This window comes from Amycolatopsis sp. CA-211722, assembly GCF_056828465.1.
In genome coordinates this window covers 5,704,849-5,820,191 of record NZ_CP184752.1, presented here as the reverse complement: position 1 = coordinate 5,820,191, position 115,343 = coordinate 5,704,849, and the positions used below count along the sequence as shown (strand labels likewise).

At 65.4% G+C, this 115,343-nt stretch carries 87 protein-coding genes and 1 pseudogene (2 of these 88 only partly in view); 42 read left to right on the top strand and 46 right to left on the bottom strand.

All coding sequences use genetic code 11. The features are described from left to right. The 3 genes in view from ACOCEP_RS27560 to ACOCEP_RS27550 are tightly spaced (at most 5 nt apart) and all read right to left on the bottom strand, a layout consistent with a single transcriptional unit that may run on beyond the window. Positions 1-128, bottom strand: the beginning of a protein-coding gene (locus ACOCEP_RS27560) for a hypothetical protein (RefSeq protein WP_482331928.1). Its footprint begins 1,222 nt before the window's first position; 128 of the gene's 1,350 nt are visible here — the first part of the coding sequence; the start codon lies at positions 126-128; its stop codon lies beyond the left edge, outside the window. After that, entirely contained in the window at positions 125-976 is an 852-nt protein-coding gene (locus ACOCEP_RS27555) for a hypothetical protein (protein WP_482331927.1), read from the bottom strand. Before ACOCEP_RS27555 ends, ACOCEP_RS27560 begins: the two co-directional genes overlap by 4 nt. A gap of 5 nt (positions 977-981) precedes the next feature. After that, the gene (locus ACOCEP_RS27550; protein WP_482331926.1) at positions 982-1,302 is read right to left on the bottom strand and encodes a hypothetical protein; all 321 of its coding nucleotides are present in this window, start codon (positions 1,300-1,302) and stop codon (positions 982-984) included. Between the two features lie 1,395 nt (positions 1,303-2,697). Here ACOCEP_RS27550 and ACOCEP_RS27545 point away from each other — a divergent pair. After that, a complete protein-coding gene (locus ACOCEP_RS27545; RefSeq protein WP_482331924.1) occupies positions 2,698-3,348 on the top strand; it encodes a hypothetical protein in 651 nt (216 codons plus the stop codon). Here ACOCEP_RS27545 and ACOCEP_RS27540 read toward each other — a convergent pair. Both ACOCEP_RS27540 and ACOCEP_RS27535 read right to left on the bottom strand, forming a co-directional pair. Next, complete coding sequence (locus tag ACOCEP_RS27540; protein WP_482331923.1) at positions 3,316-4,548, bottom strand: DUF6545 domain-containing protein; 1,233 nt, start codon at positions 4,546-4,548, stop codon at positions 3,316-3,318. The genes ACOCEP_RS27545 and ACOCEP_RS27540 overlap by 33 nt on opposite strands. Before the next feature lie 10 nt (positions 4,549-4,558). After that, positions 4,559-5,035, bottom strand: coding sequence for an ImmA/IrrE family metallo-endopeptidase (locus ACOCEP_RS27535; RefSeq protein ID WP_482331922.1), 477 nt, complete (start codon positions 5,033-5,035; stop codon positions 4,559-4,561). A 298-nt stretch (positions 5,036-5,333) separates the two neighbouring features. Here ACOCEP_RS27535 and ACOCEP_RS27530 point away from each other — a divergent pair, with 298 nt between their 5' ends. From ACOCEP_RS27530 to ACOCEP_RS27505, 6 genes are read left to right on the top strand one after another with little or no spacing between them, the layout of a single operon-like run. Beyond that, entirely contained in the window at positions 5,334-6,362 is a 1,029-nt protein-coding gene (locus tag ACOCEP_RS27530; protein WP_482331921.1) for a BMP family ABC transporter substrate-binding protein, read from the top strand. Then, complete coding sequence (locus tag ACOCEP_RS27525; RefSeq protein WP_482331920.1) at positions 6,359-7,864, top strand: ATP-binding cassette domain-containing protein; 1,506 nt, start codon at positions 6,359-6,361, stop codon at positions 7,862-7,864. Before ACOCEP_RS27530 ends, ACOCEP_RS27525 begins: the two co-directional genes overlap by 4 nt. Next, positions 7,861-8,937: an ABC transporter permease gene (locus tag ACOCEP_RS27520; RefSeq protein WP_482331919.1), complete on the top strand. Its 1,077-nt coding sequence runs from the start codon at positions 7,861-7,863 to the stop codon at positions 8,935-8,937. The genes ACOCEP_RS27525 and ACOCEP_RS27520 overlap by 4 nt, the downstream gene beginning before the upstream one ends. After that, positions 8,930-9,850, top strand: coding sequence for an ABC transporter permease (locus tag ACOCEP_RS27515; RefSeq protein ID WP_482331918.1), 921 nt, complete (start codon positions 8,930-8,932; stop codon positions 9,848-9,850). The genes ACOCEP_RS27520 and ACOCEP_RS27515 overlap by 8 nt, the downstream gene beginning before the upstream one ends. After that, positions 9,847-10,968 carry an acyl-CoA dehydrogenase family protein gene (locus ACOCEP_RS27510; protein WP_482331916.1) on the top strand — a complete coding sequence of 374 codons (1,122 nt, stop codon included), beginning with the start codon at positions 9,847-9,849 and terminating at the stop codon, positions 10,966-10,968. The genes ACOCEP_RS27515 and ACOCEP_RS27510 overlap by 4 nt, the downstream gene beginning before the upstream one ends. A 10-nt stretch (positions 10,969-10,978) precedes the next feature. Further along, the gene (locus tag ACOCEP_RS27505; protein ID WP_482331915.1) at positions 10,979-12,349 is read left to right on the top strand and encodes an NtaA/DmoA family FMN-dependent monooxygenase; all 1,371 of its coding nucleotides are present in this window, start codon (positions 10,979-10,981) and stop codon (positions 12,347-12,349) included. Here ACOCEP_RS27505 and ACOCEP_RS27500 read toward each other — a convergent pair. Both ACOCEP_RS27500 and ACOCEP_RS27495 read right to left on the bottom strand, forming a co-directional pair. After that, positions 12,346-14,736, bottom strand: coding sequence for an AAA family ATPase (locus tag ACOCEP_RS27500; protein WP_482331914.1), 2,391 nt, complete (start codon positions 14,734-14,736; stop codon positions 12,346-12,348). The two genes, ACOCEP_RS27505 and ACOCEP_RS27500, sit on opposite strands and share 4 nt — an antisense overlap. Then, positions 14,733-17,042, bottom strand: a complete 2,310-nt coding sequence (locus ACOCEP_RS27495) for a hypothetical protein (RefSeq protein ID WP_482331913.1) — start codon at positions 17,040-17,042, stop codon at positions 14,733-14,735. The genes ACOCEP_RS27500 and ACOCEP_RS27495 overlap by 4 nt, the downstream gene beginning before the upstream one ends. Positions 17,043-17,603: 561 nt before the next feature. Here ACOCEP_RS27495 and ACOCEP_RS27490 point away from each other — a divergent pair. The 7 genes from ACOCEP_RS27490 to ACOCEP_RS27460 all read left to right on the top strand — a co-directional run bounded on the left by ACOCEP_RS27490 (position 17,604) and on the right by ACOCEP_RS27460 (position 24,397). After that, complete coding sequence (locus tag ACOCEP_RS27490) at positions 17,604-19,526, top strand: S53 family peptidase (RefSeq protein ID WP_482331912.1); 1,923 nt, start codon at positions 17,604-17,606, stop codon at positions 19,524-19,526. Between the two features lie 73 nt (positions 19,527-19,599). Beyond that, positions 19,600-20,505, top strand: coding sequence for a L,D-transpeptidase family protein (locus ACOCEP_RS27485; protein ID WP_482331911.1), 906 nt, complete (start codon positions 19,600-19,602; stop codon positions 20,503-20,505). Between the two features lie 70 nt (positions 20,506-20,575). Then, positions 20,576-21,265, top strand: coding sequence for a hypothetical protein (locus ACOCEP_RS27480; protein ID WP_482331910.1), 690 nt, complete (start codon positions 20,576-20,578; stop codon positions 21,263-21,265). Positions 21,266-21,428: 163 nt separating this feature from the next. Then, positions 21,429-22,526, top strand: a complete 1,098-nt coding sequence (locus tag ACOCEP_RS27475; RefSeq protein WP_482331909.1) for a hypothetical protein — start codon at positions 21,429-21,431, stop codon at positions 22,524-22,526. Between the two features lie 22 nt (positions 22,527-22,548). Next, positions 22,549-23,037, top strand: a complete 489-nt coding sequence (locus ACOCEP_RS27470; protein WP_482331908.1) for a hypothetical protein — start codon at positions 22,549-22,551, stop codon at positions 23,035-23,037. A 30-nt stretch (positions 23,038-23,067) separates the two neighbouring features. Further along, complete coding sequence (locus ACOCEP_RS27465) at positions 23,068-23,277, top strand: hypothetical protein (protein ID WP_482331906.1); 210 nt, start codon at positions 23,068-23,070, stop codon at positions 23,275-23,277. Beyond that, a complete protein-coding gene (locus tag ACOCEP_RS27460) occupies positions 23,264-24,397 on the top strand; it encodes a 3-oxoacyl-[acyl-carrier-protein] synthase III C-terminal domain-containing protein (RefSeq protein ID WP_482331905.1) in 1,134 nt (377 codons plus the stop codon). The genes ACOCEP_RS27465 and ACOCEP_RS27460 overlap by 14 nt, the downstream gene beginning before the upstream one ends. Before the next feature lie 1,918 nt (positions 24,398-26,315). Here the strand turns inward: ACOCEP_RS27460 and ACOCEP_RS27455 are convergent. Further along, positions 26,316-27,092 carry a hypothetical protein gene (locus ACOCEP_RS27455; RefSeq protein WP_482331903.1) on the bottom strand — a complete coding sequence of 259 codons (777 nt, stop codon included), beginning with the start codon at positions 27,090-27,092 and terminating at the stop codon, positions 26,316-26,318. Positions 27,093-27,120: 28 nt separating this feature from the next. Between ACOCEP_RS27455 and ACOCEP_RS27450 the strand changes: the two genes are divergently transcribed. Beyond that, the gene (locus ACOCEP_RS27450) at positions 27,121-27,345 is read left to right on the top strand and encodes a hypothetical protein (RefSeq protein WP_482331902.1); all 225 of its coding nucleotides are present in this window, start codon (positions 27,121-27,123) and stop codon (positions 27,343-27,345) included. A gap of 556 nt (positions 27,346-27,901) precedes the next feature. Here ACOCEP_RS27450 and ACOCEP_RS27445 read toward each other — a convergent pair. The 6 genes and pseudogenes from ACOCEP_RS27445 to ACOCEP_RS27420 all read right to left on the bottom strand — a co-directional run bounded on the left by ACOCEP_RS27445 (position 27,902) and on the right by ACOCEP_RS27420 (position 33,627). Continuing rightward, entirely contained in the window at positions 27,902-29,704 is a 1,803-nt protein-coding gene (locus ACOCEP_RS27445; protein ID WP_482331900.1) for a recombinase family protein, read from the bottom strand. A 147-nt stretch (positions 29,705-29,851) separates the two neighbouring features. Then, positions 29,852-31,979, bottom strand: a pseudogene (locus tag ACOCEP_RS27440) (cell division protein FtsK). Positions 31,980-32,019: 40 nt separating this feature from the next. Next, the gene (locus ACOCEP_RS27435) at positions 32,020-32,796 is read right to left on the bottom strand and encodes a hypothetical protein (RefSeq protein ID WP_482331898.1); all 777 of its coding nucleotides are present in this window, start codon (positions 32,794-32,796) and stop codon (positions 32,020-32,022) included. Then, positions 32,793-33,119 carry a hypothetical protein gene (locus tag ACOCEP_RS27430; RefSeq protein ID WP_482331897.1) on the bottom strand — a complete coding sequence of 109 codons (327 nt, stop codon included), beginning with the start codon at positions 33,117-33,119 and terminating at the stop codon, positions 32,793-32,795. The genes ACOCEP_RS27435 and ACOCEP_RS27430 overlap by 4 nt, the downstream gene beginning before the upstream one ends. Beyond that, entirely contained in the window at positions 33,116-33,448 is a 333-nt protein-coding gene (locus ACOCEP_RS27425; RefSeq protein ID WP_482331896.1) for a WhiB family transcriptional regulator, read from the bottom strand. The genes ACOCEP_RS27430 and ACOCEP_RS27425 overlap by 4 nt, the downstream gene beginning before the upstream one ends. Next, on the bottom strand, positions 33,445-33,627 hold the full coding sequence (locus tag ACOCEP_RS27420) for a helix-turn-helix domain-containing protein (protein WP_465369585.1): 183 nt from the start codon (positions 33,625-33,627) through the stop codon (positions 33,445-33,447). Before ACOCEP_RS27420 ends, ACOCEP_RS27425 begins: the two co-directional genes overlap by 4 nt. 184 nt (positions 33,628-33,811) lie before the next feature. Here ACOCEP_RS27420 and ACOCEP_RS27415 point away from each other — a divergent pair, with 184 nt between their 5' ends. After that, positions 33,812-34,186, top strand: coding sequence for a helix-turn-helix domain-containing protein (locus ACOCEP_RS27415; RefSeq protein ID WP_016333690.1), 375 nt, complete (start codon positions 33,812-33,814; stop codon positions 34,184-34,186). A 174-nt stretch (positions 34,187-34,360) separates the two neighbouring features. Continuing rightward, positions 34,361-35,497, top strand: coding sequence for an NsdA family TPR-like regulatory protein (locus ACOCEP_RS27410; protein ID WP_482331895.1), 1,137 nt, complete (start codon positions 34,361-34,363; stop codon positions 35,495-35,497). Here ACOCEP_RS27410 and ACOCEP_RS27405 read toward each other — a convergent pair. Further along, complete coding sequence (locus ACOCEP_RS27405; protein WP_073842358.1) at positions 35,483-36,031, bottom strand: NUDIX hydrolase; 549 nt, start codon at positions 36,029-36,031, stop codon at positions 35,483-35,485. The genes ACOCEP_RS27410 and ACOCEP_RS27405 overlap by 15 nt on opposite strands. A gap of 46 nt (positions 36,032-36,077) precedes the next feature. Further along, complete coding sequence (locus tag ACOCEP_RS27400) at positions 36,078-37,253, bottom strand: NsdA family TPR-like regulatory protein (RefSeq protein WP_482331894.1); 1,176 nt, start codon at positions 37,251-37,253, stop codon at positions 36,078-36,080. 1,155 nt (positions 37,254-38,408) lie between these two features. Here ACOCEP_RS27400 and ACOCEP_RS27395 point away from each other — a divergent pair. Next, positions 38,409-39,383, top strand: a complete 975-nt coding sequence (locus ACOCEP_RS27395) for a helix-turn-helix domain-containing protein (RefSeq protein WP_482331893.1) — start codon at positions 38,409-38,411, stop codon at positions 39,381-39,383. 88 nt (positions 39,384-39,471) lie between these two features. Then, positions 39,472-39,876, top strand: coding sequence for a signal peptidase I (locus ACOCEP_RS27390; RefSeq protein WP_482331892.1), 405 nt, complete (start codon positions 39,472-39,474; stop codon positions 39,874-39,876). A 339-nt stretch (positions 39,877-40,215) separates the two neighbouring features. Here the strand turns inward: ACOCEP_RS27390 and ACOCEP_RS27385 are convergent, their stop codons facing one another. Both ACOCEP_RS27385 and ACOCEP_RS27380 read right to left on the bottom strand, forming a co-directional pair. Continuing rightward, on the bottom strand, positions 40,216-41,451 hold the full coding sequence (locus tag ACOCEP_RS27385) for a hypothetical protein (protein ID WP_482331891.1): 1,236 nt from the start codon (positions 41,449-41,451) through the stop codon (positions 40,216-40,218). Between the two features lie 68 nt (positions 41,452-41,519). Then, entirely contained in the window at positions 41,520-43,427 is a 1,908-nt protein-coding gene (locus tag ACOCEP_RS27380; RefSeq protein ID WP_482331890.1) for a DNA/RNA helicase domain-containing protein, read from the bottom strand. Between the two features lie 85 nt (positions 43,428-43,512). Between ACOCEP_RS27380 and ACOCEP_RS27375 the strand changes: the two genes are divergently transcribed. The 3 genes from ACOCEP_RS27375 to ACOCEP_RS27365 all read left to right on the top strand — a co-directional run bounded on the left by ACOCEP_RS27375 (position 43,513) and on the right by ACOCEP_RS27365 (position 48,609). Then, on the top strand, positions 43,513-44,937 hold the full coding sequence (locus ACOCEP_RS27375) for an EVE domain-containing protein (RefSeq protein ID WP_482331889.1): 1,425 nt from the start codon (positions 43,513-43,515) through the stop codon (positions 44,935-44,937). A gap of 69 nt (positions 44,938-45,006) precedes the next feature. Beyond that, positions 45,007-46,869: a DNA/RNA helicase domain-containing protein gene (locus tag ACOCEP_RS27370; RefSeq protein WP_482331888.1), complete on the top strand. Its 1,863-nt coding sequence runs from the start codon at positions 45,007-45,009 to the stop codon at positions 46,867-46,869. 405 nt (positions 46,870-47,274) lie between these two features. Beyond that, the gene (locus ACOCEP_RS27365) at positions 47,275-48,609 is read left to right on the top strand and encodes a hypothetical protein (RefSeq protein ID WP_482331887.1); all 1,335 of its coding nucleotides are present in this window, start codon (positions 47,275-47,277) and stop codon (positions 48,607-48,609) included. Positions 48,610-48,674: 65 nt separating this feature from the next. Here the strand turns inward: ACOCEP_RS27365 and ACOCEP_RS27360 are convergent, their stop codons facing one another. Next, positions 48,675-49,844, bottom strand: coding sequence for a NaeI family type II restriction endonuclease (locus ACOCEP_RS27360; RefSeq protein ID WP_482331886.1), 1,170 nt, complete (start codon positions 49,842-49,844; stop codon positions 48,675-48,677). Between the two features lie 330 nt (positions 49,845-50,174). Between ACOCEP_RS27360 and ACOCEP_RS27355 the strand changes: the two genes are divergently transcribed. Then, positions 50,175-51,383: a restriction endonuclease gene (locus tag ACOCEP_RS27355; protein WP_482331884.1), complete on the top strand. Its 1,209-nt coding sequence runs from the start codon at positions 50,175-50,177 to the stop codon at positions 51,381-51,383. 176 nt (positions 51,384-51,559) lie between these two features. Here ACOCEP_RS27355 and ACOCEP_RS27350 read toward each other — a convergent pair whose 3' ends face one another. The 4 genes from ACOCEP_RS27350 to ACOCEP_RS27335 are packed head-to-tail and all read right to left on the bottom strand — an operon-like array spanning position 51,560 to position 61,152. Beyond that, entirely contained in the window at positions 51,560-56,734 is a 5,175-nt protein-coding gene (locus tag ACOCEP_RS27350; RefSeq protein WP_482331883.1) for an FtsK/SpoIIIE domain-containing protein, read from the bottom strand. After that, the gene (gene dptG / locus ACOCEP_RS27345; protein WP_482331882.1) at positions 56,718-58,415 is read right to left on the bottom strand and encodes a DNA phosphorothioation-dependent restriction protein DptG; all 1,698 of its coding nucleotides are present in this window, start codon (positions 58,413-58,415) and stop codon (positions 56,718-56,720) included. Before dptG ends, ACOCEP_RS27350 begins: the two co-directional genes overlap by 17 nt. Beyond that, positions 58,412-60,280 carry a hypothetical protein gene (locus tag ACOCEP_RS27340; RefSeq protein ID WP_482331881.1) on the bottom strand — a complete coding sequence of 623 codons (1,869 nt, stop codon included), beginning with the start codon at positions 60,278-60,280 and terminating at the stop codon, positions 58,412-58,414. Before ACOCEP_RS27340 ends, dptG begins: the two co-directional genes overlap by 4 nt. Continuing rightward, positions 60,277-61,152, bottom strand: a complete 876-nt coding sequence (locus ACOCEP_RS27335; protein ID WP_482331880.1) for a helix-turn-helix domain-containing protein — start codon at positions 61,150-61,152, stop codon at positions 60,277-60,279. The genes ACOCEP_RS27340 and ACOCEP_RS27335 overlap by 4 nt, the downstream gene beginning before the upstream one ends. Positions 61,153-61,628: 476 nt before the next feature. On the opposite strand from ACOCEP_RS27335, the gene ACOCEP_RS27330 reads away from it, so the two are divergent. Then, positions 61,629-62,705, top strand: a complete 1,077-nt coding sequence (locus ACOCEP_RS27330; RefSeq protein ID WP_482331879.1) for a hypothetical protein — start codon at positions 61,629-61,631, stop codon at positions 62,703-62,705. A gap of 149 nt (positions 62,706-62,854) precedes the next feature. Here the strand turns inward: ACOCEP_RS27330 and ACOCEP_RS27325 are convergent, their stop codons facing one another. Further along, on the bottom strand, positions 62,855-64,333 hold the full coding sequence (locus ACOCEP_RS27325; protein WP_482331878.1) for a UvrD-helicase domain-containing protein: 1,479 nt from the start codon (positions 64,331-64,333) through the stop codon (positions 62,855-62,857). A gap of 99 nt (positions 64,334-64,432) precedes the next feature. Next, entirely contained in the window at positions 64,433-64,588 is a 156-nt protein-coding gene (locus tag ACOCEP_RS27320; protein WP_482331877.1) for a hypothetical protein, read from the bottom strand. 430 nt (positions 64,589-65,018) lie between these two features. Here ACOCEP_RS27320 and ACOCEP_RS27315 point away from each other — a divergent pair, with 430 nt between their 5' ends. From ACOCEP_RS27315 to ACOCEP_RS27290, 6 genes are all read left to right on the top strand, one after another. Beyond that, positions 65,019-65,384 (top strand): nucleotide pyrophosphohydrolase, encoded by a 366-nt coding sequence (locus tag ACOCEP_RS27315; protein ID WP_482331876.1) that lies wholly within the window; start codon positions 65,019-65,021, stop codon positions 65,382-65,384. Then, positions 65,381-66,385: a hypothetical protein gene (locus tag ACOCEP_RS27310; RefSeq protein ID WP_482331875.1), complete on the top strand. Its 1,005-nt coding sequence runs from the start codon at positions 65,381-65,383 to the stop codon at positions 66,383-66,385. The genes ACOCEP_RS27315 and ACOCEP_RS27310 overlap by 4 nt, the downstream gene beginning before the upstream one ends. Positions 66,386-66,940: 555 nt before the next feature. Next, complete coding sequence (locus ACOCEP_RS27305) at positions 66,941-67,792, top strand: hypothetical protein (RefSeq protein WP_482331874.1); 852 nt, start codon at positions 66,941-66,943, stop codon at positions 67,790-67,792. A gap of 239 nt (positions 67,793-68,031) precedes the next feature. Further along, positions 68,032-68,994 carry a hypothetical protein gene (locus ACOCEP_RS27300; RefSeq protein ID WP_482331873.1) on the top strand — a complete coding sequence of 321 codons (963 nt, stop codon included), beginning with the start codon at positions 68,032-68,034 and terminating at the stop codon, positions 68,992-68,994. 352 nt (positions 68,995-69,346) lie between these two features. Further along, the gene (locus ACOCEP_RS27295; protein ID WP_482331871.1) at positions 69,347-71,431 is read left to right on the top strand and encodes an ATP-binding protein; all 2,085 of its coding nucleotides are present in this window, start codon (positions 69,347-69,349) and stop codon (positions 71,429-71,431) included. Positions 71,432-71,701: 270 nt separating this feature from the next. Further along, a complete protein-coding gene (locus ACOCEP_RS27290; RefSeq protein WP_482331870.1) occupies positions 71,702-74,167 on the top strand; it encodes a tetratricopeptide repeat protein in 2,466 nt (821 codons plus the stop codon). Positions 74,168-74,691: 524 nt separating this feature from the next. Here the strand turns inward: ACOCEP_RS27290 and ACOCEP_RS27285 are convergent. Together ACOCEP_RS27285 and ACOCEP_RS27280 are read right to left on the bottom strand one after the other, a co-directional pair. Continuing rightward, positions 74,692-75,024, bottom strand: a complete 333-nt coding sequence (locus tag ACOCEP_RS27285; RefSeq protein WP_482331869.1) for a hypothetical protein — start codon at positions 75,022-75,024, stop codon at positions 74,692-74,694. A gap of 415 nt (positions 75,025-75,439) precedes the next feature. Further along, positions 75,440-80,680, bottom strand: a complete 5,241-nt coding sequence (locus ACOCEP_RS27280; protein WP_482331868.1) for an NACHT domain-containing protein — start codon at positions 80,678-80,680, stop codon at positions 75,440-75,442. A 231-nt stretch (positions 80,681-80,911) separates the two neighbouring features. Here ACOCEP_RS27280 and ACOCEP_RS27275 point away from each other — a divergent pair, with 231 nt between their 5' ends. Genes ACOCEP_RS27275 through ACOCEP_RS27265 form a run of 3 tightly spaced genes read left to right on the top strand, consistent with a single transcriptional unit; the run spans position 80,912 to position 86,333 of the window. Next, positions 80,912-84,088 carry an ATP-binding protein gene (locus ACOCEP_RS27275; RefSeq protein WP_482331867.1) on the top strand — a complete coding sequence of 1,059 codons (3,177 nt, stop codon included), beginning with the start codon at positions 80,912-80,914 and terminating at the stop codon, positions 84,086-84,088. Next, the gene (locus ACOCEP_RS27270; protein WP_482331866.1) at positions 84,085-85,359 is read left to right on the top strand and encodes a CHAT domain-containing protein; all 1,275 of its coding nucleotides are present in this window, start codon (positions 84,085-84,087) and stop codon (positions 85,357-85,359) included. Before ACOCEP_RS27275 ends, ACOCEP_RS27270 begins: the two co-directional genes overlap by 4 nt. Positions 85,360-85,370: 11 nt before the next feature. After that, a complete protein-coding gene (locus ACOCEP_RS27265; protein WP_482331865.1) occupies positions 85,371-86,333 on the top strand; it encodes a hypothetical protein in 963 nt (320 codons plus the stop codon). Positions 86,334-86,569: 236 nt separating this feature from the next. Here the strand turns inward: ACOCEP_RS27265 and ACOCEP_RS27260 are convergent, their stop codons facing one another. Then, positions 86,570-86,938: a GIY-YIG nuclease family protein gene (locus ACOCEP_RS27260; RefSeq protein ID WP_482331864.1), complete on the bottom strand. Its 369-nt coding sequence runs from the start codon at positions 86,936-86,938 to the stop codon at positions 86,570-86,572. Positions 86,939-87,389: 451 nt separating this feature from the next. Next, on the bottom strand, positions 87,390-88,448 hold the full coding sequence (locus tag ACOCEP_RS27255) for an integrase core domain-containing protein (RefSeq protein ID WP_482331863.1): 1,059 nt from the start codon (positions 88,446-88,448) through the stop codon (positions 87,390-87,392). Positions 88,449-88,465: 17 nt separating this feature from the next. Between ACOCEP_RS27255 and ACOCEP_RS27250 the strand changes: the two genes are divergently transcribed. Together ACOCEP_RS27250 and ACOCEP_RS27245 are read left to right on the top strand one after the other, a co-directional pair. Beyond that, complete coding sequence (locus ACOCEP_RS27250; protein ID WP_482331862.1) at positions 88,466-88,738, top strand: hypothetical protein; 273 nt, start codon at positions 88,466-88,468, stop codon at positions 88,736-88,738. A 501-nt stretch (positions 88,739-89,239) separates the two neighbouring features. After that, on the top strand, positions 89,240-90,880 hold the full coding sequence (locus tag ACOCEP_RS27245; protein ID WP_482331861.1) for a hypothetical protein: 1,641 nt from the start codon (positions 89,240-89,242) through the stop codon (positions 90,878-90,880). A 460-nt stretch (positions 90,881-91,340) separates the two neighbouring features. Here the strand turns inward: ACOCEP_RS27245 and ACOCEP_RS27240 are convergent, their stop codons facing one another. Together ACOCEP_RS27240 and ACOCEP_RS27235 are read right to left on the bottom strand one after the other, a co-directional pair. After that, positions 91,341-93,083: an ATP-dependent helicase gene (locus tag ACOCEP_RS27240; RefSeq protein ID WP_482331860.1), complete on the bottom strand. Its 1,743-nt coding sequence runs from the start codon at positions 93,081-93,083 to the stop codon at positions 91,341-91,343. Next, on the bottom strand, positions 93,080-94,804 hold the full coding sequence (locus ACOCEP_RS27235) for an ATP-dependent nuclease (protein ID WP_482331858.1): 1,725 nt from the start codon (positions 94,802-94,804) through the stop codon (positions 93,080-93,082). The genes ACOCEP_RS27240 and ACOCEP_RS27235 overlap by 4 nt, the downstream gene beginning before the upstream one ends. An 840-nt stretch (positions 94,805-95,644) precedes the next feature. Between ACOCEP_RS27235 and ACOCEP_RS27230 the strand changes: the two genes are divergently transcribed. Continuing rightward, complete coding sequence (locus tag ACOCEP_RS27230; RefSeq protein ID WP_482331857.1) at positions 95,645-96,499, top strand: hypothetical protein; 855 nt, start codon at positions 95,645-95,647, stop codon at positions 96,497-96,499. Here the strand turns inward: ACOCEP_RS27230 and ACOCEP_RS27225 are convergent. The 3 genes from ACOCEP_RS27225 to ACOCEP_RS27215 all read right to left on the bottom strand — a co-directional run bounded on the left by ACOCEP_RS27225 (position 96,485) and on the right by ACOCEP_RS27215 (position 99,272). Further along, positions 96,485-96,937, bottom strand: coding sequence for a DUF488 domain-containing protein (locus ACOCEP_RS27225; RefSeq protein WP_482331856.1), 453 nt, complete (start codon positions 96,935-96,937; stop codon positions 96,485-96,487). The two genes, ACOCEP_RS27230 and ACOCEP_RS27225, sit on opposite strands and share 15 nt — an antisense overlap. A gap of 128 nt (positions 96,938-97,065) precedes the next feature. Then, positions 97,066-97,809: a hypothetical protein gene (locus tag ACOCEP_RS27220; RefSeq protein ID WP_482339833.1), complete on the bottom strand. Its 744-nt coding sequence runs from the start codon at positions 97,807-97,809 to the stop codon at positions 97,066-97,068. 908 nt (positions 97,810-98,717) lie between these two features. After that, positions 98,718-99,272: a MarR family winged helix-turn-helix transcriptional regulator gene (locus ACOCEP_RS27215; RefSeq protein ID WP_482331855.1), complete on the bottom strand. Its 555-nt coding sequence runs from the start codon at positions 99,270-99,272 to the stop codon at positions 98,718-98,720. A 94-nt stretch (positions 99,273-99,366) separates the two neighbouring features. Here ACOCEP_RS27215 and ACOCEP_RS27210 point away from each other — a divergent pair, with 94 nt between their 5' ends. After that, entirely contained in the window at positions 99,367-100,092 is a 726-nt protein-coding gene (locus tag ACOCEP_RS27210; protein ID WP_482331854.1) for an SDR family NAD(P)-dependent oxidoreductase, read from the top strand. A gap of 22 nt (positions 100,093-100,114) precedes the next feature. Here the strand turns inward: ACOCEP_RS27210 and ACOCEP_RS27205 are convergent, their stop codons facing one another. Together ACOCEP_RS27205 and ACOCEP_RS27200 are read right to left on the bottom strand one after the other, a co-directional pair. Next, positions 100,115-100,771 carry a response regulator gene (locus ACOCEP_RS27205; protein ID WP_482331853.1) on the bottom strand — a complete coding sequence of 219 codons (657 nt, stop codon included), beginning with the start codon at positions 100,769-100,771 and terminating at the stop codon, positions 100,115-100,117. Continuing rightward, a complete protein-coding gene (locus tag ACOCEP_RS27200) occupies positions 100,768-101,904 on the bottom strand; it encodes a sensor histidine kinase (protein ID WP_482331852.1) in 1,137 nt (378 codons plus the stop codon). The genes ACOCEP_RS27205 and ACOCEP_RS27200 overlap by 4 nt, the downstream gene beginning before the upstream one ends. Positions 101,905-102,065: 161 nt before the next feature. On the opposite strand from ACOCEP_RS27200, the gene ACOCEP_RS27195 reads away from it, so the two are divergent. Next, on the top strand, positions 102,066-102,536 hold the full coding sequence (locus ACOCEP_RS27195; RefSeq protein WP_482331851.1) for a DUF6326 family protein: 471 nt from the start codon (positions 102,066-102,068) through the stop codon (positions 102,534-102,536). Positions 102,537-102,547: 11 nt separating this feature from the next. On the opposite strand, the gene ACOCEP_RS27190 is transcribed toward ACOCEP_RS27195, so the two are convergent. Continuing rightward, positions 102,548-102,976 (bottom strand): RICIN domain-containing protein, encoded by a 429-nt coding sequence (locus ACOCEP_RS27190; protein WP_482331850.1) that lies wholly within the window; start codon positions 102,974-102,976, stop codon positions 102,548-102,550. Between the two features lie 189 nt (positions 102,977-103,165). Next, positions 103,166-103,744 carry a TetR/AcrR family transcriptional regulator gene (locus ACOCEP_RS27185; RefSeq protein ID WP_482331849.1) on the bottom strand — a complete coding sequence of 193 codons (579 nt, stop codon included), beginning with the start codon at positions 103,742-103,744 and terminating at the stop codon, positions 103,166-103,168. A 79-nt stretch (positions 103,745-103,823) separates the two neighbouring features. Here ACOCEP_RS27185 and ACOCEP_RS27180 point away from each other — a divergent pair, with 79 nt between their 5' ends. Next, positions 103,824-104,822 (top strand): saccharopine dehydrogenase, encoded by a 999-nt coding sequence (locus ACOCEP_RS27180; protein ID WP_482331848.1) that lies wholly within the window; start codon positions 103,824-103,826, stop codon positions 104,820-104,822. A gap of 24 nt (positions 104,823-104,846) precedes the next feature. On the opposite strand, the gene ACOCEP_RS27175 is transcribed toward ACOCEP_RS27180, so the two are convergent. From ACOCEP_RS27175 to ACOCEP_RS27165, 3 genes are all read right to left on the bottom strand, one after another. Then, positions 104,847-105,377, bottom strand: a complete 531-nt coding sequence (locus ACOCEP_RS27175) for an SRPBCC family protein (RefSeq protein WP_482331847.1) — start codon at positions 105,375-105,377, stop codon at positions 104,847-104,849. 226 nt (positions 105,378-105,603) lie between these two features. Next, positions 105,604-108,396, bottom strand: coding sequence for an AfsR/SARP family transcriptional regulator (locus ACOCEP_RS27170; RefSeq protein ID WP_482331846.1), 2,793 nt, complete (start codon positions 108,394-108,396; stop codon positions 105,604-105,606). A 72-nt stretch (positions 108,397-108,468) separates the two neighbouring features. Further along, positions 108,469-108,837: a YciI family protein gene (locus tag ACOCEP_RS27165; protein ID WP_482331845.1), complete on the bottom strand. Its 369-nt coding sequence runs from the start codon at positions 108,835-108,837 to the stop codon at positions 108,469-108,471. A gap of 140 nt (positions 108,838-108,977) precedes the next feature. Here ACOCEP_RS27165 and ACOCEP_RS27160 point away from each other — a divergent pair, with 140 nt between their 5' ends. After that, positions 108,978-109,217: a hypothetical protein gene (locus ACOCEP_RS27160; RefSeq protein WP_482331844.1), complete on the top strand. Its 240-nt coding sequence runs from the start codon at positions 108,978-108,980 to the stop codon at positions 109,215-109,217. Between the two features lie 204 nt (positions 109,218-109,421). On the opposite strand, the gene ACOCEP_RS27155 is transcribed toward ACOCEP_RS27160, so the two are convergent. The 4 genes from ACOCEP_RS27155 to ACOCEP_RS27140 are packed head-to-tail and all read right to left on the bottom strand — an operon-like array spanning position 109,422 to position 113,140. After that, the gene (locus ACOCEP_RS27155) at positions 109,422-110,339 is read right to left on the bottom strand and encodes a ribokinase (protein WP_482331842.1); all 918 of its coding nucleotides are present in this window, start codon (positions 110,337-110,339) and stop codon (positions 109,422-109,424) included. Next, positions 110,336-111,370 carry a phosphotriesterase family protein gene (locus ACOCEP_RS27150; RefSeq protein WP_482331841.1) on the bottom strand — a complete coding sequence of 345 codons (1,035 nt, stop codon included), beginning with the start codon at positions 111,368-111,370 and terminating at the stop codon, positions 110,336-110,338. Before ACOCEP_RS27150 ends, ACOCEP_RS27155 begins: the two co-directional genes overlap by 4 nt. Then, on the bottom strand, positions 111,363-112,358 hold the full coding sequence (locus ACOCEP_RS27145) for a DMT family transporter (protein WP_482331840.1): 996 nt from the start codon (positions 112,356-112,358) through the stop codon (positions 111,363-111,365). Before ACOCEP_RS27145 ends, ACOCEP_RS27150 begins: the two co-directional genes overlap by 8 nt. 29 nt (positions 112,359-112,387) lie before the next feature. After that, positions 112,388-113,140 (bottom strand): glutamine amidotransferase, encoded by a 753-nt coding sequence (locus tag ACOCEP_RS27140; RefSeq protein ID WP_482331839.1) that lies wholly within the window; start codon positions 113,138-113,140, stop codon positions 112,388-112,390. Positions 113,141-113,250: 110 nt separating this feature from the next. On the opposite strand from ACOCEP_RS27140, the gene ACOCEP_RS27135 reads away from it, so the two are divergent. After that, positions 113,251-114,240: a LacI family DNA-binding transcriptional regulator gene (locus ACOCEP_RS27135; protein WP_482331837.1), complete on the top strand. Its 990-nt coding sequence runs from the start codon at positions 113,251-113,253 to the stop codon at positions 114,238-114,240. Continuing rightward, positions 114,237-115,295, top strand: a complete 1,059-nt coding sequence (locus tag ACOCEP_RS27130) for a M20 family metallopeptidase (RefSeq protein ID WP_482331836.1) — start codon at positions 114,237-114,239, stop codon at positions 115,293-115,295. Before ACOCEP_RS27135 ends, ACOCEP_RS27130 begins: the two co-directional genes overlap by 4 nt. A gap of 34 nt (positions 115,296-115,329) precedes the next feature. Here the strand turns inward: ACOCEP_RS27130 and ACOCEP_RS27125 are convergent, their stop codons facing one another. After that, positions 115,330-115,343, bottom strand: the 3' portion of a protein-coding gene (locus ACOCEP_RS27125; protein WP_482331835.1) for a TetR/AcrR family transcriptional regulator. 358 nt of this gene lie beyond the right edge of the window; 14 of the gene's 372 nt are visible here — the last part of the coding sequence; its start codon lies off the right edge, out of view; its stop codon occupies positions 115,330-115,332.

Here is a 115,343-nt window from a genome sequence, read left to right as displayed (position 1 = left end):
TCGCGCAGCAACCACAGGGACGAGATCCAGATTCCCTGCATCGCCACTTCAAAGACACTGGATGCCAAGCCACCGACCAAATCGCCAGCCGTCCGTCCCAGCCAGACGAAGATGTCCTCCGGAGTCATCGCGGAATCCCGCCCAGGCTGCGATACCCGGCCTGCACGGATTCCGCGCTACCTGGCCACGCGTTCGCTGCCATCGCGGCCTGGTTGCCGGTGCTGATCCGCCACGCGTCTCCGGTCCAGCGCATCGCCTGGCAGTCACCGACCCCCATGGACGTCGACTGTCCTTTGTAGTCAAAGGTGAGGATGCCGAGCACGCAGACCACTACGTATCGGCCTTGGTCGGTGGTTCCCTTGATTTGCCCATGGGTCACGTCGTAGGTGACCGTCAAGCCGGGCTTCCACTCTCCGGCCGCGATTCCGGCACGCATGCGGAAGGTGGAGAGCAGGGTGTGCAGTCCCGTGCGGTCGACCGCGGGCGCGCCGGGTAACGCGATATCGGCGTAGGCCCGGTCGTAGACGGTCGGGTCTCCGCCTCGCAGGCCCGCTTCATCGGCTGCCTTCAGTTGGGCAAGCGCTCCTTCGGGTGTTCCCGGGAATCCGCCGGGGATCCACACGCCAGCGGCATGACTCGGTTCCGGAATTTTCAGCACGGGCCCCGCCTGTGGGCTCAGCTCGTGAGGCTGCGCGGCCTCGGCCGGCAGGCGAAGCATCGGGCGCAGTGCGAGTTTCTTCTGTGCTACAACGTCCCAGCCGGGTTCCGGGGTTGGCTCAGGCTCGAGTGTGGTGACCTTCCCGGGCACAGCCGTGTGGCTAAGCCCTGTTCCTCCTGGAGGCGCTGTGGTCGTTGATCGGGAATTCGCGATGGCCAGCGCTGCGGCAAGGCCCACTGCTGCCAATGTGACGAGCACCAGAGCGAGAATCGTCATCCGGGCACGGCGGGGGCGACGATCGGCGTCGGGAGTGAACATGCCGCTCACCCCTTGGAGAATCCGTCGATCAGCGAGTAGCCGATCCCGTACAGGATGGCTCCGCCGATGGCGCAGAGCATCATGACCAAGCCCACTTTCCCCGCGCGGTGGTGGTCGACCCAACGACCGCCGGCCCAGACCGTGAGGCCGATGAAAAACGCCGCCATCAAAGCGACTCCCGCGGCCCACTTGACGTTGTTAAGAAGGCCGAGAATCGCCTCGGCGCCTGGCGGCTTCACCGGAACGGGGTTCGGAAGGGGTGCCGGGCTAGGCGGTGGAGGGGCCGGTTGCTGGGTCAGCCAGTCCACGATGGTGTGGGCGATCATGACTGCGCCCTCCCTTTTCACGGGCCCGGTCCCTCGGACCGGGCGTACGGAGCCGGGAGGGCTTGTCGGTGGATAGCAATTCGAGTCGCCGTAGCATCGGGAGCACGGCCGAGCGAACGTGGGACGGTGTGACGCCAGCGGTCACACCATGAGCGGCCAGCTCGGGATCAGGCCGCAGGAAGATGGCGCTGTCGAGCAGCTTTTGTACGCGGATTCCGGCGGTGGCCGTGACGGTGGCGGGCCATCGTCGTGCCCCGACCACCACGAGTTGCACCGGTAGTGTGATGGCATCAAGGCGGTTCCAGGTTTCGAACCTCGCGAGAATCTGTTCGGCGTGGGCCAGTGAGGGCGTGCTCGGCCGCACGGCGAGAATCGGCATCGGGGCCGGGTTACCGCCGCGCAGCCACGCTCCCGCCCCGAGGAGCGGGTGTGCGCCGACGCGCCACGGGTCGTGTCCGATGTCGACTACCGTGACATCGATCTTGCGTGGGCCAGGGCGCCAGAACGCTGGTGGGGGCAACATTCCCGGCGCGAGGACCGGGAGCGTCGTATCCGCGCGAGCCAGTAGGGCCTGAGCGCGCCAGGAGAACCGGATCCGGATCGCCGGATGAGGCCCTGGCACCTGGGGGCCGTCAACCGCGGAGGCGCGGCTCAGGCCGGACCGGCTCGGGTCGGCGGTGTCGACTATCAGCACGGACCGGCCGGCAATCTGCAGCGCGTCGGCGACGGTTGCGGCGGTGACGCTTGCCCCTGCGCCCGGGGATGCGGCGAGCACCGGGACCACGTGCCCGAAGCCCGCCCAGTCGGCGGGGCGACAACTTGGTTGCCCGGCCTGCCAGACGCACGCGGCGACCGCACGGGCGGTTGCCGCGGCAACCGAGGCGCTCCGGTCTACGTCGTGAGCTGACGGGGACGTATCCGCGTTGCTGCGTCCTGCCTCGATGCCACGGGCCAGGATCTCGGCGTCCACAGCGGCGTGGAGATCGGCACGACTCAACGCCATTTCGCCAGGTCGAACTGCGGGTGGCCTGGACGGCGGTTCTCGTCGATTCACGTTCCGCCTCCTCTCCAGGGGGATCTACCGACAACCCGGTCAGTTGTCGGCAACAAGATCCGGCGGAGAGTGGCCGGACCCGCGTGAGCGATCGCCCATGCGGGGTAATTTCACGATCTGACGCATGCCGCTGGTACGGGAGCCAGCCACACGAAACCCTGGTCGACGGCGGAATGACGCACACCAAACCGGGGTCAGATCGTCTCACTTTGTTGACTATCTACCGTCAACACTAGGCGATCAAGCGATAATGTCAACTAAAGTGAGCATTCAGGCGACTAGGTGCTCAGTCAGGTAGCCGCCTGAGTACGGTGTGCGGTGAAGTTGAAAGGGGGATGCCCATGGTCGACGACGCGGACACGACAACGGCCGAGGACAGCAGCGACAAGGGACCTGCCGAATCGCCGGTGCCGCTGCGTGCACCGGCAGCGCAGATCCAGCTGACGACCACGCTGCTGTCGCTGCCGACCCTGGCGGAACGCTTGTCCTACCTGATCGACCACGAATCCTTCTGTTACACGTGGCGCGGCGAACCGGTGCTAGACCCCGAGGTGATCGCCGAGAAGCCACGCGGCTTGAAGCAAAAGAGGGTCTACCCGCCGAAGATCGCGTCATGGGTCGAACGCAGGGCAGGCGCGAAGAGCCTCAGCCGCGCGATGATCTACTCCTATGCCGCCGGTAAGACACGCAACCTCCGGGCACCGGTCGCGCTCGCCCTGGCGGACTTCTGGCGCATCGACGCCCGCCTGCTGGACCCTTCTGTTCCGTCCAGTCAGCTCGAGGACCTCCTGGATGATCCCGAAGGGCTCAACGATCTGGACCGGCGGACCTACGAGTTGATGACCCGGATCGGGTTCACAGGGGTTCGGCCCCGGGAAGTGCAGTCGCTGGGCCAGGACGACGTCGTTCAGCGGATGGCATTTCTGGAGGTTCTGCAAGCGATCGACCGCAGCCGGTCGTCACCGGACACCGAACAACCGCCATCGTCGTGACGGGTGCCACCACAGGGAAGCAGTAGCCGGCCGACGAGGTGGCCGGTGACACCGGCCGGAATCCATGCTGGCACCGACGCGCTGGATGATGTCGATCACCGCCTCGTCGGTCCATGCGTGCGCCACCTCGGCGATCCAGTCCAGTTCTCGCTGTTCGTCGGCCGTCAGCTTGGTGGGCTGCGGCGCGGGGTCGGCGTGCTGCCCTGACGTCGCGACGTGTGAGCCCTTCTCGAAGGCGGCGAGCGCGATTCTCAGTTCGGCGGCCGCGGTCACGCGCGCCCCGCGCCTGGCGCCCAGCCGCCGCTGTGTGATCACCATGTCGATCGTGGGTTCCAGCGTGGGATCGACATAGCGTCGCAGCGTCAGGCAGGCGTCGAAGACCTGGACGACTTGCCTGCGGAAATCCGGTTCGTCCTCCCCTTCGTACAACCCAGACCGGGACCAGACCGGCCGAAGGCGCCCCCAAAGAAGGTTGATCGCTTCGGCACGTGCTTGATCCCTGAATTCGTCGACCCGGCGTGCTGCAGCCGCGAAACCCGATCCCGCAGCGAAGAGGACAGCGCCGAGGGCTTCGGCGAGGAGCGTGAAGGCGGAATTCCTGATCGGCACGTCAGAAAAGGCGAGGGTTTGTAGCAGTATCAGCGCCTTCCACACCAAGCCGGCCAGCCCGACACCCATTCCCAGAGCAGCGAGGACGATCCCGACGCGCACCTCCGAGTCAGCACCGCGAGAAATCCGCCAAGCTCCACGGATGAACGCCACGATCCACACGATCATGAACCCGAGATAGATCAGCGCGAACACCAGCGACGCCGGATGTCGACCGGTGGCACCAAAACTCGGATCCGCCGTGCCGAACAGCACGTACAAGACAGCGAGCACTCCAGCGCATCCAGCGAATAACGCAACAGTTGCCCGCATCCGGACTGTCGTCACCGTCACCGTACGCAGGAAGCCTGCCATACAGACCATCGCGAGCATGGTCAAGATGCAGTGGATCAGGTAGGCGACGTGCAGGGCTCCCGCGTGCTGGTCACTCCAGCGCATCGTGGCCGGCGCCCCCGCCACCAGGGAAGCACTGGCGAGCAACAGCCCGAGGGTGAGGTAGTCGCGGCTCAGCGCGGAAGGCAGATGCCGATCCACGGCCAGCCTGCGGGCGCATTCGCTGAAGGCGGCCAGCGCGGCAACGTAGGCCGCCATGCTGGGAAGGTCAGACACCGTACTGGTACCGGTGGCTTCGTGATCCGAATGCCGCGAGCACCTCGCGGTAGGACCCGCGCATCCGGTGCCGCCGTTCCACCAGCCTGACCCGTGCGGCGAAGCGGTAGGCGAACTCTTCTGCCTCCAGCTCTTCCCCAGGCTGACAGCGACCGTCATGGGATTCAGGGCTGCGCGAGCACTGGTGCCCCAAGAGCAGGTGGCCGATCTCGTGCGCCAGGATGTGCACGACGTGCGCCAATGGGGTCCCCCGCACCACGAACACGTAGTCCATCGCCTCGGTAGTCACGAGCATGCCGCTGGGCGTCGCCGCCGTGGCGTTCATCCGCCACAGCGTCAACGGTGTCTTCCGCTGCGCGCTCAATTCCTCGAGAAACGTCGTCACTTCGAACCCGGGCCGGATAGGCAGCGTCTCGATCAGATCGTCGCAACGCCGCCTGAGTTCTCTCCGGCTGCCCCCGAAAGCCATGGCGTCCCCTCTCCCTCGCTACGCCTGGTAGACCGCGCGTGTTCGGTACCGGGCAGATCTGAGCCACATGCCTGCGCCGGCTCTGGCGCCACTATGGCGGCATGGACAGTCTGCTTAGTTGATTGTCAGTCTGTTGAAAACCAACGGAGCTCGATAGGGCAAGTCGTTGCCGATCATGCCGGGACAACGCTGACCTGCGAAAATGATCCATTTCGCTCGACGGGCAGTGTTGCCTCTTTCTGTGGGACGGCGTCGAGTCTGGCAGGGTCAGCCCGAGGATCTTGGGAGGAAAACACGGGTGAAAGGCACGAAACTGCGTGGGGTCGTCGCCGTGGTGGCGGCGGTGGTGGCGGTGCAGCTAGCGGCCTGTAGTGCAGGTAGCGACAAACCGGCTTCGGTCGGCGCGGTTCCGAAGGTCGCGGTCGTCTTAGGCGGCAACGCCCAGGACCGCGGCTTCAATCAGTCCGCGGCCGATGCCGCATACGAACTTCAGCGGCGCGGTGAGATCAGCGTTCAGATCTCGGAGAACGTCGCTGCCGCCGAGGCCGAGACCACGCTGCGGCAGTACGCGGCCTCGGGCTTTGACCTCGTCATTGGCTGGGGCCTGGGATTCTCTGACACTGTTTTCAGGGTGGCTAAACAAGTGCCCAACGCGCGCATGGTCGCCACCGGCGGGGTCGACATCCTGGAGCGGGCAACCGAGTCTGTCGAGACGTGGACCTACGACGCGCTGCAACTCGGCTACCTGATGGGCTACATCGCTGGATCGACGCAATTGTCGCCGGTTGCCGTCGTTGACGGCGAGCAGGTGCCGTTCCTTCAGGCTCAGTGGTTCGGCTTCGGCCAAGGGCTCGCGGCCGCCAATCCGGGCGCGCGGCAGCTTCCGCCGGTCTACACCGGTTCTTTCGAAGACGCCGCACGGGCGTCGGCGGCCACCAGCGCGCAGATCGCGGGCGGCGCGAAGCTCATCGCGACCAACGCGGAGGGGTACAGCGTGGGCGTCGCGTCCGCGGCACAGACCGCCGGTGTCGCGACCATCGGCTTGTCGGCGTCGACCAGCGCCGCCGCGGCATCGGTGAACATCGGCCAGGTAAAGACCGACATGCTGCCAATCCTGTCCCAGTGGATCGCGAGGCTCAAGGACGGCACATTCGGCGGCAAGGGCACAATCTCGACCATCGCGAACAAGTCGCTCGTGGCAGCGGACGTCAGGAAGGTCCCGTCCGCGCCCGGGATGCCTGCAGATCTGGACAAACGGATCGCCGATTTGGCGGAGCGTCTGCGAGCGGGCGCGGTGACCATCACACCCTGGCAGCCGGGCCGATGAGCGCGGCGCCGCTGATGGCGCTGCGCTCGGTGTCCAAAAGGTTTTCCGCAGTCCAGGCGCTCGACACCGTCGACCTGGCCGTGCACCGTGGGCAGATTCACGCCTTGCTCGGCCAGAACGGCGCGGGAAAGAGCACAGCGGGAAAGATCCTGGCCGGGCTGGACGCGCCCGACGAAGGCCATGTCGAAATCGCCGGTTCACCGGTCTGGTTCGGCGGGCGCGGTGACGCGATCCAGCACGGTATCGGAATCATCCCGCAGGCCGACAGTCTCATCGACGACCTCACTCTCGTGGAGACCCTGGCCCTGAGCCAACCCCACCGCGTCGTGCGCCGTCGCACGCTCACGGCGAAGCTGCGATCCGCCGCCTCGCAGGCCGGCGTTCCGATCGCTCTGGACACCCCTGCGCGGCATCTCAGCCGGGGTGAACGCCAACTCGGAGAACTGGTCATTTCGCTGGCACAAGACGCTCGTGTCCTGCTGCTCGACGAACCTACATCCGCCCTCGGCCCGCGCGAGGTCGACACCTTGTTCGACCGCCTACGCGCGGTCGCTGATACGGGCGTGGCGGTCCTGCTCATCAGCCACCACATCGCGGATGTACGCCGCGTCGCGGACACCGCGACCGTGCTCGCGCACGGCCGGGTCATCCACACAGGACCGGTCGCCGCCGTCGACGACGAGACCTTGGCCCGCGCCATCATCGGCGATAGCCAAGCACCACCCCCGCCTCCTCCATTCCGGGCTCGTGAACCCGGTGAGGACGTCCTGGTGCTGTCTGGCGTCACCGCGACATGCGGCGACCCTGTCCCCGTCCGGGACATCAGCCTCCGGGTCCGCGCGGGCGAAGTCGTCTGTGCGGTGGGCGTCGCCGGCAACGGCCAGCGCGCACTGGCCGAGGTCGCCGCAGGACGGATCAGCCCTGCGTCCGGCACGGTGTCCGGCGGGCGCCGAGTGGCCTATGTACCCGAGGTCCGGCTCGACGCGCTGCTGCCGGGGCGTGCCACGTGGTGGTCGGCGATGGTGACGCGTCTGCGCGAGCCCGCGTTTACCCGCCGCGGCACGCTCGACACTGCCGCACTCGTGCACGCCGCTGGTGCGTTACTTGATCGACACGACGTGCGCCCGCGGGACTCGCGAGTCGCCGTAACGGCGCTGTCGGGAGGGAACCAGCATAAGCTAATTGTCGGTCGCGAACTCGATAGCGATCCGGATGTCGCGGTCCTGCACGGGCCGACACAAGGCCTGGACCTGGTGGCGACCCGGGCGATCCATTCCGAGATCCGCCGAGCGGCCGATGCTGGAGTGGCCGTCCTGGTGATCTCCGCGGACCTGGACGAGGCCCGCCAGCTCGCGGATCGGGTCGTCGTGCTGTCCAAAGGCCGGGTCCTCGCCGATGTCCCCGCCAGCAAGCTCGACGACACGGTGGTGTGGCGCCTGACCTCCGGGCTGCCCGCCGCTGATGCCGCTCCGGGCAGCGTCGCCGAGGACGATGCCGAGTGAAAGCCCTGCTGCGACGCGAGTATCTGATCGGGGCCGCGGTCGCCGTCCTAGGCTTTGCCCTGGTGGTCGTTCTCGTCCTAGCCTCTGGCGGTGATCCCGTGGACGCCCTTGTCGGCTGGTTCGACGGCGCGTTCGGGCTGCCCTACAACCTGTCGCAAACCATCACCTCCGCCATTCCGCTCATCGTGATCGCACTCGGCGCTGCGGTTCCGCTCCGGACTGGTGTCATCGTGGTCGGCGCTGAGGGGCAAATGATCGTCGGGGCGATCACCGCGGCGGCGGTACTGTTGCCCCTGGGCGGATCAGTGCCGTCATGGATGGCGTTGTCGCTCGGCGCGGTGGCTGGCGCGGGCGGAGGCGCGGTCTGGTCGCTATTGCCCGGCGTCGCACTGCTGCGCTGGCGGGTACCGGAGATCCTGACAGCGCTGCTAGCCACGACCATCGCCGTGCAGGTGCTGGCGTATCTGCTGCGGACTCACCTGCGCGATCCCGCCGGTTCCGCGACCGCGCGTAGCGCCAATCTTCCCGAGGCCGCGCTCATTCCGTGGCTGCCGGTGCCCGGCAGGGTCAGCACCGCGCTGTTCGGCGTCCTCGTGCTGCTCGTCGTGGCGATTTGGTGGCATCGCGGACGCGGCGCCGTCCTGCTCGAGATCTTCGGCGAGCGTCGTTGGCTCGCCGAACGCGCAGGCGTCACGTCGGCGCGGGCGCTGCTGGCGACGACCGCCGTGTCCGGCGCGGCGGCCGGGCTGGCGGGCTGGATCCAGCTCGCCTCCGTCGACGAACGACTCACACCCGCGGTGGCGGGCGGCGTCGGGTTCGGAGGCCTGATCGTGGCGGTCCTAGGCGGGTGCCGCCCGATCCCGATTGTCGTGGCCGGCATCGTCTACGCGGCCATCGCCACCGGAGGGGGCGGCGTCCAGGTACGTACTGGGATCCCGTCGGCGATCGGCACCGTCGCACAAGCGGTCCTGCTCGGCGCGACGGTGCTCGCGATCGCCCTAATCCGGCGCGCGGCAACCCGCCGGAACGCGTCCGACCATGCTGTCGCCGTGCGCGGTGGTCACGATGGCTGAATTCGTGGTCCTGGTGATGATCGGTGCGATCAGCTCAGCGACACCGTTGATCCTGGCGGGGCTCGGCGAGGCGGTGCTGGAGCGCGCCGGAGCAGGAATCGGCCTCGGTCTGGAAGGGATGATCGTGTGCGGAGCGCTCGCTGGCGTACTCGGTTCCGCCGTGGCCGGTCCCTGGGCAGGACTCGGCGCGGGTGTCCTCAGTGGTCTCGCGTTCGGAGGCTTGTACGCGGCGGGGCTGGCGTGCGGCGCGGACGGGGTCCTGGTCGGGATCGCGCTAACCCTGTTCGGTACCGGCCTCAGCACCTTCGTGTCCCAGGTCGCCGACCCCGCCGGACAGACCGCGCTGAGCGTGCCGACACTGCCGACCGTCACTCTGCCGGGCCTGGCCAAGCTCCCGGTGCTCGGGCCTCTGTTCACCGCCACGAGCGTTTCGGCCTATCTCGCGATTGTAGCGACCGTGGTCGTGTGGTGGATGTTGCGCTCCAGCAGGCTCGGATTGCGGCTGCGCGCAGTCGGTGATGATCCCGGCTCCGCAGCCGTCCTCGGGATCTCGGCGCGTAGGCATCGCACCACGGCGGCGCTGATCGCCGGCGGGTTCGGCGGCCTGGCGGGCGCCGTGCTGTCACTCTCGTCCATCGGCAGTTTCGCCCCGATGATGTCTGCGGGACGCGGCTTCATTGTGCTCGCCGTCGTCATCCTCGCGCGCCGCCATCCGCTCGGGGTCGCCGCGACGGCGTTGCTGATCGGTGTCTTCGACAGCCTCGCGCTGCTCGCGCAAACCCGCTCCCTGGGACTGCCAGTCGAGGCCTATCAGCTACTGCCGTGGATCGCGGCGATCGCGCTGCTCATCGTCGACGGACGCCGCAGAGCCCGACGCGCCCACCACCTCCCACAACAGAAGGAGCCGACGTGACCGCCTCCCATCCGTTCGCTCCCCCGGCGCACGAACAGCACTGGGTTACCGCCGCCACGGAACTCGCGGCGGACTTCGCGAAGACGGCCGCCGACCGCGACCGGACCTGTGACCTGCCAATCGAGAACCTGCGCGCCCTGCACGAGGCCGGCATCGACGCCGCTCTCATCCCCACCGCCCTCGGCGGGGAAGGACTCAGCTACCGCAGCTACGGTGCGATCGTCCGTGCAGTAAGCGCCGCGTGCCCATCAACCGCGTGTATCTGGGTCATGCACATCGGTGCAGCGGTCGGCCTCGTCGAAATGTCCACCCCAGACACCGCGAAATTCTGGGCTGACGAACTTCTCGGTGGCGCACGGTTCGCCAACGCGCTGTCCGAACCGAGCAGCGGGAACTTGTTCTTGCAGCCTCTCCAGCACGCCGAACCCGCCAGCGGCGGCTATCGGCTGTCTGGCGCGAAACGCTTCTCCTCAGGCTGTGAGGTCGCCGACCACTTCCTGATCAACGCGCTCGTCGACGACAGGCCCGCGTTTTTCGGCCTCGACGCCGATCCCACGATGACCTTCGTTCCGATCTGGGACACCATGGGCCTGCGCGCAAGCCGTTTCCAGCTCATCACCTTCGCCGACACGTTTCTCCCCGAAGATCGGCGCTGCCCGCCTTCGACCGGGCCGCGGCCGAACCACATCGGCGCCGGTCTCGCGTTTCTGTCGCTCGGCATAGCGGACGCAGCGGTCGCCGCGCTCACCGTTCACGCCCGAACCCGAACGATCCCGACCACCGGCGATCTGCTGGCGGGCATGCAATGGGTGCGTCTCGCCGTGGGGGACGTCGCCTCCCGGCTGGAAGCCGCCGCGATGTATGCCCAGCACATGACCTGGCTCGCCGACCAGAACGATCCCGGCTTCTTGCCCGCGACGATGCACGCCAAGCTGCTGGCCAACTCCATCGCCCGGGACGCCGCGGACCTTGGTCCCCGCATCGGCGGCGGCTCCGGCTACATCCGCGGAGACACCGAGCGGATCTTCCGGGATGCCCAGGCCGGATGGCTCATGGCCTACTCGGGTGAAATCTGCCAGGACACCATCGGCACCAGCCTCCTCTCTCCCACTCCGTAGGACGGTCACCATGGCTAAACGCCCGCGCATGTCGTTCAACGCATTCACCATGGTCACGCCATCCCACCATGCGCCTGGGCTGGCGTTCGAGTCTGACAGCCGCCAGCTGGACTATCACCAACCTCAGCCGTGGATCGACCTCGCCGTACTGCTCGAACAGGGATTCTTCGACACAGTCTTCTTCGCTGATGTTTTGGCGCCATATGAGGTTTTCCGCGGCAGCCGGGACGCGACCGTCGCCGAGGGGATGCAGTTTCCAACCGGGGACCCCTCCGTCCTGATCCCGCTGCTGGCCTACCACACCCAGCACCTCGGGTTCGTCTTCACGTCCAACGTCCTCCAAGCCCACCCTTACGAGTTCGCTCGACGAGTGTCCACACTGGACCACCTCACCGGCGGCCGCGTCGGCTGGAACATCGTCACGTCGTTTCTCCCTGGCGCGGGGAGAAATCTCGGGTTCGGCGGCTTGCCCGAGCATGCCGATCGCTACCGTCGCGCCGAGGAATACGCCGCGGCCGTATACAAACTTTGGGAGCACAGCTGGGAAGACGGCGCTGCCGTCCGCGACAGAGCTACTCGCACCTTCGCCGACCCGGCGAAAGTTCACGCCGTCAGACACCACGGCGAGTTCTACGACCTCGACGGTCCTCACCTGTGCGAACCGTCCCCGCAACGGACCCCGCTGCTATTCCAGGCCGGGATGTCGCCCACTGGAAGGGCCTTCGCGGGACGACACGCTGAGGCGCTATTCATCAGCGCTCTCGACCCCGGTGCCGCCGCGCCCGTCGTGGCCGATGTACGGCAAGCAGCCATCAACGCGGGACGCGAAGCGAGCAATGTCAAGATCTTCGTTCCACAGTCCTATTTGCTCGCCAGCAGCGAGCAGGAGGCCCGCCGTCGCGACACAGAACTTCTCGAACGGCAGACCATCGAGGGGAACGCCGCGAGGATGAGTGTGTTTCTCTATCACGATTGGGGATCCGAGGACCTCGCTGCCAAGGTCGCAGACCTCCGGCAACGCGAGGTGTCCGCTCCTGTCCAGAAGCTGCTCAACTGGTCCAGTCGCGATGACTGGACACTCGGCGAGCTCCTTCTCCGCTGGGGGAACCGGAGGGTCATCGGCACACCCGAGCAGATCGCCGACAACATCGAGCGTTGGCACAACGCCGGCGTCGACGGCATCAACCTCGAATACGTCACCTCACCTGGATCTTTCGAGGAGTTCATCGAGCACGTCGTCCCGATCTTGCAGCGTCGTGGGCTCATGCAACGCGAATACGCTCCCGGCACTCTGCGCGACAAGTTCTTCGGCAACGGCCCGCGTCTGCCCAAGGAGCACCCAGCGCGCCGGCTCGGCGCAGGACATAAGCGACCCGGCTAGCGCTTCTCGAGGCCAGCCAGGTGGTCGGCGAAGCGACCCGCCATCTCGTCGTCGTGCCCTCGCAGCAACGGCAAGGCCTCATGTAAACACCTCGCCGCCGCCTGGTGATCGCCGAGACGGTCGAGTACCTCGGCGTTGACGCCGAGTGCGTCCGCCCGCCCCCAACGGTCCGCTGTGGCTGCGTACGCTTCCTCAGCCCAAGCGCACGCACGGAGAGCCTGGCCGAATAGCCCGAACGCCAGATACGTCCGGGCGAGCGGCAGGAGCGCGACAGCAACACCGTGCTGGTCATCGACGGATGCGAACATCGTGACAGCTTTCTCGCCGTGTTCGATCGCCAAGTCGCGCGTCGCGAGGTCGCGGTACACGCTGCCGAGCGCGATGTGTCCCATAGCCTCGCCGATTCGCGTTCCGGCCGCAACGGCCACGTCGAGAGCGCGTCGCGTGAGCACGAAAGCTTCCGTCAGGTCGCCTGCAGTATGGGCTGCCTTTCCTAAACCAAGCAGGGCGAAACCGAGTGTGCGGCTCGGTCCGTGCACTCCGGCGGTGCGGGCCGCGCGCTCATCGAATTCGCGGGCGTCGTCGATTCGTCCGCCTCGCCGGTATCCCTCCGCCAGTTTCTCTTGGGCCTCGGCAAGCCGGGACGTGTGACCGTCCTTTTCCGCCGCTTCGACAGCGAGTTCCATCAGCGTGATCCACAGCTCGGTCGTGCGGCTGTGGACCAGGTACTCGAACAGATCGATCGCCATCCGCCACGTCTCGAAGTAGAGGCCGTGATCGATACCGAGACGTGCGACGGCCGGCAGACTGGACAGTTCCGTCGAGCACCACGTAAATGCGCTGGTGAAGTCCCCGAAGGCCAAAGGGGTCACCTGGTGCGGAGTCGGAGAAAGGTGGACGTGGTGGTCACGCATTGGCGTCAATGCCCAGGCAGCCGCGTTCACGGTGTGGTGGAACCAGGTGACCAGTCGGACGATGGCGTCGTGTCGCTCGTCCTCCGGTTGTTGGTCGGCTTGTTCGGCAGCGTAGACGCGCAAAAGGTCGTGGAAGTGGAAACTGTCGATAGTGACCTGGTGCAGCAGGTGTGCCTGGGCCAGGTCATCGAGCAGCCGAAGGCCTTTGTCGATGGCCACGCCAGCGAGCGCACACGCCGCTTGAGTCGTGACACGAGGTCGCGGATACAGGCTGAGTAGCCGGAACATACGTGCCGTGTCGGGTCGCAGTGTTCGGTAGGACCATTCGAACGCGGCTCGTACGCCGCCGGATTCGTCGATGTCGAGCAGTTGCAGGCGCCGCTCGACGTCTGCCAGTGCCGCGACGTGTTCCCCGATACTCGTGTCAGGGTCCGCGGCGATGCGCTCTGCGGCGACCAGGATTGCCAGAGGAAGTGACGCACACAGGTCCACGAGCTGTGCCACCGCGTCGGGCTCGGCCTCGACGCGGTCGTCGGCGATGATGTCAGCCGCGAGCACACAGGCTTCGCGATCGGTCAGGGTGTCGAGCCGGACAGTGCGGGCGTTGTGATCGATGACCAACCCAGAGAGCTCCTGTCGACTGGTGACCACGACGGTCGTGCCCGCCAGGCTGGTCAACAGCGGCTTGACCTGCTGAGAATCGCGCGCATTGTCCAACAGCACCAGAACCTGTTGTTTCCGGCGACGGAGATGGTCGCGCAGGAGGGTTTCCCTCTGCTGCTCAGTTGCTGGTACGTGATCCCGCTCGACACTGAGGCCGCGGAGCAGGTCCGCGAGGATTTCCGCATGGGTCGACGGGCTTCCCGAGGTGTATCCGCCTAGGGCCGCGTAGAGCACCAGGTCGAAACGGGCATACATGCCATGTGCCCATTGCAGGGCGAGGGCGCTCTTGCCGACGCCTGGCAATCCGCCGATGACTATCACGGTCGGCGTTTCGTGCTCGGGCGGCTGTGAGGTTAGTCTGGTCAGCTGCTCCAATTCTGATTGCCTGCCGACGAAATAGGGCGGAGTGACGGGCAGATGACCGGAGGGTTCTGCCCGTGCCGGGCCCGCGAGGATCTCCAGTGTGCCCTGCGCGTTGAGGGCTTCGTCGAGAAGTTTACCCGCGTCGACGCTGGGGGGCTTCCCCTTCTCGATGCGGGAAATCGCGCTCTTGCTGACCGGCTTCCCAGCGAGATCTTCTAGCTCTGGGGCTGTCAGGTTGGCGTTCTCGGGGTGCTTGCGCAGTTCGGCGACGCGGGCGGCGACGATTTCACGTGTCCGGTCTTCGAGGTCCCGGACTTTGAGGCCGTGGCGGGTACGGAGCTGGAAGAGCCGCTGACCGTACTGCTGCGCAGCAGACGGGTAGGACGTCGGCATGACGGGATCTGCCTCGTCCGGATTGGCGAGCGGATCCTGGTTGCGGTCAGTCATGTCGGGCCGATAGCAACCTTGTGCGTCCGGATTTCTCGGCGCAGCTGCTCGGCCTTGACCTCATCCAGCCCCTCCACCAGTCGCAGCGCTGATGCCAGCGCCTCGACCGCGTCAGGACGGCGACCAAGATCCGCGAGCACAAGGCCCTTGATCTCGAGCGCGTCGGCCTCGCCCCAAGCGTCGCCGACCGAGTGGAAGCATTCGGCGGCTTCCTCGCTACACGCCAGTGCTTCGTCGAGTTCTCCGAAGGTTCGGCACGTGCGCGCGAGCGGAGCCAGCGCGGACGCGCGCCCGTGGGAATCACCGTCTGCCCGGAACGCTGCCAACGCCATGCGGCCTTGTTTCAGCGCACGATCGCGATCACCGACGTCACGAAGTGCGGTACCCCACTCGATACGTGCGGCAAGCTCACCGATGCGCGAGCCACCAGCGACGAACGCGTCCACACCTTGGCCGATCAGGTCAACAGCCGTTGCGATGTCACCACGAACGTGCGCGCTGATACCGAGGCACATGTAGGACCAGCCCAGCCGCGGATAGACGGGAACGAGGTCTTTGGTCAGTGCGATCGCCCGGAGGCTCAGGTCGTCCGCACGGTCGTAGTCCCGCATGCGCGAGTAGGCTGCCGCGAGTTTGTCGGCGACTTCAGCCAGCCAGAGGTCGTTGCCGGCGTTCTCGGCCGCGGTCAGCGCGATCTGCATGCTGCTCGTCCAGACGTTGAACGGTCGAGCGAAGATGTGGTAGTCGATGAGCACGGTCGGTATTCGCCAGGCTTCCCACCACATCCGATGCTCAAGCGCCAGCTGCGCGACTGGTGTGATGTTGGGAAGTTCTGTTGTGCACCAGGCGAATGCGGCGCTCGCCGCGTCGAACGTCGCGGGATAGATGCCCCGTGGCGGCGCATCGAGTGGTTCATGGTGATCGCGCAGCGGTGTCAGAGCTAGGTCAGCGGCATGGCAGCTGTGGACGTACCACCGGATTAGGCGTTCCGTCGCGTCGCGGCGTTCGCTTTCCCAGCGCGGGTCTCGGATTTCTTCGGTGGCGTAGTCGCGGAGGAGGTCATGAAACCGGTAGCTGCCTTGGCGTTGTTGGTGTTGCTGGATCAGGTGTGCGTCAACGAGCCGATCCAACAGTGGAAGCGTCTCGGGTTCGGTCAATCCAGCCAGGGCAGCGGCGGCGCCTGCGGTGAACCTCGGTCCTGGGTGTATGCCGAGGAGGCGGAATAAGCGAGCTTCTTCTGGTTGGGCGGACGCGACGCTCCAGCTGATCGCCGCGCGCACACCGATACCAGCGTGGTCGCCGTCGAGCATGCGTAGACGGCCGCGATCTGCAAGTGCCTCAGCGTGTTGGAACACACTGGTCCTTGTATCGGCGGCGATCAGATTTCCGGCGATGGAAAGCGCCAGCGGCAGGGACGCGCACAGGTCGGCGACACGTGCGACTGCCTCGGGCTCCCGCGCGGCACGGTCGGCCCCGATCAGCGAGGTGAGGAGGTCGACGCTGTCGCTTTCGGTCATCGGTGGCACCGGGACGTGGACCGTGCGCGCGACCTGGGCTAGTCCTCGAATTCGCCTGCGGCTGGTGATGAGCACCAGCGTTCCCGGTGTCCCAGGAAGTATCGGCTTCACTTGGGCTAGATCGGCCGCGTTGTCGAGCACGATGAGCACACGTGCGGCGCGACCGTTGAGGATGCCGCGAAGTAGTTGCAGCCGTTCGGTCTCGGTGACCGGGATGCGACCGGCTGACACATTCAGGCCCTTCAGCAGCTCGCCGAGGATGTCGCCCGGTTCTGCCCGTTGGCTTTGGTCGCCGGTGAATCCGTAGAGATCAGCCCACAAGATCAGGTCGAACGCCGATTTCTGTGAGTTGGCCCAGTGAACGGCGAGGGAGGTCTTTCCTGCCCCCGCAGGGCCCGCGAGGACCGCCGCTGAGGCGGGGGAGTTTGTCGTCATCTGGGCCACGAGGCCGTCGAGCCGTGCGTGTTGGATCTCCCTGCCGACGAACTCCCTGCCCACTGGGAGCTGCGGGTGAAGGTCGGATCGAATCCGGATGACCAGGTTCTGCAGCCAGGCCTCGGTACCGAAGGCAGTATCCAGAGCTCTCGCGACGTCGACCGTGGCAGGCACCAGACCTCGGATCAGCTTGCTGAGGAAACCGACGTCAAGGAAGGCCCGCCGGGAGAGTTCGCGCAATGTCCAGCCACGCTCGTCGCAGAGCGACATCACCTCAGCGCGAAACCTCTCGGCCAGCGTCAGATATGGTCGAGCGCCGGTTAGCGGGCTCGCCACCTCTCGCATTTCGGTCACTCGATCGATCTCCCCTCACTCCCCGACATTGGATCGTGCCACACGGTGACGTGGCGTCCCACCGCGTTCCCGACATGAGGACTAGTCCATTCAGGCGTATCCGCACCGGTCGACTGTTCGGTTGAGTGGATCTACTCACCCTCACTCAGGTAAGCCCACCTGGCCATCCGCGGCGGAACCCACGGGTGCGGCCACCCAGCCCATCGACATCCACCGACACGCTTCAATCGTCTTGGAAAGTTGACGCTTCAGCCACTTTGACCTACCTTGATCTCAGATCGTCCAGTATTTCGAACTTCAAGCGCGATAGATTGAGGCTTCAATGGACAGTCCGGGAGCCACTGCCGAGGACGGAAACCGCGCCCGGGGACCGCCGCAGGCGCGGCGTGCCGTGCGGCCTCCACTGCACAGCGCCACCTCACCGATAACGCCGGCCATCCGGCAGATCATCACGCCCGAACAGCCTCCAAGGACGGGCGGATTCTGAGGGATTTGTTTCGGGCACATTCGCGCCCACATCACTTTGCTTTTCATTTCGTGATTACGCATGAGGGGACTTCCATGCCGAAAACCGCCTGGCTGGGCGCTGCCGTCGCGGGCTTGGCCGCCGCGACGTTAGCCACTGTCGCACCGGCCTCTGCCCAGCCGTCCGATATCGAAGCCCGTGCCACCGTCGCGGGGACAGTGCCGTCGTGGGCAACACCGCCATCACGCGCGGGTGAGGCGGACGATCAGGCCGTCCGTCACATCCAGGTCGCCCTATCCCTGCGCGACCCGGCTTCCGCACACGCGTTTGCCACACGCCTGGCATCGCCGAACAACTCCAAGCGAGGCGACTTTCTCACCTCGCGGCAGTTCCTCGACCGCTTCGCTCCCACCGAAACCACGGTGAACGCCGTGCGCGACTGGTTAACCGGACAGGGAGTCTCGGTCGAAGGAGCCAGCGACAACCGCTTCATGATCAAAGCCCACGCCCCGACCTCGGTCCTGGAGAAGGCGTTCGGCACACAACTGGCCATCTACCGAGACAAAGTCGCCGGACGGATCGCCACGCTCGTCGCCCCAGAGGCACCGCTCAGCGTGCCGACGGCGCTCCGAGCCTCCATCACCGCCGTCCTCGGTCTTGACGACAGCGAGAAGACCATCCGGCCCCAGCACACCGTTCCACATGCGACCGCCCAGGCCCAGACCTGTGCACGCTGGTGGGGCGAACAGAACAACCGCGACGTGCCACAGAAGTACCCGGCCAGAGCCCAGTCGAACTTCCTGTGCGGCTACACCGGCCCGTCGGTGCGCGCGATGTACGGCCTGGGCCCTGGCCAGTCCGGTGCGGGAACAACGATCGGTATCGTCGGCGCCTACGACTCGACAACTCTGGGCGCCGATATCAACCGGGCAGCGGCAGACACCAGGACCCCGGGGCTCGCGGCCGGCCAGTACAGCAAGGTTCTTCCCGACGGCGGCTTCACCGACGAGACGGAATGTGACTCCGGCAGCTGGAACGTCGAGCAGACACTCGATGTGCAGGCCGCGCACACGATCGCACCGGCGGCGAAACTGCGTTACTACGCCGCCAGGTCCTGCATCGGCGGGCTGTACGAGGCATTCAACAAGGCGGTCGGAGACAACATCGTCGATGTGATCAGCGCATCCTGGGGGAACGCCGACGGCGAGCGGCGCATGCCGCCCGCCACCAGGGATCTGTTCAACCAGATGGCGTTGCAGGCCTCCATCCAAGGACAGTCGATCATGGTGTCTAGCGGCGACGCTGGCAACAACAGCGGTGCGGTCGGGACACCCACTGCGAGTTTCCCCGCCACCAGCCCGTACGTCACCGCCGTCGGCGGCACTACAGTGGGGCTCGGACAAGACAATAAGCCCAAAGTCCTCACCGGATGGGAGAACAGCGGTAACACGCTGAGCGGGCAGAGCTGGGTTCCGCAGTCCGATGCGGACGGTCCCTTCGCAGGTGGAGCCGGTGGTGGGCCATCCGCGCTCTACGACGCACCCGAGTGGCAGCAGGGAATCGTCCCCGCCGGCGTCTCCAACGGTCGGCGAGCAATCCCGGACGTTTCCGCACTCGCAGATTCCTACACCGGACTGCTGATCGGCTACACCGACACCTCGGGCCGATATGGCCTCAGCGTCTCCGGCGGTACATCGCTGGCCGCGCCGCTCATGGCAGGCCTCGCTGCTAACTCGCAGCAGGCCCGCGGTGGGGCGCAGCGCGGGGGGCTGCTGAATCCGGCTCTCTATGCCGTGCGGAACAACCCTTCCGTGCTCGTCGACGTCGTGCCGCAGAAGGCAGGCGTATGGACCCCGCGGATGCACGCTCTGCCCGGCGCCAAAGTTCCCGGCGCGGCAGGTAGCTACCTTGTCGACTTCGACGCCCGGCCGCAAAACCTTGCCAGCGGCCGCGGTTGGGACCCCGTCACAGGTGTAGGAACGCTGGGCCCCGGGTTCGTTTCGTTCCTTGCTCGCTAGCTCGCTTCGCCGTGCCCGTTCGTCGGGGGCGGGCACGGCGAAGGCCGCCACCCGAACGAATCCGGAGACCGTCGTGCCCGAAGAACCCCTCCGCGAGGACGTACACCGAACGAAAGTGTGCCGCCAGAAGCCGCACTACGTGTCGGACACAATCAGCTTCGAGCGAATCTTCTCATACACCGGGTTTGCGCTACTGACATGCGTGCTCCTGCTCTTGTTCGCAGCCAAGCTCTTCGACGGTCCGGGCACGCCGCTCAGGTCCAGCCCTGCGACGACAGCAGAACACCCGCCGGTAACGCCGCCAGCAGTATTGGATCTTGCGGGCTTGCCTAGGGCCACGACGTTTGACGTCATCAACGAAGCGCCTCGTGATCTCCAACGCGGCAACACTCCTACCGGGCATGTCGTTCATCCCAAAAGGACGGTTCCTGTGTTTTCCGCGCCCGGTAATGACGCCATCGCCGCCTTGCCATCCCAACAGATCACCTCCGACACATGGGTGCCCGTAATCGTCGAGGAAGCAGGCTGGGTGCAAGTACTCCTGCCGGTTCGCCCCAATGGCGCGACCGGGTGGTTGTCCACTCAGGACGATTCACTGGAACACGCGACTAGCCCTTATCTCATCACAGTCGAGCGGAGATCCTTTCAGCTGTCCCTTCACCATGAGGACCGTCTGGTTGGGCGATGGACAGTCGGCATTGGGAAAGCAAGCGCGGAGACCCCGCCCGGACGAACGTTCGTGCTGGCCTCCCTGATCGACCCGACACAGCGGTTCAGTCCCGTGATCCTTCCGCTCGGCACGCACTCCACCAGCCTGGAGACCTTCGGCGGCGGCCCAGGCACCACCGGCATCCACGGCTGGCCCAACCCCAACGTCTTCGGCAAGCCGTCCAGCGACGGATGCATCCGCGTGCCCGCGGACGCGCTCCGGGTGCTGAGCACCGAAGTGCCCCTAGGCACTCCTGTCCTCATCAACTGATGTCAAACCACAGCGACAGAAAGCGACCATCATGACCACATCCGCATTCCATTGCACCCACACGCGTGTGATGCTCACTGGCCTGAGCATCGGCGCACTCCTCGCCGCCGGAGCGGCGTCCTGCGTCACCCCGGCTCACGCCGAAGCCCTCTCTTCCGCGAGCGGCATTTCCGTCAGCGGTGCCGAATCCCTCGCGCCACAGCCCAGTGTGTCGAGCGGCGGCACGGTCAAGACCGGCGGCGGATCGGTCTCCACCAAGTCCGGCGCCGTCGTCGCCACCGGAGTCAGCGTCAAGGCCGGCGCCGGACTTGCCGAGGCGAAAGTCGCCAGCATCCGCGTGGGCGGAACCACGGTCGGCCCGTTCTCGGCCACCTGCCGCAACGGCAAGACCACCGTCAGCGGATCTGGCGGCAGTAAGGGAAATCTCACCGTTCGTCCCGGCACATCTGGACAGGGCAAGGCGACCGCCGCCGTCATCACCGTCTCCGCAGCCGGTTCCGGCAACACCACGACCACGCCCACGGGCGAACCACGCAAGAACACAGCGCTCACCATCACCGTCGCGACGGTCTCCTGCGGCACCGGCACGCCACCCGACACTAATCCGCCAGGCACCCCGGCACCCACCAAGCCTGCCGAGCCGCCCAAGACCACGCAGCCGAACCGCCCCGGGGACCGCGGCACGTCTCACGACGCCCCTAACGTCCGGCCGGCCCCCAAACCGCAACCGAAGCCCGGATCCCTTCCGGTCACCGGTTAGCCCTAGCCACCTGGCGACGCCGTGACCCGTCCTCGCCTCCACACGAGGACGGGTCACGTGCACCGGCAGACCGCCCGCCGAGTACCAAACCGCGGCGAAACTCCCCGCGCCGCCCACACGCCCCATGCCCATCGACATTTCCTACCCACGACGGGGAGAAAGCATGTCAACGACCATCCATACCAAGAGCACCCCTCGCATCGACGCCTACTCGGGCGAGTTGTCCGAACGATCCGTCCACTTCGTCGGATCACTACCACCCGCGGTGTCCAAGACCGACCTACAAGCCATGCAGTGGTTCCTCGACCATGCCGGCGACACGAACCTCCTCACGCTGCCCAGCGACCGCGACCCCCGCTGGATCATCGACTGGCTCAACAACCTCGCGGACGTCCCAGCACTGCAACCACGCCGAGCTGGCGACTCAACCGGATACGACGACATGCCGACCTACCGCCTCGCGCCGGGCCGGTTCCTCGCCCCCGAAGACGTCTCGTTGCGCCGAGTACGTGATGTCACCGTCGCGATGGCCACCCGCCCACGCCTGCGCACGCCGAGAGACTTGCCACCGCACCAGGTATCGCTCCCCAACGGGTTGGACCTCAGCTACTTCTGCTTCGGCGCTCCCCGACCCGCCCTCGCAGCACTTCCAATCTTCCGAGAAGCGTTGATCCAGGACGTCCTCGAAATCCACAACCGCTGGGACACCGAAGCTACCTTTCAACTCGAGACTCCCGCCGTGCTCACCCTGCTCGAACGCACCCCGCGGCCTTTGTGGAAAATGCTCGCACTTGGACTCGCGAAGCAGACAGCCGAACTGATCACCGCCGCACCGCCGGAGATCAACTGGATCATCCATCTCTGCTACGGCGACCTCGCCCATCGGCCGATGTTCGAACCCACCGACCTGGTCGCCGCAGTCCTCTACCTCAACGCCCTCGAACGCCGCTTGACCAAGGCCGGCTACCCCATACCGACCGCGCACATTCCGCTGTGCACTGGAACTAGCGCGCCTCCCACTGACCGCGCCTTCTACCGTGCGCTAGGGCATCTCCGCGGCAACATCGACATGATCGCGGGACTCGTCGACGAAAACCACCCCGCTGCCTCCCGCATCGCACTTCAGCTCGCCGAGGACGAACTCGACCGTCCGATCAGGACGATTGCCGCGGCCTGCGGACTCGGCCGGCGTACCCCCGAGGCCGCCGTCGCCAACACACGCCTCGCCCGAAAGCTCGCCCGCACACCCATCCTCCACTAACTCACATCACCAGGAACAGGTCATGACCAGTACCAGCAGGGCGGTTCACCGGCCGCCGACCGGAGCCGATACCCACGTCCATGACGACGGCAGCGCCGACACCGCGGTCATCTACGCGCCAGCCGTGCCCGTCCGCGCCGTCTCCGCCGGACGCATGCACATCCCCGGCGGTAAAACCACCACACCCCAGCGTCACCGAACCACCGAGGCAATAATCACCATCATCAGCGGATACTCCGCGATCCTGTCCGGACACCACCTAGAGACAGCTCTCCCGCGCCCCGGCGACATGATCTACATCCCGCCGGATACTCCGTACTGCGTAGTGAATCTGAGCCTCAACGCCTCCGTACTCATCACCAGTTTTCGAGGCGATCCAGGATTCAACGCGGACATCGAGCACCTTCCCGATCTGAGGCCTCGGGTACTCCGGCAAGTGGACAAGCTCCGCAGCGACCACATGCACCGGCTCATGAGCCGCCGCACCGGTCATGTCCGGCGCATCCGCTGACCCGCTCCACGACGTCTTCCGGAGGCCCAGATGCGAGCGCTCATCCTGGCCACAGCACAGGACCTGCTGACCCAGCATCTCGATGCTAGAGACGAGTCGCCTCTGTCCCTAGACGAGGTCGCGGCCTGTTCGGGTCTGTCCCGACATCACTTACGCGCCTACTACACCTCGCCCGACGCGATCGTCCGCGACCTGCACCACCACTCGACCGGCACCAGGAGCACACATGCGCTGGACTGACATACACATCCGTGGTGTCGGAGCCGAACTCGGCGACCTCGTGCCGGTTCACGAACTCACCACCGCCTCGGCACACCGTACCGACTCGCCGACCGGACAGCGGTCCATCTCCCTCGCCCGCGGCCGGACCGGCATGGACCTCGCTGTCCAAGCAGGCCACAACGCGCTCGCGAGCCTCGCCATGACCGCAGACGGCCCCCTGGCCGTGCCCGACCTCCACTTCCACGCCGCCATCTGGCGAGGCTCCCGCGGACTCGACTTCTGGTCCCGCGCCGCCTACGTCCGCTCCCGGCTCGGCCTTCCCGCCGGCCCCGGCATCGCCACCGAAATCAACGCCATGAGCAACTCCTTGATCGGCGGCCTGGACCTCTCCGCACGCATCCTCGCGGGCAGTAAGGATGCCGGAACCGTCATGCTCACCGGCGGCGAAACCTTTGGACCGCCTGCCCTCGACCACCTCACCGCCGACCGCGACATCGCCTACGGCGACGGCGGCTCCGCACTCATCATCGGCCGCGAGCCCGGCCTGGCCGAAGTCCTCGCGACCAGTTCCTGGAACGACCCCACCTTGGAACAGCTCCACCGCGGCGCGACACGGTTCCAGCCGCCCGGAACCACCGAAGTCGGGATAGAGGCCATCCGCGAACGCAAAGCGCACTACACCGACGCGGTCGGCGCCGCATCCATTCATCAGCGCAACACGACAGGACTGACTTACGTCGTAGCGGAAGCACTCAGCCACGCCCAGCTCGACGCCGCCGACCTGAGATGGGTCCTCCTTCCGCATTACGGACACCGTCTCCTGCACAGCCAGTGCCTGCAACCACTCAGGCTGTCCCCTGAGCGCAGCCTGATCCACGCCGGCGACCAATGGGGCCACGTCGGACCCAACGACCAGCTCATCGGCCTAACCCACCTCCTCACCCGGCACGCAGTAGAACCAGGCGACCACGTTGCGCTCATCGGCATCGGAATCGGCATGACCTGGACCGCCAGCGTCCTGCGCATCACCGCCGTCCCCAAAGAGATGCGGGACTACCAGCTACCGACACTGCACCCCTGGACAACCCGGACCCCGCCACTCCACACGAGCCACGACGTCCAGGGTTCTCGCCACTAGCGCCGAACCTGCTGGTGCGCGTGATCCCCGCACGGTGCTCGAACTCGCCGGCGTCCAGACCTCCCAACCGCAGCACTGGTGATCCGAATGAACGACCTCCGCAACGAGCAGCCCGACCACAGCTCCGTCGACCAGCCGTCTAGGGGCCTCGCCAACGCCGACCTCGACACCGCGCTGTTCTGCCCGCCGTACATCTACCTCGCCGCCGACAACACCGCCGTCGCTGGGGTTCACCAACACCCCGCCCTGATCAGCGATTGGCCCCCTGACGCTGTCACCACAGTCGGCACCCTCCACCCCGCAGCCTGCGGAATCGACGTCGACCCCGGCGACACCGGGGCCCCCGCAGAAGCCGGACACGCCTTTGGCGACGCCCTGGTCTCCTGGTTCGAACGCCTCGGCCTCCCCTGGCTACGCCGCTCCTCCGGCCGACCCGGCCACCTTCATCTCATCGCCCTCGTCCCGGCGCAGCTAAGACACGACCTGCGCACACTTTGCGCCCAGCTCGCCCGGCACCATGCAATCTCAGCGACGGCCCGCACCACACTGCGTCTCATCACAGCACCGCACCGCCTCGGTCTCCCCTGTCCGATCATCGACGGCACCCTGGAAGCACGCGACCTACCCGCGCCAGCCCAAAACCGACATCGGCCTGCCCATCGGTCTCGCCCTCGTCGTTTCCGTGCAGGATCACCGCACACCGCAAGCCGCTCCGAAAGCGAATACGGCGACGCTCTCGCACGGGCACGGGCTGGCTGGTCCACCGATCAGGCTTGGCTCGCCGCGAACCGCACCGGAACCAAGGCAGCTGACATCGGCAAGCAAGCCTGGCAACGCTGGATCTGGGCCCCGGCACGCACAATCGTCGATGCCGAGCAGCATCTCCCCGAAGACACCGCATGGCAGCAGTTCATACAAGCCTCACCCGTACAAGCACGGCACTTGGGGCGCTCGCGGTGGCTCACGGAACGCTGGCTGCCCGCGATCGACGAGGCACGTACCCACCGGCCTCGCCGCCGCCGCACTACTCGAACTCAACAGCATTCCCAGACGGCGCCCGCTGGGAACGACCATGGGAGTCAGATCGCCCTAACACGTCGACTCCTCCGCATCACAGCGTCACTGCATCTGCAGCGTTCGCCCATCACGCGAGTCTCCATAAAGAGTTCCACACTATATGCCGCGCTCGATGCCCTCGCGGTCGCCATCGTCACCCGGTCGGGCTCGCTCTCGATTCGCTCTTGGGCCGAAAGGTCCCTTCTTGACCCGAAATCAGTGCGCCGAGCGCGCGACACGGCTGAACAGTTCGGCCTCATCCAACGCGTCCATCGTTACCGTGGCGGGCCCAACGACTGCGACAGCTGGCAACTCACAAAGTCCCTTAACGAACTATTATCAGGCCTCCGAGGCCAATCCCCCACTATTCTGTACACCCCCCACACGCCCAGCTTTGGGGCAGCAAACTACGAACGCCTGAGACGCACCCATCTGCTCGAACAGAACCAGTGGCGTTTACTGTGGGCAACGCGAACAGATCACAACGCACCCACTAGTGGACAAATATCATCGACCACCACACGTCCACCGTTCGAACACCGACACATGCCCCTCAAATCTAATACGCCACGAAAAGCAGCTGGAACCAAAATAGCGGGAACGCAAGTCTCATCGATAATCAACAGCAAACGAGAGCGAAACTACTCCAGGCAAATACGCGGCCCCTAATACTGCTTCCAGGAATCCAATGATTTCTAGGCCTTACCAGGACAATTGCAAGCCCACTTGTTCGAAGCAGCAATGAGAAATTTAGACGATCAACCCGAGAAGTCGCGCTTTTACAGCGTGCCGAACTTCAGCTACAACCGGGCTATTCCCGGCCGCCTGAGACCAGAAAATGATGACGTGATCACAGGGTCGGTCAAGCGTGCCATGCGATCGCGCGGATGACCGAGTGTGCGGCTCGGCTCACCGCCGCGTGCACGGAGGGGTCAGTGTTGGTGAAGGCGGCTAGTTGGTCACTGACGCTGGTGCTGATCTCCGACCAGGTGGTCCACGCCCAAACCTCAGGGACGCGGCGCCAGATCTCGCTGTCCGGCCACGGGTGAGCTTCGGTGTCGGCAAACACTGCCGGAAGGTAGCGTTCGATGGCGACGCCGACGTCCAGCCGCTCGCCAGGCAGCGCCACCGGTGGCGGCGCGCCGAGGATCAACAGCAGCAGCGGCACTCGATCGCCGGCTCCACGGGTCAACGCGACATACTCGCGAGCGAGTTGCTCAGGTTGAAAGCGACTGGAGCGGATCCGCTTGGCCTCGACCAATGTCACCGTTCCTGGGGTGGAGATCCAGGCGTCAGGCTGGACGATCCGACGATCGCCGCGGCTGCGACCGCGGGGATTGAGCACGAGTTCCTCGGGCAGCAAGGTGATGGAGGCCGCTTCCAGCTCACGCGCGACGTGTTCGCGTGCGTGGTCGGCTCCGTGCGCACCGCGCACGATAGCGCCCAGGAACCGCGTTCGCGGTAGGAAGTCCAGTGCAATGAGCACCTCGGCGGTCAAGACATTTTCGAAGCCCCGGCCGCCAGCCCGGTACTGCCTGACCTTGCTGCCCTCCCACGACAACTCTTCCAGCAACCGGCCAAGCACCGACGAGTTCTCCAGCTCTGCCACGCTGTCACGGCCTTCCAGATCGTCCATCACTTCGCTGATTATGCTGTGGTGCTACGCCGTGAGCAGGTTGCGGCAGGCGGTGTCCTGGGGGGAGGTGCAGGTATCCGGTGATGACGTCGCGGGCTACGTCGATGATCGCTCGCTGGTGCCTGAAGGCATAGGCCCTCAGGCACGCGAGCGCGTCGTCAACCGGAATGGCCAGGCGTACAAGGGGCTGGCGACGCTGACCGGGCAGTATTGGAGCGTCATCGACCGCAGGACAGAAGGTTCGGGGCGTGGGTGAGGGCCGGCAGATTGTCGTCGTCAACGCGGTCGTGGTTGGAGTGACCGGCTCCGAAGGGCGGCTGGGCGAACTTGTCCTGGTCCGCCCCGAGGGCACCGGCCAGCTCCGCAAGATTGGGCTGTCTCTGCCGATTGCCCGGCAGTCGCCGCCTAGGCCGGCGAATACGTGACACTGACCGGGAAGCGTGCTCAAGCTATGTCGACCGGTCTGTTCGGCCGCGGCCGGACGCAATTAGGCCGGTGACGCCCAAGGAGGTGGTGGAGGCCTCCGTGGAGACGTTCACCAATCGGCTGCGGCCGAGGGTGCACCGGGTGTGGCCCGACCTCGCCGGACGAACTCAAACCCTAAGCTCTGCTGCAACCTCGGTACGGTTACGCGAGCCCTTCTCAGCGCAGCAGTGTGATTCGGGGGCGAAGCCGGGCAGGCCGCGAGAGACGTCCCCGCCTTAAGCCATCGCCGCTCTTGTCCTCGGACGGAGGAACCTGGCATCTCGGCAAGTGCGCCTACGTGCCACGTACTACGAGCACGTAGAATTGAGCTCGCGGTTTAGCCTCTGCTAGTGTTTGCCGATGATCTCCCGCATTCCGGGAGATTTCCCGCTCGTGGGGGTTCGAGTCCCCCCTCGGACACCCGCATTATTCACACGCAAAGAGGTCGTCGCGTAGACGGCCTCTTTTTCGTTGTCGTAACGCAGGTCAAGCCTCAGATCCCGGTAGAGCCGTGCCAGCTTCCCCGGTTCGCTGTCGGCGAGCGCGGCCCCAATGTCGCCAAGCGAGTCGATCATCGCGTACACCTCGGCGTCAGTGATCCCCGCAGGCTCGCCCGCGGCCGCTAACGCTCCCTGCGCGGCCGCTCGATCTGCTTGGGCCTCGTTGATGCTCTCGACCAGCGCCGTCGGGTCGACACCCGCAGCGATGGCGTCCTGAAACCGCCTGAGCTTGGCCTCTGCCTCTTCCAACTGCTTACTCACGACCCCATCGCCCTCGGCTCGGACCGCTGGCTGAGCGCCCACGAGCTGCCTGACAGTCTGCTCAAGGTTCTGCCGGTCGAACAACCCGCCGATCCAGCCGTTCACCGCGTCCCGCAGCGGCTCCTCCCGGAGATAGATCGTGGGCGGATGCGTGAGCAAGGCCGGTGCACCCGGTGCCAGAGTCCGAGCTGGGCATCGGTAGTACATGCCGTACTTGCGCGGACTGCCTTCCATCTTCCGTTCGCACGCGGCACACCGGATGAGACCGCGGAACAAGTACACGTGCTTCACCGGGCGACCCGCGCGTTCAGCCTTACGAGCTGTCCGGAGGCCGCCAGCCGCTTTGGCTCGCCGGATCAACTGCGCCTGTGTGAAGTCCTCGACCGAGACGATCTTCGGATGAGCAGGCTTACGTGATCGAACCACCCGGTCCGGCTTGGCTCGCCGGAACCGCACGACGTTGCCGGCAGCGACGTCATCGGGATCGAACAGCATCTCCTGCCGAGCCGACCGCCCGAAGACCGCATAGCCCGTATAGCGCGGGTTCTCCAGGATCGATCGCGTTGTGCTGCCCTGCCAGCCGTCAGCGAGCCGATGCCGGTTCTGCTCCGGCCGCCGAGCCGAAGGACAAGGGATCCCATCGCGGTTGAGCCCGTTCGCTATCGCTCGATCACCCATCCCGTCGAGGTACTCGGCGAAGATGCGGCGCACGACTTCGGCCGCCGGCTCGTCGATCGCGAGCACCCGCAGACGGAACCCCTCTGCAGCCTTCCTCGGGTTCGGATGTGGTCCGCCATCCACGACCACGTACCCGTACGGTGCACGGCCACCCTGGTGACGTCCCTCGTTAACGACCTGCGCGTCCATCGCCGCCCGGACGCGCGCCTGAACGTGCTGCCGCTCCGACTCACTCATGCCGCCGAGCACGCTCATCAGCATCTTGTGCGACGGATTCCGGGGATCGAACTTCCCGCCCAGCTCTGGTACCCACAAGTCCACGCCATACGCGGCGAACCGCGGAGCGATGAGCGAGAACTGGTTGCCGAACCAGCATCGGGTACCTTCGCCGACGACCAGGGCGTTCCACGTCCGGCGCGGATTCTTCAACTCGGCGAGCAGACGCGATGCTTCCGTCCTCCGCTCCCACGGCACTGACCGCGACTGGCCCACGTCGAAATACTCAGCCACGATCCGGCCGCCCAGCGGCTCGACGAACTTGCGCGCGTTGCCGATCTGCCAGCCTCGCGAGGTCTCCGGGTCCTGGTTGTCTTCAGTCGAGCAGCGACCGTAGACCGCCAGGGCTCCGATCCCGTCGTCCACGGGCTCGACTACCTCAAGACCGAGGATCTCGTCCAATTTCGACCATGGGTCGCTGATTTCAGCGGTCATCGGTCGTCTCCCTTCGCGGTCCTTCGAGGACCGGCACCTCAGTCAGATCGATGAGAACCGCCAGCAAGGCGCGTGCTGCCGCAGGCGTCAGCTCAGGCAATCCTCCAGGTAGGATAACTCGAAGAGGCTGGTTGTTCTGGTTCGCGCTCATCGCTGTGCCCCTGCGGCGGCGTATCCCTCGCCATGACCGGCTTGCTCCACAGCGCGGCGGATATCAGCGGTCAGGTAGCCCCGGACCTGCCGAGTCTCACCGTCTTCGCTGGTCACACGGTCTCGCGTCGGCCGACATCCTGCTTCGGTCATCTGCTGCGAGAACGTCCTGCGTTCGAGGCCGAGCGCCTCCACCAACTCGGCCGTGGGGACGAACTGCCGCCCCTTAGGTCCGAGGTCGACTCCCAGATACTCGACGAGCGCAGAGAGCGGTTCTGGTAGCTCAGGCATTGATGGGCTGGTTGCAACCCCCGCGCCCAGAGCGTGTGCAACGGCAGCGTGATCGAGCGTTGGCATGCTGTCCTGACCGGCCGCATGCCCTGTCAGCGTTCCAGCCGCCTCCCGCAGAGCACGCCCCTGCTGACAGATGGTCTGCCAGTCCTCGTTCGGCATGTAGTACGTGCGGACCGTCATCGCCAACACATCCGCCCCAGCCGCCGTGTCGCCGTCCGGCCTGAGGATGCCCACACCCTTGTGCGACGGCAGAAGGCGAGACGAGTCGAACCCGCGGGTGTTCATCTGCTCGCCGAGCACGATGTTGGAGTCACGCCAGTCCATCACCCGAAGGGCGAACCGTGATCCGAGCACCGCCCGGAGCCCGGATGGGATGGTCTTGGAGTCGGGGCGTTGAGTGGCGAGTACGAGCACGATCCCGGCCGCTGGCCCCTTCTTGGCCAGCCACGTCAACAATTCGCCGATGTACTCGCCTGCCGCAAGCCTCTTTCCTTGTACCTCAACTGGAGTGCGATCTTCGAGCGGCACCTGAACCTCGTCGATGAAGATCGCCGTTATCGGCATGTTCAGCGCCTTGTCCCGTGACATCTCCGGCGTCACCTTCGATTCTTGGGCACACCAAGTCGTCCAGATCCCGCATACGCCGGAACCTGCCCTGGACTTCGGCGACCAGTTCGGCCAGCCAATCAATGAGGGCCAAGACGTGTTCAGGCTCATCGCCAGCCATGAAGCGGTGCGCAACTTGTCCGGCGGCGACCCAGTCTTTCCCAGCCTTGAAGTCCGCCACGTAGAGCCGCACCCAAGCGTCCAGGACAAGTCCACTAGCAGCGAGTCGGGCGGCAAACGTCTTACCTTGCCTGGGAATAGCGCCGATCAGAAGCGACGTCCACACGAGCGGCAGATCGATCCGCCGATCTCGCGCGTCACGTCCGAACGGGACAGGTCGCCAAGCATCCCACCGCGTAACGCCGAGCAGTGGCGTCTGAAGAGGCGCGCGAACGTACGGGTCCTCATCGGCGACCCACATCGAGATCCGGCCGGCATGCCCACCGTTTCCGCGCACGCGCTCGACGATGAGCTGAACTTCGTCGACTGCCAGGGCTGAGGCCAACGCATCCCGGTTCTTCACGACATCCGCGGCCTTCCGCGTCGCCGGCAGGTCCACGGTGACCGCCCAACCGTCGCCCACGCGCGTTGCTCGTTCTACCAAGCGAAGTGTCTCGTCCTTTCCGATCAGCTTCGCGTCGCGGAACGCATCCACAAGAACTTGCGGATCCATCGTCCACGTCAGTGTGCGCGGACCGGCAAGCGCGGGCTTCCGTCCCGGACTGCCATCCTTGCGGCGTCCCAGAATCGCCAGCGCCAGTGATGCGGCAGCCCCGCCGATCCACAGTGGATCGTGCCCGTACAGGAGATCCACAACGGCGACCGCCAACGCCGCTATGGCAACGACGGCACCAGTGACCTTCCAGCGGAACAGCGTCAGTTCACGAATCTCCGTGAACTTGTCAGCAAGCTTCTCCGAGTCCTCGGCAGCCGTCCGGTAGTCGCTTACCTTGACCCAGCCTCGCCAGGCTCGCGTTCCGGCTACGGCCCCACGGACCACCGCACCCGCGTACCGAAGTGGCGACTTGACTATCCAGACCACGGCGTCCTTCGCAGCCTGGACGGCTTGCGGCCTGCTCTTCATCCACAGTGGCACTCGCGGTGAGTGCTTCCACCAGCGCGCGAGCCGCCGACGGACGGTCCGAACACGCGGTTGGGGTAGCGAGTCGTCGATCAACTCGCCGTCCAGGATCGGCCCGATGTGCTCGACGTCGCCTGAGGCCATTCGGGCCAGAGACACACCGCTGTCAGCCTCTGAACTCGCTTCAGCTGCCATGGCGCACCCCCTCGGCCACCTCGGCCGAAAGCTCGGCAGCGAGCCGGGAGGACAACCCGCGCGAGCAACCGGTGACCTCTCGCACCCAGGCGGGCGTCACTTTGACCTCGGGTTTCCAGGCCAGCCGCGCGCCGGCGAGGTAGTCGGCGAACAGCCGACGAGCGGGGCGTTCACGATCAGCCGTCGCCAGTTCATGAACGTCCGCGGGTTTCGCGGTGTTCACGAGAGCAACCTGCACGGCGTCCGTGAGCTTGTCGCGTAGATCGGTGACGGCTTCGGCCGCAACGAATACGACCATCGGCGGCACGGAATGCAAGACCACTCCAGCCGGTGATCCGGCTGCCCACGAGGACCAGGTGTTCATGACGTACGTGGCCGCTAGCGTGAGCCATTTCGCCGCACGGACCCACCGCCCGGTGCGAACCTGGTACCGGGAGGTGACCTGCTCAGCTCGAAGGATGGCGAGCAGCACCAGGCACACAGTGGGGTCCAGCAGCCAGGCCGTCAGCCAGGGTAACGAGCCGAATTCTGATCCGGCGGCAGCGAACCACTGGACGTTGGCCGCAGTGAAAGCCAGTCCGAGGATGATTCCGGCCCAGCACAGCCGGTCGACCTGAGCACGAACTCGCTCGATCCGAAGGGCAACGACGTCCGGATGGGTCCGCCAGCGGCGAACATCAGCAGCCTCTGCGGCATCCGCGGCGAGTCGCTGAGCACGGCTCACCGATGGTGCGCAGGACGCGGCCTTCTGCTTCGTGTCGATCATCGGCCACCGCCTCGACGTGAGGTATCGAATGACGTGACGGTCAGAGCACGCGTCAGGACGTATGCCGCAATTAGGTCCGGCACTCCGAGTACCACGAGCAACAGAGTCGGGTTGCCAGGATGGGTGATCACGAGCCACTGCACGCCCACGAACGCCGCGCCCGTGAACAGCACTTTTCCAGCGAGCGAGACGACTCGTGCGCCCGCTCGTGCCGTTTCGGCGGCGCGGCGCGCTTTGCGCGCGCCGACACGCCACACCATGAACAGGGCGAACAGAACACCAAGTCCGGCGAGAACCTGTGTCGATGAGAGGGTGAGCGTCATCGCGCCTCGCCTCCTCGGCGACGCTGCCAAACCGTGTGGAGGATGCGCCGGTCGGTATCCGCCATCGCGCCCCACACGCCGAGAGCATCCGGTCCGGTAGTGCGCAGATCGAGTTCAAGGCACTCGTCGATCACCGGACAGCCAGCACACAGTCGCTTGGCCAGCTCCCTGTCAGGTGGATCGTCCCCGGTCAGTTCCGGTATGTCCGCGCGCTCGAATGCCCAGAAGCACAGGCCGTCCCTTTCGACGACATCCTTCAAGACCGAGTCAGGCACAGAGGCGAACCGGTCTAGCTGGGCGGCGATCGCCGTGTAGTCGAGTTCGCTCATCGCGCACCCCCACCGAGGGCTCGCCGTAGCTCTGCAGCCGGGATGACGAGGCGCGAACGGCGCCGCTCGGCCCGCAGTTCACCGATCCGGATGGCGCGATGGATCGAGTTGAGGTCGACGCCGAGAATCCAGGCGGCGTCAGCCGGTGAGTAGAACGCTGGCCCGCCAGCGTCAGGCATTTTCTTCTGCATTGGGGTAGTCCTTAAAGTCGGAAAGCTGATTTGAGCTTTTAAAGTGCGCTGATTTAGTCGCACAAAGGCACGAGAATGGTCCGAACGCGCGACGCGGTGCGGATCTCAGCGTCGTTGATTCCGTCAAGCGCTAATGTCGGCGCTGAGGCGGACCACGAGGGAAGAGGAATAGGTGTCGGAAGACTGGGCGGCGGTCGCGAAGACCATCAACGAGCGCGTACACGAGCTCGGATGGAAGCAACGCGAACTGGCTGAGCGCTCGCAGGTCTCCCAGGCGATCGTCCGCGAAATCCAGAACCACACCGTGGAGCGCAAGCGAAGCGACCGGACGCTCGAAGCGCTTGCGGTCGCGCTCGGTTTGCACCCGCAGCATCTGCTCGCTGTCCTGCATGGCCGCATCCCGCCGACCCTCGGCCAGCCTCGCGAAGACATGGAAGACGCCGTGTCGGCGCGGCTCGCTGTCATCGAACAGCGGCTGTCGCAGATCACCGAGCACCTCGCCGATCTCACTGAGCTGCTCCGCCGCGATGGGACTTCTCGCGGCTAGCGCGAAGTCCTGTTTGCGATCGGCCGACTCGGTCGACCGCCGATGTTCCTTGTCGTTTCTCATGTCACCAAGAAACGGCATTTCTCCGGGCGGCGGGAGCTGGCAGCGGTTTACATGCCCCGTGTTATTTCCTGTTATCTCCGCAGTTCAAGGCCGGTGCCGGAGGTGCGCGTCATGAACTCGACAAGCCCTTTGAAGGCCGCCCGGAATGCGCTTGACTGGAGCCAGGAGAAACTCGCGCGAGCAATCAACGCGCGTGCAGCAGCACACGGATTGCCCGAACGCTCGGTCCCCAGCCGGAAGACGGATATCTCCCGGTGGGAGAACGGCCATGTAGTGCCCGAACCGCCGATGCGCGCCGTCCTACGCGAGATCTATGGCCGAACCGACGACGATCTCGGGTTCCCGACAGGCGATTTCGCCGGCCCCTCCGGCAATGAACTGGCCGAACGGCTGGTCATCGCCCGCCGCGTGGACGAGCAGACCATCGAACTGTTCCGCGACGAGGTCATCAGCGTTCGCCATGCCGACCGTCGGTTCGGATCAGCCGCCAGGCTCGAACGGCTCCGCGGACAGATCACCGAGATCGAGGGCCTGCTCAGGCACACCATCCTGCGTCGCGACAGGGCTCCGCTAGCCGGCGTGCTCGTCGAGGCATCCACGTTGGCGGGGTGGAACTCCCTCGACATCGGCTCACTTGCCCAGGCATGGACGCATTACGAACGGGCGAAATACGCGGCGATGGAGTCTGGCTCGACCGGTTTGCTCGCTCACGCCACCGCTGAACAGGCCTTCGTCCTCATCGACACTGGCAACGTCGATGACGCGCTCGCCCTGTTCGAGGAGGCGCGTTCGATTGGCGAGCGTGCGCCGGAACTGCTGCGTGCCTGGCTTGCGGCCGCAGAAGGCGAAGGCCACGCGATCGCTGGTCACCGAGACGAAGCGCTAAGAGCGTTCGACGAGGCCGACACCCTCCTACCGAACGAAGTCGTCCACCCGGAGCTTCCGTTCGTATTCCTCGGCGGCAGCCATCTCGACCGATGGCGTGGCAACGCGTTGGTGCACCTCGGCGCGCCCGAAGCGATCGAGCATCTTGAACGCGTGGTCGATGTTGCCCAGTCGACGTCCTTCGTTCGGGCCGGCGCCGCCGTGTATGTGGATCTCGCCCTCGCCTACAGCGCATCAGGCGACCGAGAGGCCGCCCGGACCTATGCGCAGCAGGCTAGGCGGATCATCTCCCAGGTCGGCTCCGTGCGGCTACGACGTCGGCTGGAACGACTAGTGTTGCCAGGCGACTCATCCCCGGCGTGAGTTGAGGTAGTAGAGCAGGGACACCAGCGTGCCCGAACCGAGTAGCTCCTGACGCTGGGCAAGCTCGTTGACCCTCGACAGCGGCACCCACTCCACCCTGCCGACTTCTTCCGTGTCGGTGGGCTCGCCGATGTGTTCGGCCTCGCGCCACAGGTACACATCGACTGGCGCCGTGACCTGGCCTGGCAGCGGCTCGAAGCTCACCAGATGTTCCGGCTCACCGACCGGCTGCCAGCCGGACTCTTCGGCCGCCTCCCGCGCGGCAGTCCCAGCGGAGTCGTCGCCGTCATCGACCATGCCGCCCAGCAGCTCATAGCCCCATTGCTCGGTAGCGAACCGGTAGCGCCACAGCATCAGCGCTTCGTCCTGGTCGTTCACGATCAACGCGATAGCTATCCGCGCGAGGTGCACGACGTGGTAGTCCCAGCGCTCGCCATTCGGCGCCTCGACGTCCGTCAGCCCGACCTTGACCCACCGGTTGTCGTAGACCAGGCGCTCACCGAACGTCTTCCACGACCCATGCTCGTCAGCCACGCCGCGAGCCTACGGGCTAGCAGTTGCCCGCAGTACCACCTCCCGCTCAGTCTTCGCGCCTTGAACCGATGAGCTGGGCAATTCGACGTTGCTGCCGCACAGACCCGATTTCGACAGCAAGGGCACGAGCACGAGCTGCGTGCGCTCGACCTTCTTCGTGTTCGCCCATCGCGACGAATGCCGTCGCGAGGTCCACTCGCAACGCTGCCTCCGCGCGCGTAAACGTCGGATCGAGACGGCTGAGCGCTGTCGAAAGCACGCTTACCGCCTCCGGCTCGCCGATCCGGGCGAGCGCGTGCCCACGCCACCTCGCGAGATGAACAGGATCAAGCACCACGTAGGGACCGTCCACCGCGGACACGTCGGTCGGCAGAAGGGTTGCGGCACGATCGAAGGCCAGCAGACTCGCTGAACGCTGCCCGTCTGCCGCAAGAGCTTCACCGTGCGCGGCAGCGAGCCACGCTCGAAGGAGGCGACCAGCGAGACGTCGGGCCTGACGCTCTGCAGCGCACAACAGGTCGACCGCTGATCCAGTCTCTCCGACGTCGATCAGCACGAAGGCCTGTTCAGCAAGACAGTGCACTTCAAATGCCTCGTCACCGGACTCGCGAGCAGCCGCCTTGGCCTGCTCGTAGAACTGCCAGGAGTCATGAACGGAACCCATATCGAGCCTCTGCCAACCGGCGAGCGTGCCAAGCTCCGCAAGGAGCGCGGCAAGTCGGCCACGAGCCTCCGAAGTGAGGCTGTGGGAACGCAAGCGCGCGATTTGCCGGATTTTGGTAGCCACCTCTTCGTGAGCCGTTGAAGCACCCAGCTCCCGATCGAGGCGCCGGACCGAGGACAACTGGCTGTGAAGCAGGGTCAACACGCCCGTGTTCACACGGCGAGCAGCGCTAAGCCGCTGCCGGAGCTCCACATCCGGGTCTTCGGTGGAACTGCGGACGGCGTCAGGTGCCGACAGCAACTCGCCGATCCCAAGACCGAGCATCCGTTCGAGCAGGCGCGCGGTAGCCGGGCGCGGGCGTCCGACCGGTGATCCGTCCGGCTTGCGTCCCGAGATCAAGCGCTGCAGGTGCCGCACGCTGAGCGTGCCAGGCTCACCGAACCTGCGCGCGAACTGCTCGGCATCCTCGACGAACTCGGCGAGTGTCTGATTTCGCTCCCGGAGCTTCATTTCCAGCGCCGTCCGAGGCAGGTCGTCACCGTTGCCGCCAGCCGTCATCGCGCCCTCCCCAGCGTTTATGCTGCCCACCAGATGTCCTCGCTATGTCGTCCGCATGTCCTGTCGCCTAAATAAGCGCATAATGCAGGCTGATTTCAGATACTACAGCCCGTTGTGGCTGCTCAGCCTGTAGGTAGCGGAGGACTCATGCGCGACGTGCTGCAGCCAGATATGGCAGCCGGGACTTACATCACCTGGCACAGGAGCGAGGTTGACGGCCTCGATCACGCCGTAACCGACGAAGCGTTCGCGCGGGGCCGAGATGACGACCTCGGAAGATACGAGGGACTCTGCGGTCACGTCGTGCTGCCCTTCTCGATGCTCGTTCCACCTGGGCGACCTTGTGGCCACTGCAAGGCCTACCTGTCAGCTCGGTCGACGCTACCCAGCGTCGAACGGCGTCTCCGCCCGCCTCAGCACCGCAAGCCGTCGCGCTTGCGTCGGCTCTTCCGACCTTCTCCTGGAGCCGATGCTCGGAGGCCGTGTGCACGACACTTGCTGAGCACCGCTCGAACCCGCGGACTTCCGAATTCGAGCGTCGCTTTCTCGGCTGGCCTAGGCACTACCGAGCTACCCCGCAGCGAGTCATGACCTCGCTAGTCGGCGCCTCGATCCCCGTCTTCCAGCGTGAGCTTGACCCGCTACTGCTCCTGCCGATCCGGCTGTTCGTGCTGTGTCTTCTCGCTGACGTGAGGTGGCACGAAGAGGACGCTCTGGCGACGAGCCTTCGCGTCAGCTCACGAGTCCTCGCTCCTCATAGCGACCGACTGCTCGCGGCCGGGTACCTAGCTCGACACGAAGAGCATCGAAGCCTGTTACGTCTCACCGAACTCGGCTTCGAGCGGCTTACCGGTCACGTGACCGCGTTCCAGCGAGTCGCTTGCCGAGCCGTAGACCTTGTCGCTGCGCAGCGCGCCGGCTCAATCCGCCGATGTGACACCTGAGCGCCGTCTCCCAAAGGCTTGACTCCAACGGCGATTCGTGACGGGCGTGACGGGTTCAAAGCCAGCCGACCCAACCGTCACGCGAAGCGTTCCCCCAGTTCAGGGCGCCTTCATGTGTCACAACACCTGCGACGGCACGTGTCTCACGAGACGGCCGTTCTAACCCCGTTTCCAGCACGGCGTTTGCCACTACACCCCTGAGCAGGAACTGGTGAAATCGAAGAAGACGCCCCAGCTGTCTACCGCAAAACAGAGGGAGCTCGGCGCCGAGCTGCGACGAATTCGCATGCGCGCCGGCTACCTCGCAACTGACATGAGCCGCATGCTCGGCTGGCCCGCCTCCACCATCTCTCGCCTAGAGAGCGGTCTACGTAACTACCAAGCCGGCGACATCGCCATCTACCTCGCCCGAGCGAAGGCAACCCCTCGCGAACTCGATGACCTCGTAGCCCTGGACCGCCACCCCGACGACGGCTACCAGGTCAGAAGTCACCCCGCGGGCTTCTCCGACGACCTCCCGCTCATCTCCGTGCTCGACACTGGCAGCGAGTCCGTTACGATCTACGACCCTGTAGACATTCCGCGACAGCTCCAGATCGAGCCCTACATCCGCCAGTCCCTCACCAGGAACGGCTACGAGGACGGTCCTGCTCTGGATGCAGCAGTGCATGCGCGACTCGCCAGCCAGCTCACATCCCTCCGGATGCAGGCTCGTCTCACCTTCTACCTTCGCGAAACCACGCTGCTCGCAAGTCCTGAAGGTCTCGCCGTCAAGCACGAACAGGTGCTACATCTGCTGATCACATCGTCGCTGCCTCGTCGTCACATCCATCTCGTCCCCGCAGACTCAGTCGTGACCGATGTCCACGCAGGGTTCACCCTCTACCGACACGATCAACACCGTCCGGTCGTCCACCACCAACAGCCCACCACAAGCCTCTTCCTAGAGAACGACCACGACATCGCCTACTACGAAGGCCAGCTCGAACGCACCGCTGGCCAGGCACTCACCAACCAGCAAACCCGCGACTGGCTCACCGGTTACCTGGCCGAGCTCGAGTCAAGGCTCGACCACCAGTCAGCCGGCCCCGAAAACACTGAGCCATTTGGAGACCTAGCCCCGCCTAGGATCGCCTCCTCGAAGCCAGCTGCTGCTACCTCCACCTCTGGCACTGTCGCCTACTAATTCAGCTCGACGTACCCGATGCGATCGAGCACCTCCCATTGGGGGCACATCACCCATGATTTTGTACCGACTCGAGGAGGTAATCGAAGTGGGCGACGTACTCGTCCCTGGCAGCTGGGTCGCCGGCAACGCCGATGAAGACTCGGCTGACACTCGTGGGTGGCTGGTGGGGCACTTCCTCGACCCATCACAAGGAGTCCGTTCCACCGATTACGTCGAGGTGAAGTGGGCCCACCATTCATTGGGAGATAAGCGTTCGGAATGGACGGTGGGCGACCAGCGCACCACGCTCGTGATCCTGGTCGGTGGCAAGTTCCGCGTGGACGTCACTGATGGGAGTCGGACGATGAGCAGCCCAGGCGACTACGTAATGTGGGGCCCGGGAATCGACCACTCTTGGGAGGCGGTGGCTGACTCGGTTGTTCTGACAGTTCGTTGGCCTTCGGCTGACGGACTCTCCAGTCCTGCTCGTGTCGCCAACACCTGTGAATGATCGACCGCAACGCCCGCGCGAAGATCTCGATCTTCAGGCCCAGATCTCCGCGAGCAAGTACCGACAGAGCACTTCGAGCCGAATTCACGTAGTCGCCTTGAAGCGAAAGAATCCCTTGGAACATTCCGCCTGCTTCGAACTGGTTTCGTCAGCCACGCGGCAGCCTCGCAGCAGTGGGTAGAAGCCAGTGGGATCGTGAGAAAGTTTAACACCGCCGCTGGTTCCGAGACCATCGAAGCCAGCTGAGTGCAGCTACCGTCTGAAGCTGACTTTAAGTAGACCAGCAGCACTGGGCTGTCATTCATGCGCGAAGTGCGTGGCTGGCCTGGTCTGCGGGGCCTACCGGCGCTCGTTCTGGCCGAACATGTTCGCTCGGTGCCAGGCGAAGTAGGGTTCCGAGTTGATGCTGTGAGCTTTGCAGTGTCGGCTGTGCAGGTGCAAGAGGCGAGTTCGAAGGTGGCCTTTGGGCAGGTCGCTCGCTGACCGTGCTTGCACGAGGCCTTGCTGATCGACGGTTACCCACCCCGATTCGTACAGCACGTCGCAGCCGAAGGTGCAAGCCAGCATCGCTATGTGGGTCAGGTCGCGACGTTCTTGGTCCGTACAGACCGCACGTTTCTTGATGTGCGCGGCAACGAGGAAGTTAATCGGGTAGCGGTCACCGCAGAGCGCGCACTCGGCGACTGTCGCCTCTCCCGCTAGGAGCTTGCGTAGTTTCCTCTGTTCTGTACGGACTTTGACGCTAGTGACGGCGTCAAGCTCACCGAAGTGGAGATCGCCTGCCACGTCATCACCGGTCGGCTCGCGAAGGACAACTTCCGCGGGTGAGCCAACGAACTGCGCCTCGGGAAGCGTCGCCAGCACTGCGCCCACAAACGCGCTCCGGTGTCCCAGCTCGTCAACCGTCACCTGCACGGACCCGCGCTCGGCGAGCTTGTCCAAGCCGTTCTGAACCTCGCTGATATCGACCGGACGACCATCGGGAGAGCGTTCAGTCCGGACACGAACGACGTTCCCGTGTACCTCAAGTACGGTATTCGGACGGCCGGTCGCGGTCTGAATCTCGATCCCGGTTAGAGCATCGAGCAGCTCAGTCGCCGTAGGCAGTTCCCTCGACGCAGCAAGCTGATCAACCGGCTCATTGTACGGAGTGGAGAGGTCTGCGGCGAGCTTTGTCGCGTCTTCGAGGCGATACCCTGGCACGTCGAGCCGAAGCCGGATGCGCTTACGGTTGTTGCCTTCCTTCCGCGCCCCCGCTGGCAGGCCTACGCGTCCCTGCGCACTGGTGATCTCAAGCCTCAACTGCTCAACGTCGGTCACATCAGCGAGCCTTAACGGCCCTTTGACCAAGGTCCGCTCATCCTCAGACAACCTCGAAACCCTCGCAGAGGCAACCAGCGCTGACAGCAGGACTGCTTCCCGGTCACGCAGGCGCTGCAGCAGCAACCTCAGCACAGGAACGTACTGGTCGTTGCGTGGACGAGCCGCTCCAGCCGTCCTCCCGCCAGCACTCTCCAACACGAGGCTCAAGCGGCCTTCGTCGACCTCAACATTGAAGTCCGCGTTCAGTTCCACACCATGAGCATCACGAAGTCGCACGAGACTAGCCTTGCACGAGCCACCGACACTTTCCCGGCCATCGGCTAGGCACGTGCACGTGTCTTGCTCTGAACCAGCGAATGGAGGAATTTCTGTGTGTCCTCGTCGTCCGAGTAGACCCGGCAACCGCGGCTGGCGCGAGTCAGCAGAACCCAATAGATGTTCAAGGCCAGCGGCAGGTACTCTTCAGGCGTCAAACGGGCCTTTTTCATTTTCGGGTCTTTACTCTCGTTCGGATCGGCCACCCAGCGACCGCCGCGTCGCACGAGATCCTTGCCCATGATGACGCCGCCGAACTCGTATTCCAGTGCCTGCGCGGTGTAGACGCAGCCGACCTGTCCCTCACCTCCGGAGTCGGTCGCCCAGAAGACGCTCTCCGGGGCCACGGCCCGCTCCTTGTCGTCCAGCACCGTCACGTCCGCGTTCCACGGTCGGCGCCAGGTCCTTTCGACCTTGTCAGAGCCGGTCCAGTGGACGACTACGTCTTTCTTCAACGTCTCCTTGGGCCCCGTCCGGGTCCAAGGCCAGCAGAACCCGGCGCTCATCCGCGCCCGATGTCCACTTGCTGACTGCTTGTCGAGCCAGGACTGCAGGACCTCTGGGTCCTCGGCGACAGCGAAGTCATAGTCGCCGTCGGTCCGCCATGTGCTGGGCGTACCCGTGGTGCTCAGTACCGACCCCAGCCAGTTCTGGTATCGCTGCGATCCTCCGCATCGGAACTGGGCTTCAAGGTCCACCAGAACGGGCCGGCGCGTGGCACCGGCGGTATACGCGAACTTGTCCAGGTCCTGCAGCGAGAATCCTTCCCCAGGCCGGATCACCTGTCGCTCATCGAAGAACACGACGGTGACCGCGGCCTTTTCCATGATGTCGACCAGGTTGGCACGCGGTTTGGTGACTCGCTGGGCTTCGTCGATGAGAACGACGTTGACCTTGTCCTCGCTCGGTTTCCAGAGGTCGACGAAACCGAACAGTCCCTTGCCTGCGTCATCCGTGGCCGCACGGGCGAGTTGCCTTCGCAATGTCTTCGTAGGCGTCAGATATTGCGTCGCGCACTCGATGTCCGCTGAACGCAGATAGCGAGGCAGACCCGCCACCAGGCGTGCCGCGATCACCGATTTCCCGGTACCCGGGCCGCCCCTCACGGCCAGGACACGTCGTTCGCCGAGCCGTGCGGCCGCGCCCACCGCCTCCAGCAGCGCCACGTAGGCGTCCTGTTGGCGCCCGATCAGCCGAAACCGTGAGTCGCTGTCCAGCACACGTCCCAGCTCGTCGAACAGGGCCGCCGAAGGACGGTGCGGAAGGCCCAGGAACCATTCCACGTCGGCATCGGTTGGCTCGGTGAGGTCCGCGCATCCGAGACGGGACGCGATCTCCTCGGCTGTTCCACGCAGATCAGCGATGCCGAGGAGCGGCACCGCGGCGCTCTCCGACGCGTCGGCGGCCGAACTCCTCAGCTTGTCGATCAGGGGAGCCTCCGCGTCGTGCAGCACGGCGATCCCGCGCACTTCGAACTCATCGTCGCCGGGGTCCACCCAGTTCCGGAGGTAGTGCTCGTAGCCCGCCACTTGCCGGCCAGGATGGGTGACGACGCGCTGACCGACGTGCACCCAGAGCCCGCTGCCGACCGCTACATCGGCCTTCGTCCACTGCTTGAGCTCGACCACGACCGTGACGAGCTTGCCGTCCGGACGCCGGCCGATCAGCAGTGCGTCGACGCGCTCGCCGGTGCGGGGCAGGCCGAATTCCAGCGCCATCCACAATTCGCCGAGCCCGGCCCCGACCAAAGCCTTCAGCAACGCCGGCCAGCTCCGCTGCCAGCTTCGCCGTTCTTGTGGCTTCGGCGGTGCTCCAGACGCCGCTTCGAACTCCGCCGCCAGTTTGGCCACGAAACCATCCGACGACTCCGTCAACGCCGCGCGGATCGCCTCGACCCGTCCCCCGTAAAGCATGATCCATCTCTACCAGAAGCCACCGACAATCGAGCCGTGGTCGGTACAGCCCGGTTTGTCGGTGACGATCGCTATCGTGCCGATCATGAACGACGAGCAGTTGGTTCTGCAGCCGCGCGGCGGCAACCGGTACAACGGCCCGGCCAACTTCGATCTGTCCGTTCGCCGCGGTGTGCGTCTCGCGGACCACGTCGCCGCGACCGGCGCCGATCTCCCAGTTCTCGAGACGCTTTACCGGGACGAGCCGGCCAGGCTCTGGGGCTCGACACCGACGCGTTCGTCGGGCAACGCGAAGGCCGTCGCGCTCCGCGGCCGCAAGATCGGAGACCAGGTGCTGTTCTACGCGGACATGGCGTTCTTCGCGGAGGCCACCATCCTGCATCTGCTCCACAATCCGGACCTCGCAAAGTCGGTGTGGGGCACCGACGAGGTCGGTGACACGTGGGAGCACATCATGGCGCTCGGCGACGTGCGTGAGTTCGAGGTCCCGATTCCCGCCGCCCGGATCCTCGGGCCACTGGGCCTCTCGACACCACTGCGCAGTCTCACGCTCGTGTCAGCCGAGAAGCATACTTCGGTCAGAGACCTGATCACGGCCGGAGGGAGCCACCCGCACTCGCACTGGGTCCTGGGCTGTGACCCCGATCAGTGGGACGTGTGGTCCTGGTGGGAGAGCCGATCGACGTCCACCGTGACCTTGACCATCACGGGCCATGTCGACGAGTTGCGGATCGGCGATCGCTTCGCCTTGTGGGTTTCCGGTGGCACCGCGGGCATTTACGCCATCGGCACGCTCGCTTCGACGCCGTATCAGGCCGAAAGCCCCGAAGACGGAGCCACACGTCATGGCGTCGACGTGCACTTCGATCGCTTCTTCTTCGACCGACCACTGACCAGGCAGGCGCTGGAATCGGATCCTGTGTTCACCGACCTCCCGACAATGATGTTCGACGGCGCCGGCCCGGTCCCGCTGGCACCAGGACAGTGGACGCCGATCGAGCGGACGGCGGACGACCGAGGCAGGACGAGACCTGCAGAGCCAGCAGAAACCGTCGTGACCTCGCGCCCGCCGGGCAGTGTCCCGGAGACGACGACCGCGAGTGGCGGGTCGGGCAGCCGTGTGGTGGACTTTCCCGAAGCGAGGCTGGTCGAGCGTTACGCCGACTTCGTCGGCCGAGAACTATTGTGCCTCAGCGCCCTTCTTCCCACCGGTGAGCGGCTCGTCTGCGATCTCTTCGATCCCGGGACGAACACCCTCATCGAGGCCAAGGCATCCAACCGGCGCCAGGACGTCCGTATGGCGCTCGGCCAGCTCCTGGATTACCGGCACCACCTCAAACCCGGCGCCGAACTCGCGGTGCTGCTCCCCGCCAAACCCGCATCCAGCATCATCGAGGTACTCGGAGCACAGAGCGTGGGCGTGATCTACCCGGATGGAGACGAGTTTCGCGACGGCCGCGCGCGAAGCGGCGGGTCATCTCCGGGCTGGCCGCGAACTCCTGTAGCTTGATCGCCATACAGCCGCCTGGCTTCCACGGGTTCGCCCGCGGACACGCCACACATGTATGGGAGTTCCGTCGTGTCATCGTTCCTGCTTTCCAGGTCCGCGCAGAGCCTTCTGCAGCTCGCCGCGGGTGACACCCTCGCCGATCAGCTCACCACCCAGTTCGCCGTCAAGTACGGCTTCCGCCCCTCCGACTCCGAGCAGCGCTCCTGGCGGATGAGCCTGCCTACGCTCGCCCAGGAGCTCGTGGAGTGCGGACTCGGCGACGTCGAGATGCTCATCGAGTACCAACTGCCGCTGTCCAGCCTTCGCGCCGATGTCGTGCTCGCCGGCGTCCACCCCGAGACCGGCAGGTCGTCCTACGTCGTCGTGGAGCTCAAACAGTGGAGCAGCGCGACCCTCGAAGAGGGCGAACCCCGGCTGTGCACCGTGCCGGGAGCCAAGCGCGTGCTGCTGCACCCGATCGCACAGGTCGAGCAGTACTGCGAGTACCTCGTCGACTTCACCCGTGCGCTGCACGACAGCACTGACGACGTCGTCGGTGTCGCCTACCTGCACAACGCCGACGACGCGGGGGTCGCGTCGCTGCTCGAGCTGCCGCCCCGGCAGTACGGACAGCTGTTCACCGCGTCGAACCGCTCCGCGCTGCGGACGTTCCTGCACAGCCGCCTGGCCCCCAAGCCCGGCATCCAGGCCGCGGAAGACCTCACGAACAGCAGGATCGCGCCGAGCAAGCAGCTGATGGCGGTCGCCGCCGACGAAATCAAGCACCAGCGCAGCTTCGTACTGCTCGACGAGCAACAGGTCGCCTATCTGATGGTCCTGCGAGCGGTCCGGCGCGCCCAAGACGCCGACAGCAAAGAAGTCATCATCATCAACGGCGGACCGGGTTCCGGCAAGAGCGTCATCGCACTCGAACTCCTCGGCGAGCTCTTCCGGAACGGCTACGGCGCGATCCACGCGACCGGGTCGAAGTCGTTCACCACCACCCTGCGCAAGATCGCGGGCAAAGGCACCACCCGGGTACAGAAGCTGTTCCAGTACTTCAACAGCTTCTCCCAGGCGCGACACAACCACCTGACGGTCCTCATCAACGACGAAGCCCACCGCATTCGCGAGACCTCCAACAACCGCTACACCCCGGCCGCGAAGCGCAGCACCAAGCCCCAGGTCGAAGAACTCATCGACGCCGCCCGCGTGCCCGTCTTCCTGCTCGACGAGCATCAGGTCGTCCGTCCCGGCGAACTCGGCTCCTACGACGAAATCCACGCCAAGGCAACGGAGAAGGGCTTCACGGTCCGGCGGATCGATCTCGACGGCCAGTTCCGCTGCGGCGGCAGCCGCACCTACGAACAGTGGGTCCTGGACCTGCTGGGCCTCTCCGGCAACCCTCCCGCTTCGTGGCAAGGCGACGACCGATTCGAACTGGCCGTCGCCGACAGCCCCGCCGACCTCGAAACCCACCTCGCCACCAAACTCGACCAGGGCTTCGGCGCGCGGATGACCGCAGGTTTCTGCTGGCCCTGGAGCGACGCCCACCCCAGCGACGGGCTGGTCGACGACGTCGTCATCGGATCCTGGAAGCGTCCTTGGAACGTCAAGGGCGACCGCGGGGTCAACGGCGCACCCCCCTCCCAGCTGTGGGCGACCGATCCCGCCGGCTTCGGCCAGGTCGGCTGCATCTACACCGCACAAGGCTTCGAATACGACTGGAACGGCGTGCTCTTCGGCCCCGACCTGGTCTGGCGAACCGACCACTGGGTGGCCGACCCCTCCGCGAGCAAGGACACCGTCGTCGCCCGCGCCAAACCGGACGAATTCGAACGGCTCATCAAGCACACCTACAAGGTGCTGCTGACCCGCGGCATGCAGGGAACAGTCCTGTACTCGACCGACCCCGAAACGCAGGCACTGTTCCACACACTCGCCGACGCCTGAAGCCCCGATGACACTCGCGAACCTCAGCGCGGGCAGTCACGAACGCCACCGGCCCGGTACGCGCCACAGACCGCGCGCCGGTGAGCGACACCACGACCTCCGTGCCGCGGTTCGCCACCCACGAAAGGAAGCCCATGTGGGCTTGGTTCGTCGGCGGCTATGCGGCGCTCATCGCGGTCCTTATCGCGTATTCAGCACACGTCGCCATTTCCTGTCACAACAAACAGCGTCGCGCCGACGCATTCAGGATCCCTCGAACCACGGTCTGGACACCGCCAGTGGTAGCAGAGGGGCGACGGTGGCTTGCCCAGGACATACGATGACGACTGCACCAGTCTTGGCGGGTTGCGTGGGCCGTCTGCTACCGCTGCTGAGCTGGTCCGACCCGAACGCGGGAGCCTGCCCATGCCGTTGCTGCTCGATATGCCTTCCGAACGGGCTGACCGGGTCTTCTTGCATCCTTTGCATCAGGAAGCTGCCGCTGCTGCCGTGGAGCTGATCACTGCTCTCCGGCAGTGCCGCAGCAGCGGTGACTACTTCAATTTTCAGCAATCGCTGCTGTCGCGGGTGCTCGCAGTGCAGGAGCACCGGTTGAGATGCAGGAGAGTCGGAAAACTGCTTCGGCAAGGTAAGAAGGTACCTCGAGATGCTCCTGAGCTGAGGTTAGGCGATCCCGCTGACGGTGAGAGCTGGCAGCTAGAAGCTGACGTCTGCGAGCGCGTTGACCGGCAGCTGCGCTCGATCGCGGACGCGCTCGCCTGGCGGGTGTTCGGCTACGACCGGCGGGTCATCATCGCGCTCTCTCGCAATCAGCGCCCTGGCCCGATGGCAGGCAAGATCGGCCTTGCCGCTGAGCTCGGGTTCGTCACCGATTGCTGGCGGGACGAACGCCGATTTGTCCTGTTACACGATCTGACCTCGTGCCTGAGCATCGGCGACGCCACCTCGTTCACCGAGGTCGGCGACGAATACGAAGCGTATCTGCATGAGATCAAGTCTGATCCTGACCGGAAGGTTTCGCGGCAGCGCAGGCGCCAGCAGATGGCAGAAGAAGCGATTCGTTCTGGCGGCCTGCTGCCCGGCGAGCTTCCCGGGAAACTTGTGCCACTCGATATCTCGTATAAGACTCACCTCGACCTGCTCAGCAGGTCGTTCAGCCTGGCACATGAACGCGGACTCCAGGGGATGAAACTCCCCGGAGGCCGGGCTCTCGTTACAGCCGATATCGCCCGTGGCTACGAGCTCTGGCCGGAACAGGAATTCGTTGACCGGACAGCGGCCGAGCACCGACGAGTAGTTAAGCGGGCAAACATTCTGAACGGCGCGCACCTCGTCTACGCCCGGAGTGATGACCGGGTTGCCCGGTCTCCGACATTGCCGCCTTGGGCGATCTATCCGCTCTCACCTGCGCTGTGCGCGAGGCTGATCACGGACTACGCGCTGTTCATCGTGACACTGTCTTCGGAAGCAGTGCTGGCGGCACTCGAGGACACCGGAGTGACTGCTACCTGGGCACTTCCCCGGGGCCTCGAGAACGTCCGGCCAGACCAGGTGGTCCTTCGCGCGTACGCTGCTGGCCGCACGATCGAGCTGCACTGGGCAGAGCTGGAGAGGAGCCTGCTGTTCGAGCTGATGGATCTACCCACCTGGGCAGAAGGCGTAAAACAGCTGATGAACCGCAAGGACATCGGACAGAGGCCCTGGCCCTCGTTCACTGACGAGTGGAAGGTGTGGGCATAAATGCTGCGACGCCTGGTTGCCAAGCACGTGAGTTGGCCTGCCAACCAGCCTGCAGAGGCACGTCTCTAGTTGGGCTGCTCAGGCAGTTTGAACCGCGGAATCGCCGGCGCAGGGATGATCGGCTCATCGGAGTGTGCGACGGCCCACCACTTGTGGTCCAGCCAGAACTTCGGCCGGTCAGCATCGCGGCCCACCTCAGCGAGCCGGACGGACACCCACTCCCCCTTCGCAGGAACAGGCAGCTTAAGACGGCGCGCTATCGCAGGATGAGCTTCCTGAGCCCCCAGAACGACACGCCCCTCGGGCCGTAAGGCGATCCGCGCGTCGCGGACTCGCTTCGGAGAATCGTCCTGCTGTGCCACCGTAAGCACGGTGTGCCGGCTCACCACACGGCCTGCCAGCTCCCGGAAAAGCTGATTGACACGCTCTTGCCCCGAGACGTCTCGCAGGATCCTGCTGCGCTGCTCCGGCGCGAGGTGAAGCAGGTGGTTGGTAGGCAGATCGTCCTGGATGCCTCCCCAGAGCCAGAAAATGTCCCGCGACCCGTCATCTGCGAGTTTACGTTTGTAGTCGCGGTTGTAGGCGCGCAACGAGTTACCTGATGCATCTGGCTTCTTCCACCGCAGCCGCTGATCGGTGACCCGGATCAGGCCAGCAGCCCACTCACTGCGGTCATCGCTGAACCACGTGAGCAGGGCAGGATGGTCAGCTCGACCGGACTGGTCCCCATGATCAGCACACCGGTACATCTCCATAGGGATCTCCCAGCCGCCAAGCTCGCGGGAGAACTTGCAGTCAAGATCAGCCCCAGCGACCGTCCAATCGAGGTCCACGCCAGCATCGATACCAAACTCTTTTGTCAGATTTACCTCGACAGCGGTACCCAGGTAGGTCTTCTCGGTTTTAGACAGATGCTGATAGCACCATCTACCAGTGCGCTGCCCATCCAGCAGTTCGTCGAGCGAGTCACGCAAGGCCCACCGGAACCGCTCGCGTGCTTCATGCTGGCTGTAAAACCAGTCAACGCACGGCTGCAGGTCCTGGGGCGGACTGGCCGCGCTATCCCGCGGGATAGGGAAGGCGCCCACGGGCCTGGTGGACATGCCCCTTTCCGGCACCGGGTGCACCAGGAACTTGTTGCGCTTCCAGCTCGTGGCACGTGCCCGGGAGTCAACTGCAGCAGCACGTCTGACGTTCAGCGGCAACGCCAGAGCCCCCTGATTACCAATAGTCACTCTGCCGACTATCCCAGATAGCCCAGACTTCCAGCGAGCAGAGCGACCACGCACTCGGACGATCTTCCAGCCGCACCACATGCCACCGCCACTGCCTCGGCCATGACGACCGCAGAGAAACCCAGGCCGGAAGCACCGCGCCGAGCCTCGGCTCGTCACCGACCTGCTGAGCGGCAAGCGCCGGGCATAGTCATCCACTCCGCATCACCAGACGACACCGCGACCGGGTCAGCCTCACCAGGCGCAAGAGGGGTACCAGCGAGAACGCTACGATGATCCAGAAAGCTCATGGTGGGCACGTGACGCGCCACCCGGGAGCAGGTCCAGCACATGGAGGCACTGAACTCGGCCATGACGCAGCCACAGGCAATAGCGTTCTCCGACCTCAGCCAGGCAGACCTCGTCGTCGACCGCATCTACGAAGGCGGCACCGCAGGTACCTTCGCCGACGACCCCCTCGCCGCCCTGCTCCCCGTCGGCAACCAGGGCGGCTTCAGATACAAAGGCTCGCCCCGGCAAGGCAGCGTCAAAATTGCGGCACTCTACTCGACCGCCGCGGAACCCGACTGGCCCGACGCACTGGACCCCCAAACCGGGATCTTCACCTACTACGGGGACAACCGCAGCGCTGGACGCGACCTCCACGACACCCAGCGAGACGGCAACCTCCTCCTCAGAGACGTCTTCAGCCTCACCCACGGAAGCGACCGTGACCGTGCCACAGTGCCGCCATTCCTGCTCTTCGAGAAAGCAAGCCCCGGCCGCAGAATCGTCTTCCGCGGACTGCTCGCGCCCGGCGCGGCCACGCTGACTCAGGACGACGAACTAGCCGCGATCTGGCGAAGCAGCAGCGGCAGCAGATTCCAGAACTACAGGGCACGCTTCACCGTGCTCGACGTCGCCACAGTATCCCGGGCATGGCTCAACGACATCCTTGCCGGCAACACCAACAACAGCCCACACTGCCCGCCTGCCTGGACCGCCTGGGTACAGGGCCGGTCTTATCGCCCACTACTGGCACCATCGACAACAATCGTCCGGAAAAAAGCTGAGCAGCTTCCCGCCGATGCTGACGGCCGAGCGATCCTGCAGCACATCCGCGATTTCTACCGCAAGAACGCACACGGCTTTGAAGCGTGCGCCGTCCAGCTCTGGCGGCTACTCGCACCCCGGACCACCCGCTGCGATGTCACCCGGCCAAGCCGCGACGGCGGACGGGACGCGATCGGCGAATACACCCTGGGACCCCGGTCAGACCCCATCACAATCGACTTCGCCCTCGAAGCAAAGTGCTACAGCGACACGACATCCGTCGGCGTCCGCGACGTATCACGCTTGATCGCCCGCCTGCGGCACCGGCAGTTCGGCGTCTTCATAACGACGTCATATTTTGACCGGCAGGCCTACACCGAGATCCGCGAAGACGGACATCCGATCGTCCTCATCAGCGGTCGCGACATCGTCGATATCCTCAGGGACCACGGCTACAGCGACCTGCAGGCGGTGCGTGCGTGGCTTACCGGTATCCCCACTACCTGACGTCACGACACAGGTCATCGCGGCGATGACAGGTCACTCGCAGGGCGTCTTATTGACGAAACAGCAGCTCACGGCGGCGCTGTCGAGAATATCTGCATAGTCGCGCTCCGCGCCCGGCAAGGGTGGGCAGGGAATACGACGCCCAGTTACCCCGCCCTGCCCTGACCTTACTGTGATCAGGTGCCGACCGCGCTCCTTACGTCGGTGATAGTAGTGAGAGGCGCCTGCAGTCTGATGGTCCGCCCGTTTCGATAGAACAGCAGGTCACCGTCTCCGAGCAGGTCCTCAGCACCGCCGCGGTCGAGCACAGTCCGGGAGTCCGTCGCGCTCGGGAGCGAGAAGGCGATGCGAGCGCTCAGATTTGCCTTAATGCTACCGGTAATCACGTCAACGCTTGGCCGCTGCGTAGCCAGGACCAGAAAGACCCCATATGCGCGGGTCAGCTGGGCGTAGCGCTGGACCATCTCACTGAAGGCTCGTCGATCCGACCCGGCAAGGACCAGATCTGAGAACTCGTCGACCAAGATCACAAGCTGAGGAAGATCCTCGAGCCGCCCACCGGACTCGTAATACTCCGATGCCGAGCTGACACCTGCCTCCTCCAGGATCGGCCCTCGCCGTGCTATTTCAGTATCTAACGTGAACTGCAACCTCTCAAGAGCCTCATCGGGATCACTGATGATGGCGTTGCCGCGCACATGTGGCGCACGCGCGAACGCCGCAAAGTCGAGCCGTTTCGGGTCGATGATTAGTATGCTGAGCTGCTCTGGTGTTCGTTGACGAAGTAGCTCAAGCAGAAGGCCCCGCAGGAAGACGCTTTTTCCGGAACCGGTCGCGCCGGCGACGAGTAAATGCGGGAGCCGCGAGAGGTCCGCAATTTCCACTGCTCCGCTGGGAGCAACTCCGGCCACAAAGCTCAGGGCCCCTGGCCGAGCCGTTGATTCATCGAGCCTGCCGAGAATTGACTTCAGTGGCACAGTCTGGCGATCGCTGCGAGGCACGTCTACGGTGACGTAGCCGGGCTCATCACCTATCACGATCTCGCCAGGCGCCGCAGTTTCCCGACCAAGGTCTCTTGAGCGGCGCTCGATGTCGCTGATCGATAGTTTCCCAAGGGTCCTGGTACGAAATCGAATTAGGCTCGGACCAGCGAGTGCGAGCTCGACGCGAAAGGGTTCGACGGATAGCCCGTATTTGGTGAATGCCTCGTCGAGCCGGGTGGCGTAAATGCTGGCCTCTGGCGGCAATGATCCGTCATAGGCTTCCGGTGCCAGAACGTCTTGTGTGCTAGCGTTATCCGGTTTACTGCCGTCGTGGCCGGGCTTGGGTTCCGGCGTGGGACCGACATCGGGCCCTGAGGGCGAGGGATCGCTGTCTGGGCCCGATGCAGTTCCGTCGTCTTCACCGCCTGGCTCACTGAAAGTCAAATGGACGAGGTCTAGTGGGCGTGGGATTGCGTCTCCCGCCGCGAGTGCCCGCAACGCTGGTCGGCCTAGCCTGACGTGGCCGAATTTCCCCTCGCTGTCGAGCGCCTGCCGGTGAGCAGGCACTGCACTGCTGGCCTCAATGCTGACGAAGTCTCCGTACAAGGTCTTGGTTCCTACCTGGAAATCGAGCCGCAGGCTGAACTCTCCTCGCGACACTGCTTCGAGGGCACTTTCAAGTCCTGCTCGCTGGGTCTGCGACATCAGGCCGAATGCGGAGGCGCGGGTGGCGGCCGCGCGAATCAATTCGGCGAGGTCGCGTGCTCGGAACATGCGGCCTGGCGAAGCAGTGTCCCCAAAAGTGGACTGGAGCCAGTCCCGAGCACGCTTGAGCTGCTGATGCGCAGTTGTCGCAGCACCAGGGTCGGTTGAGCCCCGGTACTTCACCTCGAGCAGCCGGCCGCGGAGCGCAACCGTGCCTGATTCGTGTTCAGGGATCCTCACGTACAGCAGGTCATCGCAAAGAAATCCTTTGCTCGGCTGCACACCTTGCGGAAGCGACTTCAGCATCTCATCGATTGACAGGACGAGTCCCGTAGCTGACTCGCCGTGCAGCCCACCGTCAAGATCCTGAATACTCGCCACGGCCACCGCGAGCCCGATTCGTTCGTGCAAATCGTTCGGATTGGCCCCGACAAGATCCAATGCCCACTGTCCGCTTACCCCATTAAACAGCCGCAGCATGAGGTCCAGACCCGCTTCAGTCGGTTGTCCCAACTCTTGAATAGCCTGCCGCAACGCACGCCTGTAGGGCTCGACACGGTCAGTTGCGGTGATTGCGTCGAGCCCAGGCTGCGCGAGGTCGTGCCGGTCCTCGTAGTCAATGAGATACCGGGCACCTCGGCCTCTGGCGTCAGGTGCGAACGCTTCCAGCCCGAGAAGCCGGTCCAGGTGAACAACCCAGGCGCTCCCTCGATAGAGCGTATGTAGGTAGTCACGGTCAATCCGGGTCGAGGGCATCCGGGTGCGCCCGCGGGCGAGGGGGTCTCGTGGCATCCCGCCCACGACTTCCAGGCATCGCTGGACGAGACAGGACAGCATGCCAGACACATGTGAGCCCGTGAATGTGCCCCACATGAACGTTTTCTCATTCCGGCCCGGTTCAGTGTAGCGTCCGGGAACAGCGGCGAGCCCTCCCGCGAACAGGGTGCCCGCTCGAGCGTTCAGCTCGACGGAAGCCGGCTCGCGTTGGAGCGACGAGTCGAAGACGAACGATAGATGGGCAAATATAGGCTTGCCTTCATCTGGCGCCGCCCGAACGACTTCGAGCCGGTCCTGCAGCAGGCGATCTGTGAGGACGTTCCGCTCGGTGCTGTCGATCTGGCCCGCTACCAGATCCTCCAGCACTGTCCGGGTCTCGGTGGCGCTGACGATAGTGACAGCGAGCTTAGGTAGGGGTGTGGGCGCAGACCCTAGTGCGTGGGGCCTCGCGAGCAGGCGGAGGGCCTCCAGCACTACGGCCGCATCGCCCGGTTCGTGAAAGGCGAGGCCAAGTTCCTGCCGCTCATCAAGGTACTCGGGGTGGACCCGCATGAAGTGTTCCACGCGCTGCTTGATGTACGCCGGCCTGTTCTCACCGGCAACGCCGATGGCTGCTGGCTTGTATCTCCTCCAGAGGAGCGGGGCGGGACCGCCCGTCTCGTACCAGGTCCCGTGCATGGCGAAGTACGGGACGAGGTGCCGCATCGTGCAGGCGCGAATATCTTGAAGCTGGACATCGCTTGCCCGCCCATGCCACGACTCGAACTCCTCCGACAAGGTCAGGAGGTACGCAACACTGAGGGGGCTTGTGGGCGCGATGAGAGTCTCCGCAGTTGCCCCGTCCACGACGGCGTCCATCAGGAACAGCCGTTCATACTCGGCGGCGAACCGGGCACTGTCCAGAAGCGCCTCGAGGAGTTTCTCATAGGCAGCGACGTAAGCTCGCGCCTCGTCAATGGCATGACCTGCACCGATCGCGTGCACTGAACCGTGCGGGCGCACAGCTGTGAAGAACGCCGTTCGCGCGCCCATGAACGTCTCGAATTCGTCGATACCTGACACGTCCAGGGAGTCCAGGCTCGAGTACCGGTCTATGGTCAGCACGCCGGCGGTCGTTACGACACTGAAGGCGGTCACGTGCGGCAGATTAAGTATTTGCTGCTCGATGTCGAGACCGTCCCGGCCGTCTCCGAGGCCTTGGGAGGCAAGATCAAATCTGGCCGGAGTCGCGATCACCCCGGCGCGAGCACGATCCCCTCCAACCGTGACGAGAAAGCGGGTGTCGCCGAGTTCGTTGCCGTTGCGGCGTGCAAGGAGACGCGCGTGCGGGACGCTCTCGGCCAGCTGAGGCACGGCAGGTGACCGGCTCCCACCGTCGTCTCCTGGTTCGTCACCCTCCTCCCCTGGTTCTTCGCCGCTCTCACCAGGTTCCTCACCCTGCTCGCCCGGTTCCTCAGCTGGGTCTTCCGGTTCGGGATCCGATGGGCCTGGCAAAGGTTCGTCATCGATCAGCAGAGTTATGAGATGTTCCTCCCCATTCCACCGGGTCAAGCAGACCTCGGGCTCTCCGCTCTCCGGTTCCGGATCGGGACGTTCAACAGCGGGCTGTCCCGCGAGCTCACCAGCCGGGCCGAGCGCCAGCACTTGCGGGGTGGCCGCGCTGCGAAATGCCGAGGCCGTTAGGTCAAGGTCGAGTGCGGGCTCAAATGGTGCCCAGCTCCCGGTGTCGAGGTATATAGCCAGCTCGGCCGCTTGCCCTGAGGGCATTTGGATGCGCGCGAACCGCCACCCTGTCCCATCAACCGAAATCTCCACATGGCGGTCACCGGCCGCAACCGCTATCTCGAGAGACTCGCCCGAGTCAGACCAGGTCAGGCTCGCCAGCGTATCCGAACCAGCAGCCGACGAAAGCGCAACGTTGATTTGCCCGCCTCCTGGCTTCCATACCATCGCACGGTTGCCAAGGGTGACGACCGCGGATTCGCTCAGCGAGAGAGGGGAGGCTAGCCGGACGGGGCGGGTTGCTGCCTTAGAGCCGGGCATGTCGTCGAAAGTGAATTGCTCGTAGTTGAGGCCGAACGGGGTAAGAGCGGCTAGCACACGATTGAGCCTGGCGGTGTCTGCTTCTGTGTACCGCGCGGTGAGCTTCTTCTCGAAGTCTTGTCCAGGGGCGAGCCAGTTCTCCAACGTTGTCCGCCACTTGGCGGACTCTCGCAGCCTCGTCGCGGCATAGTCGGCTTGTGTATCACTTAGGTAGCATCCCAGCGAGTACAGCTGCGCGCCCGCATCTGATGCGTCGTTGAGCAATGCAATATGCCTGAGGCGTGCAAGGGTCGCAGCGGTGCGTGGGAGCCTTTGGAACCGCTCGTCATCGCGCAGTACTGCGCGAAGAAGCGGCTGAATCCCGGCGCTGGCTCCAGCGGCGGCACCTGCGGAAAGCTGCAGCCAGCTCAAGCCATCGAGAGTTGCCGCATCCTCGGCGGCGGTGCGCACTGTCTCGACAGGTTGCGGGTCAAGAATGAGCAGCACGTGCGTACCAGGCCCCGAGGTGACGTGATCCCGGAGCAGCGCCGCGAAGCCGGCGCTGCCAGCGTTCGGCCCCACGTCGCCGACGAGGTAGGGCACGAGAAGCCTGCGATTGCCGGGCTGGTCGCCAGGCAGCGGAACTGCCTGAAGAGTAACCGGCGCCCGGCCTTCAGTAATTGTCACGAGCGCGTCCGGGGCGAACTTCTCAGCGAGCGCACCGAGTACTTGCTCTGGCTTGACGCCGAGGTGGCACCCGAGGACAAGCCTTCGGTGCGCGGTAGAGGCTGATGCCTCGCGCACGAGGGCTGATGCCACCAACTCCGCGGCGAGGTCTGGATTGTGCTCAGGCGTAGTGAACAAAGCTTGCCTCCCCGGCATCGGAGTACCTGTCCAGAAGCCCCAGTCGTTCGAGAGTGTCCGAGAGTGCCGCTTGCTCAGCGTCGTCCTGTGGCGCGAGCCCGTACCTGCGTAGCCCACGCAGGAAGCGCTCGAGCGGGAGCTCCCGGTCTTTGCACGTCAGGCGCACAAGCATGAGCAGCAGCTGCTCGTCAAGTTCAAAGTAGGTGAAGCTGGGACCGTTGCGGGAGATGAGCGACCCGGCACCTACACTTGTTGAGAGCATCAGCTGGTTGACGACTTCGGTGCTCTGTCGGCTTGGGCGCGTACGCATGTGGCGGACGTCGTCTCGTAACGCGTGCAAACCAGGCCGGCTCTCGCCTGTCCTGCCGACGTGCACAAGCTCTTCGAACGTGGAACGGCCCTTTCGCCAGCCATCGTGATGGAGGACTGCGATAGCCGCACAAGCGGCGCCGTGGGTGCGCCTCAGGCTCGTGTCGGTGTCAAGCGCACGCGTCAGGGCGGCGATGTCGTGCCGGTCCGCTGCTTCTCCCCCGCCCAGGGCGGACCATGCACGGCAGGCTAGCGTTCGGGTGACGAGGGAAGCAGACATGTCGAGGAGGCGCTGCCGGTCGACGTCCTGGTAGGACTGCCTGCAACCGTCACGTCCGCTGACTGGCCTGAAGCGCCCGCTTCCGATTCTGAACCGGATCGCTCCGGCCAGGCTGCAGCTGTCCAGCTGAGAGAGTTCCCGACCAGTGCACTTGCATGTCTTGATGTCGGGCGGGGGTGCGATTTGCGCTGCCGCGGCGACAGCCAGATCGAGTTCCGAGCCGACCGCCACTGCGATTCGGTATAGGCGAAGCGCCAGATGAAAACTCAACAAGACCGTGAGCCATTGGGTCCGTTCGGGCCGCGGAAGCTCGGTGTTAAGCACCGTTTTGAGATCCTGCTCGAAAAGCGCAAGACTCGGCTCACAAAACGGCCCACCAGCCGAGGAAAAACTACTTTCGAATTCATCCCGATATTGCTCGAGCAGCTCAGTAGCGCTAGGCGCGCTATCTTTCCGCGGCGCACCGTCAAGCATTACTCTCAGGAAGAGACGGTCGAGCGAGGTGAGCTCATCGTAGCTCGCAGTCTCCTCCAGCAGCGACTGCATGAGATCAACGTTCGGGCCGCCACTCTCTGAATTCCACAACAGGTACGGGAGGATCCCACCACCGAACATCGTATATGAAACACGTTTCGACGCGTTCTTCTTGTCATCCCATACAGAATGGTGGTAGTTAAGCGGGAGCGACGCGTGCACTGGAAGCAGACGTTGTGCACCGCGGGCGCTAAAGAATCTTGCTTCCAGGGCCTTCGCTGCCGCCCGGGACGCTTCCGGCCCCAGCCCAAGGCGGCCAGCGAGGTTGGCGAGGACGCCATGATCATGCAGCAAATCATCGGAATCCGGCGCAGCTTCCTGGATCACACGCCACAGGAGCTTGTCGCGGTCGTCGCCGTGCGGAACGGTTGGCATCAGCCCTTGGATACCCAGTAACTCACCCCGCTCGCCCGTCAGGCGCGGCCGGTCATCCGTCCGCTTTTCCACCGGAAGCTTGATCGGCTTCCCAGCGACGAGTAGCCGGTTTCCCTGCATCAGCACATCGATGCCGGTCTCACCGGAGATTGCCTCAAGAGCGCGACGCACGGTCGGATTCACAGGATCTCCCTAGCCCGCAGCAAGTCGGTTGCCGTGTTTCGCTTGACAATGCGGAAGCGCCGTTCCTCTGGCGATCGCTCGCGCACCAGCAATGGCTGGTCGCCGCTAGCGGCAACGCGGACACCAACCGCCCGGATCGCCCGCCGCAGCGCCAGGAAGCGCTCGAGATCGATCGTCGTCGGGATCACGCCACCGGTTGCTGCCTCACTCAGCAGCTGCCACAGGGGGTAGTCCACGGCAACAGGCTTTTTATCAATCTCGAGGGAGAGTGCAAGAGGTTGGTAGTCAACGATCTCGGCGCCAGCACGGTTCGCCGCCAGCACCGGGTCCCGCCGGCTATGCAGGGCGTGTGTTTCGACGAGCCGAACGAGTACCATGAGGTCAGCCGTCGCTGAAGCCTGCAGCGTTGACGTGGGGTAGTAGTGCTCCGGGCCTGCGACGAGGCCGAACACTCGCGCCAGTCCCTCTTCTATGACCCCGAGTGCGTTTTCCAGCGCATCCCCGCCGGCCGTGGTCTCATCTTCTCCCTCGTGCTGCGCGGCGAGTGCGGCCATGAACTCACTGGATATGCCTGTTCCGCCTGCCAAATCACCACCCAGCCACGCCGCCCGTGCCATCATCCGACCCCAGACCCGAGCACCATCCGCCGAGGCGCCTTTGCCGCCTTCAAGCGCGGAGGCCGCCCGCTCCACAGCCGGATGAGGCATGTCTAGCGAACCGCGAAGGAACCTGCGGAGCTGATCAGCGTCGCTATCCGGATCGAGTCCTGCATCAGCAATCAGTTTGTGCACCGGAAAGGTAACGCTGTAACTCGGTTCCCTCGTCGCGAGCTCAGCAATAAGAGACCCCTCGGCGGCTGGCCGGAGCCAGGATGTCTCGAGATGAACAGGGCCAAGAGCCCCATTACACGCCATCGCATGGAGCAGCACTGCCTCATCCGCCTCCTCCGCGATGTCCACGATTGCGTAACAGGGATCGCGGCCATCACGATCGGCTGCCGGCAGACCGCCGAGGGCAAGCTCAGCCGCCGCGTCCCACAGCGAGCGCGGCGCCAGCTGCCGCCCGCGCGCCAGCGCAAGGTCACCAGCCGCACGGTTGATCGCGCGCCGGCCCGGCTCAGCCGAGATGACGTGCGCGTTGGCCATGGGCCAGCACCAGTCGCGAACCTTGCAGGTATTGCACCGGGGAGTGCCTTCGAGCACGCCAGACGGGTCGGCCGGATCGAAGCGGGCGAGTATCTCTTCCAAGAGGGCGCCATCGGAACCGACGGTGGTGCGGTGGTCAAGATTGACAACGAGGATGCCGCTGCGCATCCACCCGGCCGGATCCGATGCCCCCGGCAGGGTGGGGAGCCCTAGCCGTGAGCGCAGAAGCGACTCAAGCTGGGACAGTGCAGGGGCTTCCGGCACGTCAGGCAGATCGTTAAAGAACCGCAGGGCCATTCCCGTATTCATCGCGACTATGCGGCACCCTCCTGCCGGCTCAGCGGCGCCATCGCTGAAGGGGGCGAAGAACCTGGCAAGCCTCTCGGCCTGTCCCTGATCCGGGGCATCCGAATGGGTCGCATCCGCGAGGCACTCGCCAATACGACCGCCGCCTTCTTCCTGCTGACGTGCTAGAAGGTGATTCAGCGTCGCTGACTTGCCGCTACCCGCGCTTCCGGTCAGGACCAGCAGCCTCAAAGGTGGATCCTCGCCTAGCGCATTCCACAGGCGCGCCTCCAGCACACCGGGGCGAGCCATCAGTGCCTGGACACCGCTGAGGTGGCCCTCGCGGACGACGGCTTCGCTGGCGCCTGCACGAAGCTGTAGCAGGCGGCCGATCGGGCTCGGGTGCGATGTATCGAAGGGATCAGAACCTGTCATGAGGGACTCTCCCAGCTGTAAAGGAGTACGGCGTCATCGTCGAGCAGGGCTTCATCGGCCAGGCGGCGTACAGCAATCCATCCCGGAACGCCGAGTCGCTCGGCCACTGCAGTCGCGCGGTCAGCTGTCCGCGGCGCCCACGGATCGCGGGCGTCCTCGTCGACTACTGGTGTCACTGTGCGCAATGCCCTCTCGAGCAGGTTGCGAGGGGACAGAAGGTGAGCGGCCAGATCGATCGCCGCGCTCTCCTCGTGGGTGCCGACCCGGGGAAACGTGCACGAGCGCTCGTTGCGGGCCGCGTGCGAGGCAGCGTGTGCAAGGAGGAACCGCACCCTGGGCGCACCGCCTGCATCGCCTGGCAGGCTGGGGTCCCGGACAACCACCACATCGTTGTCCTCGAACGTCGTCGCCGGCTCTTGGCTCCCCGTCACAACGCGCGGGCGCATTCCCGCCGCGCGGCAAAGCGCCTCGGGATCGACGCGATCACCGGCGATTGCGCGGCGGAACGCACCAGTCAGCAACCTCTCAGCGTGCACTCCAGCGTCGAGGCGCCGCAAGGCGGGAAGCGTGCGGTCGGACAATTCCGGTTCGGAGATCGCACGGGAAAATCTGCTGACGGCCCGCTCTGCCTCGGCTGGGAGCCGCTCTGCCGCAAGAGAGATAGCCGCCGACGAAACTGGGTCATCTAGTGCAGCCACTAGACGATCGAGCAAATCACGGCTTGGAACACGGTCAGAGGACCCGCTCTCCAAGCGCGAGAGGTGCGTGTAGTTGGTTCCGCAGCGCTTGGCAAGCTCGCGGAGCGTCAGGCCCTGACGATTCCGCTCCGTACGCAGGACGTCGCCGAACGGCGTAGCCGCACTCGGTTCCATGCAATCACTCTTGCACTTCTCACGGCGTGGTGTCTATCCGAGATGAGTGTTGCGGCAACACGCAACTCTTGTCGGTGAATCACGATCACTAGAGTCGTCCTTAACAGCGCTAATTGACGATTACCGGGGCTGCTCACGCATGTCGCCACGCTCAGCACGAGCTTCCCCTAGAGGACCAATGCGGTTTCTTCAGTCACAGGGACTACAACGATCCAGAGAGCCTGGTCAAACCGGGACACCCACACGCCGGGGTATGTGACAAACCGTCATCTCAGCACCAAGCCCGAATCGCGGATTTCACAGAAAACCACTGTCCGCTCCAGCGGAAATCTCATCAGGGCAATACACAATCGTCGGTTGTCGCTGGTTGCCCCCTTGACAGACTGCCCGTCACCCGCAACCAAGGGCCAATCCTGGCGCAACTGGAACTGTCGGTGACCGGTCGTATATTGGGAAAAGTCGCTAGGAGGCGCCAGATGTCGACATTAGTGCGCTACAGCAAGGACGGTGACGATCGGCTGATCGACCTGGCCGAGCTCAACCCGACCGACTACGAGTTGATCAAAGGCCTGCGCGGGGAGATCGACCGCGGTGACCGGACCTTGCTGTGCCAGCAAGCACCTGAGGACGATGAGGGCGCGGAGATGTTCGTCAGGCTCCGAGGGGGCCGGTACTGGGCGGCGCACTTCCCAGGCAGTGGCTGCGCCGGGCAGCACGAGATCGCCCGGGAGTCGGACGAGCACCGATGGCAGAAGGAATACTGGCAGCGTGCTGCCGAGGATGCTGGCTACAGGGTGACCCAGGAGTACCGGACTGGGCGCGGCACGGTGCTGGACGTGGCGATCGACGGGCCGTATCGCACCGGCATCGAGGTCCAGCGCTCGTCGATCGAGCCGAGCTTGGTCAAGGCACGCACGACGAAATCGTTCGGGGCGGGCTGGCTGCCAGTGTGGTTCCTTGACTCAGATCGGACACCCCCCTGGTTCTACGCCGTACCTTCTCTAGGTTGCAATGATGTGCGGTGGAGCACGCTGCCGGAGCGACGCGCGGCCACAGCGATCGGTCCCCGGACGATGACGCCGACGCGCTGCACGATCAGCAGCTTCGGCGGACGGTGCCCGGTCGGCGGCCGTGCGAAACGCGCGCGCCCGAAACGTCCGTGCGGCCAGTGGCACCCAGAACCGCAGCCGCGGGGCGGGCTGACTGTTGACGATGTCGCCGGGATGCTCCCTTCTGCCGAGCTGGTGGCAATGCGGGATCTGCTTGGCGACGTCCGCCTCGTCGCCCCGAAGGACCTGAAGCTGTTCCAGGAAATGACGGGGCTGACCGGCGAGTACTGGCCTGGCAGCAGCCGCCGAGCCCGGGGCAGGCCCGCGCCGCGAACCATCGAGTGCGCCAATACCGACCATCGCCGCGGGCCGGCGCCCGCACGCTGCTCGAAATGCGGTCTGCGGCCGTGCGGGGATGGCGGTGTCCTGTGCGGGTCGTGTCGGCTCATGATCGAAGGCCGCACCGCCAGCGACTACTACGAGATGCTGCCTCCGCGGCCATGACAAACCATCACCCGTGACCAGCTGCAGGCTACCTGGCATTGCGCCTGCCGCCGCAGAGAAAGTCACCGACCCGATAAGGCCTGGTCGCAGTAGTGCGACCATAGCTGGTCATCGGCGAAGCTGCGGAGGAGGACATTCGTCTTGGCGGGTTATGGCTGGGTGGGGTTGCCGTCGGGGTGTTGGTTGATCCAGGAGAGGCCGCCGAGGTCGAGTTGGTGCTGGGCGCGGGTGACGGCGACGTAGGCGAGCCGGGCTTCGGCGGGTTCTATCTTCCCGGGCATGGGGTCGCCGCCGAGTTCGGTGTCTTCGGGGTCGTCGGGTTCGGGGAAGTCGTCGGAGATCCGGACGGTGGGCCATTCGCGGCCTTTGGCGGCGTGTGCGGTGGAGACCGTGACTTCGGCGTGGGTTTCGGCACTGAGCTGGGCCAGGGTTTGGAGGACGACGTCGACGCCGTGTTCGTCGATGACGTCGACGAACGGGAGCAGGTCGCGGCCGTCGGAGTCCCATTCGACGTACTCTTGCACTTCTCCCCAGGTGGAGAACAGCAGCAGGTCGCGGTGGGTGGTGCGTTTTCCGGCTTGCAGGTCGCGGGCGGCTTCGGCGAGTTTGCGGAGTTCGGCTGCGCGGCCGGCGAGCGCGACCTGGCGGCCGTCGCCGAGCTGGGTGAGGAGTTCGGCGATCGCGCCACCATTGGTCCGGCACAGGATCGCTTTCGGTGCTGCGACCGGCGCGAGTTCACTGTTGACGCGCGGGGAGCCGGTGAGGCGGATCGGTGCACCGGCGATCGCGAGCCATCGGTTCGCCTCGGCCGCAATCGCGGGGCCGAAGCGGAACGAGTGCGACAGCACGAGCTGCTGAGCGCGGAAGCCGGTCATGACGTCGCGGGCGCCGCGCCAGCCGTAGATGGCCTGTGCGGAGTCGCCGACCATGACCAACTGGGCGTGCGCGCCTTGGTCAAGGAACACCTGCTCGACGACGGGGTTGGTGTCCTGGGCTTCGTCCAAGAGCAGGAATTCGCCGTGGATGCGAGGGCGGGTCAGTGCCCACATCTTCAGGTAGTGGTCGTGTTTGAACGGGACCTTGCCGCGGTCGGGGGTCTGCAGGTCGGCCCACATCCGGGTGGCCAGCGGCAGCACGATCTCCACTAGCTGGTCGTGCTCGTTCTCGTCGGTGATGCCCTTGGGCCAGGGGACGTGCAGCCGGTTGAGGACGTCGTCGGCGGAGTAGCAGTACTGCATCACGGTATCCCGGGCGATCGAACACAATGTCGAGGGCTGCAGCTTCCGAGCGCCGATGGCGACGTTCATCCTAATGCCCAGCAGCTGCGCCAGCTTCACCGTGGCCATCCGCGGCCGCTCCATCCGCTCGATGAACTGGTGCCCGATCGCCTTGAACGCCAGGCTGTGCGCGGTCGAGCAGCGGGCATTACCGCGGAACTTCCGCCGCGCTTCCTGCGCGATCGCCTTGTTGAACGCCAGATACTGGCCTTGCCAGCGCGTCGCCGCGCCGAGCATGGTCAGCGTGGTGGTCTTACCCGTTCCCGCACCCGCCTGCAGCACCAGATCCGTGCCACTGCGAAACGCCTCCACAGCCGCGTCCTGCTCAGGCGTCGGACGACGTGACGACATCAAGTTCCCTCCCCGGAACCGTGGACGATCACATACCAGCACGGCGATTAGGCGAAATACACTTTCGCTTTGATCCAGGGTGCTCGGGTCCTGTACTACTCACGACTGCTTCTCGGGATTGACCGGCGGCCAGCTGCAGCCGGGGAGCAAGCCGGTTTCCGTCAGCAGGAAGAGCGCAGCCGGACCGTACTGAGAGTCGACGAGGGCGACAATCTGGCCCGTGGAGCGAAGCCCCATGTCCGCGAGCTGGCTCATAGTGCGCAGGAAGGGGGGCGCGCTACCGGCCTGGTAACAGGGCAGGCCGGCCTCAGTCCAGCGATACGGAGTTGGCATCTGCGGACTCCTCTCCAGATAGCGCCGGATACGCAGGGCACTCCAGTCTCACCGTGATCGCGCGGCCGGGCTAAACGGCGCGCCGCCGGAATCCCGCGTAGCCGCAGAAAGTGCACCCACTTGCAGCAAACGACAGCTAACGGCGCTGCAGCCCCCTGATGCAGAGGCGCTGGCTGGGGCACCGGACAGAGCACCGTGCTCAGGCGAGGTGCAAACTCAGCCCAGCGCGGACTCGGCCTGACCGACAGCCTGGCGAAGCTCCTAATACCGGTGCAACCTGAGCGACTCCGTTCCCGCTTCCCACATGAGGCTCGTTCATCGAGGTGACGAGCTGTCGGTCATAGTTGCTGGCATGACAGTCGAGGAGTTGCAGCAGCGGTTACGCCAGTTCGCGCGGGAGAGGGCGTGGGAGCAGTTTCACACACCGAAGAACCTGGTGATGGCGCTGGTCGGCGAAGCCGGAGAACTGCTCGAGCTGTTCCAGTGGCTCACCCCAGACGAGTCAGCCGAGATCATGGCCGATCCGCAAACTGCTGTGCAGGTACGTCATGAGATGGCGGATGTGCTGGCCTACCTGCTTCGCCTGGCCGACGTCCTTCAGGTCGATCTTTTGTCGGCCCTTACTGACAAGATCGCCGTCAACGGCGCAAAGTACCCGGCCGAGTTGGCCAGGGGCACGGCGCGGAAGTACGACCAGCTCGGCAAAGGGGACAAGTGAGGATCGCTCTTCAGCCCGCAGGGCTCAGCAAGGCCTCGGTAAACCAGCACTTCCAGGACACCATCGAGACCCAGGTCCCGTTCGCGGCACACCGCGACCTGCTCTCTCCCGACGTGCACAAGGAGCTGCGTAAACGCTTCCCGCGAGGCAAGGCCCAGTTCTGGGGAGCAACCCCGGGCACGTCAGGAACGACCGTCGGAAAGTGGGCAAAGCTGCGGCCAGGCGATGGTGTCCTCTTCTACGGTGATCATCACCTCTACCTCGCAGGCCACGTAGCGTTGACATTCCGCAACGAATCGCTCGCGGAGCGTCTCTGGCAGCGGACTGACAACGGCCTGACCTGGGAGTTGATGTTCGCCCTCACCGACCTGCGCAACATCAAGGTGCCTATCACCGAGGTCCGCGCGGTACTCGGCTGGCAAGACCGCGCCGTAGTTCAAGGGTTCACCGTCATCGACGGCGACCGGGCCGAGCGCCTTGCCGACCTGGTCGACCTCGACGACATGCTCAACCTCCCAGCCACCTCACCTGGCCCTGCGGACACCACGCCTTCTGGAACAACCACTCCCCCGGCCGGCCCGACCGACGAGACCCGGTCGACAACTGGGCGCCGCGAGCACCGGGCCCTCAAGCGGCACCTCGTCCGGATCGGTGGCGGCGTGTGCGGGCTCTGCGGCAGCACACTGCCGCCAGACTTCCTGATCGCAGCTCACATCAAAAAACGCTCATTCTGCAGCGAAGACGAACGCAAAGACTTCGACAACGTCGGCATGCTCGCCTGCTTCCTCGGATGCGACAGCCTGTTCGAGCACGGCTACGTCGCCGTCGACACCGGCGGCGACATCCTCATCAGCAACGCCGTCGACAACGCCCCCGACGTCGCCAAATTCATCGCAGAACACCTCCAAGGCCGCACCACCACCTGGTGGAACACCGACCGAGAACCCTACTACGCCTGGCACCGCAACCACGTCTTCAAGAAACTTCAACGCGGCAAATAGACCGTCTGCCACCTCATGATGATCGGCCGCGCTCCTCGCGCCGAGCTGCGGAGGCGATCATGGTTGCGGCCACCTGGGACGGCACGACCAGCTCGGCCAGCTGCTCAGCGCCCTCCCATGGCAGCCACCGTCGGCCCGAGGACGACCACCGGCTGAACCTCCTCGGGCCTATCGCGGTCGTCCTAGATTAGGCGATCTTGCTTGGCCCGCATCCTGAGACGAAGCCACGCTAGCGAGGGGGCACTACCACCAACGCCCTCCACCGAGTCGAGCGGCAAAACGTGATGGGGGGCGTCCCCATCTGATCGGGATCGAAGAAGCTCTTGACTTCGTCACCAGTGAAGATCCTGCTGCAGCCGTGATGCTCCGCCTGCCAGGCGTTCTCAGTCAGTTGCGCGCATCGACCTCATGCCCTGACGTCAGGCGGTGGCACGCGCCCGCCTTGTCCGCCCTTCAAAGCACAGATCAGAATCTCGACTGTAACCGTTCGATATAGTTTACTCCGTCCCACTGCCGAGCTGTTGCGCCGATCCGAGCAATGCCGACATAGCCATCGTGCCCGATGAGTCTCCCTCAACCGAGAAGCCCGAACCACGCGTCACCAACTCAGTGGATGGGAGCCCGAAAAATGTCATCCAGTCCGGTGCGATCGACTCAATTTACATCCACGACAGAAGCGAGACTCACAACCATGATCGCCGTGGGCTGTACATAGTCGCCGCGATTCTGCTTGTCGCGGTCCTCACCATCGCAGTGCCGAGCGTATGGCACAAAGATCATCCTACCGTCGAGTCACCGAACACAGCAGCAAGGACGTCTTCCTCTCACGCTGTGCCGATTGCCGCGACGCTTGACCTCTACCCGAAGAAGGACTGCGAATCCGGTTGGGTCGTTCCCACCAGTGACGAAGCGCCGATCGCGCACACGGACAAGCCTGTCGATGCTGTTCTCGGCAGTGGCGGCTCGGTCGTCCTGACGCTACAAGGCCTTACAGCCGAATCGGTGATCCTGCACTCGATAAACATCGAGATCGTCAGCCGCAGGCCTGCCATGCCCGGCACTTTCCTGCCATCCAATTGCGGTAGCGATGTCATCCCTCGCTTCTTCCGCGCCAACCTGGACAGGGTCGCGCCGAGCGCGGTTCCTGAGCCAGGGACTGCGAGTTTTCCCTACAAAGTAAGCGGAACAGATCCGGAGCAGATCATCATCACACCAACATCGACTGACGAAGACATCGAGTGGCGTGTTCGAATTCCCTGGAGCTCCGGAATAGGACGTGGCGAGCTTCTCATCGACGACGGAGGCAAGCCGATACGCACGACAGCCACGACCGCGGCCCGACCGTTCTGTGTCGAGCAACCTGACAGCCGACGCTGGATACCGCGAACAAGTGGAGCATCGTGCTGACTACGCGAAAGAACGCAGTCGTCACATTGGCCTTCGCACTTACACTGGTGACAGCCTGCAGCAGTACGCCCTCGACACTAGCCACAGAGCCGGCCCAGCCACCTCCGCAAGCGCCCCTCAGTCAGCGTCCTGCCCCGAGCTTCGAGCCTCCGAAGTGGAGCGCACCTGAAGCCGTCACACTGCCGTCGAACGTCACCTCACTTCATCCGGCGATCGGCAGATGGGATCGAGGCGCGCTGGTGGTGAGCAAAGGACCAAATCCGAACGTGCTGGTCACGTCTGACATGAAGACATGGCGAGCTGCCGGACTCGACGGCGTCACCGGCTTGAGCTACGGCCCGCTGGCCGGCTTCGGCGACAGCGCGTACGTGCTGGGTCACAGCGCTGCAGCCACCTCCGTATGGCAGACCAGCGACGGTAGTGATTGGCGGAAGACAGAGCTTCCAGGTGCGATGGCTAAGGACCCGTACCTAGCGATCGCGGCCGGCCCTCAAGGCGTCGTGGTCATCGGATATGACCGAGCGACCAGCGGCAGCTCGTCTGCAGCCGAAGGATTACGCGTCTGGTACTCACCGGATGGAAAGGAATTCAGCCGAACTACCCGGATTCGAGAGAAGGTCGTCCAAGGTGGCCAAATACGCCTCACTGCGGTGCATGACGGGTTCCTGCTCCACGGTATCCCCAGGCCAGTAAGTAACTCTCCGCTCATTCTGTGGAGCACCAATGGCTCGGACTGGCAGGACATCGGTTCCGGCCTGCCCAAGATGATGCCGGATGCAATCGGCCGAACAGGACAGACGACCGTAGCGCTGTCCACGTGGTTCGACAAGGACGAGGAAAGCCCTGGTCTCACGGCCTGGTTCAGGCGGGACGGGGACACGCAGTGGACGACCGGCGCGATCGACCTGGGCAAACTCCCGGACAAAGGTGTGACGCCGCGCGGTAGGCAGCGTGTATCGGCTGTGCACAGTTGGAATGGTGGCTTCATCGGCCTGGGCGGCACCGAGGGCAAGGACCGGTTCGGAGCCGTATGGACATCGTCCGACGGGGCCTCCTGGACGAGGACTCCCCTCGGCCCCAATGGCTTCGACCGCGTGAGTGTCATCTTTGCCGCCGTTTCCCAAGGGCAGAACGTCACTTTGCTGGGCATGGACCAGAGCATCGACGGCCCCAAGCTCACGTCGTGGCACAGCAGCGGGTGACGAACAGCGTTGTCCCCACGATATCCGAGGGCACGTGATCAGAAGAGCGACTTCCTTGTCGGATGAAGGGTTGTTCGTCTCGGGGAGGATGCCACTGATGTAAAGCACACCTCCCATACACAGATCATCGTCTCGAAGGGAAGAAGGCCGTTAGCTGCGAACAGGTCCCGGACGCTGCCACGTGGCCGACGACGGCCGCGCTGCCTCGCCCACCCCACGGCCGCAAACCAGCCGGCACGCCCGCCCGCCGTACCGATAGCTCTCTTCCTTTCAGATCTCTGAGCTGTGGAGGATCAGTGACCTGCGATCAGGCACACTGAGGGGCATGGTGGGGACCTCAGAGGGGCAGAACGTGATCCGCGGTGACGTCCTGGGCAACGCTGTTCAGGCGAGGGATGTCGGCACGATCGTCCTTGAGCAGGCGAGGCGCCCGTCGGTGGTGCCGCAGCAGCTGCCAGCGGCATCGTCGCTGTTCACCGGCCGCGAAACCGAGCTGGCACGCCTAACTGCGGTGCTTGAGCACGAGCTGGGGAAGGGCTCCACAGTGGTGATCTCAACCCTTGCTGGCGCTGGCGGGATCGGGAAGACCTGGTTAGCGCTGCACTGGGCACACCTTCACCAGGACCGCTTCCCAGACGGGCAGCTGTTCGTTGACCTACGCGGCTTCGACCCCAGCGACGACCCGATGCCACCGCACGAGGCGATCCGCGGGTTTCTCGACGCCCTCGGAGTCCCCTCGGTCACCATTCCCGCGGAGCCGTCGGCACAGGTCGGGTTGTACCGCAGCCTGGTCGCAATGCGACAGATGCTCATCGTGCTCGACAACGCCCGCGACAGCGACCACATCACCCCGCTACTGCCCGGTGGTTCCCGCTGCACGGTGCTGGTGACCAGCCGGGATCAGATGGCCGGCCTCATCGCCCGGCACAGCGCACAACCGGTCACCGTCGAGGCACTAGACGAGCAACACTCGCACATGCTGCTCGCCCGCCGGCTGGGCGATGCCCGGCTGGCGGCCGAGCCCGCCGCGGTGGCTGAGCTGGTGCGCAGCTGTGCAGGGCTACCGCTGGCGTTGAGCATCGTCGCTGGCCGCGCGATCCTGGACCCGCACGTTCCACTGACGGATCTGGCCGCGGAACTGCGCGACACCGCCACTCGTCTGCAGGCGCTCGACGAGGGAACACCGACCAGCAGCCTGGAAACGGTGCTGTCCTGGTCCTACCGCGCCCTCACTCCAGAACAGACCACAGTGTTCGCACTGCTCGGCGCGGCGCCCGGGCCCGACATCAGCGTGCCCGCCGCCGCCAGCCTCACCGGCACACCGGAACCCCAGACACGCACGATCCTGCGGTCGCTCGAGCGCGTGTCACTCATCCAGCAGCACGCGCCTCAGCGCTACCGGATGCACGACCTTGTCCGGCTCTACGCCGCACGCCACACTGAGCCCACTGCCGAAGCCCAGGGCCTGCGCCGCCTGGTGACCTTCGCGTGCCACACCGCACACGCCGCCGACCTGCTCATCGCACCCAACCACACCCCCATCGAGCTCGACGAACTGACTCCTGGCTGCGTACCCCGCCAACTCGCTGACCGTGACGACGCCTGGGCCTACCTCACCACCGAGCGGGCCAATCTGATGGCCACCCTGCAACTGGCGGCGAAGAGGGGTTGGGACTCGGCGGCATGGCAGCTCGCCTGGGCTCTGACCACCGTCCAGCTCCGCCAGGGGCACCTCCAGGATTACCAGACAGCATGGAAAGCAGGACTGGCCGCGTCCCAACACCTGCCCGATGTTCGTCTCCGCACCCGCGCCTACCGCCATTGCGGTCGCGCCGCCGCGCTGCTCGGCCAACATGATGACGCGCTCCACCACCTGCAAGACGGCATCTCCTGGACACAAGAGCACGGCGACCAGCTGGGTGAGGCCCACACCCATCGCGCACTCGCAGTCGCCTGGGACCAACGCAACGAATACCAGAAAGCCCTAGAGCACTCCGAACACGCCTTCCGCCTCTATGAGGACGTCGGTGTCCCGGTCAGCAGCGCTCACGCCCTCAACGAGATCGGCTGGTATACCGCCAAAATCGGCAACCTCGACCACGCGCATCAGCACTGCGCCCACGCCCTGGAACAATGCCGAAGCCGACAGGACCGCAGCGGCGAAGCAACCACACTGCTCAGCCTCGGATACATCGCCCACCACACCGGTGACACCGACCTCGCGGTCAACACCTACCAGCACTCCCTGTCCCTCTACCGGGAACTCGGCGATGCCGCATCAGAAGCCAACGCGCTCGATCTCCTCGGAGATGCGGTTGAGGAGCGGGACATGGCGGCGGCGCGCGAGGCATGGGAACAAGCTCTCGAGCTGTTTCAGTCGCAATACCGCACCAAAGACGCCGACCGCGTCCGTCAGAAGCTCAGCACAGTCAGCTAACCGATATTTCCAGGAGTGTGCTGCGTTGCCCATGTCTTAGAGTCCGGCGTCTGCTTTTGTCTGCAACGGAGATCCCCGCAACTGTGAGATATTGCTTCGGTGAGCTGAGTGCTAGGTTCACCGCCGCATTCGACGACGGCCCAAAGTGTCAGCGCTTGCAGAGCAGCCGCCGTCACGGCGGCGGACGGCACAAGTCCGCCTCGGCACAGCTGACCGCTACGGTAGGCCGACACCGTATGGATCTGAACGAAACCATGATATGAGGTGCCGATGACGGCTAACGCCGACACGCCGCCAACCGAAGAGCAGCAACCGGCGATCCGCAATGTCCATACCGGTCCGGTCACCGGCAACCTGATACAGACCGGGGCCATCACAGGCGACGTGCATGTCCACTCCCTGGCACCAACGCCGGTCCCCCGGCAGTTACCACCGGTATCCGCGTACTTCGCAGGCCGCGCCGAAGAGATGGCGGCCATCACCGAAGCCGTCGATCGCGCCGGTGAACAACGGGCGGTGGTGACTGCGCTCGCCGGAATCGGCGGCGTGGGTAAGACCATGCTCGCGTTGCAGTGGGCCCATCATCATCTCGATCGCTTTCCGGACGGCCAGGTGTTCGTCGACCTGCACGGCTTCGCACCCGCGGGCGAACCCGCGCCTGCTGCGATGGTCATGCGCGGCTTCCTCGACGCGCTGGGTGTCGAAGCGACACGCATGCCCCTCGGCACGGATGCTCAGTTCGGGCTTTACCGGAGCCTCGTCGCGGGGCGCCGGATGCTGATCATCCTGGACAATGCCGCGGACGCCGACCAGGTCACGCCGTTACTGCCGGGTAGCGCCACCTGCGTAGTCCTAGTCACCAGCCGGCATCGTCTACCAGGGTTGGTCACGGCACACGGTGCTCGCGTGCTGTCCGTAGAGTGCTTGTCGGCGGCACAGTCACGCCAACTGCTGTCGGCTCGCCTGGGTAGCCAGCGCGTCGACGACGAACCCGGCGCCGTGCACACTCTCGTGAAGTGCTGCGGTGGCATTCCGCTGGCTCTGAGCATCGTCGCCGCCAGGGCCGCGGACCACCCTCGCTTCCCGCTGAGCGATCTCGCCACCGAGGTGCGCAACGAGGCGACCCGCCTGAGCGCCCTAGACGACGGCGATCGTGCCGTGAACCTCCCTGCCGTGCTGTCCTGGTCGTATCGAAGGCTGCCCGCGGAACAATTGCGCGCTTTTGTCTTTATCTGCTGCGCTCCCGGCGTCGACATCAGCTTTCGCGCCGCGGCCGAAGTCACCGACCTGCCCGACGGTCAGCTGAGGACCATTCTCCGGGCCCTAGAGCGTCTGTCGTTGTTAGAGCAGCCCGTTCCCGGCCGATGGCAGATTCACGATCTGCTCCGGCTCCACGCCGCCGAGAACGCAGTCCAGGCAGTCGGTCCCGAGGTCGGCAATGACTTGGCCGCGGCGACCTGGCGTCTCCTGGTCTACTACCTGTCCTCCAGCACTGGTGCCGGCGAAAGCCTGGATTCCGCCAAGTCTGCGCCCAGCGGTACTCGATCGGCTGCCCGGGCGTCGGCTGTCGCCCGGTTCGATGCCGAATATCCCAACTTGGTTGCATCTGTCAGGATGACCAGCCTTTTCGGCGCCGACGCCTACGCCATCAACCTGACGAACCACCTCTACCACTATTTCGACCTTCGAAAAATGGTGCACGAATGGCTCGCCACTCATCGCCTTGCCCTGGCCTGCGCTCGACGGATCCCAGACCGGAATAGCGAGGGAATGCTACTCAACAGCATTGGCAGAATATATCAGTACTTGCACCAGTGGGAGACTGCCGCCGACTACGCGGAAAAGTCGATCTTCATCTGCCGGGAATTGGGTGAGCAGCAGGGCTTGGCAGCATCATTGAGCAATCTCGGCTTGGCCCATCAGAATATGGATCGCCATCACGACGCCGCCCGGTGTCATCGTGAGGCGCTCGCCGTGTTCCGGGCGACAGGCGACCGTCACGGCGAAGCGTCCACACTCAACAACCTCGCCTTGTCCCACCAGGATTTGAACGAATGGGGCGACGCTGCCATCCTGCACCGGCAGGCAGCAGACCTGGCCCGCAAGCTGAACCTGCCGCACCACGAGGGAACAGCACTCGACAACCTGGGCCTGACCGATCACCACTTCCAACGCCCTTTGAAAGCCATCCGACGGCACAGACGGGCCCTCGACATCTTCGAAAGACTAGGCGATCTCCACCTACAGGCCAACGTATTGAACAATATCGGCGCCGCATACCAGACCCTCAACAGATGGCAGGAGGCCGCCGAGTACCACCAACGCGACTTGGCCATCTGCAAAAATCTTGAAGACAGCGCAGGCGAACTCTCGGCACTGGAACACCTCGTCACCATCAGCGAGCACGTAGAAGACCAGAATTTAGTGATCAAGTATTCCACTGAAGCAATCCGCATATGCCGACAACTCGACGATAAGCCTCGCGAGGGCAGCGTCCTCAACACCCTTGGCGAGGCCCAGCAAACTCTCGAACGCTGGCAAGAAGCCAACAACGCTCATGCCGCCGCTTTGGCCATCTTCCGATCACTCGGCGACAGACACGGCGAAGCACTGACCCTGGCCTATCTCAGCCGCGTTCGCCGTGGGACACACAGCTACGACGAGGAACTCCTGCTACGCGAACAAGCACGCGCCATCATGAAGACGCTCCCAACAGAACAACAGGCGACCGAATAGCACAAGACACGCATCCTGGACCGTCGGCGAGCTGATCCTTCGTCCACTGATCGGCGTAGTCGATCACGACCAGCAGGGTTTGCTCTACCGCCACCCGATTCGACGCCCGCCCGAACGCGCGACGGACATCGGCGACCGCCCATCCCACCTCGACAGACTCACGCGAATTGCGCGGCGAGCCGACTCTATGTCTTGCCCCGCACGGCTATGGAGGACGACAAGGGACAGGTCACCGGGTGTGTCACGCCACGACCGAAGCTTCCCTTGCTCGAACGACCGGGAACCGGACGGGACGACCTCCGACCGCGGATCGAGAAGATGGGTCGGGCTAGCCCGGATCAGCCGTCTCAAGGCGCCATCCACGTCTTTACGGAACTCCAGGCCATAGCCCGGACCGCCGGGCAGGAAGTGAACCCCCGCCGTGAATGACGTTGGCCTGTACCACCGAACCGTGGACAGAGCCGTCGATGCGGTTCCCGTGGCCGCCGTGCTCCATCGGTCCTCCCCTGGCCGGCAACAGCGAATCAGAAAGTGATCCCCCCGCTGATATCGCGCGCTTGGACCACGTTGCCGTGCACGGTGCCCGAGACCTGGTTGGTCACACCGCTGTTGTCGGCATTTTGCTGCCATAGGGCACGCAAGCGTTCACTGAAGTCCGGGTCGGCCGCCTCCGCCTGCTCCAACGCGACGCCGAGGTCTCGCACCTCGACCGAGTCTTCGGCCGCCTCTTCCGCGGCTTCGAGCACCGCGGTCGCCACCTCGTCGTCCGCGAACTGCTTCTTGATCAGCTGGTACAAACCCGCGATGGCTCGCCCAGCCGCGGCCGCAGCGATGGACACAAGAACCGGATCCGGCACATTCACTCCTTCAGTCGACACGTCCTAACCCAGTCCACAGTACCGAGTGGGCAAACCCCGTTGGCATTCTGTGGTATCCGGACCCCCTTTGACCGGGGCGACCACGTCGATGACCCGTACGGAGTTCCTGGTGATCATTACAGTTGGCCGCTGAGTCAGCCCGCGGCCCTGTCACCAACCCGAGCGACCGGGCGGCGGGCGTTGTGCGGTTATCAGGACTCGGTCGCGAGTTCCCCTCGACGCGACGTCGTCTCTTACGACGCCGACGTTCGCTACGCGCCAGGGAACACCGGGCACTGGATCAGGCCTCACTCGTCGTGGTCGAGAGGCGCCTTGTCCAGCCGGTACGTATCCTGCCGATCCGCTGGCGCGTACGGCGGGTTCGAGCCGCCGGGCCCGGCTTCATCGCTTCCGATCAGGACAGCTGGGCAAGGACGTCTCGCGCTTCCGAACGGCAGAGACTGCTCAACAAGGCCAGACGCTCCGCCGCCTTCACGCGGATGTGCCGAGGAACGCGTTCGTCGTGTGCCAGTTCCCGGCATACGATCGCGGCGGTCTCGCCGTAACCACGGAGCAGCCAAGCCGATGCGGCCGCGCACCGTAGTCGGACCGCCGGCTTGAGCTCCTGGTTCTCGGCCATGGCGTGCAGTGCTCTGGCGGCCTCGTCAGGCTCGTACGCGCCTAGTGCTTCGAGAACTTGAAGCCGGGCCCTCGGGTTCTCGGCAGTTTGAAGCCGACGGAGCAGACTAAGGGTTTCGCCGCGTAGGTCAGGCCGAAACTCTCCCAGAACCCGGGCGGCGTCGACCCTGACTATGACCGGGATCATCTCGTCGGACATCATGCCCTGAAGTCGCACAGCCGCGAGCGCCCGACCGCGTGCTCCGAACCTGGCGAGCTCTCTTGCTGCACGCCATCGAAGGGGAGGACGGCAGGACTTATCTCCCGCGATCCTGTCAAGAACCTGCGCACCCCTCTCGCGGTCATCGCATTGATGGTTGCGAAGCCAATTCGCTGCCAACCATCGCGCTGCTGGGCCAGTATGCTCTCCGTCACGGATCGCTCGGATGTCATCCAGTCGATCAAGCGCGAAGAGTGTGCGCAGGCGAACCTGGTCAGCGACACGAACGTCGGAGATCTGCCGGGAGAGACGGTCGCGGTCCGGGTCGGGCAGTGATCCGGAAACCACTTGCCGGAGAAGGGTGCCTGCAGCAACTTTTTGCTGCCATGGTTGATCTTCCGCGTCAAGCGTGCGCCGTGCGTCAGCGACGACACGTGTTCTCCACGCCGGGTCAAGCTCCGCTAACGCCAGCAGCACGTTGTGGTTCGGCCGCCCGCTTCCGTTGAGTTTCTCCAGGAGACCGACAGAGTCACGAGTGAGCCGGGGCGACAGCTCGGCAAGCCTGGCTGCGGCCTCGACACGTTCTTCCCATGAGGCTTCAGGGGCGATCACCGTTTCTCGGAGGATGGCTTCGACCTCCGCCGCCACCGACCTCGCGTCGTGCCAGTAGTTGACTGCTGAGGGCCAAGAAGTGACTGGTGCTGCGCGGTCGCCGATTGTTGTCCTCGAGAGGTCTCTGAGTTCGCTAGCAGGTAGATACTGAGCCGCTTTCTGACGGGTCTTGTACGAGGTCGACGGGTCGTGAACGATGGCGCGTGCGAGCGGTACTAGCTCGGGCGAGGGCAACGACAGGTAGTCAAGCCAGCTGAGCACATCGGCACGCTCGGACTGCGGGAAGGGAGGACTACAGACTAGATGCCGGAGCACCGAGATCACGGCGCCATACTGGTCCGGTTCGAGCCTTACGAGCTGATACCCCGCCTCGGCTCGGGCAGTGACGGGCAACTGCTCGTCGTCAAGCACTGATCTGTGGAAAACCTTCGCGGCGTCTGTCGTTGACGGATCGAGTTCCACAAGTCGCATGATCGCCTCGGTCCGCCAGGTGAACTCGAGGAATTCGTCCGTTGCTTGTGAACGTATCTCGGCCAGCGCTTCCTCACGGAGGTCAGCTGTTTCCTCGGCGATCGCCATCGCGCTCTGCTCGCGTAGCCACCGGCTCGAAGTGGGCTCCGAGACTGCCGATCGCACGTCGTTGATGACGTCGGCGCCGAGCGTGCTCAGCTCGCGTACATGCTTGATCCAGGTACTGGCCGGGATGTCGTATCGGAGCCGCAGGATCGTGCTGACCGCGGTAGTGAACTCCGCGGCCGGAGTGCGTGCCACGATCATGGCGGCCTCGCAGCGGGAAGCCGGAGGGGTTTTCTCGTCGACGAAGCAGGCGCGCAGAGCCGCGTCGACGTCGGAAGCAGGCATCTCCAACGAAGTCAAGGCCTCTGCAGTCTCGCAGAGAAGCGTCGCCGAGGTCATGGAATCCGACACCGCAGACCTGAGGCAGGCTGCCAGCTCGGTGCGCAGGCTGACGCTGATGTCTGAAAAGCTGCTGACTGCGGAGTCCAATTCGCTGGCTGGTATCTCCTTGTTCTGGAGGAGGTCGATGAAACCGTCGACGGCGACCTGATGATGACTACGTCCGAGGTTGACCAGGTTATGAGCAGCGGCGACACGATGCCGCACTCCGCGCTCCGGGTCCCGCAGGATTGAGGTGAAAGCCTCTGCTGCCGCCGCCTGGAGATCAGTATCGCCTCCGACGAAGCTGCCCTCCGCGCGATGTGTCTCCCAAACAGCCGCCGCTTCAGGACCCATCAACGCGAGAAGGGCGCTTGACGCCTGGTGACGCAGAGCACTGCCGAAAGACCTGAGTTCACGCCAAGCTGTCACGCGGACGTCCGGGGTGGTCGCCCAGTTCGACGCTACTTCGACCAGATACCGGGCTGCCTCGGCCTGAAACTCCGGTCCGAGCCGGATCAGCTCTCGACCTGCACGGATCCTTCTGTCAGGTTCGACGTCTCGTGCCATGAGGTCACCCCGCAGGGTACATATCGCCGGAGCTCGATATGGCTCACCGAGGTCGGCGAGTTTGCCCAGCGCGATGATTCGCTCGAATCCCGGAGCAAGAGGATGGCGAGCGAGCCGCTCCAACTCTCGTGCTGCTTCGGCGTGATGTTCGGGGCCGAAGTCCGCCAAGGCCCTGGCCGCCCAAAGCCGGTTGTTCGTGCTGGCCAAACGGTCTGCCAATACCTTACGCAGCAATACCAGGGCCGATTCACGGAATTCCGGCCCGAACTCCGCGAGCGAACTCGCGATGTTCACACGAGTGGCTGTGATTGTCTCTGGTGCTTTCGCCGAAGCCAGAAGAAGATTTCCTGCTTCAACCCGATAGAGAGGTCCGAGGTCGCTGAGCAACCGGGCGATGAACACCATCTGGGGGTTGCCGACCAGACGCTTGTCGATGAGACGTCCTTTGAGGGCGGCGGCCGCTTCTGCGAGGTGATCTGGTCCCAGAGACGCCAAACCGAGTGTCGCGTCCCGAAGGCCGGCGATCGAGCCGTTCCGCTTTGTGACAATCCTGCGGAAAACGTCGGCACATCGGTCATGGAACTCAGCGCTGATTTCGAGGAGCCCCATGGCGGCATCGACCATGTCGCTCTCCGAAATCCGGGGCTCTTCGAGGAGCTGGATCAGCGCTTCGATCGCCTCGCGCCGTGGCTCCGCGCCCAGACCGGCGAGCACGGTCGCGGCACTGCGGGTCTGCCAAGCAGTTGTGGCGGGATTGTTCAGTACCGAGCGCAAACCGCTCACGGCGCCAGCGTGCTCGGCACTGCCGCAGTCGGCGAGCGCCTTCGCCGCTTCGAAGCGGAACTCGACTGAGATCGCCTCGTTCCTCGTGATTGTTCGCAGCAGCGTGAGCGCTCCGCGGCGATCAGAGCCGTAGAGCCGGGTGGCCAGCGCTCGTGCCGCTTTGATCCGCGATTCCCATGGCGCTTCACTGTCTCCCATGAGGTCGCACAGCCACTCCGAGAGACCGGGGTGGTGTGCGGCGCGGCTGACCTGGGTCAGAATGACACTGGACGGATACTGCGTGGTGGACGCCCATCCTCGTGCCGTGGACAGGAAGGCCTCCGTGGTTTCGGTAGTCGCTGGTGCGTGCCACGCGAGAAGCCTGGCCGCCAACACGTGCATGGCTCCATTGCCCGCGTGGAGGTGCCGGATCAGGCTGTCGGTTTCCGCCGGGTGCAGGCGCGTGTAGTGGAGCAGCACAAGCCGAGCGTGCCGACCACGTTCTTCCGGGCGTGCGGCGTGGAGAAGACGAACGAATTCCTGGCACCCCGGGTCAAACTCGCCAGGGAGAAGACGCCCGTGTGCGGTGGCGGCGAGATGCTCCGCGAAGCTGTGGTGCAGGAATCTGAGGTCTCCGCCACGTGAGTTGAAGGGACCGATCGCCGCGAGATAGGTCGTCAGCTCTTCTTGCCAGGTGGTGGTCGCGCAGGCCTCAGGCAGATGTTCGCTGATCCATGTGCAGGCCGCTGTCACCAGGGAGGTGTCCTGTTCGAGCCGGACCCTGCCCAGGTGTTCCAGAAGACTTTCGCGCAGGTGATCCCACGACGAGGGCGCGGCCGAGCGGGCGGAACGCAGGTAGGTCAGGTATGCCTCGTAAAGCTCGTACCGGTTGTCCGGCAACCGGCGGTTGTAGTCCTGCTCGAAGATGATCGCGGCGATCGTGGCGAGAAGCGGGATACGGACGAGTTCGTCCAGATTGGCCTCGTGGACCTGCCTGACGAACCTTTGAGCGACGTTGTCGTCGAACCAGTTGGCGGCGAAGGCGCGAAGCGCTTCTTCATCGAACGTCAGTAGTTCGTAGCGCGCCCCTCCCGCCACTTGGAACGGTGCGAGTGCGATCCCTGCGATCGGCCGGCTTGTCAGAACGATCCGGAGGTGCGAGGAGGCCACATCCGACGCCCAGGTGCCCAGCACCCTGATCAGGCGGTCCCGCTGATTCCCGTCGGCCACCTCGTCCAGTCCGTCGACCAGCAGCAGCCAGCGGCAGCCCATGACTCGCCTGGCCAGCGTATCCGCCTCAACGGGAGACGCCAGCAGTGAGCCGTACTCGGCCAGCGCGGTTTCGGCCAGTGCTTGAAAAAACGGCAGGTCGAGCCGCGTGGCCAGCTCTCGTGCGGTCACTCGTAGCGGGATCACCGGTTCGGTGAGCGGGGCGTCGCCGTCGGAGGACCACCGCGTGGCGATGTCAGCCGCCAGCCGCAGTGAGAGAGTCGACTTTCCCTGTCCAGGTCCGCCAGTGATCAGCAGGTGATCGTCGTCGTCGAGTGCGGCGCGGACCGTCCGGGACGGCGGGCGCACCACCAGCCTGGTCACCGACCGGGCAGGGACGTCGATCAGCTGGCCACGACTGTCCAGCATCGGGACCGGACGCTCCGGCTCCGACGGCTGGCTTTCGGACCCGCTGCTGATGTCCTGACGGACGTACACCGCCGACAATGACGGCCGTTGCGCACCTGGCAACCGGTACGGAAAGTCCTGCGCGATCTCAACCTGTGCGTGCAGCAGTTGCTGTATCGACGGCGGAAGCTCCGGCAGGTCGTCCCAGCTGTCGGGCGGGTCGGCCGCCGGTTGCGGTCCAGGTGATGGCGCCGCCAGGTGGATGTGCAGTCCACCGTGCACCAAGCCCGCCTGAACCGCGGCACTGGTGAGGTCACCGCTGACATCCATCCGGTTCTCGATCGGCCGCTCGTCGCGTCCCACCCCGACCTCCTCCCGCCGTGCCGAGCATGTTCTCACAGCCAGCGGGCGCGGCGGGGGAAGACACAAGAAGGCGCTGGACGCGGAGCTCTGCATACGCCGTGTAACCGTCCCGAACGGTTGGGAATCCGACGGCGTCTTGTGGCCGCGCCCTCAGATGTGCATGCTTGTTCGTCAGTCCTTGATTCCTTGCCACGAGGTCAGATGTCACCATCGCACCGCACTATCGTTGTCGTGGACATTGCGGGATTCGGCGACCCGCGCCGCACCGTCCGTCATCGGATCGCCGTGCGCCAAGGGTTGTACATGCTCATCCGGGAGTCGTTGGAAAGCGTGGGCGTTCCGTGGTCTTCCTGTGATGTCGAGGACCGTGGTGACGGAATGCTCCTTCTCGTACCGCCGCACATCGCCAAAGGTGCGATCGCGGACGCACTTCCCCGTCGACTGGTGGCCGCGCTGGACGAGCACAATCGTCGCCATCCGCGGGAGGAACAAATACGCTTGCGCATGGCGTTGCATGCCGGCGAGGTCAGCTGGGACATGCACGGGATCACGTCTCCCGCCGTCAACCACGCCTTCCGGTTGCTGGACGCGAACGCCCTGAAGGCTACTCTCGTCGATTCGACGGCCGCACTGGCACTGATCGTCTCGTCCTCGTTCTTCGAAGAGGTCGTCCGGCACACGCGAATCCTCGACGATTCCTTTCGCCGGGTGGAGGTCATGCAAAAGGAGACGTCCGCGGCCGCGTGGGTTTCCGTGGCCGGGCATCCGGATCCGCCCGGTGGGCCAGTCACTTCGCAGCCACGCCAAGCTTCCTCCCCCGGCGAGGGCCGCTCGAGAGGCAGCATCGTCAACGAGGTCTCCGGCGTGGTATCGGGGGCCGCCGCGCAGGTCAGAGTTCGCCCGGGGCTCGGCTCCCTCCTCCCCGGCCAGGAGCCGCTGGAGCGGCCCGTTCCTCGGCGGCTACCTCCTTCCCCGCTGTCTTTCGTCGGCAGGGAGGCGGAACTGGCCCGTCTCGACTCCATGCTCGGCGAAAGCGACAGGTCGGTCATCGTGTCGATCACTGGCATGGCGGGCGTCGGCAAGACCGCGCTCGCGGTTCAGTGGGCGGACCGCGTTCGCGAACGGTTCCCAGACGGAACACTCTTCGTCAGTTTGCGTGCGAACAACTCATTGGATCCTCTGGCGCCGGAGATCGCACTCGACGCTTTCCTCGCAGAGCTCGGTGTGCAGGCCGATCGAGTCCCGCAAGAACCAACCGCGATGGCCGCGTTATTCCGGGCCTTGACGGCGGGGCGCCGGATGCTCATCGTGCTCGACGATGCCGCGAGCACGGAACAGGTTCGTCCGCTGCTGACCGGCGAGCGCCGATGCCTGACCCTTGTCACCAGCCGGAGCCAGCTCACCGGGCTAGTGACAGGCCACGGAGCCACTCGGCTCAACCTGGACGTCCTGGCACCCGACGAGGCGATGGACCTGCTGCGTCTTCGTCTCGGCACGGAGCGCGTCGACGCCGAGCCAGAGGCCGCCGGCGAGCTGGCGCGTCTGTGCGGTCACCTCCCGCTAGCACTGGCGGTCGCCGGGGCTCGAGCCACCGCGCGCCCGCAGTGGAGCCTGCACGATTTCGTCGAGAGACTCACCGACAGCGACGCACGTCTTCAGGCGTTCAGCCGGGCCGAGGTGTCGGTACGTTCGGCCCTCGACTTGTCCTATGGGTCGCTTCGAGCCGTGGCAGCACGGGCGTTCCGGCTGCTCAGTCTCCATCCGGGCGCGGATTTCAGCACCTCGGAAGCGGTGTCGCTCGTCGGCGCCAGCAGCGCCTCGACCAGACTCCTGCTCCATGAACTGACCGAGTCGCACATGATCGAGCCGATCGGTCGTGACCGTTTCCAGTTCCACAGCCTGTTGCGCGAGTACGCCACCGAACGCACGGAGGTCGACGACCCCCCGGCTGAACGACATCGCGCGGTGCGGCGGGCGCTCCTCTGGTACCTCCATACCGCGGATTCAGCGGCCCAGGCCCTCGCGCCGCAACGTACGCGCGAGAACCTGATCGGCAAGCCCGCCGCAGTCGAGTCACTCACGTTCGAGACCCACGAAGAGGCGTTGGAATGGTTCGAGGCCGAACGCGCCAATCTAGTCGACGCGGTCAGCCGGGCAGCTCTGACCAGTAACGACGACATAGCGTGGCGGCTGCCCGTCGCGCTGTGGGATTTCTTCAACCTGCGCAAGCACTGGGCTGACTGGATCGCCACCAGCCACACGGGGCTCGGATCTGCACGCCGCACCGGCGATCGCCACGGCGAGGCGGCGGTCCTTCACACGTTGGGCAACGCCTACTACGACCTACGACGGCTCGAGGATGCCATCGACCACTACCGGCAGGCCTTGGCGATCCGGCGCGAGACCGGTGACCGCCAGGGCGAAGGCTGGACACTCAACAACCTCGGAACCGCATATCAACAGCTACGCAACCTGGACACCGCCATCGAGCACTACCAGCAGGCCTTGGCGATCCGGCGCGAGGTCGGTGACCAATGGGGCGAAGGCTGGACGCTCAACAATCTCGGTGAGGCACACCAGCGGTTGCAGCAGTTCGACACGGCGATCGACTACTACCAGCAGGCACTGACCAACCGCCGCACGACCGGCGACCGCTACGGCGAAGGCTTCACCCTGGACAACCTGGGCCTGGCCTACCACGCCCTGCGGCAGTTCGACGACTCGATCCTCTGCTGTCAGATGGCACTGACGATCCGGCGTGAGATCGGTGATCGCTGGGGCGAAGGCTGGACACTCAACAACCTCGGCACGGCCTTCCGTGAGCTAGGCCGGTTCGAGGACGCCATCGAACACTACGAGCGGGCGCTCAATGTCCAGCGTGAGGTGCGCGACCGATGGGGCGAGGGCTGGACACTGGACAACCTCGGAACCGCATTGCAGGCCACGCACCGGGTAGACGAGGCGAGGGCCCACTGGCAAGCAGCACGCAACGTTCTCGAGGACTTCGAGAACGTCAAGGAGACCGACGCACCGCCGAGGGCACATCGTCAGGCGCGGATCTGGTGTGTCAACGACGACCCGGTCCAACTTGGACAGGCCGCGCACATCGCCTTCGCCATGGTCGCACCTCAAGGCGTGCTGGCCGGCGACAGCCCGGATCAGCCGTTGCCGAGGCCAGTCGAACTCCGGATACTCCTGCACGCCGACAACGCCATTGCCCAGCCGGTGACCCAGGTGGTCACCCTGGACGTGGATCGCACCAGCAAGCCGATCCTGTTCGAGGTCGTCCCCACCGAACCCGGCCCGGTCGACTTGGTGTTCCGGGTGTACCTCGATCGCGACAGCCAGCTGCTACAGGAAATCCGTGCCAGACTCCCGGTTGCCGTGCCTCAGGCGGCAGGCCAATGACCAAGGAACTTAACACCGAAGTCACCATCGATCATACCGACGAAATGCGCCACATCCCGGACCGGCAGTACAACCGCGACCGCAGCATCCACATCCGGTTCATCAAAGATCTTGGCGGCACCGGGTACATCGTCCAGGCGTGGGGCAGCGCGTTTCCGCAGGACGGTGGCGGCGGCTACCAGGGCCGCCTCACCATCACCACACCGACACTCGACGCCGGGATCAACGATCTGCGCGCGGTGTGGCAACACCACGTCGTCGAGCACGCCCAGCGCCTGGACGACCGCACCCGCTTCCCCTACGTCGACGACTGGAACCTGGCCGCGGCAAGCGGCGGCCAGTTCGAGGCCATCGGACTGAAGCTGGCCCGCGCCGGACACACGCTGTTCTCGTTGCTGTTCCTCAACGGCGATGCCGGTCTCAAGGAAATCGCCGACGGCCTGACGTTGGCGCTGCGCAGCGACGAAAACGTGATCACCATGGAGTCCGACGACCTGTTCGTGCCGTGGGCGATGCTCTACACCCTGCCCGACGAGCACAGTTCGTTGTGGGGCCCTGAGAAGACCTGGACGCTGTCGGGTTTCTGGGGCTACAGCCACATCGTGGAACACAACTTCTCCCGCACCCCCGGATTCGACAGCAGGGTTCTCGTACCGGCCCACCGACTCGTCGTCGGGCTCAACATCGACGAACGAGTCGACAACGAATATCCCGCAACCCCCTGTGTGCGTCCGATCGTCGACTTCTTCACCGACCGCAGCCACGTCGTCGTCCGCCGCAACAAGGATGAACTAGCGTACGCACTACAAGACCCGTTGTTCGCCGATCACATCATGTACTTCGCCTGTCACGGACAGGTTAGCGGCGCACAGGACAGTCTCGCGTACCTGAAACTCACCGACGACGAGAAAATCTTTGGCACCGAGGTCATCGCCTGGCTCTCCCAGCGCCCCCTGCCGACCCGGCCGGTCGTGTTCGTGAGCGCGTGCCAGGGAGGACAGCTGTCCTCACTGTTCTACCCAGCCTTCGGGCATCACCTGCTGCACCGTGGCGCACGCTGCCTGATCGGACCTCAGATCGATCTGCCACGGGCGTTCGCCCGCGAATACACGACGCGGCTGTTCTCTGCTTTCCTCGAACCCCGGACCAAACTCGGCGACATCGTGCGGGGACTGGCGCGAGAGTTCGCCGACGAGCACCAAAATCCGCTCGGCCTGATCTTCTCGCTATACCGCGGCATCGACGTCCATCTCTGGCCGGTGGAACAGTGACACACGTGGTCGTGGATCTCGACGAGCACGGTGACGTGCTCGACCCGGAATCGGGCAGACCGTTGCCTCGGGAAGCGGTGAACGGGTTTCTTGCCCGCCATCTGCACGTGCCGCCAGACGTCAGCGACATCGTGGTGTATGTGCACGGCTGGCGCAACACCCGTGAAAAGGTCCTGGCTGACTGCCCTCGGTTTTTCGCATCGCTGGAACGGCTGCACCGCGACGAACTCGGTCGATACCAGGCTTTGCCCACCTGGTCCGGCCACTATGTCCTGGTCCGGTGGCCGTCCATGAGCAATCCGTTCCTGAGCGGCTACCGTCGCATCCGCGACCGGGCTCACGCGATGACCACGACCGGGCGAGCGGCGGCTGTCCTCGCGCAACTGCTCGGCTACCTCAACGCACGACGCAAGCTACCGGGCAGCCCGACGACGCTGCGCACCTCCGGAGGCCAGTACCTGCACTGTGTCGGGCATTCCTTCGGTGGCCGCTTTCTCGTCGAGGCTGTCCAGGCCGCCGCCGACCGAAAACCGACCGCGCTGGGCTGGAACCGCAACAACCCACGCTATCCGTACACAGTGGACACGCTACTGGTGTTCCAGATGGCCGCGCCGATCGACGTATTCGCCCACAAGTTCGCCAGGATTCTGCACGACGCACCCGTCAACGGCCCGATCGTGCTCACGCACGCTAGAACCGACCGGGCGACCGGCCTGTGGCATCACTTGGCCGAAGGCAAACAAGGCGTCGGCCATACCGGAGCGCGGCATCCAGTCGACCACATTAGCCACATCAAATTGCTGGGACTCAAGAACGACTACCAGCGCGCCGACTTCGAAGCGCGAATCGTCAATGTCGACAGCGCATGGCGGTTCCGGCGAGGACGTTTCTGGAACCCCGCCGGGGCGCATTCGGACATCTGGTACCCGGAATCGGCGCACCTGCTGCTCTCGCTCGCCCACCTGGCCCGATGAGTCGGCCATCCAGTACCGCAGTTCGCCACATATCCCGGTCCGGTTGGGAATCCAGGATGACGCCGACCCGCCAGCGGTAATGTTCGCGCCGCTGCAGCCTTTACGGATGGCGCACCGAGTGGTCGGGCTGAAGGAATACTGGAAGCAGCGCGGCTACTCAATCACTAGCGCAGGCGGTCATCACCGCAAGGGTGATGACCGCCCGCACCAGATGGCTAACGGGTGAGCTGCACGTCCTAGCCTCTCCTGACCCGCGGCCAGGCGTGGCCTTCGCTGGGGACGAGCCAGATAGCGACGTTGCCTTCGATCCGGAGGACTTCCCGTTCCGTCGTGAGGCCGCTCATAGGGAAGGTGGTGATCGTTTGCCAGGTGTCCCGCCGTGCCGGCCGCCGGAAGTGCTCACGCAGGCGGGTCCGGATACCACTCGCATGGCGGTGCCGGTACACCGAGCCGACGTAGAGCGTGCGGCCGCCTTTCGACTCGGCGACGTAGATGCCCACGCCGCCTTCGAGGTCGTCGATCATGTCGCCGGTAATGACGATGGGCTTGCCGGTGGCCTGGAAACCGATGAGTTTCGAGATCGACCAAGAGGAGGGCGGGGGCACCGGTCTCCGCGACCGGGTCGCCGCGGTCTACGCCATCGAGCAGTACCGTGCCGGCAACCACGATCCAGCGGCACAACACGAGTACCGTCGCCGATTCGCGGAGATTTACGCGCAGGCCCTGCGGGCTGCTGTGGCACGCGGCTCCGCCCCCGTGTTCGCCGTTGTCGCGGACAGGCTGGCCGGGCGCAGACTGGCCGGGCTGTCCGGCACCGATATCAGGCCTGGCGTCACCGACGACCTGACGATCCTGCAGCACGTGCTCGTGAGCGCCGAACAGCGGTGGCTCTCGCTCTCCCGCCCGACAGGGACCAGCGGGATGGAGCTGCCACCCGAGACCACACGCACGAAACGTATCGCCCGACTGATGGGCGCGCTCGCCATCAAGGGCGGCACGCGCGAACCGGCGAGAACGGCCGTCGGGGACCTTGTAGGTGCCGAAAACTGTGTCACATCATGCGACCTGCTGATATTCGCGGATCAGTCCGTCGAGCCGATCACGCCGACGAACCCGTCCGACGCCCGTGATCTGGTCGGGAAGCAGTCTCCGGTCAGGCGATTGTTGATCCAAGGAGCGATGGGGGCGATGCTGGTTGAAGTGATCGACGTACTCGGCCAGCACCTGCTCCAGATGACGCCGGTTGACGATGAGCATCCGATCCAGACACTCGCGACGCACACTGCCTATCCAGCGCTCGGCGATCGCGTTCGCCCGAGGAGCTCGAACAGGGCTCCGCAGGACCTCGATGCCGACCGACGTGAACACCGCATCGAACGCGTCGGTGAACTTCGCGTCGCGGTCACGGATCAGAAATCGCAGGCTCCCCACTCGATCGTCGAGCTCCGCCAGCAGGTTCTGGGCCTGCTGCACCAGCCACTCCGCAGTCGGATGAGCCGTCACCCCCACGATGTGCACCCGGCGACGATCGTGCTCTACGACAAACAACACGTACAACCGGCGCAGCAACACTGTGTCCACATGAAAGAAGTCCATCGCCACGATGCCTTTGGCCTGGGTCGCGAGGAACTGCTTCCACGTCGGTCCCGATCGGCGCGGTGCCAGGTCCAATCCGCCATCCTTGAGGATCTTCCACACTGTCGACGCCGCGATCGTGTATCCCAGCCCGACGAGTTCGCCGTGGATTCGCCGGTAACCCCAACCCGGATTGTCCCTCGCCATCTCCACCACCAACCGGCGAATCACCACGGCAACAGCCGGCCGACCCGGTCGACGCCCGTAGCTCCACCGACGTCGCACCAGCGCCGCATGCCACCGCAGGATCGTGCGCGGCAACACGATCAACCGCAACCGACGCCAGCCCGGCACGAGCCGCACCAACGCCACCAACAACGCGCGATCAGCCCACGTCAAACGCGGCCGCACCACCTGACGCTGAAGCACCGCGAGCTGATGACGCAACACCAAGATCTCCGCATCCTTCGCAGCATTCGACCGCGAGCACAGCACCAGCCAACCGAACACCCGCCTCACCAGCAGATACAGAAGCCTCATGATCACAGCATGTGATCATGAGGCACGACACCACCACCCCATCAACCACCCGCCCACACGCCACGAACCAGCTGGTCGACACTCATGACAACGTTTCCGGCACCCACACGCTCCAGGCCGATTTCGGGCCCGTCCACACATCGAGCAAAGGTGGCAGGGATGGCACAGGAACAGTCAGGTACGCAAGCTCCCACCAGCGGGTTGCTGGTGGAGTCGAGGAGATCCCGACCGCGGTAGACCGCGGTAAGGCCAACGGCGCGGCCGCCGACAACGACGGAAACGACGGCTGACTCTCAGAGGACAGTTCCGACCAGCTCCACAGCCTGTCTTAAGTCAAGTCACAGGTCACGGTGAAGAGTCCACCCCTCGGCCGAGCCTCTGAGCGGCTTCTTCGCCGTACCTGGGATCACCAAATCCTGGCGCTGTCGCGTGGTCGGAAGCCTGCGCATCGAAGAACTACGCTGCGTGTTGCTATCGGTAGCCAGCACGGTCTACTCGCCCGCCGCACGTCGGCGCAACGTGTCGACATAGTCGGCTCGCAGGACGTCCCCGGAATCTGAAGACGATCCTCGGTGACGCGCTCGAGAACGCATGTCAGTTCGACGCCGAGCTGATCATCTTCGGACACTCGCAGTAGCAGAGAAGTCTAGTTTTACTATCGTCCCTTTATTGAGCCAAGTAAGTAATTAACTTACCCGATCCGCATATCGCCTTAACCCTGCTTCGCACAGGCAAGCCCGGACCAGTTGAGCATCGCCAGTATGATGCCCTCGAGCTACTGGGAGGCTGCCTTGACCATGGTCCGCTGGGAAGAATTCGAAGACAATCCGGCTGGCTTCGAGAAGCTTGCAAGCGTCCTCATTTTGCGCGTCTTCCCAGGAACCGAGCGCATTGACGGCAAAGGAGGAGATGGCGGGCGAGACGCGCAGCGCCGAGGACCCAATGGGATAACGTTCTTCGAGTTCAAGAAGTTCACCAAGGTTAATAGTAGCCAAAGACGGCAGATTAAGAAATCCCTAGACAAAGCCGCCCAAAGCAAGCCGGAAAAATGGGTACTTGTATTGCCAACCGACAAGAACCCCGCCCTTGATGAATGGTTTACCAAGCAACTTCAGCCGCAGTACGACTTCCAGCTCGAATGGCTCGGACGCACCTGGCTTGACGCACATATTGCACAGCATCCCGATCTGCGCAGATACATCCTTGACACTGCTCAAAATGAAGTATACAACGCAGTTGTAGAATCTAAAACCGAACTAGAGTACCTCAAGACCGCCCCCCAGTACTTCGCGCGGCAGCGTGCACTAAGCCGACGAGCCGACGAGCTGTCTCACATCTGGAACCTGCAACCATCAGCCGATGGCCAGAAAATTAAGCTGAAGCCCAAGCCTGGGGGACAGCCTGCCGACTACGCCTTAACCGTCGGTATCGCCATCCCAGAAGATGACAATGAGGGCCTCCTTGTCTGGGATCGCGCACAGCATGCACTCCAATTCGGCGGGAACGTCGAACTTCCAGGAAAGTACGTTGAATCGGTACACAACGAGCACCTTCAGGCGCTCGGCTTCGACCTATCCTCTACAGAGCTACGACTCGACGCGGCCATCGACAACACCGGACTTCCCGCCGCCGCCAACATCGATGTCATAGACCGCAATGGCAACTCGTTGACGCCCATGCTCTTCGTTCAATTAACCCGTCGAGAGGTCGGATCTCACGGAGTGACCCTGACGGGACACGACACTAGTCACCTCCTGCGAATCCGCCTAATTATTGGCCAACTTCCCAACGAGCAGCCAAGAATAACCGTTAACTTCGACTTCGAATTCCTCAAGGAAGCAGGCACCCTAACGGCATCCGACCCTGGCGCATTTCATCGAATACTTGCCGTAATAGCCAAAATTGCAAACCCCCACAAAATGCGCATTCAGATTGGCGGACAGACTGTCACTCTGCCTTGCACCAACGAGCTCGATTCAAGCCTTGCACACGCAAGAGATCTAGTTGGCGATATCGTTGCAATTCGAGAGACTTTCTCTGTTCCCCTTCAGGTGCCGGAGAATTTCGATAAAGAAGAAATTTCACAAATACGATTCGCAGCCAAGCTCGCACGTTTCGAAGTTGGCAAGCTGCGACGCGACAGCAAACCAATTGCCCACGTCAAGACCGATAGGCTTGACGACTTTATAAGCAACTTCCCTCCCGAGGGTACCGCAATCGAGGTGCACGGTGAACACCTCCAGTTCGACGTTGCGGGCCAGGCGATAAAAATCGCCCCCGTCTGGGTCCGGTACACCCGAGTTACTATCGACACATCTCAAGCTGTTGACCTTAGGTCAACACAGCGAGAAGTGCCCGTTACCTTTGAGCCAACACCTGACTCCGAGGTGCTTGTATCGCGGCGAAGTTTCCGTAACAGCCCGCCTCGATAGCAGGAGACCATCCGTCTAATCGCGACAACCAGGCCACTGTGAACACGAACAACAAGCGCCAGCCGCCGGACACCCCCGCCGTCAAACCGGAGGGCGATCAGATTGTTGGACCGTAAAGGCGCATGCGGGGGTTCCATAAGGCTGCTGTTGGCTCTGACCAGTGGGTTTACGCGCCCGTCCTATTCGTTGATCAGGCTTGCGAATCTGCCGAGCAGTCCACCAACCGTCCGGATTCGTGGTCGTACTGAGAACATGGACATAGCGGCTGCCGACCTCCAGCACGAAGGACAAATAGATCCTCCGGAGCGTGAGCGCGCAGTCGATGTGAAACAAATCACGCGCCAGCATCAACGAGGCCTGTGCGCACAGAAAATGGTTCCCGCCACGAAAGTCCTTCCCTGGCACTATGACCGGCCGTCAGTACACCGGCCCGACTACGGGGCAACGTGCATTCGCTGGATCAAGCGAGCCCGATTTCCTTCACGAACCGGCTCACTCCGGCGTTTATCCTCCGGTTGTACTTGGTCACGACGAAGCCCGAGAAGAAAATCCGGAGCTCCTTACGAGCCCGGGTGATCGAGACGTAGAACCGGCGGCGGTCTTCAGCTAGGTCCTCCGATGTCTTCGACAGGTAGTTCGGCATCAGCTCCTCGTCCGCGCCGACGATGAACACGACGTCGAACTCAAGCCCCTTGCTCGATGTCGTGGTGGTCACTTCCACCCGGTCGCGCGGTAGGGCACGCGTCGCCAGCTCGGCCAGGGACAGCAGTCGCATCGCCGCCGCCATCCTCTTCACCTCGGGTGCGTCCGCGGCCAACATGACCTGGCGCAGCGCCTTGCCGAGGCCGATAGCGTCAAGTTCGTCCAGGAACGTGGTCGCCGGCTCGTCGGGCCGGTCAGCCCAACTGATCAGCATCGCCACCAGGTCGCGGTCGTGCTGATACGTCCACAACGAACCCAGCAGGTACCGCCAACGCTTCAGTAGATCCCCGAGCCGGTAGCCGCTCTCCTCACGTCCCGCAGCAGCCCACGCTACTGCGGCCTCGACGAACACTGTCACCGAGGTCGCCCGGTACTCGTTCGAGTCGCGAAAGAACACTGGGATCCCGGCTTCGCGCAGTGCCGTGGTCACCTCCACACAGATCTGCCGGGTCGGGCACAGAACCGCGATCTCGTGCAGATCCACCCCGGACGCGTGAGCCTTCCGCGCCGCGGCGATTACCTGCGCGTACTGATCAGGCAAGCCGCCAAGGCAGTAGGAACCCGACACCTCGCCGCCTGACCGGTCACCGACAATCGGCGGACGATCGCCCCTCATCCGATTCGCGACCTTGATGATCTCCGCACCACACCGGTAGTTACGGGTGAGCTCAACGGTCCTGACGTCGTGCCGCGCCGCGAGTTCGTCGAGCAATTCGGGCCGCGTGCCGGTGAACGCGAACAGTGCCTGGTCCGGGTCCCCAACCGCGAACAGTTCCGAGTTCGTGTAGTGGTCGAAGCACAACGACTTCACCACCCGGTCCAGGCCGGGCGCGAGGTCCTGGTATTCGTCGACGTAGAGGTGCGGAAACTGGGCGGTCAGGGTCTGTCGCACGACGTGGTGGTTCTCGATCAGGTCAACTGCGGTGGCGATGAGGCCGCTGAAGTCATGTAGCCCACGCTCGGCCAGTTTTACCTCGTACAGCCGCGCCGCTTTAATCACGCCCTCGCCGGTCTTCGCCCAGTCATCTTCGGAGGCCATTCGTTGCCGGAGCTTGCCGACCGTCGACGGCACCAGCCAGCTGTCGCCGCGAGGGAAGGCCTCGGCAATCGCCTCCCGCAGCAGCTTGGCGCTCTCCTCGTTGCTTGCGATCGTGATCGCGGCGAGCTCCGGGCGGCCGACCACGTGCGCAAACGGTTCCACGACCTTGCGCAGCAAGAAGCTGTGCACGGTGCCGATGACCAGATTGGGGCGTTCCTCGACACCGAGTTCGTCGACCCGCCGCCGAAGCTCGTCCGCGGCGGCGTTAGTCAGGGTGATGCACGCGGCGCCCTGCGGTTTTCTGATCTTGTTCGCGAGATCGTAGGCCATCCGGGTGGTGAGCAGCTTCGTCTTCCCGCTGCCGGGCGGGGCGAGCACGACGCAGTGGTCCTCGGCCGTGAACGCCTCCCACTGACGGTCATTCTTCTTGAGGTCGTCGATCGACATCGAGAGCTTGCTCAACGAGACACCAGGTATCGGAGAGCGTCCTCGACGTGACGCGCCGGAGCGACGTCGTGTAGCGAGAGTCGCTGAGCGTACCGGCCCATGCCACCCGCGTTCTTCAGCATCTTCATGAACTCGTCGTGGCCAGGATCTGCATTCCCCCACGACTTGATTTTGGCCACCGACTGGTCCTTGCAGAGCTCCTGCAACGCGGTGAACGACGGTTCTAGGTTCTCCGGCTTGGTGGTGATGAGATCGTGTTCGAAGGTGGTGTTGCCGACGAAGATGCCGTGCCCACTCGGCGTGCCCGACAACCCCAGAACATCCAAAAGGTCCATGGCTCGCGCGGCGCCGGCCGAGGTGCCCTTCGCGTCGACGTCACCATCTGTGATCACTGCCCACGGCAGTCCCAGCGCGGTGCAGAAGCGCACGTATGAGGAGAAGTGGGTGCCGTGGACTGCGCAGACCGTGATTCCCTCCTTGTCTAGGTCGATTCCCATTGCAAGCGCGAGCTTCGGCATCAGCACCTGCTCCGCGAAGCCTTCGACGAGCAGCACCTTCCGCGCAAAAACCAGCTCGGCGCGCGTCGCGTCGAGGTAGCGCGCGATGTCATCCCACTCGACCGTGGTCAGGTCTGCATCGCGTGCCTGCGAGGCCACTGTCGTGCCGTCTACGTTGCGCAGCACCACCAGGCAGCGCGGGTCGGTGACGCTGGCGATGTGCGGAGATTGGGTCGTCACCAGCGCGGTGTGCGTGCCGTCGCGATCTGCCAACAACCGCCGGAACACCAGCCGCTGCAGGTGCGGATGCAAGTGCGCCTCCGGTTCCTCAATGGCCATCACCACGTGTGCGATGTCCGGGTCGTTGATCATCCGGGCGTCCAGGCCCAGCTCCTGCAAGGCGAGGTAGAGCACGTTGAGCGTGCCGAGGCTGGCGCTGCTCAGCGGCCGGTTGGCATCGCCGTCCACGAACAGCTTCATCGCACGGATCAGCTTCGTCGGCTCATCAGGCGCCGCCGCGAGCCTCGTCTCGGAAGCCTGGGCGTCTCCTACCATCTCGACCAAGCGACCACCGATGCTGCCGCCGAGTTCCTTGATTACCTCCAGGTCGTTGAGCTTGTCGTTCGCCACCTTCATCGCGACCTTCACGTCATGCAGGTCATCACCGTCGGCCGCAGCGGCGGCTGCGGCCATGAGCAGTTCCCGTAACGGCGAGCGCCGCCAGTTGCGAATGTCGGCCTCGACGTCACGCAGCGCGTGGAGGAAGACCAAGTGCAGGCTGGCCAGGTTGTCGACCCTGATCGGCTGCTCGACGTTCGCCCCACCGAACACGGCGCCCTTGTAGCGCGGCCTACCTTGCTCGTTGCCTGTGTCGACAGGCGCGAATCGGTAGGTGAGCCGAGCCCGGTCCTCGGAGATAAGCGCGTTGGCGTGGGCGAGAGCCGCAATGAGCCCGTGATCGCCGAAGAAGTCCACCACCTCGATCGACGCCTCGATCACATGCACCCCGGACATCGGATCCCAGTCGGACTCGCCGGAGGACAGCCCGTCCCAGAAGTCCTCGGCACCCAGCTGGCGGTCCGCGTAGGACAGGCGGCCGTCGAGGATCAGGCGCAACGCGTGCACCAAGTTGCTCTTACCCGCCCGGTTCTCCCCCACGATCACCGTGCCGGGGCACAATTCCAACTCGATGTCAGCCAGATTCCGAAAGTTCTTTACCGCAAAACGGGCGATGCGCATGACCTTTGGACGCTCCAACAGATCGAGGGTTGAGCGCGAAAGGGTACCCGATCGGGTGATAGTGCCGTCGAATCGACTGGCAAGGTGTCAGCAGAATTGGGTTGAACCACTCCGACGAAACTGCTGAACGACTGGAGATCAAATTTGCAGCTGCTGGCCGTATCGAAGCCGAGGTCAACCAACACCGACCGCTTTGATCGACCTGCACAGTAAGAGTTGGGTTAGGAACCCGACTCCATAGCCAGGCGACGGTCCGCGCCATTCCGAGCGCACCACACGTGTAGGGATACGGGAACGCCCCGCCCCGACACCCAAGGCTTTGCGGACTCCTTCGGCCGAGATCGGCCGCTGATACAACTCCCGACGATGGGCATCCGCCTGCTTCGCACGCTCAACTAAGCCGCGGTCAACTCCAGCCACGGTCACGCACAGCGACGCCTCCGACGAGATCGCCCGCGCGGCGTTCGAGGACGCATCGGCAGCACGGTTCTGCACCCTCCCGGAGATCAGCGAGCGCGTGTAGCAGGCCCGGCCCAACCTCACACCACCCGATAGGCAGTACCGGCCCCGACCTCATCGACCAACGCCCTTGCCGATTCTCACCAGCGATCAGAGGCTCGGCCACGTTCAACGCCAGCGTCACAACGCTCGTGAGATCCAACGCTTCTCTGCCATTGGCCGAACCAAATGCTGCGCCGACGTCCTTGTGCTTACCGCTAAGTGTGCTGAGACAACGCCGAAGACTGCTGGCAGCTCTTAGATCACTCCTTTGGACGTTCACACAGTGACCACTATCGGAGTTACGTTGGATAGCTCAGGTGGACGGATCGGGGAGGTCCGATGACACAGCTACCGATGTTCGGCCAGCCACCGGACACCCCGACCGCCAAACCGGCGGGCGATCAGGCGGTAACGCTGCAGGTCCTGGTCACAGTGAAGGCTGCACCCAACCCTTCCGAAAAGTACGGCGAAACAGTCTGTGTAGCCGGACTGAGTCTCGACCCGAACCGTCAAGGCTGGATCCGCCTCTACCCGATCAACTTTCGCGAACTCGGCCCCGACGCGAGTTTTGCGAAGTACGACGTCGTGTCGGTCGAGGCGGTACCGGCCAGGCAGGACAGCAGGCAGGAGAGTTGGCGACCGCGCATGCCAACCCTGAAGGTCGGAAAACACCTGACCAAATGGTCGCACCGCCGCCCGTGGATCGATCCGGCGATCAGCAGCCAGACCACCATGTGTCGCCTCATCCGCGGCGCCACCATGAACACGCAGTCGTTGGCTCTCATCCGCCCGAAAAGGATCACTGCGCTACGGATTGTCCCGCATCCGGGCTGGTCGAAGGCGCAGCAAGCCAAGATCGACACCTACGTCGGCCAGCTCGATCTATTCGGCAACGAAGACCGGACGCCGCTGCATGCGCCACGGTTCGCCGGCACCTACCACTACGAGTGCGAAGAGTCCGACTGCAACGGCCACAAGCAGGGATTCATCGACTGGGAGTTCGTCGCGTTCCAGCTCCTACGTCTCCGCGGCATGAACGACAATGAGGCCGCACAACGGCTCGAGCAACGGTTCCTGCACGAAGTCTGTAGCCCTGATCGCGACATCGCCTTCTACGTCGGCAACCTCGCGGCGCATCCCCGGACATTCAGCGTCCTCGGCGTCTACTGGCCACCGCGATCAATTAAGAGGTAGACGACCGGCGATCTCACCCAGCACGACGTCACGGTGACACCGGCGCTGATCTGCCTCGAAGCACAGCACGGCAACACGCTCACCGGCCGCAAGGCGAGCCAGTTCGTCCAGGCTGGCTTGCGCCTCGGCGTTCTCCAGCAGCTCGATGTAGCGATCCTTCGCCTGCTTGAGCTCGGTCTCGTCACCAGCGAAGCCGGCACGATTCGTCTTAACGTTCCCCAGTTCCCGTCGATGGTCGTACTCGATCCCGACCTCGGCCAGTGCGGCACGTAACGCCGTCTTGCTGAACCCCCTCTTACGCGAGATCGGCGTCAACCGGACATCGACCAGACGCGTCACACCACGCCGCACAAGCCCGTCAATGAACTCAGAGATCTCCTGCCCCTCGTACCCGACACCGATAGCGCCGTCACGAAGCCGGGTCGCGCTGCTGGTCATGCTTACAACCCTGTCATGGCACATACTGCGGAGGCGACCCCACCCCACTCCCATTGCTGCGTAGGCCCTAGGTCGAGCGTCCGCGTCAGCAGTAGGGCGATCAGCTTTTGTTTGCCTCATTCATCTGGTCAAGCCGCTCGACCACGGGTGGCATCGTCGCGATCATTGCCAGGAACAGCGTGCTCGGTCTCCCAACGCGCACGAACCGTGCGCATCAGCAAGCGTGAGCGCTCCGCTCCCAAGCCGCAGTGTCGCATCAGGCCTTCCGCCGAGATCGGGCGTTGGCGCTCCTCGCGATGACGACGATCCACCTCGATGGCTTTCGCCACGAGGTCGTCGTCGATCCTGGACAAGCTTGACCGCTTCGTTGGCTGCCGGGACGAGTCGATCAGCTGAGTTCGCGCATCCGAGGGAGCGTCGGGAGCCGTCGACGCGGGTGCGGTCGGCGACGGTGCTGAAACAGCAGGTTGCTCGACAGACGGCGCCGTGCGCGCGATCTCTCGAAGTAGTGTTGGGCCGACGTCGGCCCAACCGATCAGCAGGAGCGGGCCGACCGCGTCGAACAGGGCTCGACCGATCTCCCCCGCGATGAGCGGCTCGGCCACGTTCAGAGCCAGCGTGACGACGCTCGAGACCAGCAGCAGTCGGCGCGCCGGCCGGATCACCTCCGCGGAGGCGCCACGCAGCGACAACTGCCGGATCGCGATCAGCAGCGCCAGGACCGACAAGTCCACGGCGGGCGCGACCAACGGAGCAACCCAACCGGATACGCCGAGCCGAAGCCTGAAGGCCAGGACGTTGCCGAACCCGAACAGGAACGTCAGTCCCACGATGACGCCCAATGACCGTGACCAGCTGCAGAACAGCGTCACGCTCAACCGGAAAACCCATAGCTTTGACAGACACGAAGTAACTCCTCGTAACCAGCGATCCATGATCAACTGGCGATACTCAGGCGACCGGAACGCGCCGCAACGCGTTCGAAGCCGCCCCAACGAGGAGGAACGAGAGACCGCCGACCTGCAAAAAGAGAGGAAACGCCTGGTCAGGAGCTAGATCGATCTTCCCTGACACGGAAGTGCTCGCCACCGACTGTCGACGTGCTCAAATACTACTGAGTGTTACGTTAGCCAGAGGCGTGTGGATAGTGAGCAGCTCGCCCCTCGGACACATCACATCCCCACTCCTCTCAAGATCACTTGAGCTAGGCGTTTGTCTTTGGTGCTCACCCATAATCCGCCGAGACGTAGCACTCTCTCACGAGAGCCCCTGTCGCAGACCACAGTCGACCCGCTACCCCGGAATTCCACAACGGCAACACGGGCGCGTGCTTGATTACGGGCGTCGTGATCGATCGGATCGTCCAAGTGCGCGGTGTTGCCATCGATCAGCTGGTCTTCTCGACAGTAGATCGTTTTGGGCGTCCGGCCACGGGCTGAGGGGCGCTGGAGTGACCGCGGCGACAGCGATAGCCGGGCCGGTCGTGCATCCAGTGCGAGTCCATGCGGCGCACACATCCCACGCCGCACCAAACCCGCGAGAAAATACTCGGGATCGCGCCGTCCTGCGCGGCCCGCGCTGAGCGAATCTGCTGGGCGGCAAGGAAGTCTTCCTCACTGACCAACGCTGCGTGGCAGGGTTCCAGACTCTGCGGGACCGTGCGCCGGGACAGAGCCGGACGGACGGCGGCCCCACACTTGCCAGCCGGTGTAGCGAGGGTTGGTCAGGATGACCGCGTCCGGCATTTCACCCGATTGCTCTGCTCCACACCCGGCGGGGTTCAGAGCGCCGAACCGACATGCGAAACACCGTGATCGTTGCATCTGCCCTGAACCTCGCCGAGGAGCACCCGTAGCAGCGAGGAGAGCTGGGCGCGCTGCTCGTCGCTCAACCCGGAGATCAGTTCGAGCTCCCGCTCCAGCACCCGATCGACCGTCTGCTCCACCAAGGCGTGCCCGGCCGGGGTCAGTGTCACGTGCACGCTGCGGCCGCGCGGTTCGGTGTGCCGTTCGACCAGCCCCTCACGTTCCGCGCGGGCCACCCGCTGCGAGATCGCCCCCGCCGTGACCAGGGTCAGCCTCGCCAGCTCCCTGGTCGTCAGCGAGTACGGCGGTGAGCTGCGCCTGAGCACGCTGAGCAGATCCAGCGTGGCCGAATCGACGTCGGAGTCCAGCAGGACGCGGCGCCGGTCCTCACCGAACAACTTCGCCAGCTGCCACACCCGGGTCACGATGCCGATGGACTCGGTCGACGTGCCGGGCCGTTCGCGCTGCCATGCCTCCTCGATCTCGTCCGCGGCGTCCGACGTGGGGTCCTTTTCGGACGCTGCACTCATCCCAGACCTCCAGTGCGGTTGTCGGTTGCACGACGCACAGCCTATCATTTAGACCTAAACGTGAGTGGGAACCGGCGAACACGAAGGAGGCTAGATGACCCGGACGATCCTGGTCACCGGCGGAGGCACCGGCATCGGCAGGGCCGTGGCGGCGAGATTCGCGACGTCCGACGCCGTCGTGCACATCACTGGCCGTCGCAAGGACGTACTGGTCTCGGCGGCAGCCGACCTCGGCCCGTCGGTCCGGCCGCTCGTCTGCGACGGCACCGATCCCGAACAGGTGACCGCCGCGCTGGACGCGCTGGACGGACCGATCGACGTACTGGTCAACAACGCGGGCGGCAACACCGACTTCGACCTCCCCGAGCAGGACGGGCTCGCCGGGGTCCTCGCGCACTGGCGGGCCAACCTGGACGCCAATCTGATCAGCGCGGTGCTGACCACCACCGCTGTCCAGGACAAACTGGTCGAAGGCGGATCGGTGATCCACATCGGGTCCATCGCCGCGGACCAGGGCGCCGGATCGTACGGCGCGGCCAAGGCGGGACTCGCGTCGTGGAACGTCGACCTCGCCAAGCAGCTCGGTGCCCGCAAGATCACCGCGAACGTGGTTTCGCCGGGCTACATCCGCGAGACCGAGTTCTTCCGGGACAAGCTCCCCGCCGAGCGGGCCGAGCAGCTGATCGACGCGACCAGCACCGGCCGCGCCGGGATTCCCGCCGACATCGCAGAAACGGTGTACTTCCTCGCTTCCGCCGGCGCCCGGCACATCACCGGGCAGACTTTCGGGGTCAACGGCGGCGCCCACCCGACCAGGTAAGGACGGCGCAGACGAAACCCATTCAGTCCCCCACCCGGCCGGTGTCGTACGCCCACATCGCGATCTCGACCCTGTTCCGGGCGCCGATTTTGGTCAGCAGGCTGGCGACGTGGGTCTTGGCGGTCGTCAAGCCGATGAACAGCTCGGCGGCGATTTCGGCGTTGGTGCGGCCGCGGGCGACCAGCGTCAGCACCTCCTCCTCGCGGTCGGTGAGCGGCTCGATCGGTTGGATCCGCCGGCTCGAGGGTTCCCTGGCGGCGAGGGTGGCCAGCAGCCGCCGGGTGATGTTCGGCGCGATCAGGGCATCGCCGACGGCGGCGGCATGGACGGCTTGGACGAGCAGCTCCGTCCCGGCGTCCTTGAGCAGAAAGCCTCGGGCGCCGGCCCGGAGCGCGCCGTGGACGTACTCGTCGAGGTCGAAGGTCGTGATCACGACTACCGCGATCGGGTCCGGGACGCCCCGCCCGGCGAGGAGCTTGGTCACCTCGATGCCGTCGAGGCCGGGCATCTGGATGTCGACCAGGCACACGTCGGGGCGAAGCCGATGCGCCAGCTCGACGGCGGCGTGGCCGTCGGCGGCCTGGCCGACGACCTCGATGCCGGGCTGCGCTTCAAGGATCATCGACAGGCCGGTGCGCACCAGATCCTGGTCGTCGGCCACCAGCACGCGCACCGTCATCGGCGTACTTTAGTCGGCAGTTCGGCGTCGACCGTCCACCCGCCCTCGGGTGCCGGCCCGGCGCGCAGCGTGCCGCCGAGCAGCTGCGCGCGCTCGGTCATCCCCAGCAGCCCGAAGCCGTGGTCCACCGACCGTGCCGGGTCGATCCGCCCGTCGTCGGTCACGCGTAGCCGCAGCGTTCCCCCGCCGTCCACGACCCGGATGGCCACGCGCGAGGCGTCGCGGGCGTGCCGCAGGGCGTTGGTCAGCGCCTCCTGCGCCAAGCGGTAGACCGCCGCGTCGATCTGGGGCGGAAGTTCGTCCAGGCCTTCCGGCAACTCCACGTCGACGACCGGGACCGGGGTGCGTCTGGCGAGGGCCATCAGGTCGGCGACGCCGGGCTGCGGGCCGTACCCCGCCGGTGCTCCGTCGCGCAGCACGCGGACCATCGCCCGCATCTCCGTGAGCGTCCGCGACGCTTCCCCTTCGATCGCCATCAGCACCTCGAGTGCCGCCTCGGGTCGCCGGCCCGCCATCGCCCGGCCCGCCTGCGCCTGCACGGCGATCGCCGAGACGTGGTGGGCGACGATGTCGTGCAACTCGCGCGCGAGGCCGACCCGCTCCTGGCCGCGGATCTGGTCCCGTTCCCGGCGCCGGCTTTCGGCGCGGTAGCGGAACGCGGCTCCACCCGCCGCCGCGGCCGCGAGGATGGCGAACCCGCCGAAGATCTCGGTCGGTCCGACGTGGTCGGGCACCATGCCGATTCCCGCGGCGGCCGCCACCACCGCCAGCCCGATCACGATCTCGCGCCCTGAGCCCCATCGGACCAGCGCGTAGACGAAGACCAGGACGTAGATCATCGTGTCGAGACCCACGCTCGGGCCGAGAAGGCTCGCCAATCCCAACGCCATCGCGGCGCCGAAGGCCACCACGACACAGGCCAACGGGTGGGTACGCCGCCACAGCAGCACCGGCGCGAGTCCGACCGCCACGATCGTCGCGAACGGCCGCCAAGCGACGTCGTCCCGGAGGACTCCCTCAAGCAGCGCCGTCACCATCAACGCCCCGGCCAGCACCCAGTCGCGCGCCGATCGTCCGGGAGCGCCCGTGGCGCGCGGCTCGGCCCACAGTGAGCGCAGGGCGTTGGTAGTCACGCACCCAGCCTAGGGATCGCCGAGGCGGCGGGGACCGACCGAAAGAACGAGACGTCGCTCCTCCCCGCGGCCGGGCGGGTCCGGCCTCGACGACGATGTGCCCGCCGCCGGGCTCGGCGATCGTTGGCCCACCGATCCCCACCACGACAACGGAGCCCACGATGAAAACACACGCCACGACCGCCCTGGACGAGCAGCGGATCCCGGTGAGAGCCAGGCTCGCGGCAGCATGGACGAGCCTCGTGCTCCTGTACGCCTATGTGGACATTCTCGCCTTCTTCAAACCCGGCGTCATCAAAGACATCGAGGCCGGCGTCGTCTTCGAGTTCGCCATCAGCCAGACGTTGTTCACCGTCTTCCTCACGCTCATGGCGCTCCCGACCCTCATGGTCGTGCTGTCGATGACCCTGCCGGCCCGGGCGAACCGCACCACGAACCTCGTCGTGGCCTCGATACAGGTCCCCTTCGCGGCGTTCAACGTGGCGGGCGAGTCCTGGACGTACTTCTACGGGCTCGGCGTCGCACTGGAACTGATCGTTCTCGCCCTCATCCTGCGGTACGCCTGGACCTGGCCCCGCACAGCACCGTCGGGGACAACGGCGACCATGGCCACCGGCCTTCCCCTTCCTTGACCTGGCCGGCGCTACGGGCGTCCATCGTGAACCCATTGCTGTGAGTTGCCTCCGGTGCAGGAGACAAGCCGCACGAAATGGATGGATCCCGAGCCCTCACCGAGACACGTCCTGGTCACGTTGTTGACCAACTGGAACCCTGCGGCCGTGGAGTTCAGGTGCCACAACGCGGCCGGGTCGTCGGCGAGACAGCCTTTCATGACGGCCTGGCCGTTGCGGGCGACGAGACACAGCCCCGTCCCGCCTTGGCGCATCGCCGTCGGCCGGACATCCAGCGAAAACGCCCAGGCCTGATACACCCCACGGTTGCAATCGGTCGCGTAGGGGCCCGGGCCGTAGTCGGACCGGAAGTCCAAGCAGTTGCCCGTGGCCACATTGATCCACTCATGGGTCACCAAGGTGGTCGAGTTCGCCGGTGTGGCGCCCAGACCCCACGCCATGATGACGGCCGCTCCCACCGAGGCCGGCCTTCTCCAGCTCATACCCACAGCTCTCCCCCTCACCTGCCGTGATCGGCTGCCTCAACCCGAGGGTAAGCGGCCGCAGGGGCATCTCCCGGCAGGTGTCCCCAGATGTACCAACGCAGTCCGGGAGACTGCCGACGATCGGGATTCCTCGTGCGGCATGGACTATCCGGCCGTTCGCTCGATGCGGCCGAGGACGACGCCGGTCAAGGCCTCGACGGCGTCGGCGTCGGTCGTGGTGCCCCGGTTCAGTTCACCGGCGATCGCCTCGGCGGCACCGAGCGCGCCGAGGCAGTGCAGCCGCAGCGCCGCCCGGTTCAGGCCCGAGTACGGCGTCAGGGCACCGGCCATCAAATCGACGTAGCCCTCGTGCATGTCGCGCTGGATCGCCTCCAGTTCCGGATTTCCTTTCAACGCCGAGGAAACGGCGTTGAACTCCGGAATGTCGGTGGCGCAGGCGAAGTAAGCGACGCTGATGGCTTTCGCGACGTCCACCGCGGCCGGCGAGGTTCGTTCCAGAGCCCGCTCGATGGCGGCCCGGTGCCGTTCGTCGAGTCGCCGATAGAGCGCCAGCAGCAGTCCGGGGCGGGTACCGAAGTGGTCGTACACGATGGGCCTGCTCACCTCGGCCGCCTCGGCGAGAGTGGGCAGCGTCAACCCGTCGGCACCGTCGGCACGCACGATCGCCAGGGCCACGTCGAGCAACTGCTCGCGCCGGGCCTGCTTGGACAGCCGGGTGACCATCGCCCTCCTCTCGATCCACCCATCCTAGCTACATCGTGTAAGTTACAAAATGTAGGTTACCGGGATCGAAGGGGACGGCATGGGACAGCGAGGATCGGTTCTGCTCTTGGGCGGGACGGGACAGGCGGGCTCGGACACCGCCGGACTTCTACGAAGCCGGTACCCGGAGCTGCCGTTGACCATCGCGGGCCGGAATCCGGAACGTGCGCGGAAGGTGGCCGGCGAACTGGGCGCCACCGCGGTGACCGTCGATCTCGCCCGCGGTGATCTCGGCCTGACCACCGGCCGGGAGTACGCGGCGGTGGTCGCGACGTTGTGGGACAGCAGGCTGAACGGGCTGCGTTTCGCCCAGGACCACGGCGTGCCCTACGTCAGCCTGTCCAGCGGCATGATCGACGTCGCGCCGGAGGTCGTCGCCACCGCGCAGCGCCCGGCGGCCGCGCCCGTGCTGATGGCCAGCCACTGGGCCGCGGGCGTCATCACTCTCACGGCCTTGGCGTGGGCCGCGGAGTTCCGACGGGTCGACACGATCCGGATCGGCGCGATCCTCGACGAGAACGACGCGGGCGGGCCCGCGGGACTCGCGGACCTGGCGCGCTGGGCGGAGGTCACCTCGGCTGGGTACGGGCGGCGCGACGGCGTGTTCGCCTGGTCCGGCGCGGCCGACGCCCGGGTGGAGTTGCGCAGCCTCGACGGCACCACGGTCACCGGCCAGAACGTCCCGATCCTCGACGTGACCAGCCTGGCGCTCGCGACGGGCGCGCCGAACGTCGAATTCGCCTTCGCGGTCGGTGAATCCGCGGGGTCGCGCCGGGGCGAAGGTCCGTCGGTCGAGGTCCGGATCGATCTCGACGGGGCGGGCCCATCGGGTGCCCCGCTGAGCGTCAGCCGGTACCTGGTCCACCCGCACGGTCAGCGTCCGCTGACTTCGCTCGGCCTCGCCATGGGGATCGAACGGTTGCTCGGCCTGCGTGGGGAAGCGGTCTCGCCCGGCCTCTACACCCCGGAGACCTTGCTCGAACCGGACCACGCGGTCGAACGGCTCGCCGGCGCGGGCACACTCTTCATCGACGCGTGAGCTCGAGTCCGGACGGCGACGTGGTCACGAATCCCGGTGCCCGGCCCAGCCTCCTTCTTTTTCGGCGGCGTCCACATCGGAATCGGCGGTCACGGTGTGCGCCAGCGCGGCAATGGTCTCCTCGAGCCCGCGCTGCACCGTCCCGTCGTCCGCGTCCCGGACGCTGTGCAGTGCCACCGTGAGGCGGGACGCCGCGGGACCGGCTTCCTCGATCGACAATTCCCCCTGATAGTCATGCGGTCCTTGGGCTCCCCAGCGCAGGGAACGGTCGGCCTCGTCGATCTTCAGCCACGCCTCGCCTTCCACATGCTCACCGTGGACGTCGGCTTCGACGTGCACGGCCTCACCGCCCTCAGGCTCGGCGCGGCTCATTTGCGGGAAGTAGTGAGGCAGGTTTCGCGGCTCTCGCAGGTAGGCGAACAGGTCCGCGGCGGGCATCTCGATGGTCGCGGTGTGCCGGTATTCGGTCATGAATCCGAGTACCCCGCGGCTCCCCCGCGAAACGGCACCGAGTCTGGCCGGGGTGGTCCGGACGAGGCCGCGGCGGATCGCCATGATCGTGAGTGGCCGCCCAGGCGGGATCGTTCGATACCTGGGGGTTTCCCGCCCAGGCGGCCCTCTCCAGCCGGCATGACCACCGCGGCGATACCGCGACGATCGGAACCCGGTCAGTAGTCACGTCCTGCGCGCATGACACCTCCTTTCGCTCGGGCAGGACACTAAGGCGGGTGGCGCGACTGCCGCTGTCGTGGCGGTTGCGCGGCGCTGTCACCCGATGCGGTTACCGCGGCTCGGGGTGGACGTGCGCGACGAGAAGGGCCCGGATCTCGGCGGCGGAACCGTCGTCGCCGTCGCGAAGGCACCGGTCGTAGGCGTCTCGCCAGACCCGGCGTGCTTGCTCGACGTCGCCGAGCGCGAGCAGCGCGTGCCCCAGTCCCACCCGCAGCGGCACCGCGGATCGGGTCACGTGGACCTCTTCGACGAGGTCGATCGCCTCCCGAAAGGTCGCGGCGGCGGTGCGGTGATCACCCGATCCCGCTTCCACCGCGGCGATGGTCTCCAGGCCGGCGACGATCCGCGAGGGTTCCTCTCCCTCGCGGAACGTGGCGAGCGCTCGCTCGGCGGGGCCACGCGCCTCCTCGAAGCGGCCGAGCCCGACGAGCGAGTCGGCGAGATTGTTGAGCGCCATCGCGGCGGACAGGTCCTCACCGCCGGCTTCGTACAAACGAACGGCCTCGCTCAGCGGCTCGACCGCCTCGGCGAACCGGCGCTGCCCGTTGAGGGCGGATCCCAGGTTGAGCAGCGAGGTGCCCTGTTCGGCGCGGTCACCCAGCTCGCGGAAAACCTCGAGCGCCGCGTGGCAGTAGGCCATCTGCCTGTCGCGCTCGAAGACCCGGCCGTAACCCGTGCTCACCCCGTTGAAGCATTTCGCCTGCAGGAACCGGTCCCCCGCGATGGCCGCGCCGCGAATCGCGGCCTCCCCCAGCTCGACCAGCCGCCTCCACCGCCCGCGCAGATAGAGGTACTGCCAGGACAGCTGGAACAGCACCGCGGCCTGGACGTGCAGGCCGTGCTCGTCCGCACCGAGGACCAGCTTGGCGATCGTGTCGATCTCCCGGTCGAACCAGGCCGCCGCGGCGTGATGATCCGGGAAGTCGGCCACCGGCACGTCGGGACCGGCGGGGGCGATCGGCATCCGGTGTGGAGTACCGCTGAGGTGACCACGTGCCTTTTCCGCGGTGAGCACGTAGTGCGCCACCATCCTGGCGACCGCCGCCGACGCGCCGGGCAGTGCCGCCGCCTTGTCCCGCGCGTACTGCCGCAGCAGATCGTGCAGCTCGAACCGGTCGGGCAACCGCTGCTGGAGCATGCTGACCTCAGCCAGCCGCCCGAGCGCGGCGCCCGCGTGCGCCGTCGGGATCGCGGCCAGCGCGGCGACCACGTGCCTGCCGACACTGTCTCCGGGAAACAGGCCCAGCACGGCGAACACCTTGGCCGCCTGAGGGTCGAGCGCGTCGTAGGACCAGTCGAACAGCGAACGCAGGTCACTGTCGCGATCGTCGTCGACCGACAGCACCTCCAGCCCACGCTGGCCGGCCAGCTCGTCCCGCAGCGACGACAGCGGCCACTCCGGATGCCGGGCGGCATGGTCGGCGGCCAGCCGCAACGCTAACGGCAGCCGCGCGCACAACTCCACGATCGCCGCCGCCGCGTCCGGCTCCGCCGCCACCCGCTCCGGGCCGACCTGATCGGTGAACAACTCCAGTCCCTCGGCCGTCGAGAGCAACCCCAGGGTGACGTGCCGCGCCCCCTCCCGCGCCGACAGCCCACGAAGCTTGCGGCGGCTGGTCACCACCACCGACCCCCCGCCGGGCAACAACGGCCGCACCTGTGCGCTGTCACGAGCGTTGTCCAGCACGACCAGCACCCGGCGCATCGCCGACTCGGTACGCCAGAGCGCGGCCCGTTCCTCGGCATCCGCCGGGACACGCTCCGGCGGCACCCCCAGCGAACGCAGCAGCACGTCCAGCGCGTCCGCCGGATCGACCGGCACGCTGGGGCCGTAACCACGAAGATTCAGATACAACTGACCGTCCGGGAACCGCGGCACGACCTGATGAGCCCAGTGCACGGCCAAGGTCGTCTTCCCGATACCGGCCGCCCCGTCGACCGCGGAGATCACGACCGGGCCGCCGCCCGCCTCGCTCACCAGCCGGTCCAAACCCGCCAGCTCGTCGCCACGCCCCACGAACCCGCGCACGTCACCCGGCAACTGGCGGGGAACCCGTGCCGCGGTCGCCTGCTCGCCCTTGAGGGTTTCGTCGTCGAGCAGGATGGCCTGGTGCAGGTCGGCGAGGGCGCGCCCCACGTCGAGCCCGAGCCGGCTCCGCACCAGCTCGGATACCTGCTGGTAGGCGTCCAGCGCGTCGGCCCGCCGCCCCGCCTGGTGCAGCGCCAGCATCAACCTGGCCCACAACGACTCGCGGAGCGGATGCCGGGCGGTGAGGTCCCACAGATCGGCGATCACCTCCTGCCCGTGACCGCGGTCCAGATCGACGTCCAGCATCCGCTCGCGGGCGGCGTACCACAGCTCGGCGACCTTCGGCCCCGCCTCCGCCCGCAGGCCCGGCGACGCGACGTCCTGCAACGGATCCCCACGCCACAACCGGACCGCCGACTCGAGCAACGCGTACTCCCGCCCGGTGTCCCCCTCCCGTGCCGCGACGGCCGCCGCGTCGACCAGCTCACGCAGTTCGAGCAGGTCGAGCTCGGCGGCCTCGGCCCGCAACAGATACCCGCCCTCGGTCGTCTCGATGAAGTCCGCTCCGAGACTCCGCCGCAACCGGCTCACCAACGTCTGGAGCCCGTTGCGCACGTCCAGCGGCGACTCCTCACCCCAGACATGGTCGATCAGCCTCCACAGCGGAACGACCTGGTTCACCGAAAACGCCAGCGACGCCAGCAACACCCGCTGCCGCCCGCCCACGTCCACCGGCCCGGCGGCCGTCTCCACCTCGAACGGCCCCAGCACCCTGATCCGCAAACGCCGAGCCGCCGCTTCCCTCTTCCCCATGACCGCCCCCCGCGTCGCACCGAAAGATGTTCTCCGATCGGCTGGTCGAGCGTCAGCCTCGGGAACCTCCCGTCAGGCGCCGGGTTCCTCCTGAAGGGCCCGCACCTCGACCCTGCTGCGCAGCGCACGCGAGGCCTGCTTGGCCCATTCGATCGCGACATCGTCGTTCTCGGCCTCGATGATCCAGAAGCCACCGAGATACTCCTTGGCCTCCACGAACGGGCCCGGGGTCAGCACCGGGCTGTCACCGGAGTAGTCCACCGTCGTCGCGGTCGACGGCGGCTGCAGACCACCGGCGGTCACGAACGCGCCCGCCTCCTCGATCGCGGTGTTGAACGCACCCACCGCGGCCATGATCTCCTGCAGCTCCGCCGGATCCATGTTCTCCATCGTCGGCTCCTCGGCGGAGTCGTGGGGCAGGCTCAGAAAGTACTTCGTCATCATCGTCTCCTCGTCGTCGGTGATACCCGAAACGCTATGCCGCGCCACCCCGCCCCCGCATCGGTCATCGTGACCGATATCCGGCGAACGCCTGCTGATTCCGGCCAGTACAGTTCGCCGGGCAAGGAGGAAGGATCACGGTGTTCGTCGAGATCGTCTTCGTGGGGCTGCCGATCGACCGCGACGAGGTCGAGGAGGCTCTGGTGGCGGCGTTCGAACTCGACGGCGAGGTCACCGGCGCGGGCGGCGGCCTGGGCAGGTGCCATCTCGACCTCGAGATCGTGCCGGGCTCGGACCCCACCGCGGCCTTGGAACGGCTGCGGGCGGTGCTGTCCGAGCTGGGTGTCGCGGACTGTGCGACCGTGACTGTCGGCGAGTGATCAGACTGCCGTTTCGCGGCCATCCGCCGCGGCGGCGCCCGTCCTGACATCACCGACCAGCGTGGCCGTCGGGGCGGCGTAGGCGGTGGGATGAACCCGGGTTTCCTTTCCGCGGTGCCGGATGCGGATACCCCACGCTTCAGCGATCGTCAGCGGATACTCACCCGCCGGGCCGGCGGCTCTCGGACAGCGCTCCAGCGGGGATCAGCCTATCTCGGCCAAGACAGGCAGGGACGGATGCGCTCCGTGCCGCGTCACGACGACGGCGGCCACTTTCGCCGCGAAACGGCAAGCCGCCACCACGTCCGCGGTGGCCGGCTCACCGGGAACCTCCGCGAGCCGCGCGGCGAGCGCTCCGACGAACGAATCTCCCGCGGCGGTGGTGTCCACGGCCCGTACCGCGACGGCCGGGACGCGGGTGGACGACGACTCGTCGAGGACGGCACAGCCCTCGGCGCCCAGTGTCACGATCACCCACCGGCATCCCGTGGCGAACAGTTCGGCACCCCCGCGCCGCAAACCGTTGCCGTCGAACGGATCCTGACCGGTGAGCTGACGGAACTCGATCTCGTTCGACACCACCACGTCGCTGAGCGGCACCAGTTTCCCGGCCACGTCGCCGGCGGGCGCGGTGTTGAGCACGGTCAGCACGCCACGCACGCGAGCGGCCGCGAAAGCGCGTTCCGTCGCTTCGGGCGCCGCTTCCAGTTGGCCCGCGACGACCCGGAGCCCCGGCAGTTCCTCGATCGCCGCTTCGGCCGCGGCCGCCGGTATGTCGGCGTTCGCCCCGGACACGACGACGATCGAGTTGGCACCCTTCGCGTCGACGGTGATCGCCGCTCGGCCGGTGGGCAGCGCGGACCTGCGCACGTGGGTCACGTCCATCCCTTCGGCGCGCAGGGCTTCCAGGTACTCGTCGCCGTCCTCGTCCTGGCCGACGCAGCCGATCACGGCCACCTCCGCGCCGAGCCGGGCGGCGGCGACCGCTTGGTTGCCGCCTTTCCCGCCCAGCTCCCGGTGCGTCGAGAGGCCCATCAGGGTCTCCCCCGGCTCCGGGATGCGCGGCGTCTTGACGATGTGATCGACGTTGAGCGACGCGACCACCGCTATCGCGCGGCTCATGCGGTCAGCCACCGGGCCGGGACGTCTCGCATCAGCCGGGCCACGGCTTCGGCCGCGACGCCTTCGGCTTCGAGCAGATCGGCGAAGATGGTCGGCACGAAGACGAGCCCGTTCCCGCCGTTGAGCGTCCACATCTGTTTCAGGAACAGGTCGTGCGACAGCATGATCTGGTCCCCGAAGCCTTCGCGCACCCACCTCGCCACGGCGCGGGCGGTCTGGGAAACCGTCGGAGCGACGCCTTCGCCGGGGAACGAGATGTCGAGTCCGATCATGTCGAACTCCAGCAGCACACCGCGTTGGAGAAGCTCGCGTTGATATCCCGGGTCCTCACCGGACGGATCGCTGTGCGCCAGCGCGACTTTGCCTGGAAGCGCACCGCATTCCTCCAGCACGAGGTCGAGCACTTCGTGCCCTCGGCGCTGCCACCCCGGCAGGTGGATGTTCAGCCCCACGGACGGCCGCTCCGCCTGCGCGAGCGCGGCGGCCCGCAACGAGGCCCGCTCCCCGTCGGTGAAGAACGGTGAAACACCGACCTCGCCGATGACACCGGCGCGGATCCCCGTCTCGCCGACGCCCTCGTCCAGTTCGGCGAGGATGAGCTCGGCCTGCGCGTCGACGGTGACCGCGGTGATGCGCTCTCCCTCGAACTTCTCCAGGTACGCGCCGGTGCCCATGACGATGGTGACCCCGGTGGCCTCGGCGACCGCCGCCAAGGCGAGCGGATCCCGGCCGATCGCCGCACTTCCGGTCGCGTCGACCAGCGTGCCACCGCCCGCCGCGGCGAAGGCGGTCACCTCGCGCACGACGCTCTCCCGGTCCTTCGCCGCCACGTTGTCGGCGCAGCAGTAGGGATCCTGGCGGAGCAGGAATTGCCACCCCGGCCCCACTTCCGCCTCGGCGAGCCGCCGCGTGGAGACATAGGAGGGTTCGGCGACCGCGGAGGACAGGTCGTTGAAGAGGTGCTCGTGCGGCAGCACCAGCCCGAGCTCCGCCGCGTCGACCGCGCCGAGGACACCGCGCACCTCAGCCACGGCTCACCTCGGCGGGCTGAGCCGGCACCGCCGGTTCGGCCGTGTGCCGGGAGGGGATCATCGCGATCGCCGCGGCCGCCAGCGCCACCACCGCGCCGATGACGGTGACCAGGTGCAGGCTGGACCCCGCCGCGGGAGCGACGACTTCGAGCAGCAGCGATCCGATGAGCTGCCCGGCCGTGGAAGCGAGTCCCAGCAACAAAAGTCCGAGGCCACGCACCAGCAAGGCCATCAACGCGATCGACATCAGGCCGAGCGGTCCGCCGAGGTACATCCACCAGGTGCCCGGCAATGCGAAGTGCGCACCCGAGACCGCCATCCGCACCACGTACACCAGACCCAGCGCCACGAAGCCGATGAGGAAGTTCCAGGTGATGGACACGAACATCGAGCCGGACAGCAGGCCGACCTCGGAGTTGCCGGCGGGCTGCCAGCCGGCGAGCAGGCCGCCGACGAACGGCATGATCGCCAGCGCGATCATGTGCGGGGCGGACCAGTTCGGGGACACCACCAGCACCGTGGCGCAGATGGCCAGGATCGCCCCGGCCACACGCGGCGCGCTCATCGCCTGTTTGAACGGCACGCCGATGCCGAGGCGGTCGCACACCACGCCGGAGATGACCATGCCGGAGATCAGCGAGGTCTGGAAGATCGCCACCCCGAGGAAACCCACCGTGACACCCTCGGAGAGCACGATCACCGCGCCGCACAGACCGGCGAAGAAGTTCCACCGCGGGATCTCGCCGCGCGCCAGCTGACCGGGCAGCCGGAAGAACGCGTCGCGCGTCCGGGTGCGCGCCAGCACGATGATCAGCATCAGCACCAGGCCGGTGCCGAAGGACACCAGCGCGGCGGCGTGCCCGTCGGCGAGCGCGGTACCGAGGTGTCCGTTGACGAGCGACTGCAACGGGCCGAGCATTCCGGCGAAGACGGTCGCGATCGTCAAGACGACGACGGAAGCCGCGCGGCCGGTGGGTGACGTACTCATCGAATCCTCCTTGATCCCGAGTGCGCGGCTCAGTTTTCGCGACCGGCGAGCCAGGTCGTCGCCTGCGCGAAGAGCTTGCCGTAGCCGTCCCAGTCCATGAACTCCTCCGGGGCCCAGTGCGGGGAGATGTCCGAGGTGAACGCGAGCGTGCGGCCGCGGCCGACCTGGCGCGCGGCCAGCATCACGTCGCCTTCGACGGTGGCGAGCAGCTCGGCGTCCGGCTTCAGCGTGGTGTGCTGGTAGCCCAGCAGGATCGGCCACTCCTGGTCCAGACCGTCGACCACCGGGTGGCCGGGCCGCACGACCTGGGCGCGGACGCCCTCCGGTGTCTCGACGCGGTCGTCGTACGGGTCGATGTCGACCGGGAGGATCTCCTCGATCGGCGTCCGGTGATAGTTGGCCTTGCCCTCGAAGCCCTGGAAGCTCAGGTAGCCGCCGGCCATCATCAGGCCGCCGCCGTTCGTGACCCACTCGCGCAGCAGTTTGAGCCGGTTGGGCGTCGGGCGGCCGCGGGTGAAGGTGTCCGGATGCAGCAGCAGCGTGTTGGAGCCGATGTCGGAGAGCAGGACGACGTCGTAGGCGTCGAGTTCCTCCAGCGTCCGCGGGAATTTCTCGGCGACGTCGTGCGAACGCAGGTGAGTCACCTCGACCCCTTCCGCCGCCAGCGCCGCCAGCAGCCGCTCGCACCCGATCTCCACCTGCGTGTGCGCGAACGGGTCGTATCCCTTGTGGTCGATCGTCGCACTGACCCACGACTCCCCGGCTAGCAGGACCTTGACCATCGACGACTCCTTCGAGCGAAAGGGCTTAGCGTAAGTTGCGCAACATAGCGCAACGCGGCCAATATAGGATGCGTCGCAGTCGCCGTCAACGCTCAACGGGGAGGAGCCGGATGTCGCTGGCGAAGGTGGCCCGCGAGGCCGGAGTGGCCGTGTCGACCGTGTCGAGATACGTCAAGGGAGAGCTCAACGTCGCCCCCGAGACGGCCCGGCGCATCGACACCGCGCTGTCGGCCCTGGGGCATCCGCCCGTCCGGAAACAGGTGACCGGCCTCAGCCTCGGCCTGGTGGTCCCGTCGCTGGACAACCCGTACTTCTCCACGCTGGCGGACGCGGTGGTCGACGCCGCCGCGGCGGACGGCATGGACGTCCTCACGACGCTCACCGGCTCATCGCCGCTGCGGGAGCGCGCCGCCGTCGAGCGCCTGATGCGGGTGCCGGACGTGGGCGGACTGGTCTACCTGGGGATGAACAACACCAACGAAGCCTTCGCGAGCAGGCTGGCAGGCGATTTCCCGGTGGTCTTCCTCGACGAGTACGTCGAAGCCACCGGCCCGCGGATCGCGCACGTCACCGCGAACGGTTTCGGTGGCGCCTACCAGGCGACCACCCACCTGATCTCCCTGGGCCACCGGCGGATCGCCCACGTCGGCGGGCCGGCCGGGCTGCGTACGGCCGACCAGCGGGAGGCCGGCTACCGGGCGGCCATGAAGACCCACGGGGTCGAGGTGGACGAGTCGATGATCGTGCGCGGCGCCTTCAGCTCGGCGTTCGGCATGAACTTCTTCGCCCATATGGCGCGAGCCGGCGCGGTGCCGACGGCCGTGTTCACCGCCAGCGACATCGCGGCGGTCGGCCTGCTCGAAGCGGCCCGGCGCGCCGGGGTGGCGGTGCCGGGAGACCTGTCGGTGATCGGCTGCGACGGCATCACCCTCGGCGAATGGACCTCGCCGCGGCTGACCACGGTCGCGCAGCCGACGGAACAGATGGCCCGCAAAGCGGTCGACGAGATCACCCGCCTCGCGGCCGGCCGCGCCCCCGCCGACCACGTGCTCTCTATGCGACTCGTCGTCCGCGAATCGACCCAGGAGCACCCCGCATGACCGACGAAGCCCTCGCGTTGCTGCGCGAGCTGGTGCGCCGCGACACCACCTCCGGCGACAGCGCCGCGCAGTCCGCCGCGCAGGAGCTGGCCGTCGCCTACGCCACCGCGACCGCGGGCGTACGCGTGCTGCGCCGCTCCACCACCGGGCGGCCGTGGGTGCTGCTCGGCAGCCATTCCGGCGACGGGGCGTTGTTCGTGTGTCATATCGACACCGTCCCCGTCGGCTCCCCCGCACTGTGGGAACGCGCCCCGTTCTCCGCGGACGTCGACGAAGAGTTCCTGCACGGCCGCGGCAGCGTCGACATGAAGGGCGGGCTGGTCGCCGCGCTGGCCGCGTTGCGCAACGCCGTGGAAGCCGGTGCCTGCGCACAGGTCCTCATCACCAGCGACGAAGAGATCGGCTGCCTCGGCGCGACCGAGGCTTCGGCCTCGCTGGACTTGACGCCGCGGATCGTCGTGGTACCGGAAGCGACCCGGAACCACGTCGCGCTCGGGCACCGCGGCGCCACCTGGCTTCGCCTCACCGCGAACGGAAAGGCAGCGCACGGCTCCACACCCCGGCTCGGCCGCAACGCGATCAGGTTGCTCGCCGACCGGGCTCTCGGCGCACTCGATTCCCTCCCGCTGGCCGCCGACGACTACCTGGGCGAGGAAACCGTCAACGTCGGCACCTTCGAGGGCGGGACCGCGACGAACATCGTGCCCGCGTCGGCCGTTCTGACGCTGGATGTGCGCACTGTGGACGGTGGAGCGCCGGCGATCGCCTGGGCTTCCTCGCTCGACCCGGCCGTCATCGCGGAGGTCGACCTCGATCTGCCCGCCGTCCGGACCGCCCGCCTGCCCGAGCTGCTCGCCGGCCAGACCACCGCGTCCGCCGCCACCTATTTCACCGACGCCTCGGCTTTGGCCGGGTCGGTGGGCGGAGCCCCGATCGTGATCTGGGGTCCGGGGGATCCCCGGCAGATGCACGCGGCCAACGAAAAGCTGGAGCTGGAATCCTGGCGCCAGTCCTCGCGCGATTATCTACGGCTGGCCCTGTCCGCCGCGCGCTGACCGTCCACTGTGTACTCCTGCCCGGTGGAACATCTCAGGACGGCTGGG

What these genes read in the sequence shown, in the direction of transcription:
- ACOCEP_RS27555 (WP_482331927.1), bottom strand. Translation starts at nt 976, where the DNA reads ATGTTCACTCCCGACGCCGATCGTCGCCCCCGCCGTGCCCGGATGACG.
- ACOCEP_RS27550 (WP_482331926.1), bottom strand. Translation starts at nt 1,302, where the DNA reads ATGATCGCCCACACCATCGTGGACTGGCTGACCCAGCAACCGGCCCCT.
- ACOCEP_RS27545 (WP_482331924.1), top strand. Translation starts at nt 2,698, where the DNA reads ATGGTCGACGACGCGGACACGACAACGGCCGAGGACAGCAGCGACAAG.
- ACOCEP_RS27540 (WP_482331923.1), bottom strand. Translation starts at nt 4,548, where the DNA reads ATGGCGGCCTACGTTGCCGCGCTGGCCGCCTTCAGCGAATGCGCCCGC.
- ACOCEP_RS27535 (WP_482331922.1), bottom strand. Translation starts at nt 5,035, where the DNA reads ATGGCTTTCGGGGGCAGCCGGAGAGAACTCAGGCGGCGTTGCGACGAT.
- ACOCEP_RS27525 (WP_482331920.1), top strand. Translation starts at nt 6,359, where the DNA reads ATGAGCGCGGCGCCGCTGATGGCGCTGCGCTCGGTGTCCAAAAGGTTT.
- ACOCEP_RS27515 (WP_482331918.1), top strand. Translation starts at nt 8,930, where the DNA reads ATGGCTGAATTCGTGGTCCTGGTGATGATCGGTGCGATCAGCTCAGCG.
- ACOCEP_RS27505 (WP_482331915.1), top strand. Translation starts at nt 10,979, where the DNA reads ATGGCTAAACGCCCGCGCATGTCGTTCAACGCATTCACCATGGTCACG.
- ACOCEP_RS27500 (WP_482331914.1), bottom strand. Translation starts at nt 14,736, where the DNA reads ATGACTGACCGCAACCAGGATCCGCTCGCCAATCCGGACGAGGCAGAT.
- ACOCEP_RS27490 (WP_482331912.1), top strand. Translation starts at nt 17,604, where the DNA reads ATGCCGAAAACCGCCTGGCTGGGCGCTGCCGTCGCGGGCTTGGCCGCC.
- ACOCEP_RS27480 (WP_482331910.1), top strand. Translation starts at nt 20,576, where the DNA reads ATGCTCACTGGCCTGAGCATCGGCGCACTCCTCGCCGCCGGAGCGGCG.
- ACOCEP_RS27475 (WP_482331909.1), top strand. Translation starts at nt 21,429, where the DNA reads ATGTCAACGACCATCCATACCAAGAGCACCCCTCGCATCGACGCCTAC.
- ACOCEP_RS27470 (WP_482331908.1), top strand. Translation starts at nt 22,549, where the DNA reads ATGACCAGTACCAGCAGGGCGGTTCACCGGCCGCCGACCGGAGCCGAT.
- ACOCEP_RS27465 (WP_482331906.1), top strand. Translation starts at nt 23,068, where the DNA reads ATGCGAGCGCTCATCCTGGCCACAGCACAGGACCTGCTGACCCAGCAT.
- ACOCEP_RS27460 (WP_482331905.1), top strand. Translation starts at nt 23,264, where the DNA reads ATGCGCTGGACTGACATACACATCCGTGGTGTCGGAGCCGAACTCGGC.
- ACOCEP_RS27445 (WP_482331900.1), bottom strand. Translation starts at nt 29,704, where the DNA reads ATGACCGCTGAAATCAGCGACCCATGGTCGAAATTGGACGAGATCCTC.
- ACOCEP_RS27435 (WP_482331898.1), bottom strand. Translation starts at nt 32,796, where the DNA reads ATGATCGACACGAAGCAGAAGGCCGCGTCCTGCGCACCATCGGTGAGC.
- ACOCEP_RS27430 (WP_482331897.1), bottom strand. Translation starts at nt 33,119, where the DNA reads ATGACGCTCACCCTCTCATCGACACAGGTTCTCGCCGGACTTGGTGTT.
- ACOCEP_RS27425 (WP_482331896.1), bottom strand. Translation starts at nt 33,448, where the DNA reads ATGAGCGAACTCGACTACACGGCGATCGCCGCCCAGCTAGACCGGTTC.
- ACOCEP_RS27420 (WP_465369585.1), bottom strand. Translation starts at nt 33,627, where the DNA reads ATGCCTGACGCTGGCGGGCCAGCGTTCTACTCACCGGCTGACGCCGCC.
- ACOCEP_RS27410 (WP_482331895.1), top strand. Translation starts at nt 34,361, where the DNA reads ATGAACTCGACAAGCCCTTTGAAGGCCGCCCGGAATGCGCTTGACTGG.
- ACOCEP_RS27400 (WP_482331894.1), bottom strand. Translation starts at nt 37,253, where the DNA reads ATGACGGCTGGCGGCAACGGTGACGACCTGCCTCGGACGGCGCTGGAA.
- ACOCEP_RS27380 (WP_482331890.1), bottom strand. Translation starts at nt 43,427, where the DNA reads ATGCTTTACGGGGGACGGGTCGAGGCGATCCGCGCGGCGTTGACGGAG.
- ACOCEP_RS27375 (WP_482331889.1), top strand. Translation starts at nt 43,513, where the DNA reads ATGAACGACGAGCAGTTGGTTCTGCAGCCGCGCGGCGGCAACCGGTAC.
- ACOCEP_RS27365 (WP_482331887.1), top strand. Translation starts at nt 47,275, where the DNA reads ATGCCGTTGCTGCTCGATATGCCTTCCGAACGGGCTGACCGGGTCTTC.
- ACOCEP_RS27355 (WP_482331884.1), top strand. Translation starts at nt 50,175, where the DNA reads ATGGAGGCACTGAACTCGGCCATGACGCAGCCACAGGCAATAGCGTTC.
- ACOCEP_RS27340 (WP_482331881.1), bottom strand. Translation starts at nt 60,280, where the DNA reads ATGACAGGTTCTGATCCCTTCGATACATCGCACCCGAGCCCGATCGGC.
- ACOCEP_RS27335 (WP_482331880.1), bottom strand. Translation starts at nt 61,152, where the DNA reads ATGGAACCGAGTGCGGCTACGCCGTTCGGCGACGTCCTGCGTACGGAG.
- ACOCEP_RS27330 (WP_482331879.1), top strand. Translation starts at nt 61,629, where the DNA reads ATGTCGACATTAGTGCGCTACAGCAAGGACGGTGACGATCGGCTGATC.
- ACOCEP_RS27325 (WP_482331878.1), bottom strand. Translation starts at nt 64,333, where the DNA reads ATGTCGTCACGTCGTCCGACGCCTGAGCAGGACGCGGCTGTGGAGGCG.
- ACOCEP_RS27320 (WP_482331877.1), bottom strand. Translation starts at nt 64,588, where the DNA reads ATGAGCCAGCTCGCGGACATGGGGCTTCGCTCCACGGGCCAGATTGTC.
- ACOCEP_RS27315 (WP_482331876.1), top strand. Translation starts at nt 65,019, where the DNA reads ATGACAGTCGAGGAGTTGCAGCAGCGGTTACGCCAGTTCGCGCGGGAG.
- ACOCEP_RS27290 (WP_482331870.1), top strand. Translation starts at nt 71,702, where the DNA reads ATGACGGCTAACGCCGACACGCCGCCAACCGAAGAGCAGCAACCGGCG.
- ACOCEP_RS27270 (WP_482331866.1), top strand. Translation starts at nt 84,085, where the DNA reads ATGACCAAGGAACTTAACACCGAAGTCACCATCGATCATACCGACGAA.
- ACOCEP_RS27255 (WP_482331863.1), bottom strand. Translation starts at nt 88,448, where the DNA reads ATGAGGCTTCTGTATCTGCTGGTGAGGCGGGTGTTCGGTTGGCTGGTG.
- ACOCEP_RS27250 (WP_482331862.1), top strand. Translation starts at nt 88,466, where the DNA reads ATGAGGCACGACACCACCACCCCATCAACCACCCGCCCACACGCCACG.
- ACOCEP_RS27235 (WP_482331858.1), bottom strand. Translation starts at nt 94,804, where the DNA reads ATGCGCATCGCCCGTTTTGCGGTAAAGAACTTTCGGAATCTGGCTGAC.
- ACOCEP_RS27230 (WP_482331857.1), top strand. Translation starts at nt 95,645, where the DNA reads ATGACACAGCTACCGATGTTCGGCCAGCCACCGGACACCCCGACCGCC.
- ACOCEP_RS27225 (WP_482331856.1), bottom strand. Translation starts at nt 96,937, where the DNA reads ATGACCAGCAGCGCGACCCGGCTTCGTGACGGCGCTATCGGTGTCGGG.
- ACOCEP_RS27215 (WP_482331855.1), bottom strand. Translation starts at nt 99,272, where the DNA reads ATGAGTGCAGCGTCCGAAAAGGACCCCACGTCGGACGCCGCGGACGAG.
- ACOCEP_RS27210 (WP_482331854.1), top strand. Translation starts at nt 99,367, where the DNA reads ATGACCCGGACGATCCTGGTCACCGGCGGAGGCACCGGCATCGGCAGG.
- ACOCEP_RS27205 (WP_482331853.1), bottom strand. Translation starts at nt 100,771, where the DNA reads ATGACGGTGCGCGTGCTGGTGGCCGACGACCAGGATCTGGTGCGCACC.
- ACOCEP_RS27195 (WP_482331851.1), top strand. Translation starts at nt 102,066, where the DNA reads ATGAAAACACACGCCACGACCGCCCTGGACGAGCAGCGGATCCCGGTG.
- ACOCEP_RS27190 (WP_482331850.1), bottom strand. Translation starts at nt 102,976, where the DNA reads ATGGCGTGGGGTCTGGGCGCCACACCGGCGAACTCGACCACCTTGGTG.
- ACOCEP_RS27185 (WP_482331849.1), bottom strand. Translation starts at nt 103,744, where the DNA reads ATGGTCACCCGGCTGTCCAAGCAGGCCCGGCGCGAGCAGTTGCTCGAC.
- ACOCEP_RS27180 (WP_482331848.1), top strand. Translation starts at nt 103,824, where the DNA reads ATGGGACAGCGAGGATCGGTTCTGCTCTTGGGCGGGACGGGACAGGCG.
- ACOCEP_RS27175 (WP_482331847.1), bottom strand. Translation starts at nt 105,377, where the DNA reads ATGGCGATCCGCCGCGGCCTCGTCCGGACCACCCCGGCCAGACTCGGT.
- ACOCEP_RS27170 (WP_482331846.1), bottom strand. Translation starts at nt 108,396, where the DNA reads ATGGGGAAGAGGGAAGCGGCGGCTCGGCGTTTGCGGATCAGGGTGCTG.
- ACOCEP_RS27165 (WP_482331845.1), bottom strand. Translation starts at nt 108,837, where the DNA reads ATGACGAAGTACTTTCTGAGCCTGCCCCACGACTCCGCCGAGGAGCCG.
- ACOCEP_RS27155 (WP_482331842.1), bottom strand. Translation starts at nt 110,339, where the DNA reads ATGAGCCGCGCGATAGCGGTGGTCGCGTCGCTCAACGTCGATCACATC.
- ACOCEP_RS27145 (WP_482331840.1), bottom strand. Translation starts at nt 112,358, where the DNA reads ATGAGTACGTCACCCACCGGCCGCGCGGCTTCCGTCGTCGTCTTGACG.
- ACOCEP_RS27140 (WP_482331839.1), bottom strand. Translation starts at nt 113,140, where the DNA reads ATGGTCAAGGTCCTGCTAGCCGGGGAGTCGTGGGTCAGTGCGACGATC.
- ACOCEP_RS27135 (WP_482331837.1), top strand. Translation starts at nt 113,251, where the DNA reads ATGTCGCTGGCGAAGGTGGCCCGCGAGGCCGGAGTGGCCGTGTCGACC.
- ACOCEP_RS27130 (WP_482331836.1), top strand. Translation starts at nt 114,237, where the DNA reads ATGACCGACGAAGCCCTCGCGTTGCTGCGCGAGCTGGTGCGCCGCGAC.